This is a genomic window from Rhodoluna miladensis (SeqCode) (assembly GCF_965234705.1).
GTDB lineage: Bacteria > Actinomycetota > Actinomycetes > Actinomycetales > Microbacteriaceae > Rhodoluna > Rhodoluna miladensis.
This window is the reverse complement of sequence record NZ_OZ248465.1, coordinates 629,410-744,752: the sequence shown is the minus strand read 5'-3', so window position 1 is coordinate 744,752 and position 115,343 is coordinate 629,410. Positions and strand designations below refer to the sequence as shown.

Sequence of the window (115,343 nt, the reverse complement as noted above, 5' to 3'; positions counted from 1 at the left end):
GTGAACACCATTGCTGCTCCAGCTGCAGCCATGCTGGGCTGGATCACCGTTGAAAAGATTCGTCACGGCAAAGGAACTTCCATTGGTGCAGCCTCAGGCGTTATTGCTGGCTTAGTGGCCATCACACCCGCGGTTGCATCCGTCGAGCCGGTTTGGGCGATCGTACTTGGACTAATTTCTGGAGTGATCTGTGCCTTGGCAATCGATATGAAGTTCAGCTTCGGTTTTGATGACTCTCTGGATGTAGTTGGAATCCACTTAGTTGGAGGAGTGATCGGAACACTAGCTATCGGTGTCTTTGGTACTGGCGTAGGAGCGCTATTTGGCTTCGGCTTTGGTCAATTATGGGCGCAGCTAATCGGTGCTGGAGCGGTACTTATTTATAGCTTCGTGATGGCACTGGTAATTGGATTCGCCATCGAGAAAACTATGGGCTTCAGGGTTAGAGCAGAAGACGAGATTGCCGGAATCGATACCGTGGTCCACGGAGAAGAGGCATACGCCTTCGCTCGCGGCAAGGACTAAGTAAGTACAAACCAAAGCGGGGGCCTGATCTGGTCCCCGCTTTGGCGCTTAACGACTAGGCACGCCCCTGGGGATGTGGCAGGGAAGTGCGATTTGAGTTAGAGTAGCCAAGCAACTTAGGTTGTTAGCGGATGTGGCTCAGTGGTAGAGCATCACCTTGCCAAGGTGAGGGTCGCGAGTTCGAATCTCGTCATCCGCTCGCAGTGGTGAAACCCCACGCATCGGTGGAGTGGCCGAGAGGCTAGGCAGCGGCCTGCAAAGCCGTCTACACGGGTTCGAATCCCGTCTTCACCTCCGAGTAAAAAAGGAAATGGGCGATTGGCGCAGTGGTAGCGCGCTTCCCTGACACGGAAGAGGTCACTGGTTCGAACCCAGTATCGCCCACGCACACACAACTGGCCCAAGAATTGATTCGAGGAAGAGCTTGCCACAGCGAAGCGACTACGACCTCGTTCTAATTGGTGGCGGAATCATGAGCGCCACCCTAGCTGTAATCCTGAAGCACCTAAAGCCAGATCTAAAGCTAGTGGTACTGGAGCGGCTTCCAAAAATTGCAGAGGAATCCTCAAACGCCTGGAACAACGCCGGGACTGGCCATGCTGCTCTTTGTGAATTGAACTACATGCCGGATAGTTCCGATGGAAGCATTCCCTCAGCAACCAAGGCAATTGCAATCAACCAGCAATTCCAGGAATCAAGAGAATTCTGGGCAAATCTGGTTCAATCCGGCGTTATGAAATCGCCAGAGACTTTCATTCACTCGATTCCCCACATGACATTTGTTCAAGGGTCAAAAGATGTTGACTACCTCAAGCGCCGTTTTGAAGCACTAAAGAACCAACCACTTTTTGCAGGCATGGAGTTTTCGGACGATCCCGAGCAAATCGCAAAGTGGGTTCCTCTGATGCTTGAAGGTCGCCGCGAACAGGCCATGGCAGCTACTCGAATTGAACAAGGTACCGATGTTGATTATGGAGCGATCACCAGGCAACTATTTGACTGGCTTGTTCAGTCGGGAGTTGAGGTGTTGACCTCGCACGAAGTTTCTAAAGTCAAAAGAAGTAAGACCGGCTGGACGATTCGCGGAAAGCACGAAAGCCAGAAATTTACAGTAAACGCTCCAAAAGTTTTTGTTGGCGCCGGCGGTTGGGCGTTGAAGTTGCTTCAGAATTCTGGAATCAAGGAAATCTCTGGTTTCGGCACGTTCCCGGTAAGTGGTCACTTCCTAAAAACTGAGAATCCAGAACTGGTTGCCAAACATCAAGCCAAGGTCTACTCACAAGCAGCTGTTGGCGCACCTCCGATGTCGGTGCCTCATTTGGACACCCGCATCATTGATGGAAAATCTTCTCTTTTGTTTGGACCGTTTGCGGGATTGAACTTTAAGTTTCTCAAACACGGTTCGATTCTTGATCTACCAAAGTCTTTGCGCTTTGCAAATCTGCTCCCATATCTTTCTGTGGCTCTCACAAATCTCCCACTGGTGGTCTATTTGATCAAAGAGATTGCAAAATCCCGAAAGCAGAAAATAGCTAGCCTTCGCGAATTCGTGCCAAACGCAAAATCAGGGGATTGGGAGCTGTATGAAGCTGGACAGCGCGCCCAAGTTATCAAACCCAAAGGACTATCCGGCTCACTGCAGTTCGGAACGGAAGTGATCAGCTCATCCGATGGATCGATTGCTGGATTGCTTGGAGCATCGCCTGGTGCATCGGTAGCCGTGCGAGTGATGCTGGATGTTGTGCAGAAGATTTACCCTGCTGAGTTTCAGAAGTGGCAACCGGGAATTAAGGCCTTGGTGCCAAGTTACGGGCTTGAGCTAAACGATGACGCACATCTTGCGGCGGCTTCTCTGGTGCGAACCGCCAGAGCGTTAAAGCTCAAGGCTTAGCCGACTGCAACTCCAAGTGCCGTTCCGATGGCATAGGCAATTCCCATAGTTAGCAGTGACACAACAACGTTTCGAGTAACTGCGCGGAGGGGTTTTGCTCTTCCAATCTTGGCTCCAAAGTATCCAGTCAAGGCAAGAGCGACTACTACTGAAACAACTGTTGCGATCTCGCGGTATTCAACCCAAGGTCCAGAAATAGCGACAATCGGCAAGACTGATCCCAAAGCAAATGCAATAAACGATGCAATGGCGGCGGCTTTTGGAGAAACGTGCTCGTCCGATGAAATACCCAGCTCCGCTTCGGCATGAGCTCTGATCGGGTCGGTTGCTGTGAGTTCTTGGGCAATATCGATTGAGAGTTTTTCCGATATTCCCCGGTTCTGATAGTAGCTAGCCAATTCGCGGAGTTCACCGTCTGGATTGTTATCTAGTTCATTGCGCACTTTTTCCAGGGCCGCAATTTCACTATCGCGCTGAGCGCTCACAGAGGCATACTCACCTCCGGCCATAGAAATTGAACCGGCAACCAAAGCGGCAATACCCGCGATCAAGATAGGACCACTTTCAACTGTTGCTCCCGCAACACCCATAACTATTCCGGCGGTCGAAACGATTCCATCATTGGCACCCAACACTCCAGCTCGCAGCCAGTTAAGTCTGCGGGCAAGTGCCTTACGCTCTTCGGCGCGAGTGTCTATTGGGCTAGTCATGTGTTGTTGATCCTTGAGGTTTGGTTTCAGGCTACAGGCTACCAAAGCCTGAGTTAGTAGCTGGTTAGGATAGTAAAGCCTTGACCGATTGGAACAATTTTGCCAGAGACCATCGAGCTGACCCTTGAAGGTGCGCCAACAGCAGTTGCTAGCGGCTCGACTGGTTTTGAGGTGTTTCAGGACAAGAAGGTTGTCGCTCAGCGAGTAAACGGGGAACTAAAAGACTTAGCTCACGTGCTTTCTGCCGGTGACAAAGTTGAAGCGGTCCTGATTGATTCGGCCGATGGCTTGAGCATCCTCAGACATTCAACCGCTCACGTTCTTGCACAGGCAGTCCAGAAGATTAACCCAGATGCGCGTTTGGGAATTGGCCCGCCAATCACTGATGGTTTTTACTATGACTTTGATGTAGCTGAACCCTTTACACCGGAGTCCCTTAAGGCGCTAGAAAAAGAGATGGATCGAATCATTCGATCCGGCCAACGTTTTGTTCGAAGGGTCGTCTCTGACTCCGATGCGGCCAAGGAGCTTTCGAGTGAGGCGAACAAACTTGAATTGATCTCCCTGAAGTCATCTGAGAATTTGGCTGAGGGGGCGGCTGAAGTTGGTTCTGGAGAACTAACAATTTACGACAACGTTGACCCGCAATCAGGGGAAGTAATTTGGAAAGATCTTTGTCGAGGTCCGCACTTGCCAAATACCCGAATGATTGGAAATGGCTATGCGCTGACTCGTTTAGCGGCTGCTTATTGGCGAGGCAACGAAAACAACAAACAGCTCCAAAGAATTTACGGAACCGCCTGGCCTTCCAAGGATGAGCTCAAGGCACATCTCGAACGACTAGAAGAAGCAGCTAAGCGAGATCATCGTCGCCTCGGCGCAGAGCTTGATTTGTTCTCCTTCCCTGAAGAAATTGGATCAGGGCTTGCAGTGTTTCACCCCAAGGGTGGAATTATTCGCAAGGCGATGGAAGATTACTCTCGCGCTCAGCACGAGAAGGCCGGCTACGAATTTGTCTACAGCCCGCACATAACTAAATCGAACTTGTTTGAAACTTCTGGGCATCTTGCTTGGTACTCCGAGGGAATGTTCCCGCCTATGAAACTCGATGAGGAAGTGGACGCGGATGGGGTAGTCCGCAAAGCAGGCCAGGACTACTACCTAAAGCCGATGAACTGTCCGTTCCACATTCTGATCTACAAATCCCAGGCCAGGTCCTACCGTGATCTTCCATTGAGAATGTTTGAGTTCGGGTCGGTGTATCGCTATGAGAAATCTGGCGTAGTTCACGGCCTTACTCGAGTGCGCGGTATGACCCAGGACGATGCTCATTTGTTTGTCACCCAAGAGGACATGGAATCAGAGCTAACTTCAGTTTTGAACTTCGTGCTTGATTTATTGAGGGATTACGGGCTTACGGATTTCTATTTAGAGCTTTCAACCAGGGACCCTGAGAATGAAAAGTTTGTTGGTTCTGATGCCATCTGGGAGGCTGCTACCTCAACACTCGAGAAAGTGGCTACCGATTCCGGCCTCGAACTTGTTCCAGATCCTGGAGGCGCTGCCTTCTACGGCCCTAAGATTTCGGTACAAGCACGCGATGCAATTGGCAGAACTTGGCAGATGTCCACTATTCAGCTTGATTTCAATCTTCCTGATCGCTTTGACATTGAGTACACAGCAAGTGATGGAACAAAGAAGCGTCCAGTAATGATTCACCGCGCGCTGTTTGGTTCGATCGAGCGCTTTTTTGCAGTACTCACCGAGCACTATGCCGGCCATTTCCCACCGTGGCTTGCTCCAGTGCAGGTGGTTGGCATTCCGGTTGCTGATGAATTTGCACCTTATCTTTCGGACATCATCGCCCAACTAAAGGCCAAGGGCGTTAGAGCAACTGTTGATCTAAGCGATGACCGGATGCAAAAAAAGATTCGTAACCACACCAAAGACAAGGTTCCATTCCAGTTGATCGCTGGAGGCGACGACCGAGACGGGGGATCGGTAAGTTTCCGTTATCGTGATGGCACTCAAGTAAATGGAGTATTGATTGCTGACGCTATCGAGCAGATAGTTTCCGCAATCGCAACTAAGGAGCAGGTCTAGTTGGACAAGCCGGAGTTCCTACCAGGGGTACCTGATAATTTTCAGCGCCTATGGACTCCGCACCGTTTGGTTTACATTCAAAATGGCCAGCAGCCGCCAGCAGATGAGTGCCCTTTTTGCCTAGCCCCAGCCGGTAGCGATGAGGATGGCCTCATTGTGTATAGAGGTACAACCTGCTTTGTTTTGTTGAATTTGTTCCCTTACAACTCAGGACATCTTTTGGTTTGCACCTATCGCCACGTTCCCGATTACGACCAGACCACTCCAGAAGAAGCAGCTGAGATGGCGCTTCTGACAAAACGGGCTATGGAAGTGCTCCGGAGTGTTGCCCAAGCCCAGGGCTTTAACATCGGCATGAATCAGGGCGTTCAGGCAGGGGCTGGAATCGCGGAGCATCTGCATCAGCACATTGTTCCTCGCTGGGCCAACGACTCCAACTTTTTTCCAATCATCGCCAAGACCAAAGCCATGCCAAGGCTTTTGGGTGAGATCAGGGCTGAGATACAGGCAGCCTGGGACTAACCGGTTCGATAACCCCCAAATTGTCGGGTTAGAATTGGCATCATGAACCCCTCAAAGAATGAATCGACACCTCTTGTAAAGCGCGGCCTGGCCGAGATGCTCAAGGGCGGCGTCATCATGGACGTTGTCAATGTAGAGCAGGCCAAGATTGCCGAAGACTCTGGAGCAGTAGCAGTTATGGCACTCGAAAGAGTTCCTGCAGACATTCGCGCTCAAGGTGGCGTTGCAAGAATGAGTGACCCAGACATGATTGACGAAATCATGAAGGCTGTGTCGATTCCAGTTATGGCAAAGGCGCGCATTGGTCACTTTGTCGAGGCTCAGGTTCTTCAGAGCTTGAAGGTTGACTACATCGACGAGTCAGAAGTTCTATCGCCTGCAGATTACGTGAACCACATTGATAAGTGGAAATTTGATGTTCCATTTGTTTGCGGTGCAACCAATCTTGGCGAGGCGCTAAGGCGCATCACCGAAGGCGCAGCGATGATTCGCTCTAAGGGCGAAGCTGGAACCGGTGACGTTTCCGAGGCAACCAAGCACATCAGAACAATCCTTGGAGAAATTAACGCGCTCTCAGCAAAAAGTGAAGATGAGCTATACGTCGCTGCAAAGGAACTTCAGGCTCCTTACGATTTAGTTCGCGAAGTTGCCCGCACCAAGAAGCTTCCAGTTGTGCTATTTGTTGCCGGAGGTGTTGCCACACCAGCGGATGCTGCGATGATGATGCAGCTCGGAGCAGATGGCGTGTTCGTAGGCTCTGGAATCTTCAAGTCCGGAGATCCGGTCAAGCGTGCAGCTGCAATCGTAAAGGCAGTTGCCGCATACAACGATGCGAGCGTTGTGGCTGATTCATCCAGAGGATTGGGTGAAGCTATGGTCGGCATCAACGTCAAAGACCTTCCGGCACCACACCGGCTCTCGGAGCGCGGCTGGTAATTGCGCGTCGGCGTATTTGCTTTACAAGGTGATGTTCGCGAACACCTGCAGCTACTGACATCGCTTGGAGTTGAATCCATCGAGGTTCGAAATACGGAACAGCTCGCTAGTTGTGATGGATTAATCATTCCCGGTGGTGAATCAACCACCATTTCAAAGTTGATTGACATTTTTGGGCTGCGGGATGATCTTCTTGCATATATTGCCCAGGGCATTCCTGTTTATGGAACCTGTGCCGGGATGATCATGCTCGCAACTGAGGTGCTAGATGAAGCATCAGGTCAGCAAAGCCTAAAGGCAATGGACATTTCCGTAAGACGCAATGCCTTCGGCTCTCAGCTCGACTCATTCGAAGCATCGGTTGAGTTTGCAGGTAGCCCGGTCGAGGTTGCCTTCATCAGGGCCCCGATTGTTGAACGTGTCGGCGAGAATGTGCAAGTTCTTTCTAAACTTTCCACTGGGGCAATAGTTGCCGTAAGAGAAGGCAATTTGCTAGCTACCTCGTTTCATCCAGAACTTACGGGGGATAGCGCTGTCCATGAGTACTTCCTTGGGATGATTTCAAAAACCCATTAGGTTCTCACCTAGAATTCAAAGCGAAGCCAATCAAGGAGAGTCATGTCTGGTCATTCCAAGTGGGCCACTACCAAGCACAAAAAAGCAATTATCGACTCCCGTCGCGCCAAGCTTTTTGCCAAGCTGATTAAGAACATTGAGGTTGCCGCACGCATTGGCGGGCCAGATATTGATGGCAATCCAACGCTTTACGATGCCATTCAAAAAGGGCGAAAGAGCTCACTACCAAACGACAACATTGAAAGAGCGGTTAAGCGCGGCTCCGGTCAGGACGCGGATGCCATCGAGTATCAGACAATTTTCTACGAGGGTTATGGACCCAATGGAATCGCTTTACTAATTGAGTGTCTAACGGACAACAAGAATCGCGCTGCAGCTGATGTGCGTCTCGCAGTCACCAGAAATGGCGGCACGATGGCTGATCCAGGAAGCGTTTCCTATCTGTTTAGTCGCAAAGGCGTAATCACAATCGAAAACGCCGACGGTGTCACCGAAGATAGATTGCTTGAGGTAGGTCTTGATGCAGGTATAGAAGACGTTGAGGTTCGAGAATCTAGCTTTGTGGTGATTACCGATCCGTCTGCCATGGTTGCAGTTAGAACGGCATTGCAGTCGGCAGGTCTTGATTATGAAAGCGCAGATGTTGAGTTTGTTCCGGCCGCTAGCTTGCCGGTTGATGCTGATACTGCTCGCACGGTCTTCAAGCTAATAGAGGCATTGGAGGACTCAGATGAAGTTCAGAGTGTCTACGCCAATTTTGATATCAGTCCGGAAGTTCTAGCCGAGCTCGAGGCTTAGTTGTGACCAAGATTCTTGGCATCGATCCGGGTCTTACCCGATGCGGAGTTGGGATCATTGAACTTTCCAGAGGTCGAAAACTTTCCTTGGTTGATGTTCGCGTTCTAGTGTCTCCAAAAGACGAAGCGCTAGATGCTCGAATAGGTTCCATTGGAAAAGAACTTGAAGCTCTTTTCAAGAAACACCGCCCTGATGTAGTGGCAATCGAGCGGGTGTTTTCTCAGCAGAACCTCACCTCCGTAATGGGAACGGCTCAAATATCTGGTGTCGCAATCTTCCTGGCAAATAAGTATTCGATTCCAATTGCAATGCATACCCCAACAGAAGTTAAGGCGGCGGTGACTGGTTCTGGACGAGCTGGAAAGGCTCAGGTGGGTCAGATGGTCGCGCAACTTCTTGGTCTGAAACAGATCCCTAAACCAGCTGATGCCGCCGACGCATTGGCCATCGCCATCTGCCAAGGATTTCGGGGTGTTAACACATCCACCAGTTACACCAAAGCACAGCTGAAGTGGAATGAGGCTGCGAAATCAGCCAGTACAAAAAGCAAACGCTAAGTAGGCTAATGGCGTGATTGCCTCATTGACCGGAATGGTCCTTTCTAGCTCTAATGGGCAAGTTGTGATTGATGTTGCCGGAGTCGGCTATTTAGTTCACACCACATCTTCCACAGTTGCTTCGCTTTCAGATGGGGCAAAGACAAGTTTCCATACCAGCCTTGTGGTCCGCGAAGATGCCCTAACTTTGTTTGGATTTGTTTCCCGGTCTGAGCTTGAGGTGTTCGAATTGCTTAGGAGCGTCAACGGTGTTGGCCCAAAGTCTGCCCTTTCTATCCTGAACCAAATGAGCGTTGAACAAATTGCTCAAGCAGTCGCCGAAGAATCCGATGCTGCCTTCAAGGCCGTTTCTGGCGTTGGAGCGAAAACTGCGAAATTGATCACACTCACTCTCTCCGGAAAGATGTCGGCGCCTTCGAACAAGGGTGCCTCGTCCAATCAAAGCGAGAAGGCGGTCAACGCTCTAATGGGGCTTGGTTGGAGTGAGCGTCAAGCCAGAGATGCCGTACATGATGTCGGTGATCCTGGAATGACCGATAAGGATCTACTGAAAGCGGCATTGAAAACACTTTCAAAGGCAAGAAAAGCGTGAGTGAACTTCTAGACGGGGCAGCCACCGAGAGTGATCTTGCCTTCGAGAGTGCACTTAGGCCAACAAGTCTGTCGGAGTTCATTGGACAGTCAAAGGTGAAGCAGCAACTAGACCTTCTTCTAAAAGCAGCAGCGTTGCAGAAGCGATCACCAGATCACATCCTTCTTGCCGGGCCTCCTGGACTCGGGAAAACCACGCTCGCCATGATTGTTTCAAACGAAATTGGATCGGGTCTAAGAATGACTAGCGGTCCAACAATTCAACACGCAGGAGATTTAGCGGCAGTGCTGTCCTCCTTGAGTGCCGGGGAAGTTTTGTTCATCGATGAGATACACCGCATGGCTAGACCTGCTGAAGAACTTCTATACATGGCGATGGAGGATTTCCGAGTTGATGTAATGGTGGGTAAAGGACCCGGCGCAAGTTCAATTTCGCTGGAGCTGGAGCCTTTTACTCTGGTTGGAGCTACAACAAGATCTGGAATGCTTCCCAACCCCTTGCGCGATCGCTTTGGATACACCGCGAATCTAGAGTTCTATGTTTCAGAGGAGTTGCGTTTGGTTCTTGAGAGAGCTGCTAAAAAGTTGGAGCTGGATACTGAAGCTGAGGCTATTTCCTTGATTGCCTCTCGTTCTCGTGGAACCCCGAGAATTGCAAACCGGCTGCTTCGCAGAGTCAGAGATTACGCTTTGGTCGAAAAACGAGAAAAGATTAGTCAGGATCTCGCCGCCGCAGCTTTAGATCTTTACGAGGTTGATTCTTTAGGACTCGACCGATTAGACAAACAAGTTCTCTTGACTCTGATTCAGAAATTTGAAGGTAGGCCTGTTGGCCTTTCCACGTTGGCGATAGCGCTCGGGGAGGAGCCTGACACCATCGAGTCGGTGGTTGAGCCTTACCTGCTTCGTGAGGGCCTTATCGAACGGACCCCAAAGGGTAGGCAGGCTACAGCCCTTGCCCACCGGCACCTTGGCCTGCCGTTATAATCAATAGAACGCAAATTCGTTCAACGGCTTCCAGTAATCCCACTAGATAGGTACTTTTTCATGGACGACAGTCTTTTCCTGTTTCTGGCCTTGGCTTTTCTAGGCGCAATGCTGTTTTACTCAAGCAATAAGCGCAAGAAGGCAGCTAAGACTCTGCAGGCTCAGGTCGTAAAAGGCGCTTACGTGATGCTAACCAGCGGAATCTACGGAAAAATCACAGCAGTGCTAGAAAACCGTATTGAACTAGAAACTGCTCCTGGTCAGAAATTGCTCGTGGCAACTGGAGCTGTTAGAAGCATCGAGCAAGAGCTAGAGAAGTCAAAGCCAGCCTCCGCAGGTAAACCTGCTGCAAAGTCGGCTCCTAAGGCCAAATCACGTTCAGTAGCTAAAACCCCAGCTAAGTCTTCGGCGAAGAAGAAGTAAGGTCAGTCATCTTGTCAGCTTCAAACTCCGTTAAGTCTGCGCGCAAATCGCTTGCATGGCTGCTTGCGATTATTGTCGGCCTAGCTGGTCTTATCGCAGTTGGCTCACTATCGGATGAGAATGCCAGCTTCACTCCAAAGCTAGCTCTTGATCTTCAGGGTGGTACCCAGGTAATTCTTTCGCCTCTCGTTCTAGATGGCGAGGCCGTGACTCCCGAGCAGCTTGACCAGGCAGTTTCGATCATCCGTCAGCGTGTAGACGCCAGTGGTGTTAGCGAATCTCAGGTCATAACCCAAGGAGATCGAAACATCATTGTTTCCATCCCTGGAGTTCCGGACGAAAACACGCTTGCGCTGATCAAGGCTTCTGCGAAACTCGAGTTTCGAGCCGTTCTAGTCACAAGTACTGGTGCACCATCCTCGAGCGTTGATCAGCCAGAAACTGCTGTTGAGGGGGAGACCACAGAAGGTGATGCGCCAGCAGAGGATCCAGCTGCCGAAGCACCTGCTCCAAACGTTCCAACTGCCACCCCTACCGACGCAAGCGATCTGAATTGGGTTTCACTTGATCTTCAGAAGCAATTCGATGCTCTTGATTGCGCATCTTCCTTCCGCGAACCAGGTCAGGTTGATGACCCGAAAATTCCACTCATCACCTGTGATGTAACTGGAACCCAGAAGTTCATTCTTGGCCCAGTTGAGGTTGAGGGTGCCAACATTTCCGATGCCTCGAATGGAACCGTGCAAAGTTCCACTGGTGCCTCGACCAACACTTGGGCTGTAAACCTAGATTTTAATGACGCCGGTTCTCAGGCCTTCGCCGATGTGACGCAAAGACTGTTCCCTCTGACCAGCCCAAGAAATCAATTTGCTATCACCCTTGACGGCTACGTGATTACCGCTCCAGCCACTCAAGCCGTTATCACCGGCGGATCTGCTCAAATCACTGGAAACTTTGATAAAGATTCATCGAAGGTTCTAGCGGATCAGCTCAAGTATGGTTCCCTGCCAATTGGATTCGAAGTTGAAAGCCAGGAAAACATTTCAGCTTCTCTTGGCTCCGAGCAGCTGACTAACGGTCTTATCGCGGGTCTAATTGGACTTCTATTGGTGGTTGTCTACTCGGCCTTCCAGTACCGCGGATTGGCAATTGTGACTATAGGTTCCTTGATTGTGGCGGCAGTCCTGGTCTACTTGTTTATTGCAGTTCTTTCCTGGAGACAGGGATACAGACTTTCTTTGGCGGGAGTGGCCGGTTTGATTGTGGCCATTGGAATTACCGTTGACTCATTTATCGTCTACTTCGAGCGAGTCCGAGACGAGATTCGCGAGGGCCGAACCCTTGAAGTAGCCGTTGAGAACGCGTGGACGAGAGCACTTAGAACAATTCTTGCCTCTGACGGAGTGAGCTTTACCGCGGCACTAACTCTGTTCCTTTTGACAGTTGGAAACGTGAGAGGCTTTGCTTTCACACTGGGATTGACAACCATCGTCGATCTAATTGTCGTATTGATGTTTACCCATCCACTGCTTCGCCTGCTGGCTCGAACCAAGTTCTTCAGTTCTGGTCATCCGTGGTCGGGCTTTGACTCTAAAGCCCTAGAAGCATCTGGATATGTCGGACGAGGAAAATTCCGAGTCTCGGAGACTTTGGCTTCAGGGAAAATCGAGAAGGCTTCAAAGGAAGCTGAGAAACGCCAGAGCATTGCTGAGCGCAAGGCGCAGGCGGCAATTGCAGCAGCCAAGAAGACAGGTGACAACTAGTGTCAAGGATTAAAGATCTTGGAAACGATCTATACAGTGGTACCAAGTCGATAGACATCGTTGGTCGTCGCAAGGTGTTCTACCTAATTGGAATCGCAGTCGTTATTGCTTCGATTCTTATTCCGGTGCTCAAAGGTGGATTTAACTTCGGAATTGAGTTCCGCGGTGGTAGCGAATTCAGGATTGAGGGAGTGGCGAGCTCTTCGCAGCAGCTTGCTATTGACGCAGTTCAGTCCGTTGAACCAGGCAGTCAGCCGCTTGTGACCACGGTAGGTCTTGATTCAGTCAGAATTCAGACCGAACAGCTTGATGACACCGCTTCAGAAGAAGTGCGAATTGCTTTAGCGAGTGCATATGGGGTTGAGTCTGGAGCTGTCACATCCTCGTTTATCGGAGCTAACTGGGGAGCAGATGTAACAGAGAAGGCATTAATTGCTCTTGTCGTTTTCCTTATTGTGGTCAGCTTGTTGATGGCACTGTACTTCAGAACCTTAAAGATGTCCGTGGCGGCACTTGTGGCGCTATTTCACGACGTAGTGATAACCCTGGGAATTTACGCACTAGTTGGGTTTGAAATCACTCCCGCAGCGGTTATTGGTTTCTTGACCATCTTGGGTTACTCGCTTTATGACACCGTGGTGGTTTTCGACAAGGTGCGCGAGAACACCCTCGATGTTGAATTCTCGGAGACCACGACATTTGCCTCTCAAGTGAACCTTGCAATCAACCAGACTCTGGTTCGCTCAGTGAACACTTCTGTGGTCGCTGTATTGCCAGTGGCAGCCATTCTCTTTGTTGGAGCAACAGCCCTAGGCGCTGGAACACTAAGGGATATTTCACTTGCATTGTTTATCGGAATCATCGCCGGAACTTACTCCTCTGTCTTCCTCGCTGGTCCGCTTTATGTTGACCTTAGATCGCGCGAGGGTAGATTCAAGGACAAGACCGCTTCCGCAAAGCTATAACTGCTTGAACTTTCCTCCCATTAGGCTTGCTTCATAGCCAACAAATAGGGAGGAGCGTCGTGACCGATACCACCTCTAACTCCCTGCGTTCGAGACTTCCGAGGATCTTTGCCAAAGCTGGAGCATATAACTCAGAGCTTCAGGCCGTTATACGTTCTGTCAAGGCAAATCACCCCAAAGCGGATGTATCCGTCATTGAGAAATCTTTCGTAGCGGCCGAAAAAGCACATGCCACACAGCTTCGAAAATCTGGCGAGCCTTACATCACTCACCCCTTGGCTGTTGCTCAAATTCTTGCTGATCTTGGAATTGGCGCCACAACCATCGCGGCGGCTTTGCTTCACGACACAGTTGAGGACACCGATTACACTCTTGATTTTGTAAGGCGTGATTTTGGTGATGAAGTGGCGATGTTGGTCGATGGAGTCACCAAGCTTGACAAGCTCAAGTTCGGAGATAACACCCAGGCTGAGACAGTCCGCAAGATGGTTGTTGCGATGTCTAAGGACATACGAGTCCTAGTAATCAAGCTGGCCGACCGACTACATAACGCACGAACTTGGAAGTTTGTTCCAGAAGAAAGCGCTAAGCGCAAGGCTCAGGAAACCCTTGAGATTTATGCTCCATTGGCTCATCGACTTGGAATCAGCACGATCAAGCTGGAGCTTGAAGATTTGTCTTTTGAAATTCTCTACCCAAAGGTTTATGAAGAAATTGTCAACCTGGTCACTCAGCGCACACCAAAGCGTGAGGAGTACATTGATTCCGTTATTAGTTCGATTGAAGAGGACCTAAAGGACTCGAAGATCAAGGGCAAGGTTGCCGGTAGACCAAAGCAGTATTACAGCATCTACCAGAAGATGGTGGTTCGAGGCAGAGAATTCGACGACATCTACGACCTGGTAGGAGTAAGGGTTCTAGTTCCAACTGTTAGAGATTGCTACGCGATCTTGGGTTCTATTCATTCCCATTGGAATCCGGTACCTGGCAGATTCAAGGATTACATTGCAATGCCTAAGTTCAATTTGTATCAGTCTCTCCACACCACAGTGATAGGGCCTGCAGGTCGTGCGGTTGAGATTCAGATTCGAACAACTGAAATGCACAATCGTGCGGAATTTGGTGTCGCTGCCCATTGGAAGTACAAGGAGCAGGCCGGCACATCGCAGACCACCACAGAAGATGACATGGTCTGGCTTAAGCACCTTTCGGATTGGCAGGCGGAAACTCAAGACCCAGGGGAGTTCCTTGATGCCTTGAGATTTGAAATCGGCGCTAAAGAGGTTTACGTATTTACCCCCAAAGGCAAAGTTATTGGGCTTCCTTCTGGAGCGACCCCAGTTGATTTTGCCTATACGGTTCACACCGAAGTTGGCCATCGAACAATTGGTGCAAAGGTTAACGGAAGGCTTGTTCCACTCGAGAGCACCTTGAATTCCGGTGACGTGGTTGAGGTGTTTACTTCAAAATCTCTCGACGCTGCCCCTAGCAAGGACTGGTTGAACTTTGTTCGATCCCCAAGAGCTAGAGCGAAAATCAAGCACCATTTCTCGCAAGAGCGTCGCGAGGATGCCATCGAACAAGGCAAGGATTCACTAACCAAGGCGATGCGCAAGCAAAACCTTCCGCTGCAACAATTGATGTCTGCCGAATCACTGGCCAAAATCGTCGCTGACTTGCGCTTGTCTGATGTAAGCGCCTTGTTTGCAGCTATTGGCGAAGGACAGGTGTCTGCTCAGTCCATCATTGAGAAATTGACCCAACCGGTAGGCATTGAGGAAGATAACGATGTTGAATTTGAACTGCCCCAAGCACCGAAATCATTCAGACACATAGGTGGCAGCGATTCCGGAGTTCTAGTAAAGGGTGACGCGGACGTAATGGTCAAACTTGCTCGATGCTGCACACCAGTTCCTGGCGATCAGATTATGGGATTCGTGACAAGAGGCACTGGAGTCTCAGTCCATAGAACAGATTGCAAGAACGTGGGTCAATTGCAACTTGAGCCTGAACGAATTCTCGAAGTAAGTTGGGCACCTTCATCCAAGAGATTATTCCTGGTGCAGATTCAGGTCGAGGCACTAGATAGATCTGGATTACTTAGTGATGTGACCAGAGTGTTGAGCGAACACCATGTCAACATTCTCTCGGCGTCTGTATCGACTAGAAATGACCGGGTAGCGCTAAGCCGATTCGTATTTGAGATGGGGGATCCGGGTACTTTGGAGCACCTGCTAAATGCAGTAAAGAGAATTGAAGCGGTTTACGACGTGTATCGAGTGTCTCAGTAGTTAGCTGGCGTTTTGCTTCACTACTTCGAGCCAAGATTTTCTAGCTGAAAGCGCCTCAGTAAGTTCCTTGCTCTTCTTTGAATCATTTGCGGCGGTTGCGGCTGAAAGATCCGACTCAAGGTTGGCAATCGACTGCTCGAGCTGCGACAGCACACCGTTGGTGCGCTCAATCGCTGCTGGGTCAGATTTTCTCCACTGCTCCTGCTCAAGTTCCTTGAATTTCTTCTCGACAGCGCGCATCCGGTCGTCGGTTTCGCGAATCTTGTCTTTTGGAACTTTTCCAGCCTTCTCGTAGCGCTGTTGGATTGATAGAAGTTGCTTCTTGGCTTCGGCAAGGTCCTTAGATGGATCTAGCTTTTCAGCCTCAACAATCAGAGCGAGTTTTGTTTCGTAGTTAGCCGAGAAAGCCATGGTCTCTTTAGCAATGGTCTCTTTGCGGAGCGAGTAGATAGCGTCGCCAGCCGCTTTGAAACGATCCCAGAGAGCGTCGTCTTGCTTGCCCTGAGACCGACCAGTGAGCTTCCATTCATCAAGCAGTTTTCGGTACTCGCCAGCGGCATCCGAACCTTTTGCTACAAGCGCCTCAGCCTTAGCAGCCAAGTCTGACTTCTTCGCGCGCGCGGTCTTAGTCACGGCAGTTAGTTCGGCAAAGAAAGCCCTTTTGTTAGCTTCAAACTTTGTTCTTGCCTGGGAAAAGCTCTTCCAGATTAGGTCGGCTTCTTTTCTAGGAACTTTGGGCCCCGACTTTTGGGATGCCTGCCATGCTTCAAACAGCTCAGTCATCTCTTTCGAGGCAACTTTCCACTGGGTCTTTTTCGGGTCCTTATCGGCAAGCGCAGCTGCTTTCTGCGCAATGTCGGTCCTGGTCTTTAGCGTTGCTGCTATAGCCGCAACTGTGGCCTCAGATTTTTCTGCACGGACTTTTTCAATGTTCGGAGTGATAGCTGCAACTCGATTACGGAGTTCTTGAATGTTGCCCACGGCAGCAGGTTCTACGAGGTCCTTGACCAACTTTTGAGCAGCTGCAGCGATGCTGGCTGGATTAGCGCCAGTTTTTAGACGCTGTTCAAGAATGCGAACATTTGCTTCCAGCTCTGAGAACTTGCGTTCGAAGTATGTCAGTGCCTCTGCTTCGGTGACGCCCGGATACTGTCCTACCTTGCGTTCTGTTCCGCCATCGAGCACGAAAACGTTGTTGTCGCTATCGACTCTTCCATGATTGGCAGAAATAGGTGGCACAGTTCTCTCCTGGTGGCTTTTCGTTCGGTCTTTATCTTAGTTCGATAGTGCTTAGGCGAGTTTCGAGAGCTGGCGGGCCATCTGATGCTCCACCTTCAACTCCTGCACTAATAACTGGCTCTAGCCCATCAAGACCCGCGGTGATCTTGCCAAAAATCGTGTAGCCACCCGCGTCATCGGAAGGAATCCTCGAGTCTTGGTAGACGATGAAGAACTGCGAACCCATGCTGCTACCGTTGCCGCCAACTCGCGCCATGGCAAGAGATCCGGTGACGTAAGAGTCATCTGCCGGGGCATTCTCAATTGGTCCGAAGTTATAGCCCGGTCCGCCGCCACCGGTTCCATCTGGATCTCCACACTGAAGAACGAAAATACCGTCAGTGACTAGTCGGTGACACGAAACTCCCTCGTAAAATCCAGATTGGCTAAGTGAAATAAAGTTTGCTACCGCCTGCGGAGCATTTACTCCATCGAGCTCGAGCTCGAGAGTTGCGTCTCCAACATTCATCGAGCCGGTCCAAACGCGAGATTCTGCAATAGCTACGTCTGGGACAAGCTCGGAGTTTTCAACCGGTGGGGCTTCGGCGGTTTCAGTCACTACGCCAGGACCAAAACTAAAGTAAGCAAACTGTCCAACAAGAGCTAGTGCTACTGCGCCAACTCCAAACATGACCGCGAGCCTATTGTCAGATTTGCGTCTTGAGGCTTTTGCGGTTTCTAGTGTTTGCTTAGCCTGAAATGATTCCAGTCTCTCAGCGGCTGCGTTCGCAATTTTCTTCTGCGTACTCACGGTGGTTTCTCCCTAGCTTTATGGTCCATAGAGAGTTTACAAAGCTTTTGTTGGACCTTCTTATACTCTTGAGAAATGAACGATTCCCTCTTCAGCGCTAGTGGGCCCTTGGCTGCTCGAATGAGGCCACGAACGCTTGAAGAGGTTGTGGGGCAGAACAAAGCCCTTGCTCAGGGGTCTCCACTTTCGATGCTGGCCAGAAAACCTGAGGGTCAAACTCCTCCAAGCACTTCGGTGGTTATTTGGGGACCGCCGGGTACTGGGAAAACAACGATTGCTAAGGCGGTTGCAAACACTTCGGGGCGAAGATTCGTTGAGCTTTCGGCAGTTTCCACCGGGGTCAAAGAACTTCGCGAAGTAATAGAAAAAGCTCGACTCGACCAGGAGCTTTACTCGGTGGCAACCATTGTTTTTCTCGATGAGATTCACCGGTTCTCAAAAGCCCAGCAGGATGCGTTGTTACCGGCAGTAGAAGCAGGTTGGATAATTCTGATTGCTGCCACTACGGAAAATCCTTCGTTTTCCGTGAATGCGCCTCTTTTATCACGCTCACTGGTAGTCAAACTTGAACCGCTTGATGAATCGGATATTGAGAATCTGGTGAGGAAAGCTCTTCTGGACCCGGCAGGGCTCAGCGGCAAGGTGACGGTTTCAGCTGATGCAGTCGATCGCATTTGCCAGATCGCAGGAGGCGACGCAAGAAGAGCGCTGACGGTGCTTGACGCTTCAGCCTCAAGAGCTCTTGAATTTACAAGTGTCGAACCGGCAGAGATTTCACTTGAGGATGTTTTAGCTGCTCTGGAAACCGCCCTGGTGAGATACGACAGGGAGGGCGAGCAGCACTACGACACTATTAGCGCATTCATAAAATCCATTCGAGGCTCGGACCCTGACGCTGCGCTGCATTATCTGGCTCGGATGCTTGAAGGGGGAGAGGACCCAAGATTCATCGCTAGGCGCTTGATGATCTTGGCCTCAGAAGATATTGGCCTGGCAGACTCGGGTGCCCTTACTTTAGCGGTTGCTGCTTTTGACACAGTTGCAGCAATTGGAATGCCGGAAGCAAGGATTGCACTTAGCCAAGTGAGCATTTACTTAGCGCTTGCGCCAAAGTCCAATTCAGCCTATTTGGCGATCAATTCAGCAATAGAAGATGTTCGAGCTGGGTTCACCCCTGCCATTCCTTTGTATCTTCGAAGCTCTGCCTCGGCCAGAGTAGGTTCCGATAAGAGCTATGTGTATCCCCATGATGACGTAAACGCGGTTGTGCAGCAGCAGTACCTCGCCGAGACCAGGGAGTATTACAAACCAAAGCCTTTTGGCCAGGAACGCCCATTTGCTGAGCGACTGGAAGCTCTTCGAGCCATTATTCGGGGCAAAAAGGCTTGATGAGGCCAACTAGCCGGTGCTAAACTTTCAAGGTTGCCAATTTGAACCCTTAGCGCGGCTGCGAGGGGTTGTCCAAATAGCGAGTGTCATTTAGCAGACCTTTCTCGGCAACAAGAAGGCATTCCTCTATTGCTTTTACTTTTTGTTGGAATAACTTGAAAGGAAGCAGTGTCTAAGACATCGCGTACTCGCAGTAAGACCCGTCTGTCACGCGCACTCGGGATCGCACTAACCCCAAAAGCAGCCAAGTATTTAGAAAAGCGTCCCTATGCTCCAGGTGAGCACGGTCGCACCAAGCGCAAGGCAGACAGCGACTTCGCCGTTCGTCTTCGTGAGAAGCAGCGTCTAAGGGCGCAGTACGGAATTCGCGAAGCTCAGCTGAAAAAGACCTTCGAAGAAGCTAAGCGCGCACCTGGTCTAACCGGTGAGAACCTAGTAGAGCTTCTAGAGATGCGTCTTGACGCAATCATCTTGCGTGCTGGATTTGCTCGCACAATCGCGCAGTCCCGTCAGCTAGTTGTTCACCGCCACATTTTGGTTGATGGACAGCGAGTGGACCGCCCTTCGTTCCGCGTAAAGCCAGGTCAGCTGGTTCACGTGCACGCGAAGAGCGAGAAGACTGAGCCGTTCCAGGTAGCAGCAGCTGGTGGACACGTTGACGTGCTTCCTCCACTTCCTGGCTACTTGAGCGTTGAGCTCGAGAAGCTTCACGTCACTCTAGAGCGCCGTCCACTTCGAGCCGAAGTCCCAGTCACTTGTGAAGTTCAGCTTGTGGTTGAGTACTACGCGGCTCGATAGTTAAAGAATTAGACAAGGAGGGCACCATGTCAGGATCTGAAATCGCAAGCTTAATTGCTGCGGGTGGATTCGTCTTGCTGGTGCTCTTCCTTGCAGTTCCTATCCTGAAGCTTGGAAAGCTACTCGACAAGAGTGCAGATTCAGTTTCTTTGATGACTGAAGAGCTCACTCCGTTGGTTTCTGAACTGACTGTAACCCTTGAGGAGACTAACCGTCAGCTCAAGAAGATTGATTCGATCACGACAGATGTCTCATCAGTCACAACAAACCTGTCATCTCTTGTTAGTTCCTTCACTGCATCCATGGGCGGAACTCTTGCCAAGCTTGCTGGATACGGTGGAGTATTAAGCAACCTACTCGGAAAGAAGAAGAAGTAGAGATATGAAGAAACTAGTTTGGTTCATTGCTGGCATAGCTATTGGTGCTGTTGCTGCGCGACAGATTGAAGAGAACCCTGCTGCTCGTAAGGCCTACGAGGAAGCCAAGGCTTCTGTTTCTGAGTTTCGCGATGCAGTACTTGAGGGATTCCAGGAGCGTGAGGCAGAACTTTCGAAGCCGAAGCGCAAGCCGGCAGCTGCAAAGACCACCGCTGCCAGATCTAAGTCCGCTGCTTCAAAGAAGACCGGACCAAAATCCAAGCCTGCTGGTAAGTAAGGGTTTAAATTGAAGACCGCCGAGATTCGTCGGCGCTGGCTCGACTATTTCGCCAGCAAGGATCACGAGATTGTGCCCTCCGCGTCTCTAATCTCTGAAGATCCAACTCTGATGTTCACTGTGGCAGGAATGGTTCCATTCATTCCCTACATGACCGGTCTCGTGCCAGCTCCCTACAAGAGAGCAACCAGTGTTCAAAAATGTGTTCGCACACTGGACATTGAAGAAGTAGGTAAGACCACCCGTCACGGAACCTTCTTCCAGATGAATGGCAATTTCTCATTCGGTGATTACTTCAAGAAAGAAGCAATCGCCTACGCGTGGGAGTTTCTAACATCCAGCAAAGCAAAGGGTGGACTAGAGCTAGATCCTGAATTGCTTTGGGTAACCGTTTACCAGGACGATGACGAATCAATCAAGATTTGGCGCGATGTGGCAAATGTTCCGATCGAGCGTATTCAAAAGCGCGGCATGGCGGACAACTACTGGTCAACTGGTCAGCCGGGACCTGCAGGTCCTTGCTCAGAGATCTACTACGACCGCGGCCCGGCCTACGGTTCAGAAGGTGGCCCTGAAGCCGACGAGAACCGATACATCGAGATTTGGAACCTGGTGTTCATGCAGTTTGAGCGTGGACAGGGAACCGGTAAAGACAGCTTTGAAATTCTGGGTGAACTGCCTTCAAAGAACATTGACACGGGCATGGGACTTGAGCGTGTTGCATTTTTAATGCAAGGCGTTGACAACTTATATGAAATCGATGAAGTGCGACCAGTGCTTGATTTGGCGGCGAAACTCTCGGGCAAGACTTACGGCGCTGATTCAGATGATGATGTTCGCCTTCGTGTTGTAGCTGATCACGTTCGTTCTGCACTAATGCTTATTGGCGATGGTGTCACGCCTGCTAATGATGCTCGTGGCTACGTTGTAAGACGCCTTTTGAGAAGAGCTGTCCGAGCTATGCGATTGCTTGGCGTAGAGACTCCGGTTTTCAAAGAATTGTTTACCGCATCTAAAGACGCTATGAAAGCAAGCTATCCCGAGCTGGAGACAGATTTCGAGCGGATACTTCGAACTGCTGTAAACGAAGAAGAAGCTTTCCTACGAACCCTAAACTCCGGCCTCTTGGTTCTGGATGAGGAAATCGCCAAGGCCAAAGCCTCAAAGGCCTCAGCTCTCACAGGCGACAGCGTGTTTTTGTTGCATGACACATATGGTTTTCCAGTAGATCTAACCTTCGAGATCGCTCAAGAAGCTGGTTTAGAAATTGACAGAGACAAGTTCACGTCTTTGATGAATGTTCAGCGCCAACGCGCCAAGGACGATGCCAAGCAGAAACGATCCACCAACGCTGATCTTTCTGTCTATGGTGAGTTCCGCTCTCTTGGAGTCACAAAGTTCACCGGTTACGAGGAGCTTGTATCTGGAGCAAAGGTCATTGGTCTTATTCGTGATGGGCTTGTTGTCAAGGAGCTCAAAGAAGGCGACGTCGCTGAAGTATTGCTGGATGAGACAAGCTTCTATGCCGAGTCCGGTGGTCAGGACAGTGACTCTGGCTTTATTACTGGAGATGGTCTGTCTCTAGAAGTTCTTGATGTGCAAAAGCCTGTCAAAGGACTTGTTTCACATTCCGTCGTTGTTAAGCGCGGCTCGGTCGCAGTCGGCTCAAAGGTTTCAACCGAAGTTTCACCTGAGTGGAGACTCGGCGCAGCTCAAGCACACTCAGCCACCCACGTTGTACATGCCGCACTTCGTCAAGTACTTGGCCCACAAGCTTTGCAATCAGGTTCTTATAACAAGCCTGGCTACATGCGTTTGGATTTTTCTTGGAGTGAGGCTTTGTCTCAGGCGACAAGAACAGAAATCGAAGAAGTGACGAACCTAGCTATCCGTCAGGATCTTGCTGTTAGCGCCCAATTCATGAGCGTGAAAGAGGCAAAAGATTTCGGAGCAGTAGCTCTATTTGGTGAAACCTACGACGAGAGTGTTCGAGTAATCCAGATTGGCGGACCTTGGTCAAGAGAGCTATGTGGTGGAACTCACGTTTCTAGAAGCTCACAAGTTGGCTTAGTTTCCATCATCGGTGAAGCTTCCGTAGGGTCCGGCTCTCGAAGGCTAGAAGCATATGTGGGCTTCGAAGCGTTTCAAGCACTTGCTGCCGAGCGCGCACTGGTAGCAGCTTTGACCGAATCTCTCAAAGTGCCTCGCGAACAGCTGGCCGAGAAGATTCAAACCACAGTTGACGAGCTTCGCGCCGCCCAACGCAAATTGGCTTCACTTTCGATGGAACAACTAAAGAGCAAACTTCCGGAGCTTGCCCAATCTGCCAAGCAAATTGGTGGAGCAAAAGTAATACTTGAAAACATCGGAGCAGTTGATTCAGCTGACCAGGTTAGAGAACTTGCTTCAGCGCTGAGGGACAAGCTGGAATCTGACTCCGCGGTCGCTGCGATTGCTGGTATTTCGGGAGACAAGATCATTCTGATTGTTGCAACTACCAAGAAGGCTCGTGAAGCTGGAATCAGCAGCGGCAATCTTGTGAAAGTGGCCTCAGCGATTCTAGGTGGCGGTGGTGGTGGCAAAGATGACATCGCGCAAGGTGGCGGTCCAGAGGTAAGCAAGCTTGCTGACGCTTTTGCTGCAATTGAGAATTCCATCAAAAACTAAATGGACAGAGGTTCTCGCCTAGCCATTGATGTTGGGACAGTGCGAATCGGGTTAGCAGTTAGCGACCCGGACTCCATCCTTTCGACTCCGCTACCAGCGCTAATCCGATCGAAACTGCTGACAGAAACACTCCAGGAGATTCTCAGCTTGATTTCCGACAATGGAGTTATTGAGGTCTATGTTGGCGATCCGCTTTCTCTTTCTGGCGAAGAAACTGCATCCACACAAGATGCAAGGCAGTTCGCTTTGCAACTAGCGGAACTGACTTCCGTGCCTGTGCGCTTAGTGGATGAGAGACTTACTACTGTGACCGCATCCTCCAAGCTTCGACTCAACGGCTTGAATGCTAAAGCTGCCAAGGACTTGATAGACAGTGCAAGCGCAGTTGAGATTTTGGAGCAAGCTTTGAATGTTTCCAAAAAGTCCGGGAAACCTGCCGGTTTGAGAGTCCGGGGACTAAATGACTAGGGCTTATGTCCCAAGGCGGCGAAGGTTGTTCTTCACTCTTTCGGCACTAGTCCTAAGTGTTGGTTTGGTTGGAGCAACCGTTGTCGCATTGAACTACGACACGCTTAGAGCCCAGTACCTAAAGCTCACGACTCTAGATTTTGAAGGCCCCGGAGAAGGTGAAGTTGTTGTCCGCATCGAAGCTGGCGAGGATGGATTAATCATCACTCAGAAACTTCTTGATGCGGGAGTAATCAGAGACTTTGACAGCTTCTATAGACACCTCATTGAGAACAACGCAGTTTTCTATCCCGGTAGCTTCATGATGCGATTCGAGATGAGCAATGAAGCTGCGCTAAGCGTTCTTTATAATTCTTCTAATGCCATGACCTACAAAGTGACTATCCCAGAGGGTTATCGAGCGGTGCAGATCTTTGACGAACTAGCAAGTATCTCAGGTATTCCAGCCGATGAGTTTCGATCGGTTGCAAAAGACTTAGCTAGCTTTGGTATCCCGTCGGAAGCACTAACGATCGAAGGTTATCTATTTCCAGCTACCTATAGTTTCGACACTGAAGCCAGTGCAACCGACATCCTTCAAACAATGGTTTCGCGTATGAAGGAGGAGCTCGAACGCCTTGGAGTGGCCGAAAAGGATTGGCATTCGGTCGTGACATTAGCGTCGATAGTTCAGCGCGAGGCCAAACTTGAACCAGATTTCTTCAAAGTGTCTCGCGTGTTTGCCAATCGACTCGAGATCGACATGCGGCTAGAAACAGATCCGACAATCAGCTACAGCTACAGCGGTAAAGACATGTCGGAGGCTTCCAAGGCGGAACAGTTAGAGCATGGATACAACACATACCTAATAAAGGGACTACCTCCTGGACCAATTGCATCTCCCGGTGCTCTTGCTCTGGAAGCAACCCTGTCACCTGCTGATGGAGATTGGTTATTCTTCGTAACAATTAATCTCGAATCCGGCGAGACAAAGTTTTCAAGAACGCTTGCTGAGCATGAGGGTTATGTTGTGTTGCTGCGGCAATGGGAAAAAGAAAACCCAGGTTGGTATGACAACTAGTTTCTGTGTGGTTGGCTCACCAATTGAGCAATCTTTGTCACCCGTTTTGCACACGGCTGCCAATAAACACCTGGGGCTTGATTTTGCCTACGGGAAAAATGAAGTTCCTGCCGGGGGACTAAGAAACTTTCTCAGTTCATCCGATCTAGGCGGTGTATCCGTGACTATGCCACTCAAACATGAGGCATTCGATCTTGCCGTAAGCCACGATGAAGATTCTCTGACTACCGGTGTATCAAACACTCTTGTGAGATCTGCCAGTGGATGGCGCGGGTTTAACACCGACGTCTACGGTATTTGCGAGGCTTTATCCATTGTTTCCGAACCCAGAGTCACAGTAGTAATCGGATCTGGAGCAACAGCTCGATCCGGAATGGTGGCTCTTTCTAAACTCTTTCCAAAAACGCAAGTGCATCTAATCAGCCGTAATCAAGATGCCGGAGTTGCACTGGAAGTATTTGGACAGACATTGGGACTAAACGTTTCAATAAAGCCTGCAACAGTGCAGGCTCTCATGTCCGCCGATTTAGTCATGTCTTTGGTGCCAGCAGGTTCTTATGCAGAACTTTGGGAAGAGATTCAGCGCAGCGGCAATTCAAGATCAGGCACGCTTTTTGACGTGGCATACAACCCGTGGCCGTCGAAGGCAGGATTGGCCTGGAACCCTTCGACTGTTATTTCTGGAATTGAAATGCTTATCTGGCAGGCAATTGAGCAAGTTCAGCTCTTTGCTTCAGCTAATGGAAGTATTGGCGAAATTGACCGAAGTGCTCTTTATTCAGTGATGAAGGCAGCTGTTTCTTCAAAATAGGGCACTCTAATGGCGGTCTATGCCAGAATTGAGTTATGTTGCGCTGGTTAACCGCTGGAGAGTCCCATGGACCTGAACTTGTCGCGATTTTAGAAGGTTTGCCTGCCGGAGTTCCTGTCACAACCAGTGATGTCCAGAATGCGCTTGCTAGACGGCGTCTTGGATTCGGTCGCGGCGCAAGAATGAAATTTGAACTCGATGAGGTAAATCTCTCAGGCGGTGTTCGTCACGGAATTACCCAGGGCGGCCCTGTAGCCATTACCATCCAGAACACGGAGTGGCCGAAATGGGAGAAAATCATGTCCGCCGACCCAGTGAACGAATCGGAACTTGAAGGCGCCAGGGCCGAAGCACTCACTAGACCAAGACCTGGACATGCCGATTTCACCGGTATGCAAAAGTATGGGTTCTTAGATGCTCGTCCCGTACTCGAGAGAGCCAGTGCAAGGGAGACGGCGGCCCGTGTTGCTCTAGGTGAAGTAGCGGCTAGATTCTTGAAATCACTGGGTATCGAGTTAGTCACCCACACTGTTGCCATCGGTCCGATTTCAAACACTGAGCTTTCTTTGCCGAAACCAAGTGACGTTAACGCTTTGGACGAGGATCCTGTTCGTTGCTATTCCAGTTCGGTCTCTGCGGCCATGGTCGCCGAGATCGAGGATTGTCATAAAGCCGGCGACACTCTTGGGGGAGTAGTTGAGACTTTGGTCTACGGATTACCTCCTGGCATCGGGTCTTATGTTCACTGGGACCGAAGGTTGGACTCTCAACTTGCTGGCGCCTTGATGGGTATTCAGGCAATCAAGGGCGTTGAAGTTGGGGATGGTTTTGAAACCACCCGTCGACGTGGTTCTTTAGCGCACGACGAAATCGAAAAGGATGCTTCAGGAGTTGTCCATCGCACATCTGGACGTGCAGGTGGAATCGAAGGTGGAATGTCTACCGGAGAAATACTTCGCGTTCGAACCGGGATGAAACCAATCTCTACGGTGCCTAAAGCTCTTGCAACCATAGATGTTTCAACTGGCGAAGCCACCAAGGCTCATCACCAAAGATCAGATGTTTGTGCAGTGCCTGCTGCGGGAATTGTTGCCGAGGCCATGGTGTCCTTGGTTATTGCGAATGCAGTTCTTGAAAAGTTCGGGGGAGACTCAGTTGCTGAAACTAAGCGCAACATGCAGTCTTTCTTGGATAGCATCCCTGCTGTTCTTAAGTCATTTGAGAGCTGATGAATACCCCAGTGGTATTGGTAGGTCCCATGGGTGTTGGGAAAACCACAATAGGTAAAAAGCTCGCTAAGCAGCTTGGACTCTCGTTCGTCGATACTGACAAAGAAATAGTGAAGCAGCACGGCTCAATTGCCAAGATCTTTGAAAAATCCGGTGAACAGCACTTTAGAGCCCTTGAGCACGAATTTCTGCTGGCAGCTCTATCAACTGGTTCTGTTGTGGCTACCGGAGGTGGAGTGGTCACCCAAGAAAGTAACCGTTTAGCACTCAGGGATTCTTTCGTGATTTACCTTTCAACTAATGGGCGTCACATGGCATCGCGACTTTTGGCCGGGCGACGCCCTTTGCTCAAAAACGGAATTGCTGATTGGAAGCGCATCTATCAAGAACGCAAGCCGCTTTACGAACAAGTTGCTTCTGTAGAGATCGAGACCAGTTCAAAGTCCTTGAACACAGTGGTGTCAGAAATTGTTGAGTTGGTGAAAGCTCGTGCCTGAAATATCGAGAATTGTTGTCGGAGCCGAGAAACCTTACCCGGTTGTCATGGGTCGCTCACTTTTGGATCAAGTACCAGAGCACCTAAAGGGAGCAAAGAAGGTACTTGTTGTGCATCCGGTTGGACTTGCCGTAAGTGCGGAGGAACTAAGAGATTTCTTGATAGCTGCGGGCTTCGAAGTGTTGTTGGCGGGAGTCCCGGACAACGAAGAGGCTAAACGCATCGAGGTCGCAGCATTTTGTTGGGGCATCTTAGGAAAATCCGAATTCTCCAGAACCGACATGGTTATTGGTTTCGGTGGCGGAACCATTACCGATCTCGCAGGGTTTGTCGCAGCAACTTGGCTGCGGGGAGTAGGTATCGTCCAAATACCAACAACCCTGCTGGCAATGGTTGATGCGGCTGTTGGCGGAAAGACCGGCGTCAATACCACTGAGGGTAAGAACCTAGTTGGAGTTTTTCATTCCCCGACTGCCGTGATTGTTGATTTAGAAACATTGAACACGTTGCCAAAGAACGAATTGCTTGCAGGCTTCGCCGAAGTTGTTAAGTGCGGATTCATAAGCGATCCAGAAATTCTGAACCTTATTGAGTCGAACTTTGAACAGGCCGTTGACCCAGCCACTGGAGCGTTTGAGGAACTTGTGCGGCGCAGCATTCAGGTCAAGGCCGACGTAGTGGCGGTTGATTTCAAGGAATCTGGTTTACGGGAGATCTTGAACTACGGCCACACGTTAGGACATGCCATCGAACTAGCCGAGCGGTATAAGTGGAGACATGGGGCAGCAATTTCAATCGGAATGGTGTTCGTCGCAGAACTTGCTCACCTGAATGGGAGGCTTTCTATCGAAGCGGTCGCGCGCCATAGAGACCTTTTGGTAAAGCTGGGGCTTCCGGTTAGCTACCCAGCAGAGAAGTGGCCTCAGCTGCTTGCAAACATGCAAATTGACAAGAAATCTCGGGGTGGAAACCTGCGCTTTGTCGTGCTCGATGAGATTGCTAAGCCAACAATCATGCATGCCCCAACCGAGGAAATTCTCTTCGCTGCTTTTCAAGAGATAGCTCAGTAGGCTAGAGAAATGAAAAGCGTAGTTGTCCTAAACGGCCCAAACCTGCAAAGGCTGGGTTCCAGAGAGCCTGAAATCTACGGTGAGATGAATTTGGATTCTCTGACCAAGGAGCTTACCAAGCTAGCTGAGACGCTATCTATTTCCCTGGAGTTTTTGCAAAGCGATTCAGAATCCGAACTTATCGCGGCTGTTCATAAAGCTACCGATGCCAAGCATGACATTGTTATCAACCCAGCTGCTTTCACTCACTACTCGTACGCATTGGCTGATGCCTGCAAGGCTCATACCTCCACCGGCGCAAAACTGATTGAAGTGCACATCTCAAACCCACACGCCAGAGAAGAATTCCGACACAAGAGTGTCATTTCAGCTTCAGCAACCGGCGTTATTGCTGGTTTTGGGTTCGACTCTTACAAGCTTGCTCTTCGGCAGCTTGCAGGCTAAGACGCTAGAATCAAGTAATTCCAATAAACGAGACAAAAGAAATCAGAGTAAGCACGACTTATGGCAACCTCAAACGATCTAAAAAACGGACTGGTCCTCAACATTGATGGACAACTTTGGACTGTAATCGAGTTTCAGCACGTAAAGCCAGGTAAAGGCCCAGCTTTTGTCCGTTCAAAGCTAAAGAACGTCCTCACTGGCAAGGTTGTTGAGCGTACATTCAATGCGGGTGTGAAAGTTGAAACCGCCAGCGTAGACAAGCGCGAAATGAACTACCTCTATAACGATGGCTCCGGATTCGTCTTCATGGACAACCAAAACTACGAACAGATGACTTTGTCGCAAGAAGTAGTAGGCGATGCCAAGGATTACCTTTTAGAAAACCAGGGAGCCGTTGTAGCTGTATATGAAGGCAACCCAATCTACGTTGAACTGCCGGCATCTGTTGTCTTAGAGATCACTTACACCGAGCCTGGTCTTCAAGGGGATCGATCAAGCGGCGGAACCAAGCCAGCAACGGTTGAAACCGGTCTTCAAATTCAGGTTCCATTGTTTATTGAGCAAAACGTCAAGGTCCGAGTCGACACTAGAACCGGCGAGTATCTCGGCCGCGTCACCGACTAGCTTGTGAGTTCCAGAACTAAATCCCGAAAGATGGCACTAGATGCCATCTTCGCCGCTGACATGCGTAAGCAGAATCCGCTTGAGCTTCTTGATGTCACGGCTAGCACACAAGAGGACAGACAGAATCAAGGTGAGATTGTCGGTTACGCCCGCCAGATTGTGGAAGGCATCATCAGCTCCCACGCCGACATCGATGATCGAATTGCCTCTTTTTCACACAAGTGGTCAATTGATCGCATGCCAGCTGTGGATAGGGCCATTCTTAGGGTTGCTGTTTGGGAAATACTGTTCAACGATGAGGTCCCTGACCCCGTTGCCATTGCTGAAGCCGTTGAGCTTGCCAAGGAGTACTCCACTGAGGAGTCGGGTCTTTTTGTGAATGGATTACTTGCCGCAATTTCCGGAACCAAGACCGCAAAATAGCCGGATACTGCTAAGCTTTCCAAGAATCATCCTTTAACTACCGTCCTGTGAGGCGGAGAAGGAGGTGGGCGTTGACAAAACGCACCGTCTTGAGCGCCGATGACATCTCTCGGGCCATTACCCGCATATCTCATGAAATAGTCGAGGCAAATCAAGGTCTTGAGAATTTAGTCTTGCTCGGAATACCAACCCGCGGTGTGTTTATCGCAAACCGTCTCGTTGAGGTAATCAAGAAGCACTCCGGTGTTGAGATCGAACTTGGTTCTCTAGATATCACTCTCTACAGAGACGACCTTGCAAAACAGCCAACTCGTGGACCTGGGATCACTTCTGTTCCCGCAGGAGGAGTTTCTGGCAAGTCAATTGTCTTAGTTGACGACGTTCTTTTCAGTGGTCGCACTGTGCGAGCCGCACTCGACGCCTTGAATGATCACGGCAGACCCAAAGCAGTCATGCTGGCGGTGCTGGTGGATCGCGGACACAGACAACTTCCCATAAGGGCTGATTTCGTCGGTAAGAATCTTCCAACTTCTTCTAAGGAACACATTTCAGTCAAACTCTCAGAATCAGACGGTGTGGACGAAGTGGTGATCGAATCATGAGACACCTGCTTTCTGCCGCCGACCTAGACAAGGACCAGGCAATCAAATTGCTTGACCTCGCTGAAGATATGTCGGATGTCAACGAACGAGAAATAAAGAAATTACCAACCCTGCGGGGAAAGACCGTAGTGAATCTCTTTTTTGAGGATTCAACCAGGACTCGAATTTCTTTCGAGCTGGCAGCCAAGAGGCTCTCGGCAGATGTAATCAATTTTGCTGCGAAAGGTTCATCGGTTTCCAAAGGAGAATCCCTAAAAGACACTGCCCAGACTCTCGAGGCTATGGCTGCTGATGCGATAGTTCTTCGTCATTCCTCAAGCGGTTCCGCACATAGGCTTGCGCACACGGATTGGGTGGGCTCTGCAATTGTGAACGCTGGCGATGGATCCCACGAACACCCAACACAGGCTCTGCTCGATGCCATGACTATCCGTCAAGGAGCATTTGAAAATTCAAGGGGTGCAGATCTAGCAGGAATCAAAGTATTGATAGTTGGCGATCTTTCGCACTCCAGAGTAGCCAGGTCCAACCTAATACTGCTAGCAACTTTGGGTGCAGAGGTACACGTCTGTGGTCCTGCAACTCTTGCGCCAGCTTCACTTGTGGCAAGTGACCGAGTTCACTTCTTACTCGACGATGCAATCAAGTCGGTAAATCCGGATGTAGTAATGATGTTGCGAGTTCAGCAGGAAAGAATGAGCGCCTCATTTTTCCCAACTGAGCGTGAATACGCAAGAATCTGGGGATTGAACAAATCTCGGCTTTCTAAGCTCGGTGAGAAAACCCAGATCCTTCATCCTGGGCCCATGAATCGGGGTCTTGAGATTGATGCGGCGAGTGCCGATAGCAAGAACTCAATGGTGTTAAATCAAGTTCGAAATGGAGTAGCTGTGCGCATGGCTGTTCTCTTTACGCTACTTTCTGGAGAGGTGAACTGATGAGCGGGAACTATCTGCTGCAAAACGCAACAACCACAAATGGTGAAGTGCGTGATGTTGTCATCGAAGGTGGTCTTGTTGTGGGTAAAGTATCCACCGGGATTAAGCATGAAGAAATCGACTGCAAGGGATTGGTAGTTTTGCCAGGCTTTGTGGACCTACACACGCATCTAAGGGAGCCAGGCTTTGAACAGAGTGAGACTGTTGCTTCTGGTTCTCGTTCTGCAGCAGCTGGTGGATACACAGCAATTCACGCAATGGCGAACACTTTTCCGGTGGCAGACACCGCCGGAGTTGTCGAGCAGATAGCAAGACTCGGTGAAGATGCCGGGCTGGTTTTTGTTCAGCCAATCGGTGCCGTGACTGTGGGACTCAAAGGTGAGCAGTTAGCGGAGCTTGGAGCGATGGCCCAATCAAAAGCACGCGTGAGAATGTTTAGCGATGATGGAAACTGTGTTCACGATCCTGCACTTATGAGAAGGGCTCTGGAGTACGTCAAGGCCTTCGACGGAGTTGTTGCACAGCATGCTCAGGAACCGAGACTGACTGTAAACGCCCAGATGAATGAGGGACCCTTGGCTACAAAACTCGGCCTCGGTGGCTGGCCCAAGGTTGCAGAAGAAGCAATCATTGCTCGCGATTTGATGCTCACCGAACTCACTTCATCAAGGCTGCACGTTTGTCATGTTTCGACCGCGGGCTCAGTTGAATTGATTCGCCAGGCCAAAGCGCGTGGGATAAACGTAAGCGCCGAAGTCACACCCCATCACCTGTTGCTAACGGAGGATCTAGCTTCTGGCTATGACCCTCTTTACAAGGTCAATCCGCCTCTCAGAACAACTGCCGACGTTGAAGCACTCAGAGAAGGTCTCATTGACGGAACCATCGATGTCATTGCAACTGACCATGCACCCCATCCAAAGGAATCCAAGGATACCGATTGGGCTAGTGCTGCTTTTGGAATGGTTGGATTGGAAACGGCTTACTCGGTGGCTCAACAGGTTCTGATTGACTCAGGAAAGTCAAACTTCGAGCGACTTGGAGCGGTGATGTCTTCAAACGCCGCAACCATTAGCGGTTTGGATCAGCAAGGCAAATATCTTTCCCCGGGTAGTGCAGCTAACCTGACTCTTGTAGACCCGAAAGACTCTTGGGATCCTAAACCGCAAACACTCAGCATGAGCGAGAATAACCCGTTCGCGGGCCTCAAGATGCAGGGGAGAGTTCGGCACACGATTTATAACGGAGAATTTAGCTACAGGGATTTTTCGATTGTTCAGAGGGCAGGGATCTAATGGAGACATACCAAGTGGGCCTGATTGCTCTAGGACTCTTTAGCCTTTTCGCCATTACCGCGCTCATTACCTGGCGGCGTCGCACGGCTGTTCAAGCGCTTTTGCTGGAAGTGCCGGTAGGAATTGAAAGCTCCTTTGCTGCCACCAATTGTTTTTATGTAGCAACAACTTTCTCAGAGCGACCGCTTGAACGGGTGATTGCGCATAGGCTAGCCCATCGCGGGCATGCACGTCTAGCGGTGACCGGAGCCGGAGTGGAAGTTTCAAGAGTTGGTGAGTTTGGATTCCTAATTCCAACAGCAGACGTAATTGAAGTTTCGCTGGGTTCTGCCGTTATCGACCGGGCTGTAGAAAAAGAAGGCCTGGTTGTAATCAAATGGAGGCTCGGAGCAGTGGAACTGCAAACTCACTTTAGATTTGTAAGCTCTGAACTTCGTTCGGAAGCACTTGAAGCCCTTAAGCCCTTAGTGGGAGCGTGATGACTACCACTACAGCGAAGCTGGTTTTGGAAGACGGCATGATTTTCGAGGGGTTTGCCTATGGTGCCGAAGGGCAAACCCTAGGTGAAATTGTCTTCGCAACCGGAATGACTGGGTACCAGGAGACAATTACCGATCCAAGCTACGCCGGACAGATAGTTGTGCAGACCGCACCACACATTGGAATCACGGGAGTAAACACTCGAGACGAGGAATCTAACCGTATTTGGGTTAGCGGTTATGTAGTGAGGGAACCTTCGAGGGTAGTTTCCAACCACCGGTCCGAGAGATCTCTAGATGAAGAACTTGAAGATAACTTCGTCGTTGGTATTTCAGGTATCGACACCAGAGCACTGACTCGACACATTCGCTCACGTGGGGCAATGCGGGCTGGTATTTTCTCCGGCCCAAGGTCCGAGCAAACTGTGGAAAGACTTGTTGAGATTGTCTGTGAGGCGCCGGAGATGAAGGGGCAATCTCTAAGTTCGGTTGTCACTACACCTGATGCCTATGAAGTCCCACACATGGGACAGTTCGTGGGCCGAGTCTCGATTCTTGATCTTGGTATAAAGCGCTCGACAATCGAACACATGATTAAAAGAGGTCTGGTTGTCACAGTTTTGCCTGCACTTACAAGTCTAGAAACTCTGCTTGCCACAAAACCGGATGCGGTGTTTTTCTCAAATGGACCAGGAGACCCTAGCGCTTCGGCCGATCAAGTGAAACTTCTCAAAGAAGTACTTGAAAGGCGTATTCCATTTTTTGGAATCTGCTTTGGCAATCAATTGCTTGGAAGAGCCCTGGGTTTTGATACCTACAAGCTAGCTTTTGGGCATCGTGGTATAAATCAACCCATTCTTGATCGCACAACTGGTCGAGTTGAGGTAACCGCACACAATCACGGTTTTGCCGTTAGTGTTCCGGGGGGAGAAGCTGGCGAAATAGTTAGTTCCCCTGCCGGGTTTGGAAAGGTTCGAGTCTCGCATGTAAACCTAAACGATGACTGTGTTGAAGGCCTGGAGTGCATTGATGTGCCCGCATTTTCTGTGCAGTACCACCCGGAGGCCGCTGCCGGGCCTCACGATTCCTCCTATTTGTTTGATCGCTTAGTTGAAATGATCAAGTCTCGCGGGGACAACTAATGCCGCGCAGAGAAGACCTAAAGAGCGTCCTGGTTATTGGTTCAGGTCCGATTGTCATTGGTCAAGCTTGTGAGTTTGATTACTCAGGCACCCAAGCTTGTCGCGTACTTCGTGCCGAAGGAATTCGAGTTATCCTCGTGAACTCAAATCCAGCCACCATCATGACTGACCCTGATTTTGCAGATGCTACTTACGTTGAACCGATCACCGCTCAAGTTATCGAAGCAATCATTGCCAAGGAAAAGCCAGACGCAATCTTGCCAACTCTCGGAGGTCAGACCGCACTCAATGCTGCAATGGAATTGCATGAGCTTGGGATCCTTGAGAAGTACAACGTCGAACTAATCGGAGCAAACATTGCTGCAATCAGGGCCGGCGAGGATAGACAGTCGTTCAAGCAGTTAGTTCTTGATGCCGGGGCCGATGTCGCAAAATCCGTGATCGCTCACAACATGGACGATGTTCTGGCTGGCGCCAAGAAGCTCGGCTACCCGGTTGTGGTTCGTCCTAGTTTCACAATGGGAGGCCTTGGTTCCGGTTTTGCTTACGACGAGAAGCAGTTGATTCGGATAGCTGGCGCTGGGCTCCAAGCCTCACCTACAACGGAGGTACTTCTTGAGGAGTCAATTTTAGGTTGGAAGGAATATGAGCTTGAGCTCATGAGGGATCGAAACGACAACGCCGTTGTTGTTTGTTCGATTGAGAACTTTGACCCTGTAGGCGTCCACACCGGAGATTCGATTACCGTAGCGCCTGCTCTGACACTGACCGACCGCGAGTACCAGAACCTGAGGGATATTTCTATTCAGATTATTAGGGACGTAGGTGTTGACACCGGCGGTTGCAACATTCAGTTTGCCGTTGATCCGGTAACTGGACGAGTGATTGTTATCGAGATGAACCCTCGAGTAAGCAGATCATCAGCTTTGGCTTCTAAAGCAACAGGTTTCCCAATTGCAAAAATTGCCGCCAAGCTAGCTATTGGATACACCTTGGATGAGATTCCTAATGACATCACAAAGGTGACACCCGCAAGTTTCGAGCCAACCCTGGACTATGTAGTGGTTAAGGTTCCAAGATTTGCTTTCGAGAAATTCCCGGCAGCTGATTCCACCCTTACTACCACTATGAAATCCGTTGGAGAGGCGATGGCCATCGGAAGAACCTTCTCGCAGGCGCTTCAGAAATCACTTAGATCTTTAGAAAAACGGGGCTCGTCTTTTCACTGGAACACTAACGTCACTCCGGTCGGTGATCTGCTTGAAATCATTAAGAAGCCCACCGACGGCCGAATTGTCAATGTTCAACAGGCGCTTTTACGAGGAGCTACTCCAAAGCAGGTGTTTGAAGCAACCATGATCGATCCATGGTTTATTGACCAGATAGTCCTTATCAACGAAGTCGCCATCACTATTCGAGAAGCAGGGGATTTAACGCCCGAAGTACTAAAGCTTGCGAAAATGCATGGGTTTAGTGACCACCAGATTGGTGAGTTGCGACACCTAGCAGAAACTGATGTTCGTTCCCTCCGCCACAAACTTGGATTGCGGCCCGTCTTCAAGACCGTCGATACCTGTGCAGGGGAGTTTCCAGCACTCACGCCATATCACTACTCGACCTATGAAACCGAGACAGAGGTAGTTCCTTCAGACCGCAAGAAGGTGATCATCCTAGGCTCAGGCCCAAACCGAATTGGACAGGGTGTCGAATTTGATTACTCCTGCGTGCACGCCTCATTTGCACTCTCCGACGCCGGCTACGAAACCATCATGATCAACTGCAACCCTGAAACAGTGTCAACCGACTACGACACCTCCGACAGGCTTTATTTCGAACCGCTGACTTTGGAGGACGTGCTTGAAGTTATTCACGCCGAGTCTGCCTCAGGCGAGATTGTCGGTGTGATTGTTCAACTTGGCGGTCAGACGGCCCTTGGGCTAGCTCAAGGACTTTCCAAAGCTGGTGTGCCAATTCTTGGCACCACACCGGACGCAATCGACTTAGCAGAGGAGAGAGGTTCTTTCACGAAGATTCTGGATCAGGCGAATCTCTTAGCACCTGCAAACGGTACAGCTACCAACTTGATTGACGCAAAAGTAATTGCCGAGCGAATCGGCTTCCCAGTTCTCGTTCGCCCTTCGTTCGTCCTTGGCGGTAGGGGAATGGAGATTGTCTATGAATCCGAAGGAATGGACGACTACTTCCGCAGAATAGAAGACCAGGCGATAGTTGGCCCTGAACATCCTTTGCTGGTTGACCGATTCCTCGACGATGCCATAGAGATCGACATCGATGCCCTTTATGACGGACTAGAGCTTTATGTTGGCGGTGTAATGGAACACATCGAAGAAGCTGGAATTCATTCTGGTGACTCGAGTTGTACGTTGCCACCAATCACCCTTAGTGAATCTCAGATTGCTCGAGTAAGAGACGCTACTGAGAAGATTGCCAAGGGCCTTGGGGTAGTAGGCCTACTCAACGTGCAATTTGCAATCGCCGCGGATGTGCTTTACGTTCTCGAGGCAAATCCCCGGGCGTCAAGAACAGTTCCATTTGTATCGAAAGCTCTTGGAATCACTCTTGCTAAAGCGGCTGCTCTAGTCATGGTTGGGAATTCAATTGCACAGCTGAGAGTGGAGGGGCATTTGCCTGCGCTTGATGGAACTTACATCCCGGCCAATTCTCCAATTGCAGTCAAGGAGGCAGTGTTGCCGTTCAAGAGGTTCGCTACCCCCGACGGAAGATACGTTGATTCATTACTTGGTCCGGAGATGCGCTCCACCGGTGAGGTAATGGGGATTGATGTCAACTTCCCGAAAGCGTTTGCTAAATCTCAGGCGGCGGCAGGAAGTTCTCTTCCAACCAGCGGGCGCATTTTTATTTCAGTGGCAGACAGGGATAAACCTCAAATGTTGCTTCCGGTACGAAGACTGGAGCAATTGGGCTATGAAATCCTTGCAACTGCTGGAACCGCTCAAATTCTTCAGCGCCACGGCATCAAGGCTAAAGAGGTCCGTAAGCACAGCCAAGGTTCATCGGCAACGGAAGGTCCAACAATCGTTGAACTTATAACGGCCGGAGAAGTTGATGTGGTTGTGAACACACCCACCGGGTCTTCAGCACGTAAGGATGGTTACGAAATCCGTGCAGCTACAACTGCAGCCGACAAACCAATTTTTACAACCTTGGCCCAACTAAGCTGCGCGATTGGTTCTTTCGAAGTGGTCATCGCTGGCCCCTTTGAAGTCAAATCACTTCAAGAACACGCAGCCGACCGGAAAGCGGCACTCGGTGTCTAGCTTCGGTCAAAGATTGTTGAAAACCTTTGAGCAGAAGGGTCAACTGTGCATCGGGATCGATCCAAGTATTGATCAGCTGCGTTCATGGGGATTACCGACTTCGGCCGAAGGCGCCAAGTCCTTCAGTTTTTCGATGCTTGATGCGGCTCAAGACAATGTAGGAATAGTGAAATTCCAGGTTGGATTCTTTGAACAATTTGGACCAGAAGGTTTTAGTCACCTTTCGGATCTAATTGCCGATGCCAAAACCCGCGACCTTGTTGTGATAGCGGATGCTAAACGGGGAGACATTGGATCAACAATGTCTGGCTACGCAACAGCGTGGTTATCACGTGAAGCTGCGTTTGCTTGTGATGCACTGACTGTTTCGCCATACCTGGGTTCTGATTCTCTTGCCGAAACAGCAATTGTCGCTCTTGAGAATGATCGTGGATTGTTTCTGCTAGCAGCAACCTCAAATCCTGAAGCCCCGACACTTCAGTCAGCTATGCGCGACGGTAGAACTGTTGCAAGAAGTGTGTTGGATTTTGCGGATCAGTACAGTGGTGCGGGCCTTGGTTCAATTGGGGTAGTTGTTGGTGCAACAGTGAACGATGTGGATCTTGGGTTGGATTTTTCAGACAGCTTGAAAATTCCGGTTCTAGTTCCTGGCTTTGGAGCACAAGGAGCTTCTCTGATGGAGGCACGTTCTTTGCTTTCTGGCTACGCAGATACGGCGATCTGCAATGTCTCTCGTTTGGTTGCGGGTTCTTCGCTTGATGGTCTTTCTTCTAGAGTTTCGAAAGCCAAAGCTGATCTTGAGGTAGGGTTGCGGGCATGAAACCAGCTGGCAAGCTAATTGTTATGGCAGGTCCCTCCGCGGTTGGAAAGGGCACTCTCGCATCGCACATAGTCACAAACTTTGAAGGTTTTATGCTCTCTGTTTCTGCAACCACTAGGTCTCCACGCGAGGGAGAAGTTGATGGCATCTCCTATGTCTTTCTAACCGAGGAGGCATTCAAGATTCGCGCAGATTCTGGTCAAATGCTTGAGTGGGCAACTGTTCATGGCAGACACTACTATGGCACTCCACGGGAACCTGTAGAGCAGGGATTAGCTAACGGATTCAATGTGATCCTTGAGATTGACGTCCAGGGGGCTTTTCAGGTCAGAGAGAGTTTCCCGGAGGCTTTACTGGTTTTCGTAAAGCCTCCAAGCTTCGAAGAGCTGCGGGCAAGGCTTGACAAAAGGGGGACCGAGTCTGAACAGGACAAGCAAATTCGCCTTGAAACGGCTAGAACCGAGCTTGATCAGGCTTCCGAGTTTGATTATTCAGTCGTCAATGACGAGGTGGCCAGATGCGCCCAAGAAGTCGTAGACTTAGTGCAAACAACATAATCACAGGAAAGTTGCCATGTTTGAAAAGCTAGAAGGAATCGTTTCTCCCTCCATCGATAAGTTGATGGACCGAGTGGACTCGAAGTACGAGCTTGTGATGTTTGCTGCCAAGAGAGCACGTCAAATTAACGATTACTACTCTTCTTTGCACGAGGGAAGTCTTTTCAACAACGTAGGTCCGCTAGTTGACGTGACCATCGACGAGAAGCCTCTCACCATTGCCCTAAATGAGGTTGACCAGGGTCTTCTTACAAAGCGCAACCTAGACTAAGCGACACCAACAGGTGGCCAATGTAGTGGTCGGTGTGACCGGCGGAATAGCTGCATATAAGTCCGCTCCTTTGATACGTCTGTTCTCTGAAGCTGGCCATTCAGTCCAAGTTGTAGCCACTAACAACGCCTTCAAGTTCATCGGTAAAACTACCCTTGAGGCGCTATCGGGAAATCCAGTTTCGATTGTTGATCCAGATCTTTTCACCGACGTCGACCAGGTAAAGCATATTGCTTTGGCAAAATCTGCCGAACTTATAGTTATAGCTCCTGCGACGGCGTCATTTATTGCAAAGATGACTTCCGGAATTGCAGATGATCTTCTTACTACCACTGTGCTAGCAGCTACTTGCCCAGTGGTAGTGGCCCCGGCCATGCACACGGAGATGTGGGAGAACAAAGCAACCACAGCGAACATCGAAACGCTTACACTTCGAGGCATTACCATCGTGTGGCCTGCGGTTGGAAGACTCACGGGTGAAGATTCCGGAGCAGGAAGACTCGCAGAACCAGAAGAGATTTTTGAAACATCATTGGCTGCACTTGGTGGACCGCTGAGTGGAAAACGTGTACTTGTCACCGCTGGTGGAACTAGGGAACCAATTGATGCGGCAAGGTTTATCGGAAACTTCTCGTCTGGTAAGCAGGGAGTAGCTTTTGCTCGTGCGGCGAAACTGCTCGGTGCCGATGTTGAACTAATAGCAGCCAACATCGACGATTCCCTTACTTCTGGACTAAAAACAATCAATGTGGGTTCAGCCTTGGAGCTATCCCAAGCCCTGGAGGCAAAGTTTGGAAGCTATGACATCTTGGTTATGGCAGCAGCAGTTGCCGATTACAAACCAATTGAATCAACTGCCACAAAACTAAAGCGCTCCGAGCTGGGGGAGGAGCTTAATCTTTCGCTGGTTGCAAATCCTGACATTCTCGCTGAGACCGTCAAGAAATTAAGAATCTCAGCTACAAAGGCTGTAGTTGTTGGTTTCGCAGCAGAAGCAAGTGACGATCTGGAGTCATTTGCAAAAATCAAGCTCACCGCTAAAGGATGCGATTACTTGCTAGCAAACGACATTAGCGATGGCAAGGTCTTTGGCAAGGATCACACGGAGCTTGTGCTGGTTTCACAATTAGGGTCAAAAAGCTTCCAGGGTTCAAAGCAGTCAGTTGCTAAGGATGTTTTGTCCTTGATAGCAAGTAACATGGAATAATTATGAGCACACTGAGACAGTTCACCTCCGAGTCCGTCACGGAAGGTCACCCTGACAAGATTTGTGACCAAATTTCGGACGCAATTCTTGATGCAATGCTGGCCCAAGACAAGGACGCTCGCGTTGCTGTAGAAACAATGGTGACTACCGGTTTAGTGCATGTCGCAGGTGAAGTCTCAACATCCGGCTACGTGGAGATCCCCTCAATTGTTAGAGAAACTGTTCTAGCTATCGGATACAACTCTTCAAAGATTGGCTTCGATGGAAAAAGTTGCGGAGTATCTGTTTCGATAGGTCAACAGTCACCTGATATTGCCCAGGGGGTTGACTCTGGATTTGAGGTACGCTCACAAGGCTCTACAGATCGGTTTGAAGCTCAGGGGGCTGGGGATCAAGGCATCATGTTCGGATACGCCAGCAACGAGACTCCTACGTACATGCCAACAGCAATCGCTCTTTCGCACCGCCTAGCGGAAAAACTCGCCAGTGTTCGAAAATCCGGTGAAGTGGCATTTCTTCGTCCAGATGGGAAAACTCAAGTCACAGTAGGTTTCGATGGTTCAACGCCAAAGACTATTGAAGCCGTTGTTGTCTCAAGTCAGCACGATGATGGTGTTTCCCAAGACGATATTCACGAGGCCATTAGGACTCATGTGATTAATCCGATTCTTGAGCAATCTGGTCTTGATTTCTCAAAGGCAAAGTTCTTCATAAACCCAACGGGAAAGTTTGTGGTCGGTGGACCTCAGGGAGATGCCGGCCTAACGGGAAGAAAGATTATTGTTGACACCTACGGTGGAGCTGCAAGACACGGAGGGGGCGCTTTCAGTGGGAAAGATCCATCCAAAGTTGACCGCTCTGCCGCCTATGCGATGCGGTGGGTTGCCAAGAACGTGGTTGCATCTGGAGCTGCCGATAGAGCAGAAGTTCAAGTTGCCTATGCAATTGGCGTGGCGAACCCGGTGGGAATCTATCTTGAAACTTTTGGCACCGAAAAGGTTGAAACTTCACTGATTGAAAAAGCAATTAGAGACATTTTTGACCTCAGACCCCGTGCAATCGTTGAACAGTTAGACCTATTACGACCTATCTACTCAAAAACCGCCGCATATGGTCATTTCGGAAGGGAACTGCCGGAATTCGGCTGGGAGAAACTCGATCGCGTCGATGCGTTGCGATCCGCACTGAAGCTCTAAATGCCAAAGATAGCGAAGCTGGCTATCCAGTCAAATCTTCCACAGCTTGACCGGCTGTTCGACTACCTTGTGCCAGACAATCTCGCTCAGCAAGCGGAAATTGGTTCTCGAGTCAAAGTCATATTTGGAAGATCTAAAAAACCTCTTGATGCATTCATAGTTGAATTCCCAAAAGAGTCGGAGTTTTCAGGCCGGCTCAGTGAGGTTCTTGATGTTGTTGGTCCTTCGAAAACACTCACAGCAAACGTTTTTAAATTATGCCAGCAGTTAGCAGAGCGATCAGCTTCTACTCTTGGTGATGTTCTAAAACTCGCGATTCCACCTCATATGCCTAAGGCTTTCGCACAACATCTTCAGGCTGTTGCCAAAGGTGAGATGCCCAATTCGTTCCCTGCTGGTTCTCTTGGTGATGAGACGGAGGCACTTCTTGCCGCCGGGCAAAGATCTTTTGTTCTGGCAGAGCCCCGTCAAGTAGAGCTTGTCCTCGGTCAAGGTGATCCCGAAACTCCGGCTTGGGTTCGAACCTTCGTTTTGCTTGCGGGTGCGAATCTGCAGCTAGGCAAGTCAACTTTGATTCTCGTACCTGATTACCGGGAGCATGAAGTAATCATGCAGGGACTGGCTATCTCGGGACTATCGGATTACGTTGCCAACTATTCACAGGAACAAGTTAAATCAAAGCAGTACTTAGGCTTCCTAAGTGCACTTGCGGAAGAGCCTCGAATTGTAGTCGGGTCTCGGGCCGCGGCGTTTGCCCCGGCTCACAACCTTGGCAGCATTCTGGTTTTTGATGAAGCTGACCGAAGTTTTTCTGATCCCTCGTCGCCCTATCTTAACACACGCGATGTTGCACTGGTGCGTCAATCGATCGAACACTGCTCCCTGGTCTTTGCTTCACACTCAATCTCAAGTGACATGAAACGGCTAATTGACTCTGGATTTCTCACGGATAGAACTAGGCCATTTGCCACCCCGCGAATTTCCAATTCTGAACCAGGACTGAGAGTTGATTCACACGCCTATTCAGCAATCAAGGCTGGTTTAGAACTTGGCCCAGTTCTGGTGCAAGTTTCTTCATTAGGTGATAGCACTGCGATGTACTGCAAGTCTTGCGATGAACCGGCTAGGTGTGGTGAGTGCCAGGGGCCGCTATGGATCGATTCTTCAGGAGCTAAGAAGTGTCGGTGGTGCAATGCATTCCAAATCAACTACAGGTGTTCTTGCGGCGGTTCAGATCTCACCCTTGGAAGGGCTGGAGCTACTCGAACTGCCGCGGAGCTTGGCCGTGCTTTCCCTTCTGCGCGGGTAATTGAATCAACGGGTCAAGTTCGTACCACCAGCATTGCTCGAGGCCGCACTCTCGTGGTTGCAACAGCTGGTGCCGAACCTTATGTAGCAGGTGGTTACAGCGCCGTCGTGCTTCTCGATGCCAAGGTGGCTCTTTCGAAACAGAACCTCCGTGCTCAGGAAGAAGCAGTGCGCGCTTGGTCTAACGCGGTTGCAAAATCCGGGCCTAAAGCCCCGAGTGTTCTTGTTGGAGTGTCAGGAGAGTTATCTCAACTGTTTTCACTTTGGAACCACCAGAAGATTGCCGAGAAAGAGTACAAGTCCCGACAGGAACTCAGTCTTCCTCCAGCTCTTCGGCTGGGAAGTATAACTGCAGAGATTTCACTTCTTTCGGAGCTTTCCGACATTCTCGCTAAGGAACCTACCGTTGTAAGAATTGGGCCGGCTCCGTTGGAGGTTAGTTCTACTGGACAGCAATGGAGATTGATATTCAAATACCCATATTCGCTCGGTCTACAACTCGCGAAGTTGCTCAAGGTTGAAGTGGCGCTAATCAGCGCAGGAAAGCTTCGAACCTCAAGTTCAGGCAGAAGCGCCAGGGCTATTACCGTGAAGATGAACGACTCTGAAGTAGTCTGATTTTGGAGATCACTTGAGAATTATTTTTGCGGGTACGCCAGCCAATGCGGCCAAAACCTTAGAAGCACTTCTGGAAGCCAATCATGAAGTGGTTGGTGTGCTGACACGAATTGATGCACCTACTGGGAGAAGTGGAACGCTGACCGAATCTGATGTAGCGCTCGTTGCTAGCGAACACGGATTGCCTTTACACAAGTCAAATCTTCCTGACTCACGTACAAGCGAATGGCTTGCTGGTTTGGAACCAGATCTAGGAATCATTGTTGCCTACGGCTCTATTCTCAAACGGAATCTGCTAGAGATACCAGCTCATGGTTGGCTAAACGTTCACTACTCACTACTGCCAAAACACCCAGGGGCATCTCCGGTGCAGCAAGCGCTGCTGGAAGGAGAATCAACAACTGGCGTCACGGTTTTCCAACTCGATGAAGGGGTGGACAGTGGACCTATTGTTGCGCAGGCAACAGTTGAAATCGCGCCTGATGCGACTGCGGGTTCAGTTCTTGAGGGCTTAACTCTTGTGGGTTCAGATCTTTTGATAGACACATTGGCAAACCTTGAGAGCCATCTCGGGGCAAAAATCACACAGGACAGAGTTTCAAAGCATCCCGTGACTCGCAAAATTTCGCGCGCAATGGCGAAAATCGAGTTCGGTACTCCAGCTTCAAAGATTGTGAACTTGGTTCGGGCCATGAACCCTGAGCCAGTTGCTTGGTTCGAATTTGAATCGCAACCCATTCGTGTCTTGGAATCTGCCATCTCGGAGATCGCAGGTTTGCCAGTGGGTGTGGCTTCCTTAGTTGAGGGCGAACTTCTCGTTGGTTCGTTAGATATGGCAGTCGTTCTAAGAACAGTACAACCTGCTGGCAAGAAGCCGATGGCGGGAGCCGATTGGTTCAGAGGACTGCGTCGAGATTCGTTGACGCTAACGTGAGTAGAGAAGTTGCTTTTGATCTTCTCAACAGAGTTCAATCCGATGACGCCTATGCAAACCTGCTATTGCCAACGCTCATCTCCAGGGCGAAGCTCGACTCTCGCGACGCGGCGTTTGTCCAAGAGCTAGCATTTGGAACAATTCGGAACTGGTTGTTATACGAGAAGATCATCGAAGCAGCTTCTTCAAGAAAGATCGATGACATCGAGACAGATGCTCAAATTGTCATGGTGCTAGGAGTGCATCAGCTTCTAGAAATGAGGGTGCCTACGCATGCTGCAATTAATGAGAGCGTCAATCTAGCCAAAGCAAAAGCGAGTAAGGGCTCTGTAGGGTTCGTAAATGCAGTGCTTCGGAAGATCGCCCTAAAGGATATAGACGATTGGATCGACTCTGTGACGAAGGGTCTGTCTGAATTGGATTCTCTTTCAATTCAGCATTCTCACCCAATTTGGATTGTGCAGGCGTTCAAAGCCGCTCTTGCTTCCCGTGGTATGGAGGGACAGTTGGAGGATCTGTTGGCTAGCAATAATTTGGCGCCCAAGGTTTCACTTGCTGCTTTACCTGGCTTTTGCACCCCCGATGACTTTGACAAAGAGCAACAAGCTCAAAATAGATCACCAATTGGAGTGGAGATTTCCGGGAATCCCGCAAACATTGAACTGGTGAATAGGGGATTTGCTCGAGTCCAAGATCAAGGCTCTCAGTTGGTCACGCTTGCTCTAGTTGCAGCCCCAGTTGAAGTAGCTGACGATAACTGGCTTGACATGTGCGCTGGGCCAGGCGGCAAAGCAGCAATCCTTGCCGCCTTGTCTTTAGAGTCAGGTCAGAGATTTGTCTCTAATGAAGTTTCGGATCACAGGGCGAAGCTTGTGAGCAACGCACTTAAGCCCCTGGGTGATTTTGAAGTATTGACTTCAGACGGACGAAGTCTTGGACAAGGGGCACAAAAGTTCTCAAGAATTTTGCTTGATGCACCCTGCACAGGACTTGGGGCTCTAAGACGTAGGCCTGAATCGAGGTGGCGAAGAAGTACCGATGATTTAGTTGATCTATTGAAGCTGCAACGTGAATTGATTCAAAGCGCCTGGGACGCGCTTAAGCCTGGAGGGGTGTTGGGGTACGTGACTTGCTCTCCCCATCTTTCTGAAACCACCGGTCAAGTAGCTTGGGCCGAGGGAAGATTCAAGGGAGAACTTGAGTTAATCAATGCAAACGCAATCCTGAATTCAATAAGCCCCTCTCTTAATTTGGACGAGTCTCTTCGCACCACACAACTTTGGCCTCATGTTCATGGCACAGATGCCATGTTTCTTGCTTTATTGCGTAAGTCGATAAACTGAACTAATGAAGGCCCGAATAGCTCCTAGTATTCTGAGTGCTGATTTTGCGAATCTCGAAGCCGAACTTGCAACAATTAGCCATGCAGACCTGATTCACGTTGACGTCATGGACGGGCATTTCGTGCCGAACCTGACACTTGGAGTTCCCATAGTCAAGAGAATCTCAGAGGTCACTAGTGTTCCACTGGATGTTCACTTGATGATTGAGGCACCCGAGAAGTGGGTCAGTCAGTATGCGCAGTACGCAGGTTCGGTGACTTTCCACTATGAGGCAGCCACTGATCCTAGATTGGCGATCTCGGAGATTCGCAAGGCCGGAGCAAAAGCAGCCATGTCCATTAAGCCCGGCACGGCATTTTCTGAGGTATCTGAACTTACGAAGGAGCTTGACATGCTGTTGATAATGACTGTTGAGCCTGGCTTTGGGGGTCAGTCGCTAATTCAAAGCACAGTGCCTAAGGTCACGGAGGCTTTTGATTACGCCACCAGTAAGGGCCTTAAACTTTCAATTCAGGTCGACGGGGGAGTCACTACGCACAACATCGCAGAACTTGCTAGTGCTGGAGCGGATACATTTGTCGCTGGAACTGCAGTGTTTCAAGCGCCTAATCGAAACTTTGAGATTGACCGGCTCAGGTCCCTTGCCATTACGCTTTAAGGCATGGCCACTTTTTACCAACTTTTTGAAACCCTTAGCGACCGTTCTGCTTCGATGCCTGAAGGTTCCCGCACAGCTGAGCTTTTAGCTATGGGCACCCACGCTATTGGTAAGAAGATTGTCGAGGAAGCTTCAGAGGTTTGGATGGCTGCTGAGCACGAGAGTAAGCAAGCTACAACTGCCGAGATTGCTCAGTTGATTTACCACTTACAGGTGCTCATGATCGATAGGGGCATTTCTATGGAAGAGCTTGAAGGGGAACTTTAGATGCTACGGGTAGCAGTACCGAATAAGGGAGTGCTTTCAGAGGCCGCAATCAGCATGCTTAAAGAGGCTGGCTATGTTGTTCGCAGAGACCCAAAAGATCTGCATGTTATTGATAAAACTGCAGGTATTGAGTTTTTCTACCTAAGACCAAGAGATATAGCCACTTACGTCGGTTCTGGTTCGTTAGATGCTGGATTTACCGGAATGGATCTACTGGTTGACTCTGAATCGAGTGCGAAGTCAATTGCATCTCTAGGTTTTGGAGCGTCAACACTTCGATTTGCAGGTCCCATAGGAAGATTTCTAGACGTCGCCGAGCTAGAAGGGCGTTCGGTAGCTACCGCATATCCAAATCTTGTCAAGAACTACCTTCAGACAAAAGGCGTCAATGCGAAAGTCATAACTCTTGACGGAGCTGTTGAGGTCGCGGTTCGTCTTGGTGTCGCGGAAGCTGTAGCCGATGTTGTCTCTACCGGAAGCACATTGAGACAAGCAGGACTAGAGGTTTTCGGCCCGGTTATCTTGGAAAGCGAAGCCCAGTTGATTGTCGCGCTTGGCAAGGACTCCCATTGCGAAGGCTTACTTCAAAGACTTGAAGGCGTTCGAGTAGCGAGGGAGTACGTGATTTTTGATTACGACTGCCCAATTGATTTAGTCGAATCGGCTTCAAAGGTGACCCCTGGTATCGAGTCTCCAACTATTTCTCCACTAAGAGATCAAAACTGGGTGGCAATACGCTCTCTAGTCAAGGCAGCCGAAACCAACGAAAAGATGGACGAGCTTTACAAACTCGGAGCTAGGGCTATTTTGGTTAGCGCTATCCATGCCGCGAGAATCTAATGCCTTTAAGAACGAGGATAATTCCCTGTCTTGACGTTGCCGGAGGTCGCGTAGTAAAAGGGGTCAACTTCGAGAATCTTGTTGATGCGGGAGATCCAGTCGATCTTGCATACAGATACTACCTAGAAGGTGCTGACGAGATAACGTTTCTGGATGTCAATGCGTCGAAAGAGGGCAGGGGAGCAGTTCTTGACCTGGTTCGAAGAACTGCAGAAAAAGTCTTCATCCCTCTAACAGTGGGCGGAGGTATCCGCTCAGTCGATGACGTATCAGCAGCTTTAGAGGCAGGTGCCGATAAAGTCTCCATCGCCTCAGCCGCAGTTTCAAGGCCAAATCTTATCTCTGAGGTATCGAATCAGTTTGGATCACAAGTACTTGTGGTTTCGCTTGATCTGAAGCGAAAAGATTCCATGGCAAGCGGTTACACTGTCACAAGTCACGGAGGTAGCGTTGACGAAAATATTGATGCAGTCAGTTGGATTAATCAAGTTCAGGATCTAGGCGCTGGGGAGTTGTTGGTCAACAGTATCGATGCCGATGGAACTGGCGAAGGTTTTGACCTACTTCTCCTAGAGAAGGTTTTATCCATCGCACGTGTTCCTGTAGTTGCATCAGGCGGAGCAGGGTCCATGGAAGATTTTCTGGAAGCGGCTGAAAGCGGAGTCGATGCAATACTGGCCGCCTCAGTTTTTCATCGCGAGATTGTCTCGATTGCCCAAGTCAAGACATACCTGGCTAGTGCTGGAGTCTTGGTTAGGGCATTGGTATGAAGATCGCGGATTTGAAGTTTGACAGTGCCGGATTGATTCCGGCGATAGTACAGAGTGCTTCAGATAACAAAGTACTGATGGTTGCCTACATGTCACTCGAAAGTCTCGAGCTTTCCCTAGCTTTAGGGCAGACACATTTTTTCTCGCGTTCTCGAGGACAGCTGTGGCACAAGGGGGCAACTTCAGGAAACACTCAGAGAATAGTTTCTATACTCTCGGACTGCGACGGCGATTCGCTTCTCGTGCTTGTTGAAGCGGATGGTGCCGCTTGCCACACGGGTGAGCGCAGTTGTTTTGACAATTACGAACCACTGGAGCAAAAGTGATCTCGAAGAGTGAGTTCTTAGAGCTTGCCAAGTCCTATCAGATAATCCCGATTGTGGACTCGGTGTTTTCTGGCACAGAAACACCATTGACAATCTTTGAAAAGCTGGCATCTTCGAAGCCCGGTAGTTTCTTGTTGGAATCTGCCGAAGCAGGAGTTTGGTCAAGGTATAGCTTCATCGGGGTAGAAAACTATGGATTCCTGGTTTCTTCAGATAGCGCAGTGAAATGGAAAGCCCTTGAAGGCAACTCGCCTGTGCCTTTTGATGGGAAAAGCCTCGACGGCTTGTCGGAGCTTGAAGCATTGGAGCTTATGCAAGACAGCTGGAAAGCGGCTACTGTTGCCGGACTTCCACCGCTAGTTTCTGGCTTAGTCGGACTTTTAGGTTGGGACACAGTCCATCAGATTGAGCGACTTGGGTCTCGTAAATCCAAGGAGCTTAAAGTCCCTGATATGGCTATGGCCGTCATCAGAGACTTGGTTGTTGTTGATCACCAGGAATCTTCTCTCAAGCTGGTTTCAAACGTCTACTTGGGGCAAGGTCGAAACCCTGAATCCGAATATGAGCTTGCTATTGAACGAATTAGGGAGATGAAGAACCAGTTGTTGAAACCAACTGTGCCATTCATCGCAGATGTGAACTTACAGATTGAACCTGACTTTTCTCGCCGGACAAGTGATCTTGAGTTCTTCGAACTTGTAAACAAAGCCAAACAGCATGTAGTTGCTGGGGATGTTTTCCAAGTTGTGATTTCTCAGCGCTTTGATACCAAGGTTTCCGCATCACCGTTGGACGTGTACCGAATGCTTAGAGCAATAAATCCAAGTCCATACATGTACCTACTCAATTTCTTTGATGAGGATGGACCTTTTTCCGTGGTTGGTTCGTCACCTGAGGCATTGGTTCGAGTAAAGGCAGGTTCAGCAGTGCTTCATCCGATCGCCGGATCAAGGCCCCGTGGGACAGACGTCGAAGCCGACACTGCCCTTGCGGAGGAACTGCTTGGTGACGCGAAGGAAAAAGCCGAACACCTTATGCTTGTTGACCTCGCAAGAAACGATTTACTCAAGGTTTGCGATTCGAGTTCAGTAAATGTCACAGAGTTTATGACTGTTGAGCGCTATAGCCACATCATGCATCTTGTTTCAACAGTGGAAGGCGTTCTTCGTGAAGGGGTGTCTGCCGTTGACGTGGTGCGAGCAACATTCCCCGCCGGGACATTATCTGGCGCCCCCAAGCCACGTGCTTTGGAAATCATCGAACAGCTCGAGCCAACCAATAGAGGATTATTCGGGGGAGTAGTTGGTTACTTTGATTTCGCCGGCAATGCCGATCTTGCAATTGCCATTAGAACTGCAGTGATTCGAAATGGGGTTGCTCACGTCCAAGCAGGCGCTGGAATTGTTTTGGACAGTGTTCCAGAGCTTGAGAATCAAGAAACCCTAAACAAGGCCTCCGCGCCGTTGAGGGCAATTCAAGCGGCCAACACCATGAAGAGGCATCGGCTATGAATTCAAAGCGTGTCACAATCGCATGGCTTGTAAGCATTCTGTTGTTATTTGTTTTTGCTGGACTCAGTTGGCTTGATCTTGGACTTACTCCAGAAGCGGGTGCGCAGAAATTCGAAATTTCTGGATACCAAGTGTTTCCAATAATCTCGGCACTGTTGCTACTCCAGGGAGCCGCATTGCTCTCTTCTGTCTTGACACCGGTAGCTGTAGGCAGGGCAATTTCGGGATTGATGGTACCGATTATGGTCGCGCATGCAATCTTTGTTGTTGTTGGTTTGCAGTCGAATCTGCAGAATGCAGTCGCGGTTCAGATCAGTGAAATCACAGGGGTTGCTGGAATTGCAAGCCAGGCTGAGTTCGTCGAATTTGCTGGGGACACTTTTCTATGGGTTGGGTACCTACTTTCTATAGCCGTGAACCTGGCCGTTTTGCTAACAAAGGCCGTTTCAAAAGCTCAGATGTCTAAAACAAGACATAACAGGGAAGAAATCATCGATGAGCTAGATCTGTGGGAGACACAGAAGTAGCAACTGATTTGGTAAAGTACTTAGCAAGAGGAGATTTTATGTCTGAGAACCACATTGAGCCAGGCCACGGGGATTCCGTAGCAGCATGGACCACAGTGATCATCGTTATTGTCGCCTTTGCTTTTGGCACTCTATTTTTCTGGTTGAACAACCCCGCTTTGGTTTGGGGCTCAGCAGCCCTTGCAGTTGCAGGGGTGGGAATAGGTCTCTTCCTCAAGAAAGCTGGCTACGGGGTCGGCGGATCAAAGTCTAAGCACTAAGTGCTTCAGTCACTTTACGCGGGCGCGATTGCCGACGCAAATACCCGTCAAGAACTAGTATCTCTTTCCGAGATTGAACAGTTAGCTTCGAAATCCAAACCAGCGCTGGATGCAATCGCTCATTTGGGTTCGGGGAAGTTTGTTAAGGTAATCGCAGAGATTAAGCGCGCGAGTCCATCCAAGGGACACCTGGCAACTATTGCTGATCCCGGCGCACTAGCTAGCGTTTACGAATCTGCAGGAGCCTCGGCAATTAGTGTTTTGACGGAACAGCGATCGTTTCTAGGCAGCCTGCAGGATTTTGATGAGGTTCGTGCTGCGGTATCGCTGCCGCTATTGCGCAAGGATTTCATAGCCAACGAGTATCAAGTGTTTGAAGCGCGGGCTCACGGAGCGGACATTATTCTTCTTATTGCTGCAGGGATCGATCCTGCGGACCTAATTAGACTCAAGGCACTTATTGAATCTCTTGGGATGACCGCGTTTATTGAAACCCACAATCGAGACGAAGTGGAATTTGCCGCATCAATTGGTGCCAAGTTAGTGGGAGTCAATGCTCGAGACCTCACAACGTTCGAGACCGATCGAAACCTGTTTGAGCAGCTAGTTCACGTTCTGCCTGGAGATTGCATCAAAGTTGCCGAGTCGGCTGTTCGTGGAGTGGCGGATGTCGAGGCATACGCTGCCGCCGGCGCGGACTGTGTTCTGGTTGGAGAGGCGCTGGTCACTGGGGATGCCGAGGATCTGGTCGGGGCATTTTCTAGAATTGCCAAGGCTTAGACTTTTAGGATGGCGCAGAAACTCTCAGAGCAAGTTGGCCCCTACTTCGGGGACTTCGGTGGCAGATTTGTGCCTGAATCACTCATCGGTGCACTGGATGAGCTTGACGAAACCTATCAACATGCCAAATCTGACCCGTCGTTTATTGCGGAGCTTGCAAACTTACACAAGACCTACACGGGCAGGCCTTCGATAATCACGGAAGCTCCGAAGTTCGCGGCTTCCGTCGGGGACATCAGAGTATTTCTAAAGCGAGAAGATCTCAATCACACCGGCTCGCACAAGATCAACAACGTCCTTGGGCAAGCACTGCTGGCAAAGCGCATGGGTAAAACCAGAATCATTGCCGAGACCGGTGCCGGTCAGCACGGAGTAGCAAGCGCAACTGCCGCTGCATTGCTCGGGTTGGACTGCGTTGTTTACATGGGGGAAGTCGACACTATTCGCCAGGCCTTGAATGTGGCGCGTATGAGATTACTCGGAGCTGAAGTTATTCCAGTGGTGACTGGTTCAAGAACTCTAAAAGATGCCATCAATGAAGCTCTGCGCGATTGGGTTGCCAATGTTGAGAACACGCATTACTTGCTTGGCACCGTTGCCGGCCCACACCCTTTTCCAACTATGGTTAGAGACTTTCACTCTGTAATTGGTATCGAAGCTCGCCAACAGATGCTCGATCAGTTTGGTTCCTTGCCAGATGTTGTGGCCGCTTGCGTTGGTGGTGGCTCAAATGCAATTGGAATTTTTCACGCTTTCCTTGATGATCAGAACGTAAGGCTTGTTGGAATGGAGGCCGCAGGAGACGGTGTTGAAACACTTCGTCACGCGGCAACGCTCAGCATGGGTCGTCCTGGAGTCTTACATGGCGCTAAGAGTTATCTACTTCAGGATGAAGATGGTCAAACATTGGAATCGCACTCAATTTCTGCAGGGCTCGATTACCCAGGAGTTGGCCCTGAACATTCATGGCTCAAAGACATCGGGAGAGCGGAATACATCCCGATCACCGACACTGAGGCTATGGCAGCGCTGAAGTTACTCAGTCAGACCGAGGGAATTATTCCAGCGATTGAGACTGCCCATGCATTAGCTGGGGTTGAGGAACTGATGCCTTCACTAAAGCCAGGTGCAAAGATTTTGATTAACCTAAGCGGTCGTGGCGATAAGGACATGGAAACCGCAGCGAAATACTTCGGGTTGATTTGATGAGTACCACCGAGCAGACCCTTAGAGACAATCGCCAAAACGGTGGCTCACTGATTGGATATTTCCCATTGGGCTACCCAAGTTTGGAAGAATCAGTCGAAGCCGCAGTTGCTATGTGTGAAGCAGGTTGTGACGTGCTCGAACTTGGCATCCCGTATAGCGACCCTGTAATGGATGGTCTAGTAATCCAAGAGGCCACAGAAACAGCATTGGCTAATGGCTTTAAGCTCAAGGACACCTTTGCGGCTGTTAAAGCCGTTACATCGAGAGTGGACACCCCAGTATTGGTGATGACTTACTGGAATCCGGTTATGCAGTATGGGGAAGCGCGCTTTGCCAAGGACCTAGCTGCTTCGGGAGCAGCGGGAGCTATCACTCCGGATCTGATTCCCGATGAGGCAGGCAGTTGGATTAGCGCAACTGATGCTTTTGGATTGGATCGAGTATTTCTGGCCACGCCGACTTCTACAGGCAAAAGAACCCAACGAGCTTGTGATAGCTCGAAAGGCTTCGTGTATGCCGTGTCTACCATGGGTATTACTGGAGCAAGAGATGACCTTGATCAGAACGCCAAGAAGGTTGTATCGGAAGTTAGAACCCAATCACCTGAGTCAATGACAGCGGTGGGTATTGGTGTTTCAACCGCATCTCAGGTCCGAGAAATCAATGGCTACGCCGATGGTGCCATCGTTGGATCAGCTTTCGTGCGCGCTTACCAACAAGGAGGTATCGAAGCACTTCGTGCCAAGGTATCCGAACTAGCAAAGGGAAAAACTCAATGAAGAGCTTCATCCTCTTATCGATTCCTTCACCAGACGTAAGCTACATTGAGCTGGGTCCATTGAGGATTCATTTCTATGCGATGTTCATCCTTGCAGGAATCATTCTTGCCCTGATTTTGACCGAGTCAAGGTTGCGTTCAAGGGGAGCAGAGTCTGGAATTGCACTGGATATTTCCCTTTGGGCTATTCCGCTTGGAATCCTCGGTGGTCGATTTTTCCATGTGGTGACTCACCCGAATGATTACTTTTTTCCCGGCGCCGATTTGTTTGCGGTCTTCAGGATATGGGAAGGCGGGCTTGCTATATATGGAGCGTTGATTTTTGGTGCCATAGGAGCTGCTATCGGAGCTCGCGCTGCCGGGATCAAGTTCACCTCATATTTGGACGCCGTTGCACCGGGAGTTTTACTTGCTCAAGCAGTTGGACGTTGGGGGAACTATTTCAATAATGAGCTTTTTGGTACCCCCACTGATCTGCCTTGGGGTCTTGAAATTTCTAGCAGCAATCCCGCTTATCCTGCAGGTCTTCCAGAGGGAGTTTTATTCCACCCGACATTTCTTTATGAGTCGATATGGTCTTTAGCTGGTGTTGCTCTATTGCTAGCGGCCGATCAAAAGTTCAATTTGCGTTGGGGAAAAATGATGGGTCTGTACCTGGTGTACTACTCGATCGGAAGAGTCTGGATTGAGGCTATTCGTATTGACCCGAGTGAAATTTTGCTAGGTCTGCGAGTAAACATCTGGTCGGCCATCGCTGGCATCGCCCTAGGTTTGGCCATCATTGTGATCCAAGCCAAACGCCACCCCGGACTTGAAGACACCGTCTATAAGCCAGGCAAAGCACCAGCGGTTCCTGCCCCAGAGGTTGAGGACAAGCCAGTAGCTGAGGTGCAAACTGTCGAATCTGATACTCCATACGATGAGGGCAATAAGCTAGTATCGGATAAGTAGCCCCACAGGGCCCCCAAATGGCATCAAAAGTGCCTTTCTTCCAGTTTTCTTGATAACTGTCGTACGGGCCAGCGTTGTCCCTTCAATATTCTCGATTGGAGTGATGCATGGCTGCCGTTTCCCCGTTTGAACGCTTTGGCACTTTTCCGCGCTCTGGTCTTTACAAGCAAGAATCCGAGAAGGACGCTTGCGGTTTGGCTATGGTTGCCACACTTAGGGGAACCGCTGGTTATGACATCATCGAAACCGCACTCAATGCTCTCCGCAATCTAGAGCACCGCGGAGCTATTGGCTCTGATGCTGGAACTGGTGATGGGGCAGGAATCTTGCTGCAGGTGCCTGACGCTTTCTTTAGAGACGAACTAAAACTTGCGCTTCCCGCTCCAGGCGAATTTGGAGTCGGTCTTGTATTCGAATCAACGGATGCAGGCGAGCGTAGTTTAGAGCGAGCGAAGTTCGCAGAAATTGCCTCTCAGGAACAACTAACTGTTCTGCAGTGGCGAGATGTGCCAACAAACCCAGATGTTTTGGGCGATCTGGCAAAAGCCGCCATGCCATTCATTGGTCAAGTCTTTGTTGGGAGCACCTCCGGTGCGAGGCAGCTAGATCTTGAACGTGCGCTCTTTAGGCTACGCAAGCGAAGCGAACGTGAGATCGGGTTGTACCACCCATCACTTTCCGCCAAGACCATCGTCTACAAGGGCATGGTCACTACTTTGCAACTTGAGCCATTCTTCCCAGATCTAAGCAATCGCTCGATGGTTTCAACTCTTGCACTGGTGCACTCAAGGTTCTCAACAAACACTTTCCCTTCCTGGCCGCTAGCGCACCCCTATCGAATGATTGCCCATAACGGTGAGATAAACACAGTTCGAGGCAATCGAAACTGGATGCGAGCTCGTGAGGCGCAACTTCAGTCAGAACTTCTAGGCGACATCGAATCTCTAAAGCCAATCATCACCCCTGGAGCTAGTGACAGCGCTTCCTTCGATGAGGTAGTTGAGCTGCTATACCTTGCAGGCAGATCTTTGCCACACGCGATGATGATGATGATTCCAGAGGCTTGGGAAAAGCACACTGCGATTGAACCTGCTCGAAAGAGTTTCTACGAATATCACTCCATGCTGATGGAGGCCTGGGACGGTCCCGCTGCAGTTATCTTTACCGATGGTTCACTCGTCGGGGCCACTCTAGACCGCAACGGTTTGCGTCCTGGGCGTTACATCATTACCGAGGATGGGTTAGTAGTCCTAGCGTCAGAAATTGGAGTCGCAGATATAGAGCCTTCAAAGATTGTTCGCAAGGGAAGGTTGCAGCCTGGAAAGATGTTCCTAGTTGACACCGCTGCAGGTCGAATCATTGAAGACGATGAAATCAAGGCGGAAATTTCTGCACAAGAACCGTGGGAAACCTGGCTCAGTGAGAACCGAATCAATCTCAGAGATCTGCCAGATCGTGAGCACATTGCACATACGACCTCCTCTGTAAACAGGCGTCAGCGTACCTTCGGATACACCGAAGAAGAACTAAAGATTCTGCTTCGACCAATGGCACTGGCTGGAGCTGAGCCACTTGGGGCGATGGGCTCAGATACTCCAATTGCAGCTATCAGCGATAGACCGAGATTGCTGTTTGACTATTTCGTCCAACAGTTCGCGCAGGTGACTAATCCGCCACTGGATGCAATCCGCGAGGAAGTAGTGACTTCTTTGAGCACTGGAATTGGTCCTGAGCGAAATCTACTCGCGGTTGGACCCACACATGCTCGTCAAGTAATCCTTGATTTCCCGGCGTTGAGTAACGACGAACTTGCCAAAATCAAGCACATAGATGAAATCCCGGGTAGCGGAGAAGCGTTCGTTGTTCAAGGTCTCTATAGAGTTGCCGATGGAGCGGAAGCTCTCGAAGAGCGACTAGCGAAGATTTGTGAAGAAGTAGATACAGCCATCAACGAAGGCATTACCTACTTGATCTTGTCGGATCGAAATTCAAACAGGGATTTAGCACCGATTCCTTCGCTGTTGCTTACCTCTTCGGTTCATCACCATTTGATACGAACTGGTCGCCGAACCATGGTTGGGCTTGTTGTTGAGGCTGGTGATGTTCGCGAAGTTCACCACGTTGCTGCATTGGTTGGTTACGGAGCAGCAGCAGTGAATCCATACCTAGCTCTCGAATCCGTTGAGCTTATGGTCAAGGACGGGACTTTGGAAGGCATCAGCTTCGAGCAAGCCGCCGGCAATCTTATAAAGTCCCTTGGCAAGGGCGTTTTGAAGATCATGTCGAAAATGGGAATCTCCACAGTTTCTTCCTACAGCGGAGCTCAGTGCTTTGAAGCCATCGGTTTGAACCCTGAAGTAATTGATAAGTACTTCACTGGCACGATTTCTCAACTTGGTGGTATCGGCATCGAGGTGCTGCATCAGGAAATTGCTTCAAGACACTCCAGCGCTTACCCAGTCGAGCGAGCAGTGAACATTCATCGGAACCTCGAAGTTGGAGGGGAGTACCAGTGGCGTCGTGAGGGTCCACCGCATCTTTTCAATCCCGAAACCGTATTTAAGCTGCAGCATTCAACACGTTCAAAGCGCTACGACATCTTCAAGCAGTACACCAAGTCAGTAGATGATCAGGCAGAGCGTCTTATGACACTTCGTGGCCTCTTCGAATTCAAAACTGACGTCAGACCAGCTGTGCCGATCGAGGAAGTCGAACCGGTAAGCGAGATCGTCAAACGGTTCTCTACTGGAGCCATGAGCTACGGTTCAATTTCTCAAGAAGCTCACGAGACTCTAGCTATTGCGATGAATCGTTTAGGAGCTAAATCAAATACCGGAGAAGGTGGAGAGGATCTAGAGAGACTTCTTGACCCAGAACGCCGAAGTGCCATTAAACAGGTTGCCTCTGGGCGTTTTGGTGTGACAAGCATGTACCTCTCGAATGCCGACGACATTCAGATAAAGATGGCACAGGGAGCAAAGCCTGGTGAAGGTGGCCAGCTCGCAGCAAACAAGATCTACCCGTGGATTGCTAAGACTCGGCATTCCACTCCCGGTGTTGGACTAATTTCTCCGCCACCTCATCACGACATCTATTCAATTGAGGATCTAAAGCAACTGATTTTTGATCTAAAGCGCGCTAACTCTTCCGCTCGTGTTCACGTAAAACTGGTAAGCCAGGTCGGAATCGGCACCGTTGCTGCAGGTGTGGCCAAAGCTAAAGCGGATGTGATCTTAGTTTCTGGTCACGATGGTGGAACTGGAGCTTCTCCACTGAACTCTCTAAAGCACGCCGGTACCCCTTGGGAGCTCGGCCTTGCAGAAACGCAGCAAACGTTGATGCTGAACGGTTTGCGCGATCGCGTATCTGTTCAGGTTGATGGCCAGATGAAAACAGGTAAGGACGTTATTGTTGCAGCTCTACTTGGTGCCGAAGAGTTCGGTTTCGCCACAGCGCCTTTGGTTGTATCGGGTTGTATCTTGATGAGGGTTTGCCACCTCGACACTTGCCCCGTTGGCGTTGCAACACAAAATCCTTTGCTTAGGGAAAGATTCAGTGGAAAGCCAGAGTTTGTTGTCAATTTCTTTGAGTTCCTAGCTGAAGAGGTCAGAGAGATTCTGGCCACCCTTGGATTCCGTTCTCTCGACGAGGCTATTGGTCAAACAGATCTTCTTGATGTCAACCGTGCGGTGTCTCACTGGAAGGCTGATGGTCTAGATCTAACACCGATTCTGCAGGGTTCAGGAATGGGAGTAAACGCTCCTAAGCGTCGCTTCACCTCTCAGAATCATGAACTTGAGAAGCATTTTGATCACAAATTGATCTCAGTGTCTGAAAAAGCTCTTGAAGATGCACAGCCAGTGCTCATCGAGCTACCTATTCGAAACACTGAGCAGGCTGTTGGAACCATGCTTGGACACGAGATTACCAAGCGATTTGGCGCAGAAGGTCTCGCTGATTCAACCATTCAGGTCACACTTACTGGATCCGCTGGACAATCCTTTGGCGCATTTGTGCCTAGGGGTTTGAAGTTGATTCTGGTCGGTGACTCAAACGATTACGTTGGCAAGGGCCTTAGTGGCGGAACCATCGTAGTTAGACCTGATGAAACTTCCGGGTTCACAGCCGAAGAAAACATCATCGCCGGCAACGTCATTGGCTACGGAGCTACCAGCGGAAACATGTACCTGTCAGGAATAGTAGGGGAGCGATTCCTAGTTCGAAATTCCGGTGCTACGGCTGTAGTTGAGGGGGTTGGAGATCACGCGCTGGAATACATGACTGGTGGGCGTGCAGTAATTCTTGGACGTACCGGTAGAAACTTCGGTGCCGGTATGAGTGGTGGCTATGCCTTTGTCCACAAACTGCGCACAGAGCTAGTGAACCCCGAAGCTTTGAAAGCAGATGACTTGCGGGTGCTACCGCTGGATGATGTCCTTGCTAAGGAGCTGAAACAGTTGATAACTACGCACGAGCTCGAAACGAGATCCTTGCTCGCGAAGCGCTTACTTGAGAACTTTGAAGACGAAAAGCAAAATTTCTCTGTTGTGATGCCAACTGATTTCGCAAGTGTTAGTCAAATTCGTTCGTCTGCGGCTGAAAAGGGACTTGACCCTGACGGTGACATAGTTTGGAAGCAGATACTGGAGGCCACAAGTGGCTGACCCAAGAGGATTTCTAAAGACAACTGAGCGCAAGACTGCCGAGCGCAGACCAGTTCCAGTTCGAATCATGGACTGGAAGGAAGTTTACGAGCGCAGAAACTCTGAAGTTGTTCAAAACCAGGCTGGAAGATGCATGGACTGTGGAGTTCCGTTTTGTCACCACGGTTGCCCACTTGGAAACCTGATTCCGGAATGGAATGACGCGGTTTGGCGCAAGGACGGCAAAAACGCAATCGAGCGCCTTCACGCAACCAACAATTTCCCAGAATTCACCGGAAGATTATGTCCGGCCCCTTGTGAATCAAGCTGTGTGCTGGCAATCAACCAACCAGCGGTCACAATCAAAGAAATTGAAGTATCAATCATCGATGACGCCTTCGATAATGGCTGGGTTCAAGTTCACGCACCTGAACGCCTGACTGGAAAAACCGTCGCCGTTGTTGGCTCAGGGCCAGCAGGTCTTGCCGCTGCTCAGCAACTTGCCCGAGCGGGTCATACCGTTGCTGTTTTCGAGAAAGACGACCGGGTCGGTGGCCTACTTCGCTACGGAATCCCTGACTTCAAGATGGAAAAACAGCACATCGATCGACGCATGGCTCAGCTTGAAGCTGAGGGTGTGCGTTTTCGCGTGGGAGTTGAAATCGGCAAAGACATCTCCTGGGTGGATGTTCGTCGAAGATATGACGCGGTACTAATCGCAACCGGTGCATCATTGCCTCGAGATCTTCAAGTTCCAGGACGCGATCTAGAGGGCGTTCACTTCGCCATGGAGTACTTGACTCAAGCCAATCGCGCTGTAGCTGGCCTAACCGTTGCAGATCAAGTTAGCGCCGAAGGCAAACGTGTCGTGATTCTCGGCGGTGGTGATACTGGAGCCGACTGTTTAGGAACTGCAACCAGGCAAGGTGCAATTAGCGTCACTACGTTGGCTATTGGACAGAGGCCTCCAGAGAGTAGATCAGACTCTCAACCTTGGCCAACTTTTCCTAATCTGTATGAGATCAGTAGCGCTCATGAGGAATTTGGAGAGCGGAAGTACCTGTCATCAACTGTTGAATTCATAGGTAAAGAAGGAAAAGTTTCTGGAATTAGAATCGCTGACACATCTTTTGTTGAAGGCAAGCGAGTACCTACCCCTGGAACAGAGCGAGTGATTGAAGCAGATTTGGTGCTGTTAGCTCTTGGTTTTAGCGGTCCTGAAGTAGAACCAGCCGTTTCAGAGATTGAAATTGCATTGGATTCGCAGAGCAATTTTGCAAGAATGGACAACTTTGGAACTGAACTTGAAGGAGTCTTCGTTGCGGGGGATGCTGGTCGCGGACAATCCCTTATCGTGTGGGCCATTGCTGAAGGTCGCGCTGCTGCCGCTAGCATTGATATGTTCCTTGAAGGAACCACTGAATTGCCTTCACCGGTGAAGGCCTCTGACCAGCCGATATCGGTTTACAGCTAACAAAGAGAATCAACTAGAGAATATAGGACAAATGAGACGCGCAAAGATTGTTGCAACGCTAGGCCCAGCAAGTTCGAGTTACGACCAGATCAAGGCGATTATCGATGCCGGCGTAGACGTAGCAAGAATGAATCTGAGTCACGGCAGCCATGAGGTTCATGAAGGAATCTATAAGAACGTGCGCAAGGCAGCTTTGGATTCGGGTAAGTCAATTGGAATTTTCGTAGATCTCCAGGGTCCAAAGATTCGTCTAGCAAAGTTCAAGGACGGTCCTGTCCACCTAGCAAAAGGCGCTACTTTCAAGATCACGATTGACGATGTCGAAGGCGACGTCAACATTTGTGGAACGACTTTTAAGGGTTTGCCTGAAGATGTAAAAGTTGGCGATTTCCTGCTCATTGACGATGGGAAAGTCCGCCTGCGCGCTACCGAAGTTTCCAAAACCACAGTGACCACAGAGGTTGAAATTGCTGGTGATGTTTCAAACAACAAGGGCATCAACTTGCCGGGTGTAGCTGTGAATGTTCCTGCTTTGTCAGAAAAAGATGAAGAAGATCTTCGCTGGGCACTCAAAGTTGGTGTTGACATGATTGCGCTTTCATTTGTTAGGAACGCCTCTGACATTGTTCGCGTTCACGAGATTATGAAGGAAGAGGGTCGAATCCTTCCGGTGATTGCCAAGATCGAGAAACCGCAGGCTGTAGAGAACCTAGAAGAAATCATCGATGCCTTTGATGGCATCATGGTGGCCCGTGGTGACCTTGGGGTAGAACTACCGCTTGAACAGGTCCCGTTGGTTCAAAAAAGAGCGGTTGAACTTGCTCGGCGCTGGGCTAAGCCAGTAATTGTTGCGACCCAGATGCTTGAGTCAATGATTCACGCCAGTATTCCAACCCGCGCTGAAACAAGTGATGTGGCGAACGCAGTTCTTGACGGAGCTGACGCTCTAATGCTTTCTGGTGAAACTAGCGTGGGCGAGTTTCCAGTTGAGACCGTCGCAACAATGGCAAAGATTATTCAGTCGACTGAGGAAAATGGTCTTGATCGAATACCTGATTTGGGTACTAAGCCACATACTCACGCCGGTGCTGTTTCGCTCGCCGCCATGGAGATCGCAGAGCTACTTGGGTCCAAGTATGTTTGCGTATTCACTGAAAGTGGCGATTCCCTAAAGAGAATCTCTAGATTACGTTCTTTTGTCCCTGTTCTGACTTTCACGCCTAATGCGGAAATTGCCAACCGATTGTCACTTGTTTGGGGCGCTCAAGTATTTCTCGTACCGAAGGTTGATCACACAGATGGGATGTTCAATCAGGTTGACACCACGGTTCTGGCAGAGGGGCTTTGCAAAACTGGTGATGAGGTAGTAGTAGTCGCAGGTACTCCACCGGGGGTCTCAGGCTCAACCAACACTCTTCGAGTACATAAGGTTGGCTCAGGCGCTACAAACTGATGATTTCGTGGTGCCGAAAGTGGGATTTGAACCCACACGTCCTTTCGAACAAAGCATTTTGAGTGCTCCGCGTCTGCCATTCCGCCATTCCGGCCGGTGCCACGCCTTGAAGTCTAATGGATTTGCTTCAGCCACATTCCTTGCAAGTGGCATATAGTTATCGACATGACAGAGCAAACTACCCAAAGGCGTGTGGTCGTTGCTGAAGACGAGTCCCTTATTCGCATGGACATTGTCGAGACTCTCAGGGACAAGGGTTTTGATGTTGTTGGAGAAGCCGGTGATGGCAATAAAGCTGTCGAACTAGCGTTTGCTCTAAAACCAGACGTAATGGTCATGGACATAAAGATGCCGGATCTTGACGGGCTTTCAGCAGCAGAAAAGATTGCAGAACTCAAGATTCCAGTTGTCCTTCTGACCGCATTTAGTCAGCAAGAGCTTGTCACTCGGGCTGCCGAAGTTGGAGCAATGGCCTTTCTGGTGAAGCCGTTTTCACCCCAGGATTTGCTACCGGCGATTGAAATAGCTTTATCAAGATACGCACAATTGATCGCCCTTGAAGCAGAAATTCAAGATCTAGGGGAGCGCCTTGAGACTAGGAAGCTGGTGGAACGAGCAAAAGCAGTGCTCAGTGAAAAGATGAAGCTCACTGAACCTGAGGCTTTCCGTTGGATTCAAAAGGCCTCAATGGACAGAAGGCTGAGCATGGCTGATGTATCTAGAACCGTGCTTGAACAGCTAAATAAGTAGCTAGTTTTTACGAATCAAGTTAGTGATTCGAATTGTTGAGCAACGCTCACCTTTATCGTTTGTGACAACTATTTCATGAACAGTGAGTGTCTTACCCAGCGAGATAGCAGTTGCGACTCCGGTGACTAAACCTTCGGTTGCTGATTTTGAGTGTGAAGCGGATATTTCTATTCCTACCGCGTAGGCGTCCTGTCCTGCCCAAACGTTTGCCGCAAATGATCCAAGCGTTTCGCCAAGCACTAGATAGGCTCCACCATGCAGAAGGCCTCTGGGCTGGGTGTTGCCAGATACCGGCATGGTCGCTACAGCTCGTTCTGCACTGAGTTCAAGAATTTCAATTCCCATTTTCTGGGCGAGGTCGCCGATTCCTCTTTTAGCGGCCACAAGTTTCGCGTCTTCGCTAAGAATTGGTTCTGACATTTGTTTCCAGCCTTTCAAAGGAACTAAACAACAGGCAAAGTAGGCTAGCTCTCATGAGTAAGCCTACCCTTCTGCTAATTGATGGTCATTCTTTGGCCTTCCGGGCTTTCTATGCTCTTAACCCATCAAATTTTCGGACTCCAGATGGGCAGTATACAAATGCGGTGCATGGCTTTATCTCGATGCTTCTGAATCTTCTTGAAGGAGAGAAGCCAAGTCACCTAGCCGTTGCCTTTGACATTTCTGGTCCATCATTTAGGGCAATTGAGTACCCCGAGTACAAAGGCAATCGAGGGGAGACGCCGGAAGAGTTCTACGGTCAAACTGAGCTTCTTGAAGAAGCGATGAAAGCCATGAACATCACAACCCTCACAAAGAAGGATTACGAAGCCGATGACATTCTTGCTTCACTTGCCGATCAAGCCGCTGCAGCTGGGTATCGGGTACTAGTTGTCTCAGGTGACAGGGATACTTTTCAATTAATCGGTGAGAACACGACAATTCTTTATCCAATCAAAGGCGTAATGAACCTAGCCCGCATGAACGATGAGGCAGTCGTTGAACGATACGGAATTCACGCCAAGCAGTATCCAGATCTAGCAGCGCTGGTTGGTGAGACCAGCGATAACCTGCCGGGTATTCCAGGTGTTGGACCTAAGACCGCTGCAAAGTGGCTGCAGGTTTATGGAGATCTCAAGACCGTGCTTGCCAAAGCAGATGAGATTCCTGGAAAAGTAGGCGAATCGCTCCGTGAAAATAGTGAACTCGCTGTTCGGAATCGACGGCTAAACCATTTAGTTCGAGATCTCGACCTTGGGCTTGATTTTGAATCGCTACGTTTGACTTCGGTTGACGAGAACAAGGTTCGAGCGGCATTCACAAAAATGCACTTTAAGACTCTGACCGAAAGAGTTCTAAGGCTTAGGGGCCAGAACGGAACGCAAACAAGCGGATTAGGGACTGCTCCAGAATCGGCTCTACCTGTTGAAGAACCTGAGGATCCAAAAATCTTCGACACTATCGAGGTACCTGAGACTCGCAGCGCCACTTCTAAAGAAGTGCTCGATTGGATAAAGAAGCAGCAAGCAGTCGGATTCGAACTTGAGAGCCAAGGCGAGAATCTACTAATGGGGTTCGCAAGCCTAACGGAAAGACTCACTCTTTCGGGCAGTGCTGATCCGGCGTTGATTGATTGGATTGCTAGTTCATCGCCTAAGGCTCTATTTGATCTCAAGGGAACCCGAAGAATTTTGCTTGCATCTGGGTTTGAAATCGGCGGCGTGGTCGATGATGTGCTTCTGCTTGCCTACCTGTTGAATCCAGTCCGTCGAAATTTCTACGTGGACGACATAGCTCTAGAGCAACTCGGTCTTGCTATCGAGCGCTCAGACCCAAATCAACTTATCCCTGAAGCAGCTGCTGACCCAAGTCTCGATGCTTGGTTGGCGATTTGTCTTGCTCCTCCAATGCGTGCCAAAGTTGAGAAGCAAGGTCAGCTCAAGATCTATGAGGGGATTGAGCTTCCAAGCTCGATGACTCTCTCAGACATGGAATCGCGTGGCATCACAATTGACGTTAAGAAATTGTCCGCTCTTTTCGAAGCTTTGTCGTCAGAGGTCGCTGTTATAGCAAAGGATGCTTACAAAATAATCGGCAAAGAGATCAATCTCGCATCTCCAAAGCAGCTACAGACAGTTTTGTTCGATGAGCTTGGGATGACTGGGACCAAGTCCCTCAAGACGGGTTTTTCGACAAATGCAGCTGCACTCACCGAGTTATTTGAACTGAACGGGCACCCGTTTCTCGAAAAACTCCTTGCCCACCGCGATTCAACGAAATTGAAACAGATGGTGGAGACCTTACTTAAGGCAGTTGAAGAAGATTCAAAAATTCATACCACTTATGTTCAGACCGGTACTTCCACTGGCCGGTTGAGCTCGGAAAATCCAAACCTGCAAAACATCCCGATCAGAAACCCACGGGGTGCCCAGATCAGAGACTCCTTCATCATTTCAGAGGGCTTTGAGACTTTACTAACTGCTGACTATTCCCAGATTGAAATGCGAATAATGGCTCACCTGTCAGAGGACCCAGGTCTTATTGAGGCCTTTATCAAAGGTGAGGATTTACATAGGTTTGTCGGCTCCAGAATATTTGGCGTTGAGCCGAAGAATGTCACTGCAGACATGAGATCACAGGTGAAAGCTATGAGCTATGGGCTGGTTTATGGGTTGAGCGAGTACGGCCTTGCCAAGCAGCTAGGGCTTTCAAATGCTGACGCCAAACAGCTTATGAAGGATTACTTCGAGCGCTTTGGGGGAGTGCGCCGATACTTAGCCAAGGTGGTTGAAGATGCTAAAGCCGTCGGCTACACCAGGACTTTTCACGGCCGCATAAGGCCCTTTGATGATCTCAATAGCAAGATCTTCCAGGTTCGAGAAAATGCCCGAAGGGCAGCTCTGAATGCACCTATTCAAGGAACCGCAGCTGACATCATGAAACTGGCCATGAATGCCATTGCTCAGGAAATGAGTACAAAGGGCCTCAAGTCACGAATGCTTCTCCAGGTGCACGATGAGCTGGTATTTGAAGTGGCAAAGGGCGAACTTGCCATATTGAAGGCGCTTGTAGAAGACAAAATGGCTAATGTTGTGAAGCTTTCTGTGCCCCTGGATGTCCAGATAGGCACCGGCCGTAGCTGGGATGAGGCCGGTCACTAGCCCTTGGTTTGCTCGGTTTATCTGCACTAAGCTGATAGGGCGCCTTGGCGCATGACCCTTGTCCGCTGTTGCGGTGGAAATCAATTCTCTTGATAAAAGGATTTGACTCTATTGCGACCTGAGTAAACAAATAATGGAGCACCAATCTCTATGACCATTGACACAACAGTAAAAGCACCAAAACAGGTAGCCGTAAACGACATTGGCACCGCAGAAGAATTTCTTGCAGCAGTTGAAAAGACTCTAAAGTTCTTCAACGACGGAGACCTCATTGAAGGAACCGTTGTAAAAATTGATCGCGACGAGGTTCTACTCGACGTTGGATACAAAACCGAGGGTGTTATTCCCTCCCGTGAGCTTTCTATTCGCCACGATGCCGATCCAGGAGACATAGTTTCCGTTGGTGACAAAATTGAGGCCCTTGTTCTTCAGAAGGAAGACAAAGAAGGCCGATTGATTCTTTCCAAAAAGCGTGCACTTTACGAGCGCGCTTGGGGTGATGTTGAGAAGGTAAAGGAAGCCGATGGCACTGTCACCGGTACCGTAATCGAAGTTGTAAAGGGTGGACTTATTGTCGACATCGGACTTCGCGGATTCCTTCCAGCTTCTTTGATTGAGCTTCGTCGAGTTCGTGACCTTGGTCCATACCTTGGTCAAGAGGTAGAGGCAAAGATTCTTGAACTGGACAAAAACCGCAACAACGTTGTTTTGTCTCGTCGCGCGCTGCTCGAGCAGAGCCAGTCGGCTTCTCGTTCGACTTTCCTTGCAGATCTTGCTAAGGGCCAGATTCGCACTGGCGTTGTTTCGTCCATCGTGAATTTTGGAGCCTTTATCGATCTTGGAGGCGTGGACGGACTTGTTCACGTGTCCGAGCTTTCATGGAAGCACATCGAGCACGCCTCTGAAGTTGTTGAAATCGGACAGGAAGTAACTGTTGAGGTTCTAGAGGTTGATCAGGATCGTGAGCGCGTTTCACTTTCCCTGAAGGCAACCCAAGAAGACCCATGGCAGGTCTTCGCCCGTACTCACTCAATCGGTCAGTACGCTCCGGGCAAGGTCACAAAGCTTGTACCGTTTGGAGCCTTCGTACGTGTAGCAGACGGCATTGAAGGTCTAGTACACATTTCCGAGCTTTCAACTAAGCACATCGAGCTAGCCGAGCAAGTTGTTACCGTGAACCAGGATGTATTCGTGAAGGTCATCGACATCGATCTAGATCGCCGTCGTATCTCACTTTCTTTGAAGCAGGCACTTGAAGAAGTGAACCCAGAGGGTACCGACTTCAACCCAGCGCTTTATGGAATGTATGCAGAGTACGACGCCAAGGGTGCCTACAAGTACCCTGATGGTTTTGACGCTGCAACCGGAGAATGGCAGCCAGGACACGAAGAAGCTCGTGCTAAGTGGGAGAAGGAATACTCCGAAGCAAACGCTCGCTGGGAAGAGCACAAGAAGCAGGTTGCAGTAGCGAACAAGCTAGCCGAGTCCTTGCCCGACGTACCTGCTCCTAGCTCTGCTCCAGCAACTGACTCACAGACCAGTGAGGCCACTGAGGCACCAAGCGCTGGAACTTTGTCAGAAGACGCATCGTTGAGTGCTCTACGCGACAAGCTAAGCGACAACGAGTAAACAGTTTGGTAAATGGAATCCGGGGACTTGCTTTGGCTAGTCCCCGGTTTCTTTGTTTGTAGGCTTGTGGAATGTTCTTAGTAGGGCTCACGGGAGGCATTGCCTCAGGCAAATCCACTGTTGCCGCAATGCTCAGCAAGTTCGATAACGAGATTATCGACGCTGATGAAATCGCAAGAGAAGTAGTATTGCCAGGCTCCAATGGTTTGAGCATGGTAGTTGCTGAATTTGGCCCCCAAATACTTGAGGAAGATGGGTCACTATCTCGAGCCGAGCTCGCGAAGTTGGTTTTCGAAGATCCTGAAAAACGCTTAGCACTCGAGGGTATCTTGCACCCATTGATTAGGGCTAGAACGTTGGAGCGGATTTCTCAGACTAAAAGCGACATCGTGATTTACATTGTGCCTCTGTTAGTTGAGGCAAAGGTCGACTACCCATTTGATCTTGTGGTGACTATCGAAGCCGGCAGTGACATTCAATTCAAGCGTCTTGTCGAAAACCGAGGTATGAGCACCGAAGACGCCACTGCAAGAATCGCGGCGCAAGCAACTGAACCTGAAAGGGTTGCAAGAGCTGATGTGCGAATTGACGGAGCGTTGGACCTTAATGATTTAGACACCAAGGTTTCGAAACTTTGGAATCAGATTCAGGCCCTTGCTGAAGCTAAGGCACATTATGGAAAGAACTAGGGCGTTTACGCCATTCAAGGTTGTAAGTGACTACAAGCCCTCAGGTGATCAACCCGATGCAATCGCTCAACTGACCAAACGTATCAACGCTGGTGAAAAGGATGTCGTACTTATGGGTGCGACTGGAACTGGTAAATCAGCAACCACAGCTTGGCTGATAGAGGCTCTACAGAGGCCCACTCTGGTTATGGCACATAACAAGACTCTAGCTGCCCAATTGGTCACGGAGTTTAGGGAAATGTTTCCGAACAACGCTGTTGAATACTTCGTTAGCTACTACGACTACTACCAGCCCGAAGCGTACGTGCCGCAGACTGACACATTTATTGAGAAGGACTCCAGCATTAATGAGGAGGTCGAACGCCTTAGATACTCGGCGACCATGAGCCTGCTTTCGCGCAGAGACGTGATTGTTGTATCAACAGTTTCCTGCATATACGGCCTAGGGGCCCCAAAGGAGTACCTAGACCAGTCGATCCCGCTACAAGTCGGTCAATCTATTGATCGTGATGACTTGATTCGCAAATTCGTCTCAATGCAGTACCAGCGAAATGATGTCGACTTCTCTAGAGGAAACTTTCGAGTCAAGGGAGACACCATTGAAATCATTCCGGTGTACGACGAATACGCGATCAGAGTGGAGCTTTTTGGCGATGAGATTGAAGCCATTTACTCACTACATCCACTTACAGGGGACGTTATCAAGCAGCTTGATGCTGTTTCCATCTTCCCAGCCAGCCACTACGTGGCCTCGCCAGCTCAGATGGGTAGAGCCATTGAAGCAATTGAAAATGAGCTTGCTGGACGACTGCGGGAGTTTGAGTCTCAAGGCAAACTTCTTGAGGCACAGCGCATCAAAATGCGAACAAACTTTGATTTAGAAATGATCCGCGAACTGGGATTCTGTTCTGGAATCGAAAATTACTCAAGGCACATTGATGGCAGGGCAGAGGGGGAGCCGCCTTCTTGCCTGCTGGATTACTTCCCGGAGGATTTCCTAACTGTAATTGATGAGTCTCATGCAACAGTCCCTCAGATCGGAGCGATGTATGAAGGTGATGCATCTCGGAAACGGACACTTGTAGAGCATGGATTCAGGTTGCCTTCCGCAATGGACAACAGGCCACTCAAATGGTCTGAGTTCCAAAATAGAGTCGGTCAGACTGTTTACCTCTCGGCAACGCCTGGTAAGTATGAGCTAGCTGCTGCTGACGGCGTCGTAGAACAGATAATTCGTCCAACCGGTCTAGTAGACCCGGCAATAATTCTGAAACCAACCAAAGGGCAAATCGACGATCTACTTGAAGAAATTCGGATCCGTTCGGCAAAGCAGGAGCGAGTGTTGGTCACCACACTTACCAAGAAGATGGCAGAAGAACTGACGGATTACTTATCTGAAGCTGGCGTCAAGGTAAGGTACCTGCATTCAGATGTCGACACACTAAAGCGAGTTGAACTCCTCAGGCAGCTTAGACAGGGTGTTTACGACGTACTAGTTGGAATCAACTTGCTCCGTGAGGGTCTGGATTTGCCAGAAGTATCACTGGTAGCAATCCTTGATGCAGACAAGGAAGGATTCCTACGTTCGGCAACTTCCCTTGTTCAGACCATAGGACGTGCCGCTCGAAACATCGGGGGTGAGGTTCACATGTACGGCGATAACCTCACCGACTCAATGAAGAAAGCAATCGACGAGACAACTCGACGACGAGCAAAGCAAGTTGCCTACAACAAGCAAATGGGTGTCGACCCGCAACCGCTCCAGAAAAGAATCGTTGACATTACCGATCAGCTAGAAAGAGAAGAGATCGACACTGCCGAATTGATTGCCGAGTTTGGCCAAGGCAAAGGGAGAAAGAAGCAGGCAGTGCCCCTCAGGTCAAAACGCGGAATGGCTGCAATGGCCGAAGACGAGATCATGTCGGTGGTAATCGATCTTGATGCCCAAATGAGACATGCCGCTAAGGAGCTTCAGTTTGAGCTGGCGGCAAGACTCCGAGATGAGATCGGGGAACTCAAGCATGAACTACGCCAGATGAAGAAGGCTGGACACATCTAAGTTGAGCGTTGCAGCAGGGTTAGGCTGGTAGACGTGAATCCCCAGACCGAGCAATCGCAGGACCTCCTTGTCGTTAAGGGCGCAAGAGTTCACAACCTCCAGAACATCACCGTTGAGATGCCGCGAAATTCTCTGGTGGTATTTACTGGCTTATCAGGCTCTGGCAAGTCATCGCTTGCTTTCGATACCATCTTCGCCGAGGGTCAACGTAGGTACGTTGAATCTCTTTCTGCTTACGCGAGGCAGTTCTTGGGGCAGGTCGACCGCCCAGATGTTGATTTCATCGAGGGACTTTCTCCTGCAGTTTCAATTGACCAGAAATCAACCAATAGAAACCCTCGGTCAACGGTTGGAACAATCACCGAAATTCATGACTACCTGAGACTGTTGTGGGCCCGAATCGGAGTTCCTTTCTGTGCCGAATGCGGTGAACAGATTGTCAAACAGACACCCCAGCAGATTGTCGACCAAATTCTAGAAAACGAGGATGGCACAAAGTTCCAAGTGCTTGCCGAATTGGTTGATCAGAAGAAGGGTGAGTTCGTTGACTTGTTCAAGGAACTTATTGCTCAAGGATATGCCCGTGCGATGGTGGACGGGGAAACGATCTCATTAGCGGAAGCAAAGCCACTAAAGAAGTCCTATAAGCACGATATTGCGGTAGTTGTCGATCGTCTTGCAATCAAGGCTGGGATTACCGGACGACTAACGGATTCTATTGAAACAGCTCTCAAGCTAGCCGGTGGCAAAGTGACTATAGACTTTGTTGACCGGAAGGGTAAAGACTCAAAGCGAAGCTTCTCTGAACAGATGTCGTGCCCAAACGATCACGCTTTAGCAATTACTGAGATTGAACCGCGAACCTTCTCATTCAATGCGCCTTTCGGTGCTTGCCAAGAGTGTTCCGGGTTGGGTACAAAGATGGCAGTTGATGCCGACTTGGTAATAGGTGATGTTGAGGCATCGATTCTTGACGGTGTGATTCTTCCATGGTCCACTCAAGGTAAGGGACTATTTCACTACTTCTCACGAATGCTGCAAGGACTTGCCAAGGACCTAACTTTCTCACTCAAGACGCCGTGGCAGGACCTTCCAGAGGAAGTCCAGTACGCAATCTTGCACGGAAATGATTTTGATGTGCAGGTGAAGTGGAAGAACAGGTATGGACGCGAACTGCGTTATACCACCGGATTCGAAGGCGTCCTCAATTACATAGAGCGCAAGTATCTTGAATCCGAGAACGATTACTCACGCGGAAGATGGGCGGGGTTCCTTCGAGAGATTCCCTGCCCGGCCTGCGAGGGAGCAAGGCTTCGTCCAGAAGTTCTGGCGGTTAAAGTTGCGGGCACCTCAATCTCAGCAGTTGCGGCCATGAGCCTAGGGGATTGCGTCGAGTTCTTCGCAAAGCTCAAACTCGGCAAGCGGGATGAAAAGATTGCCGCTCAGGTGTTGAGGGAGATTAGAGCACGGCTTGATTTTCTGATGTCGGTAGGGCTTGACTATTTGTCTCTTGAAAGATCGGCTGGTTCACTTTCAGGTGGAGAAGCGCAGCGCATCAGATTAGCCACCCAAATTGGTTCCGGGCTAACAGGCGTGTTGTATGTCTTGGATGAGCCTTCCATTGGTCTTCACCAACGCGATAACCGCCGCCTAATTGACACCTTGATCAAGCTTCGTGAGCTTGGAAACACTCTTGTTGTCGTAGAGCACGATGAGGACACCATCAGAACCTCGGATTGGGTAGTTGACATTGGACCGGGAGCCGGCATCAACGGTGGTCGGGTCGTCCACTCCGGACCATACAAGGAACTTCTATCAAACAAAGAGTCCATAACAGGCGATTACCTTTCTGGAAGAAGAAGTATTGCTCTTCCTAAAAACAGGCGTCCGATCGATCCAAAGCGCCAGGTGACAGTTGTTGGCGCAAAAGCCAACAACTTGAAGAATCTAACGGTTAGTTTCCCGCTAGGAGCTTTCATCGCCGTCACAGGGGTAAGCGGGTCAGGTAAGTCCACGCTGGTAAACGACATTCTCTATAACGTGATGGCTAACGCTTTGAATGGAGCAAAGCTAGTAGCCGGTAAGCACACCCGCATCACTGGTCTAGCCCAACTCGATAAGGTCGTCCATGTTGATCAAAACCCGATAGGCCGAACCCCTAGGTCTAACCCAGCAACTTATACAGGCGTTTTCGATCACATCCGAAAGCTGTTTGCGGAAACCTCCGAATCAAAAGCCCGTGGTTACCAGCAAGGCAGGTTCTCCTTCAACGTCAAGGGAGGTCGCTGTGAAGCATGCAGCGGCGATGGAACTTTGAAGATAGAAATGAACTTCCTGCCGGATGTATACGTTTCTTGTGAGACCTGCCACGGGGCCAGGTACAACAGAGAGACGCTCCAGGTCAAGTACAAGGGTAAATCCATCTCTGAAGTGCTCGAGATGCCTATTGAAGAAGCCGCCACTTTCTTTGAGGCGATTTCATCAATCTCTAGATACCTAACCACTCTGGTGGATGTTGGACTTGGTTACGTGCGGCTTGGCCAGTCAGCCACGACGCTTTCAGGTGGCGAAGCCCAGCGAGTAAAACTAGCAACAGAACTTCAGAGACGATCAACCGGAAGAACTGTATATGTTTTAGATGAGCCAACAACAGGTCTTCACTTCGAGGATGTCAGGAAGCTTCTGCTGGTTCTGAATTCCTTGGTTGATAAAGGCAACACCGTGATCGTGATCGAACATAATCTCGATGTGATCAAGTCGGCGGACTGGATTCTTGATCTTGGACCTGAAGGTGGGTTCAGAGGTGGGGAACTTGTTGCCGAAGGAACGCCGGAGCAGGTCGCAAAGAACAAGGCGAGCTTTACCGGCACCTTCCTCAAGGAGATACTGAAGTAGATGGCCAACGATCTGTCTTTTAGGCCAAAGACATCGGAGATACCAACCAGACCCGGCGTTTATCGCTTCTTCGACGAGAAACGTCGAGTGCTCTATGTAGGCAAAGCCAAGAACCTTCGAGCAAGGTTGCAAAGCTATTTCGCACCGGTTGATTCCCTCCATGAGCGCACCAGAAGAATGGTTCTATCGGCGAGCGATGTCGATTGGACAATTGTTAAGACCGAATTTGAGGCTCTGCAGCTCGAATACACCTGGATAAAGGAATTCAATCCTCCATTCAATGTTCGTTTCAAAGACGACAAGTCTTACCCTTATCTGGCAGTTTCTCTATCGGACAAGATGCCGAGAGTATTCATAACTCGCAATCGAGATCTAAAGGGTGTCAAATACTTTGGGCCTTACACGCAAGCCTGGGCCATTAGACAGACCCTTGACACTCTCCTTAGGGTTTACCCGATACGGTCATGTTCATCAGGCGTTTTCAACGCAGCAAAAAGCGCGAATCGCCCTTGTTTGCTAGCTGACATCGGAAAGTGTTCAGCGCCTTGCGTTGGCCGTGTGGACCAAACGGAACACCAGGAGATTGCTAAAGAGCTCGTGTCCTTCATGAACGGCATGGATCCTAAACAAGTGGAAATTCTGCAGGAGCGGATGGAAAAGGCCTCCGAGGCACAAAACTATGAGCTGGCCGCAAGACTAAGAGACAACATCGGAGCTCTTGAAACCGTGTTGGAAAAAAGCACCGTTGTCTTCAGCGACCTAACCGATGCTGATCTTTTTGGAATAGCCCACGACGAGCTTGCTGCAGCAGTTTCTCTATTCTCAGTTCGCGGAGGTCGAATCAGGGGAGTCAGATCTTGGGTCGTTGACAAGGAAATCGAGCAGCCAATCGAGGAATTGGTTCGTCAGGTCATACTTTTCGCCTACACTTCGACAGAAGGAGTTGAGGCTCCAACTGTTCCCAAGGAGATTCTGGTTCCAGCACTTCCAGAGGATGCTACTGAACTCGAAAGATTCCTCGAGCAATCAAGAGGCTCTTCGGTGTCGCTAAGGGTGCCCAAAAGAGGAGATAAGGCGGCTTTGGCAGGAACTGCCCTTGAAAACGCACAGTATTCGCTTTCGCTATACAAAACCCGTCGCACAGCAGATTTCACTTCCCGTTCCGAATCCCTTAGCGCTTTAGCGAAGGCACTGTCTCTCAAAGAGGCGCCTTTACGAATTGAGTGTTTCGACGTCTCCCATCTATCTGGAACCAACATTGTGGCTTCGATGGTGGTGTTTGAGGACGGGCTACCCAAAAAATCGCAGTACCGGCAATTCAATATTGACTCGGCAACTGATGACACCGATGCTATCTACCAGGTGCTTTCAAGAAGATTGAAGTACCTAAGGGATCCGGAAAGTCTTGATGATGGCCGCTTCAGCTACCTGCCTTCTCTAATAGTTGTCGACGGAGGCATCCCACAAGTCGGTGCCGCTATGAGGGCTATCTCTGAATCTGCAGTTCCTGATCTAGCACTTTGTGGACTCGCGAAGCGCCTCGAGGAAGTCTGGGTACCTGGATCGGAGTTTCCAGTTATCTTGCCGCGAGGTTCTGAGGAACTGTTCTTGCTTCAGCGCATCCGAGATGAGTCTCATCGCTTTGCCCTAACGGCTTCAAGAAAGAAGCGATCAAGCACAATTTCAAGTGTTCTAATGGAAATCCCAGGCCTCGGGGAGAAGCGCGTGACTGCACTCCTAAGAAGATTTGGGTCAGCCAAACGCCTAAAACTTGCCTCCCTCGAGGAAATTTCTGACGTGGCTGGCATTGGTTCTGCGCTGGCCGAGGAGATTCTGAGACAGCTAAAGCAGGCTCCGTAACGCGCTCGGGCGTGTCGCGAATTGGCTAGACTCGTCTCAAACGAGAGGATGCGATGCCCAATAACACTGGCCACCAGCTACTTATAGTCACCGGCATGTCCGGTGCTGGCCGCTCGACCGTGGGCAATTCTCTCGAAGATCTTGGCTGGTACGTGGTGGATAATCTTCCACCCCAGATGCTTGGACCAATAGCGGATCTTTTCACTATCACGAAAACACCTGTTCCAAGACTTGCCGTCATTATTGATGTGCGAGGTGGGGAATTCTTTAGTGAGCTAGAGGAGAACCTGGCGCTTTTAGGTGGCAAGGCTGTTAATGTGCGAGTGCTCTATCTAGAGGCGAATGATTCTACTCTTGTGAAGAGATTCGAACAAGTTAGAAGGCCGCACCCACTTCAAGGTGATGGAACAATTCTTGATGGAATCGCAGAGGAAAGAAAGCGACTGCTGGCTCTTCGCGAATCAGCTGATGTTGTCATGGACACGTCAGATCTGAATGTGCATCAGCTTTCTACCAAAACCGCCGAACACTTCTCAGTTGACTCCTCAGTAAAACTGCAACTTACAGTCATGAGCTTTGGATATAAGTACGGTATTCCAGCCGATGCTGACAACGTTGCTGACGCAAGATTTATACCGAATCCTTTCTGGAATGAGGAGCTTCGCCCATTTACCGGGCTAGATACGCAGGTCAGCGAATACGTCCTAGCTCAAACCGGGGCCAAAGAATTCATAGATAGTTATGCCAAGGCGCTTCAGCCTGTTCTAGATGGGTATCTTCGCGAGAACAAGCACTACGCCACTATTGCTATTGGATGTACCGGCGGAAAACATCGCTCTGTGGCCGTTTCAACCAAACTTGCTGAACTGTTATCAAAGAACAACGAATACACCGTCACGGTAAGACACCGTGACCTTGGTAAGGAGTAGCAACTTGGCACTGACATCGGATATCAAAGACGAGCTAGCACGAATTGAGGTGGCAAAAAATGGCGTGCGAGCTGCAGAGCTTGCAACTATTCTTCGCCTTGCCGGGGGGTTGCACCTTGTCTCTGGAAAAGTCGTCATCGAAGTTGAACTGGACTCTGCACAAGTTGCAAGAAGGGTTCGCAAGGATCTTGCTGACTTGTTCGGTTGCGACAGCGAACTAGCGGTTATCTCAGCTGGCGGAATAAGAAAAACCAATAGGTATCAGGTTCGAGTTCTTGGCCAAGGTGAAGTTCTCGCTAGACAAACCGGGCTTGTGGATACTCGAGGTCGCCCAGCTAGGGGATTACCTGCGTCGCTGGTAACTGGTTCACTGGGTGAAGCTCAAGCGGTCTGGCGCGGGGCATTCTTGGCACATGGATCTCTCACTGACCCAGGTCGTTCGGCAGCTCTCGAAGTCACAGCTCCCGGCAATGAAGTTGCGATGGCTTTGGTTGGTGTTGCTAGAAGACTCGGTGTCGTTGCTAAACCTCGAGAGGTAAGAGGGGTGTTTCGGGTAGTTATAAGAGACGGCGATGCCATAAGCGCGATGCTTACTCAAATGGGCGCCCATGGACAGCTTCTTAAGTGGGAAGAACTAAGACTCAGGCGCGAAGTGCGGGCAACCGCCAATAGGCTTGCCAACTTTGATGATGCCAACCTGAGACGCTCAGCTCAGGCTGCAGTTGCTGCTGGTGCAAGAGTTGCGCGGGCTTTGGAGATTCTTGGTGACGATGTTCCTAAGCACCTCAAGTACGCAGGCGAGCTACGCGTCAAGCACAAGCAGGCAAGTCTTGACGAGCTTGGAAGACTGGCAAATCCACCTATGACCAAGGACGCTGTTGCCGGAAGAATCAGAAGACTACTGTCCATGGCGGATAAGAAGGCTGAAGATTTAGGGATCGAAGGAACCGATGCCTTCTTGCCAGAAGACCTAGATAACGACTAACCGATTTACGACGCATAATAGAGCTATACCTAAAGCTAAGGACAACGCCCATGACTAAGTACACTCTTCCTGATCTTGCCTACGATTTCGCAGCTCTTGAGCCCCACATTTCAGGTCGAATCATGCAGCTACATCACGGTAAGCATCACGCGGCTTACGTAGCCGGAGCAAACGCGACACTTGACCTAATGGCCGAAGCAAGAGATAAGAACGATTTAACTTGGATCAACAAACTTCAGAAGGACTTGGCTTTCAACCTAGGTGGACACGTCAATCACTCAATTTTCTGGAAGAACCTTTCCGCCTCCGGAGGCGATAAGCCAAGCGGTGAACTAGCAGCTGCTATCGATGAGTATTTTGGCAGCTTCGATAGCTTCCGCGCTCACTTCAGCGCCAATGCAATGGGGATCCAGGGATCGGGATGGTCAATTCTGGCTTGGGACGTTATGGGCCAGCGTTTGATTATCGAACAGCTCTACGATCAGCAGGGAAACCTGGTTGCAGCTTCTGTTCCCCTTTTGATGCTAGATATGTGGGAGCACGCTTTTTACCTGGACTACCAGAACGTTAAGGCGGACTACGTGGCTGCCTTCTGGAACATTGTTTCTTGGCAGGACGTTCAGGCTCGCTTCGAGGCTGCAAGAGGCCAAACTAAAGGCTTACTGCTAGTCTGATTCAAGCAATTCCACCCGAGGGTGCGTGGATCTGTATCAAAAAGAGCTCGCGCGTTAGCGCCCAAGGAAAGGCACACTCATGGGAACCAAAGTTGGAATTAACGGTTTCGGTCGAATCGGAAGAAACTACCTCCGCGCGGAGATGGCTAAAGGAACTGACCTTGAGATCGTTGCGGTAAATGACCTTTCCGACCCTAAAGCTCTGGCTCACTTACTTAAGTATGACTCAGTCACTGGCCGGCTAGACGCCGAAGTTCGCGTTGATGGCCAGTACATAATTGTCGGCGACTACAAGATCAAGGTTCTTGCTGAAAGAGATCCATCTGCACTTGGTTGGGGCGATCTTGGGGTCGACATCGTTATCGAGTCAACCGGACGCTTCACCGATGCCAAAGATGCCATCAAGCACATAGAAGCTGGGGCCAAGAAGGTCCTAATTTCTGCTCCAGCAAGCGGCGAGGATGCCACTTTCGTAATTGGTGTGAACGAGCATCTTTACGACCCTGCAAATCACCACATCATCTCAAACGCATCTTGCACAACTAACTGCCTTGCCCCCTTGGCAAAAGTCTTCAACGACGAATTCGGAATTGAGAACGGTCTTATGACCACAATCCACGCCTACACAGCCGATCAGAACCTTCAGGATGGTCCACATTCAGATCTGAGACGCGCTCGAGCCGCCGCGATTAACATCGTGCCTTCTTCAACAGGAGCCGCAAAAGCCATTGGCCTAGTTCTTCCAGAACTAAAAGGAAAACTTGATGGTTATGCACTTCGAGTACCAGTTCCAACCGGTTCAATCACTGATTTGACTATTTTGTCAAAGAAAAAGGTCACCATCGAAGAGATCAAGGCTGCATACAAGAAAGCTGCCGATGGTCCACTAAAGGGCATCCTGAAGTACACCGAGGATGAGATTGTTTCATCTGATATCGTGACAGACCCGCATTCATCAATTTTTGACGCAGGTCTTGTGAAGGTAATCGACCAAACCGTAAAGATCAGTTCCTGGTATGACAACGAGTGGGGATATTCAAACCGCCTTGTCGATCTAACCGTGTTGGTTGCGAACAAACTCTAGAAGCTTGAAAACTCTTTCCGATCTCGGTGATTTGACCTGCAAGCGCGTTCTATTTCGCTGTGATTTCAATGTCCCAATGGACAATGGTGCTATTTCTGATGATGGCCGTATTCGTGCCGCCCTTCCGACCATAAAGAAATTGCTGGAACTCGGGGCAAGTGTTTTGATTTGTTCTCACCTTGGTAGACCAGAAAGACAGACAAAGAGCGAATTCTCTCTCGCGCCAGTGGCTGTCAAGCTTGGAGAGCTTTTAGGGCAAGAAGTTGTTTTCGCTACAGACACCATTGGAAGCCAAGCAAAAAATGTAGCCGACGCTCTTTCTGCCGGTGACGTTGCAGTGCTAGAAAACCTTAGATTCCAAGAAGCAGAGACCAGCAAAGACCCAGAGACACGAATGGTTTTTGCCAAAGAGCTAGCAGCTTTTGCGGACGCATTCGTAAGCGATGGCTTCGGTGTTGTCCACCGCAAGCACGCCAGCGTATACGAGCTAGCCACACTTCTTCCCTCTGCTGCAGGATTCCTTGTGGAGGCCGAAGTCAAGGTTCTAGAGCAACTAACCAGCTCCAACCAGAGGCCTTACACAGTTGTACTTGGCGGATCAAAAGTTTCGGACAAACTCGCAGTAATTGGGTCGTTGCTTCCCAAAATTGACAGTTTGGTTGTCGGCGGGGGAATGCTCTTTACATTCCTGGCTGCCAAGGGCTATGAGGTTGCTTCAAGCCTTTTAGAGAAGGACCAAATTCCAACCGTTAAGCAGTACATTCAGCAGGCCGAAGAACTCGGTGTGCGAATCCTCCTGCCGACCGACATACGTATGGCTAGTAGCTTTTCTCCTGAAGCGCAGATAGAGATCGCAGCGATTGACGCTCTCAATAAGACTTCTTTTGGGGAAACTGGAATCGGTTTGGACATTGGCCCTGATTCCGAGAAGGCGTTTGCCTCAATAATCGAAGACTCAAAGGTTTGTTTTTGGAATGGCCCAATGGGCGTGTTTGAAATGGAAGCGTTTGCATCGGGAACTCGTGCAATCGCCAAGGCATTATCAAGGGTTGAGGGCCTAAGTGTTGTAGGTGGAGGGGACTCGGCTTCGGCAGTTCGCGCTTTAGGCTTTGCAGAGAGCGATTTTAGCCACATCTCTACCGGTGGCGGAGCTAGTCTTGAATACTTGGAAGGCAAATCTTTACCAGGCTTGGAGGTTCTAAAGTGAATGACCGTAAACCGCTGATTGCGGGTAACTGGAAGATGAACCTCGATCATCAACAAGGAATCGCTCTCGTCCAAAAACTCGCATGGACCCTAAAGGATGTAAACCACGATTATGAGAAGGTCGAAGTGGCTGTCTTTCCTCCCTTTACTGACCTTAGAAGCATTCAAACCCTGATCGACGCAGACAAACTTCAGCTTGTTCTTGGTGCTCAAGATCTTTCAAAGTTTGATTCAGGTGCCTACACAGGCGAGGTTTCTGGCCAGTTCTTAAGGAAACTTGACGTCAAGTACGTCCTGGTTGGCCATTCAGAACGTCGAACACTGCACAACGAAGATGGCGACGTTATCCAGGCAAAGGTTGGGGCGGCCTTTAGAAACAATCTCATCCCGGTGATCTGCGTTGGAGAGACACTCGAAGAACTTGAGGAACAAGGGGCTGCTGCGGTTCCAATCCAGCAGCTTGAAAAAGCCCTTGAAGGACATAAGGAGATAGGCGAATTCGTAGTCGCATACGAGCCAGTCTGGGCAATTGGCACTGGAAAAGTCGCCACGGCGGAACAGGCAGCGGAGGTAGCTAAGAAGCTTCGCGCCTCCATTTCAGAGCTAGTTTCCGAAGACGTAGCTCAAGCAACCAGAATCCTGTACGGCGGATCAGTAAAGAGCGCGAACGTGGCTGGATTCTTAGCTTCGGAAGAGGTTGATGGCGTCTTAGTTGGGGGCGCAAGCCTGGATGTAAGCGAATTTACGGGTATCTGTCGTTTCCAGAAGCATGTCAGCTTATAATCGTCTAGTACCAATACAGAACAGGTAAATCATGGCCGCCATTCAAATCGCCCTCCAGGTGCTGCTTGCTATCACTAGCTTGCTGTTGATCCTGATGATTCTGCTGCACAAAGGCCGTGGCGGTGGACTTTCTGACATGTTTGGTGGTGGAGTGACCTCAAACGTGTCATCTTCTGGTGTTGCAGAACGCAACTTGAACCGCATCACAATCATCTTGGGATTAGTCTGGGTGTCCGCAGTTATCGGACTGGGCCTATTCACAAGATTTGGATTCTAGGGGTTAGCTTTTGGCAAACGGTGGTTCAGCAATCAGGGGTTCCCGTGTTGGCGCTGGCCCAATGGGCGAGCAGTACCGCGGATTCAAATCTGAGCGAGTCCAGCGCAGCTACTACTGCATAAACGGCCACGTTCAAGAGCCGATGTTCGCAGCTCACATCGATCCGAGTGAAATTCCCGACATGATCGACTGCCCGAACTGTGGCATGCCAGCAGGTCAGGACAAAAAGAACCCACCAGAGATTGCAAAGCACGAGCCATACAAAACTCATCTTGCCTATGTAAAAGAACGCCGTACTTCCGATGAGGCTAAATCGCTTCTTGACGAAGCACTAGCTTCAATTCGGGAAAGACGAGTCAAATTGGCCCAGGAAGCTACCAAGCAGGCAAAGCTAGCAGCCGCTAAAGCTGCGGCAGCGAAAGTGGCAGCAGCAAAAGCCGCCGCCGCAAAAGCTGTAAAACCAAAGCCTGTCAAGAAGGTTGAAAAGCCTGTCGCGAAAAAGCCACTTGCCAAAGCAGCAAAACCAGTAGCCAAGAAGGCTGTTGCGAAACCTGCAACAAAGTCAAAAACGAAAGCAGTGGCAAAGCCAGCAAGTAAATTGAAATCTTCTGCGAAGCCAGTAAAAAAGGCATCTAAGCCAACAACCAAGCTTGCGGGCAAGAAATCTTCTAAGAAGTAGTTTCTTAGGCAGCAGCCGCTCTATTTCAAAGAGTCAATCAAAGCGTCAATCCCTGACTCAGCATCTAGAAGTCTTAGGACCAAAACTTTAGAACCTCCAGTTGAGAGCACCCTGGCATCTCCGCTGGCCTGGGAATCAATTAGCTTTCGATAACCGAATTCCCTTCCAGGAATATCTTGATCTTCCCTGTCCCCTGAGACAATCTGGATAAACACTCCTTGTTTCGGCCCACCCTTGTGGTACTGACCGGTTGAATGAAGAAACCTAGGCCCCCAACCAAATGTTGTTGGTCTGTTGGATCTCGCTGCAACTAGTTCACGCAGCTTTGATACCGATCCGAATCTCTCGCGGTTGAGATAGCAGTGAATTGAGAAATATGATTCAGCTTCAGCAGAATCAATCAATTGAGTCAGGCATGCGGCTAGCTTGTTTGACGAGAGCTTATAGCCGAAAGAAGCAATTTCGACACCAGCGTCTGAAACAGGAAACTCGAAGCTTTCAGCGGGTGAATCAAGAACTGCTCTTGCAGCAATCTTGGCGGATTCAACATCCGGCTGATCAAATGGGTTTACTCCCAATAGGCGAGAGGCAACTGCAGTTGCAACTTCCCACAGCAAGAGCAGCTCACCAAGCTCTCCTGAAACCGCAAGATCAAATCTTGACCTCGAGGCATCAGCGGATAAACCAATAAGTAGCGTGTCATCTGCTTTAGTCGTGACCTCGTGCGAGTCCGACTCCAGAACAATTGGCAAAACACCTCGGCCAATCTTGCCCGTTGATTCAGCAATCAGTTGCTCTACCCAGTCACCAAAGCCAGAGATTTCAGTGCCATCTGGAACGAAACCTAGTTTGTCTTTGAATGTCTTGACACTTGAAGTACGTGCAATAGCGGCACCAAGAACCAGACCTGGATTGGTATCTAAGTCTTCGCACAAAAACTTAGATGCAGCGATTGCGCTTTTCAGTAAAGCATCAACATCAACGCCAGCTAGAGCCGTTGGCACAACCCCAAAAGCGGTTAACGCCGAATAGCGTCCACCGACCATCGGATCAGCAAGGAATACCCGATAGCCGTCTTTCGTCGCCTGAACATGCATAGGGGACTTTGGGTCGGTGACTATGAAGATACGCTCAGTCTTAGCGATTCCTGCTGCCTCGAATGCGGCTTCGAAGCTTCGCTTTTGGGAATCGGTTTCAACAGTAGATCCGGACTTCGAGGACACCACGACGACAGTTTTCATTAGATCGCCAGCAAGAGCGTCTTGAATTTGGCTTGGGTCGGTGGAATCCAATACAACCAGATCAACCCCAGCAGTTTTAGTTATCACCTCAGGAGCCAGCGATGAGCCTCCCATTCCGCACAGCACGATGCGCGTCAGCCCTCTTGTTCTCAGATCAGCTGATAAAAGCTTAAGCTCAGGAATCAACGACAGGCTGTTCTGAGCCGCGTCTACCCATCCCAATCGGATTGATGATTCGGCCTCGGCGTCTTTACCCCAAAGCGTGTGGTCCTTGGCAAACAGCCGGGAAGCAACCCGGTCCTTGACTAGTTCAGGGACAAATTGATTGACAGCTTCAGAGACTTTACCTTTGTGTGAAACCTTCAGGGTCATTTAGATGAATCCAAGGCGCTGGAAACCGTTGCAACCAGTTCATTCCAAGACACTATGAACTTGTCAACGCCTTCTTGCTCTAGCAGGTTGACCACTTCTTCGTAAGAGATACCTAAAGCTTGAATGCTTGAAAGATCCGAACGAGCGCCTTCATAGTTTCCGGTAATGGTGTCTCCAGAGATCACTCCGTGATCGAACACCGCTTCCATAGTCTTTTCAGGAATTGTGTTCACTAAATCTGGAGCAACTAGTTCGGTTATGTAGAGAGTGTCTGGAAGGTTGGGGTCCTTGACTCCGGTTGAAGCCATAAGGGGACGCTGTCGATTAGCTCCTGATGCTTCAAGCGCTGCCCATGTTGGCACATCAAACTGCTTTTCAAACACTTCGTAAGCCAGTCGAGCATTAGCAAGTGCGGCCTTTGACTTTAGCTTTAGAGCTTCTGGTGAACCAATTGCATCGAGTCTCTTATCAATTTCAGTGTCCACACGAGAAACAAAGAATGATGCTACTGAGTGAATCTTAGAAAGATCGTGACCGTTTGCTTTAGCTTGGATGATTCCGTTTTGGAAAGCTTCTATGACTTGCTTGTAGCGTTCCAAAGAGAAGATGAGCGTGACGTTGACGGAGATTCCCTCAGCGATTACCTGAGTGATCGCTGATAAGCCAGGAATGGTCGCGGGGATCTTTATCATCACGTTCTCGCGGTCAACAGCAGCGAAGAGCGCTTTAGCCTGTTGAACTGTCTTTGCGGTGTCCATTGCAAAGCCTGGTTCCACCTCTATGGAAACTCTTCCATCGACACCGTTGGTGCTCGCATAGACGTCTGCAAATACATCACAGGCAGCACGCACATCATCAGTTGTTGCCTCAAAAATTGCTTCGTCCGCCGTGGCACCGCGGCTAGCCAACTTAGCTAGCTGAGTTGCATAGGCTGCGCCTTTTGAGAATGCGCCAGCAAATATTGTTGGGTTTGTAGTGACACCTGAAACTGCCCGCGATTCAATAAGAGCTTTTAGAGATCCAGACTCGATTCTTTCACGCGATAAATCATCTAGCCAGATACTTACTCCAGCTGCACTTAGTTGGTGAAGTGGTGAGTTCACTTTTCTCCCTTTACAACGTCCATGGCAGCTATAACAACCGCTTCGGCGGTCATGCCGAATTTAGTGAAAAGTGTCTTGTAGTCGGCTGAAGCTCCAAAATGCTCTATCGAGACACTTCGACCATCTGCAACGTACTTTCCCCAGCCGAGAGCAAGTCCCGCTTCAACGGACACCCTTGCCTTCACTGACTTTGGCAATACCGACTCTCGGTAGGCGTCAGTTTGTTCTTCGAACCATTCAAGACATGGCGCTGAAACAACGCGAGTGGCAATGCCTTGTTTCTCAAGCTCTAAGCGAGCAGCGATTGCCAACTGAACTTCGGAGCCAGTGGCAATCAAGATTACCTTCGGCGCATTATTTGAAGCTTCGGCAAGAATGTAGGCGCCCTTCTCAGTATTGCTGGCGGCAGCGTAAGTCACTCCAGTTTCATCAGCTGCCTCCCGATTAAAAACTGGAATGTTCTGCCTGGTCAAAGCGATACCAGCAGGGCCCAGGCGTCGCTCAAGGATCTTCTTCCAGGCAAAACTGACCTCATTAGCATCAGCTGGTCTTACGATATCGAGCCCTGGAATTGCTCTTAGAGTTGCTAGCTGTTCGATTGGCTGGTGAGTTGGGCCATCTTCACCTAGGGCAACTGAGTCATGCGTCCACACGAAGATCGAAGGGACCTTCATCAAGGCAGCCAGACGAACTGCAGGCCTCATGTAGTCGCTGAAGATTAGAAAGGTTCCGCCGAATGAACGAGTCTTTCCATGCAGCGCGATTCCGTTGAGGATTGCGCCCATTGCGTGCTCTCTGATTCCGAAGTGCATAACTCGCCCATAGTTGTCACCTTTCCACTCATGAGTTGAGTGGACTGCGGGCACAAACGACTTTGAACCGGCGATCGTAGTGTTGTTTGATTCCGCTAGATCTGCAGAACCACCCCACAATTCAGGCATGACACCAGCAATTGCGTTTAGAACTTTACCTGAAGCTGCTCGAGTAGAGACATCGGCCCCGTGGTCAAATACTGGCAAGGCATCAATTAGCTCAGCTGGTGTTTTTCCGGTCTGAAGTCTGTCAAATAGCGCCTTGGCAGCTGGATTGGAGGTAGCCCACGCATCGAAAGATGATTTCCATTTTGATATCGCCGGCTGCGATCGTGCAGCTAGAGACCTGGTGTATTCAATGACTTCAGGTGACACCTCAAAATTCTTCGAAGGATCAAAACCAAGAGCCTTCTTTAGTCCGACAAGTTCCTCTTGGCCCAAAGCAGATCCATGTATCTTGCCGGTGTTTTGTTTTCCTGGAGATGGCCAGCCAATGATGGTTCTGATGGTTATCAAAGAGGGTTTATCCAGCACTGCTTTGGCGGCTTGAATAGCTTGGTAAAGCTCATTTACATCTTCAATGTATTGGCCAGTTTTCTTCCAATCGACTGTCTGGACATGCCAGCCATAAGCTTTGTAGCGATCTTCAAGATTCTCTGTGAAGGCAATGTTGACATCGTCTTCGATTGATATCTGATTTGAGTCGTATAGAACAATTAGGTTTCCAAGCTTTTGATGTCCAGCCAACGACGAAGCCTCAGAAGTGACGCCTTCTTGCATATCGCCATCCCCAGCCACGCAGTAGATGTAGTGATCAAATACCGAGCTGCCGGCTTTGGCATATGGGTCAAATAGTCCTCTTTCAAACCTGGCGGAGTAGGCAAAGCCAACCGCCGAAGCTAGACCCTGTCCCAGTGGACCTGTTGTGATCTCAACACCCTTGGTGTGACCGTATTCAGGGTGACCGGGCGTCAATGAATCCCAGGTACGAAGCGCTTTGATGTCGTCAAGCTCAAGACCAAAGCCACCCAGATACAGTTGATTGTAAAGAGTCAAGGAAGAGTGACCGACGCTGAGAATGAATCGGTCCCTTCCAACCCATTCCGGATTGGCTGGATCATGGCGCATAACTTTTTGAAAAAGTAGGTGGGCAACTGGTGCAAGGCTGATAGCGGTTCCAGGATGCCCATTTCCAACCTTCTCAACTGCGTCTGCTGCTAGAACGCGAGCTGTGTCGACGGCCTTTTTGTCTAGGTCGGTCCAAGTAAATTCGCTCAAGGGCTCTAACATCCTTCGTTTCAATCCGCAGATATGCTCAGGTCACATTTTGCTGCCTGGTTAAGTGCTGAGAGTTGAGAATATCCTCTCAACAGCAACACTTTTACCTAACTTTACACTCAATGACCTTCCGAACCTTGGGAGCCAGAGAGGGCGAAATTCAGCTTAGACTTGGACTAAATCATGACTACTACGGCACCTGAACTCACACGAGAGCGCCCAGGCTTTAGACGCAAGGCGAAGGCGTATTTTGAGCTAACCAAGCCCAGAGTGATCGAACTTTTACTGGTCTCGACGGTTCCAACAATGATTTTGGCTCAGCGGGGCATCCCTGACATTTGGCTGATTTTTGCAACTGTTATCGGTGGTGCTTTCAGCGCTGGTAGTGCAAATTCTTTCAACTGCTTCATCGATGCTGACATCGACCAAATTATGGGCCGCACCAAAGGTAGACCGCTAGTCACCGGGGAGTTATCCAAGCGAGAGGCCTACTGGTTTGCCTGGGGTCTAGGCGTGTTATCGGTAGTGTGGCTTGCACTGCTTGTGAATGTTTTGGCGGCGTTGTTGTCACTTGCCGCAATCTTGTTCTACGTTTTTGTCTACACACTTTTGCTCAAGCGCCGCACACCACAGAACATAGTTTGGGGTGGAGCAGCAGGTTCCATGCCGGTGCTGATTGGCTGGGCCGCTGTCACAAATGAGCTCGCACCGGCGGCATGGGTGCTGTTTTTGATTATTTTCCTATGGACTCCGCCACATTACTGGCCGCTGTCACTTCGCTACAAGAAGGATTACACTGACGCCGGAGTGCCAATGCTGCCAGTTGTTCGAAACAACCACACGGTCGGTGTTCAGATAATCCTTTATGCCTGGGCTCTGGTTGCATCAACGCTGCTACTTATTCCGGTCGCTTCGATGGGGCTTATCTATACGATTACAGCCTTGATCGCTGGTGCATGGTTTGTGGTGGAGTCATACCGGCTCTACAGGCAAGCAATTGTGGGGGAGATTGCTAATCCAATGCGCCTTTTCCATGGATCAATCAGTTATCTCACGCTGCTGTTTATCGCGATAGCGATTGATCCATTACTTTATTTTGATTTCCTCTAAACGAGCTAGGGATTCGTCGCGCTCAGTGCTGTGATCGAGCATCGGCTCTGGGTAACCGTTTGCCAAGCCATCTACTAAAAGCCAAGGCTCATGAACCTCGGGACCTTGCAGGTGCGCAAGTTCGGGAATGAACTTGCGTACGTACTTTCCCTCGGGATCAAACTTGTAGCCCTGCAGGATGGGGTTGAATACCCGGTAGTAGGGAGAGGCATCGGTGCCACATCCAGCTGTCCACTGCCAGCCGTGTGAATTTGATGCTGGGTCATAGTCGGTCAGGTTCTGCTCAAACCACTTGGCTCCGAGTTGCCACTCAAGATGCAAATCCTTTACAAGGAATGAAGCAACAATCATTCGCACGCGGTTATGCATCCAACCCGTTTCTAGAAGCTGTCGCATTCCGGCATCGACCATCGGGAAGCCAGTAGTGCCAGATTGCCAGCGTTCCAATTTCGCCTTTGCCTTGGCACCAGTGTCGTAGCGCATAGCTTTGAATCGCGGCTCGTAGTAATCATCGAGAGTGTGAGGATTCCTGAACAGAACATCCGCATAGAACTCTCTCCAGGCAATCTCTTTTCTAAAGACGATATGCCCTTCGAGTTCGGATAGTGGGGCAAGCAATGTTCTTGGGTGAATTTCACCATGAGTTAGAGCGTGGGAAAGATGCGACGTCCCTGAAAGATCGGGCCGATTTCTGTTTTCGGAGTAATCCAAGATTGCTCGCTTCTGAAACTTCTTGAATGTCTCCAAGGCAAACTGCTCACCTGCTTTGACGGCGAAAGGTGCCGGTTTGGTTGGTTTAGGAATAGCAGCCTTTGAAGATCGCGATTTCCAACTGAACCCTTTAGTGAGTTTTAGTGGAGCTTGCCAACCAATTTGAAACCAAGCCTTGTAGAAAGGCGTGTAGACCCGGTAGGCAGTGCCGTCGGTGGGTTTTTCAACGGTTCCAGGTTTCACCGCGTAATAAGAATCCTCCAACACGAGTTCAATTCCGGTGCCCTTAAGTTTTGATTTCAGAGCTTTCTGTTCAGCCATTCCCTCAGGATCAAAACTTTCGGTGGCGTGAATGTGCGAAGCCTTGCTTTTCTGTGCAAATTCAACGAGCGCACTCATCTCGACGCCTTGGATTACTTCCAGGCTGGACCCCATGGACTCATCAAGTGACTTAAGGGATTCAGTGAGCGAGTGTTGTCTTAGCCCGCTTAATTGCGCATATTCTGTTGCGTTGTACCAAAAGACCGGAATCACGGTCTTATCACCGTCGGCAATTGCTGCTTTGGCGCAGGAATTCAGGGCGAGGTTGTCCTGAAGTCTACGATCACGTCTAAACCAAAAGACCCTGGCCATTTAAAGCTGCACCGATCTTTGATACTTGGAACGAAGCGCAAGCAGCTGAAAAGTCAGCAGCGCGATGATAACCGCAGCCCCAAACATGTGTGCCCCAGCCATTAGTGCCGGCACGCCAAGATTCGATTGAACAACCCCAAGAATTCCCTGAAGGGCAAGACTGACAAAAAGAATCCCTAGTGATTTGACTGCTGGATTTCGAGGCTGGTCTGTTTCCAACTTGAGCCAAACCAGAATAAGCGCGATTGCGACTAGACCGGTCGTGATGTATGCAGGCCATGAGTGGTAGTGCTGCCAAATCTCCAGATCAAACCCATTCCTAGGTGTTGTTGCATCTCCTGCGTGAGGACCTGCACCAGTGACGATAACTCCGATCACAACTGTGACCCAGCCCACAACAAAGATTGGCCAAGCTAGGCGAGCGGCTGTGTAGCTCAGGGGGAGATGAACAGGTGAATAGACTCGCCAAACCAATACGGCAGCAATGGATATCAATACTCCCGATAGCAAGAAGTGAGCACCGACCACCCAGGAATTTAGTCCAGTAAGCACGGTGAGTCCACCAAGTAGAGCTTGAGCAATGATTCCTAGACCAAGTAGGAGTGCGGGCCAGGTCAAGCCTCTGCGGAAACTTTTAAGTGTTCGTCTAACGACGATGAACGTGAACAGGGCGATAATGATTAGAACAAAGGTCAAAAGACGATTGCCGAACTCGATTATTCCGTGCCAACCCATCTCAGGAACCGTGACAAACGAGTCTTCCGTGCACCTTGGCCAGGTAGGGCAACCAAGACCAGAGCCGGTTAGGCGAACTAAACTGCCGGTGACAACAATCAGTATCTGGCTTACTAAGGAAGCCCAGGCATAGAACTTCAGACGCTTTGGGGAGAAAACGGCTTGAATCAGCTTCATGTTGGCCCAAGCCCCTTTCCGTTTTGAGCTAAAGAACCGCCAATTTTGGTAAAGTTAGCCTCAACACAAGTTTCGCATGGTTTTTATGCGGGAATTCCTCGAAGCCGAGGCGGGTTGTACCCAGATATCACATCTACCAAAGGGGTCCTAATTGACTGAGAACATCATCGAGCGTCCCGAACTGGACAGCCTTGGTACCTACGAGTACGGCTGGTCGGATGGGAACGATGCTGGTGCAACAGCCAAGCGCGGTATCAGTGAAGAAGTTGTTCGTGATATATCGAGACTCAAATCAGAACCACAGTGGATGCTCGATCGCAGACTAAAGGGCTACGAGTACTTCCTCAAAAAGCCAATGCCAGCCTGGGGTTCAGACCTTTCAGGAATTGATTTTGACAACATCAAGTACTTCGTTCGTTCCACTGAGCGCCAAGCTCAGACCTGGGAAGACCTTCCAGAAGAAATCAAGAACACCTACGAAAAGCTCGGTATTCCGGAAGCTGAACGTCAGCGCTTAGTTGCTGGTGTTGCCGCGCAATACGAATCTGAAGTTGTCTACCACCAGATCAATGAGGAACTTGAGAAAAAGGGCGTCATCTTCCTTGATACGGACACCGCTCTTAAAGAGCACCCGGAAATCTTTAAGGAATACTTCGGAACTGTCATCCCTGCCGGTGACAACAAGTTTGCAGCGCTGAACACTTCAGTTTGGTCTGGTGGTTCATTCGTATACGTTCCGAAGGGTGTTCAGGTAGAGATCCCGCTACAGGCATATTTCAGAATCAACACTGAGAACATGGGTCAGTTCGAAAGAACTTTGATTATTGCGGACGAAGATTCTTACGTGCACTACATCGAAGGATGCACCGCACCGGTTTACAAGTCTGATTCGCTGCACTCAGCGGTAGTTGAGATCATTGTGAAAAAGGGTGCACGCGTGCGCTACACAACAATTCAAAACTGGTCTAACAACGTCTACAACCTAGTCACCAAGCGTGCAATCGCTCACGAAGGCGCAACCATGGAGTGGATCGATGGCAACATCGGCTCCAAGGTAACAATGAAATACCCTTCGGTGATATTGGCTGGAGAAAGAGCCAGAGGCGAGACTCTCTCTGTTGCATTCGCTGGAGAAGGTCAACACCAAGACGCCGGGGCCAAGATGATCCACCTTGCTCCCTACACTTCTTCATCAATTGTTTCCAAGTCAATTGCTCGCGGTGGCGGAAGAACTTCTTACCGCGGAGAAATCAGAGTGAATCCAGGAGCCCACCACAGCGCTAACACAGTCCGCTGTGACGCACTTCTGGTAGACACGATCTCTCGCTCGGACACCTATCCGGCAGTTGACGTCCGCGAAGACGATGTGTCGATGGGTCATGAAGCCACCGTTTCACGAGTAAGTGAAGAGCAACTGTTTTACTTGCAGTCCCGCGGTATGCCGGAGGACGAAGCGATGGCGATGATTGTCCGTGGATTCATAGAACCAATCGCTAAAGAATTGCCGATGGAATATGCGCTCGAGCTAAACAAGCTAATCGAGATGCAGATGGAAGGGGCCGTCGGCTAGTGAGCGAAGCAACCAAGACAGCTCAGCATGGGTTGTCGGAGCACAGTCATGGCTTTGGTGTCCCGATTCAAACTCGGTCCGAACGACTAAAATCAACCAAGCTTGACGACTTCGAGCAAATTTCCACACGCGAAGAGCAGTGGCGATACATTACCGCTGACCGCCTTGGGGGATTAGATCAAGACTCACTGGATGAATTCTCAGGCGACATCGAAGCCAAGCTAGCCGATGGAGTTGAAAGCTCTTGGATTGATTCCGATCACAAACTTTTCGGTTCTGCCGGAATTCCGGAAGATCGAGTTGCAGCCGCTGGTTGGGAAGCCGCCAAAGCTGCTTACCTAGTTTCTATACCTTCATCTGCCACCAACTCAGCGCAAAGCACTTTTACCATTACTTCGATCTCTGCAGACCCTGCTGCTCTTCACATCATCGTTGAAGCCAAGAAAGGCTCTGATGCTGTTGTTGTTATCGACCATCGCGGAGATGCGACCCTGTCGGAGAACATCGAGTTCGTCATTGAAGATGAGGCAAAGCTCACTGTTGTTTCAATCCAGGATTGGAATGCAGATTCAATTCATAACGGAGCCCAGTATGCATTACTTGGTCGCAACTCAACTTTCAAGCACGTGATGGTCACCCTAGGTGGAAAAGTTGTTCGCATGACTCCATCGGCTTACTTTGGAGCTCCTGGCGGAGATGCTGCTTTGTATGGAATGTACTTCGCGGATGCCGGTCAGTACTTAGAGCACAGAATTTTTGTCGATCACTCAACGCCAAACTGCAAGTCCCGAGTGACTTATAAGGGAGCGCTTCAGGGATCTAAGGCTCACACCGTTTGGGTGGGAGATGTACTTATTCGAGCTGCAGCTGAGGGGACCGACACTTACGAACTTAACCGGAACCTGCTTCTAACCGACGGAGCGCGAGCTGACTCGGTTCCAAACCTCGAGATCGAAACCGGTCAGATTCAAGGAGCCGGACACGCAAGTGCTTCGGGACGCTTTGATGATGAGCAGCTGTTCTACCTGCAGGCTAGAGGCCTTTCAGAACTTGAAGCAAGACGCCTAGTGGTGCGAGGCTTTCTAATGGAGGTAGTCCAGCAAATTGGAGTTCCTGAACTCGAGGAGCGCTTAGCAGCTTCTATCGAAGACGAACTTGAAAGGAGCGCAAGCTAATGGCACTAATGATCTGCAAGGTTGAAGACATCAAACCAGGCAAGGCGCTGCGTATCAAAATCGGCGACGATGCAATAGCTCTTATTCATACCAAAAAAGGTGAGTTCAAAGCTTTAGCCGATAAGTGCTCTCATGGAGAGATTTCACTTAGCGAAGGATTCGTCGACGACGAAACCATCGAGTGCTGGGCACACGGAGCAAAATTCTCGCTTGAGACTGGCGCACCATTGAATCTTCCTGCCTACGAGCCAGTGGCGGTTTATGAAGTACTGGTTGAAAATGGCGAAGTATTTATCGAGTACGACAAGGACACGGAGTAATCACATGGCGACACTAGAAATCAAGAACCTACACGTCTCGGTTGAAACTGAGCAGGGCACCAAGGAAATCCTCCGCGGAGTTGACCTTGTTATCAAAAGTGGTGAGACTCACGCAGTTATGGGTCCGAATGGATCTGGCAAGTCAACTTTGGCTTACTCGATAGCTGGTCATCCGAAGTATGAAGTGACCCAAGGTGAGATCTTGCTAGATGGACAGAACGTGCTTGAAATGTCGGTTGACGAACGAGCTCGTGCTGGATTGTTCCTTGCAATGCAGTACCCGGTCGAGATTCCAGGCGTTAGCGTTTCAAACTTTCTCCGCACGGCCAAAACTGCTGTGGACGGAAAGGCTCCAGCACTTCGCGGTTGGGTCGCTGATGTTAGAAACGCAATGGAAAACCTCAAGATGGATCCAGCATTCACAGAGCGAAACGTAAACGAGGGGTTCTCGGGTGGTGAGAAGAAGCGCCACGAGATCTTGCAGATGGAACTTCTGAAACCAAAGATGGCAGTTCTAGATGAAACCGATTCGGGTCTAGACGTTGACGCTCTGCGCGTAGTTGCAGAGGGTGTAAATCGTATCAAGGCAGAAAACAGCATGGGTGTATTGCTAATCACCCACTACACCCGCATTCTGAACTACATCAAGCCGGATTTTGTCCACGTATTCGTTGCCGGAAAAATCGCCGAGCAAGGCGGTCCAGAACTTGCAGACCGACTAGAAGCAGATGGTTACGACAGGTACGTGAACGCCTAACATGCCAAGAGAACTAGAGCCGGTGCTCTACGACAAGGTAGAGGAAGCACTCAAGGAAGTTATTGACCCAGAAATTGGTGTCAACATCGTAGATTTGGGACTTATCTATGGACTTGAGCTTGCAGATGAAGACGAGTCGCTACTAATCAACATGACCCTGACATCAGCAGGCTGTCCTTTGACTGACGTTTTGGAAGAGCAAACCGCAGAGGCTCTCGATGGGGTTGTTGACGCATTCCGAATTAACTGGGTCTGGATGCCGCCATGGGGTCCAGAGAAAATTACAGATGACGGTCGCGAGCAGATGCGCGCAATCGGTTTCTCTATTTAGATCCGAGATACTTCCAGGCCATCGGTAGAGCCGCTGCAGCCAAAGCCATCTTGATCGCATCTCCAACCAAGAACGGAAAAAGGCCGGCAGCAATTACCGCTCCCGCATCACTAGCAATCCCTAGGTTAGAAAGTGCAAACGCAAGCCATGGCAGTCCGAACATGTAAATCACTGCATTGCCAATTACGAAGCTTGCAAGTACTCCGGAGACTTTCTTGTGCCAGTTGAGTTGGCTAAGCCAACCAACAACTGCTGCAGCGGCAATAAAGCCAACCAGGTATCCAAAGGTTGTACCGAAGGTGATTCCGGATACCGCGCCAGTGAATACCGGCAGACCTGCAGCTCCTAAAGAAATGTAAGTGATCATCGATAAAGCACCCCGAGATGCCCCCAGCACTGCGCCAACCAGCAGCACAGCGAAAGTTTGGCCTGTTATCGGTACCGGCCACATTGGGATTGCGATTTGAGCTGCGATGGCCGTTAGGACCGCGCCTGCGAAGATCAGGGCAACATCGGTGACCATGCTTCTTGGAACCACTCTGTCAATCAGTGTTGGTCTAGCTGATAGCTGTAGGGACATGTGATAAACCTCTTCATCGTGAGAGCGGTCAGTTGTTAGTCACGATTGTAGACTAAAGGCTTTGCTAGTACATCCACCCAAAGGACCAGCTCTTGCTTATTGTGAAGGACCTGGAGATAACCATAGGTGCGCGAACACTTATGAGTGGAGTGAATTTTCGCGTCGCTTCCGGGGACAAGATCGGTCTGGTTGGAAGAAACGGTGCTGGTAAGACCACACTTACTAAGATTCTGGCCGGAGATGGCCCTACAAGTGCTGGAAATGTGGAACGAACTGGCGAGATTGGCTATCTACCTCAAGATCCAAGAACTGGTGATCCTGAGGAACTAGCAAGAGATCGAATCCTAAACGCCAGGGGTTTAGGTGATCTTCTTCGCCAGTTGGGAGCGAGTGCCGAGGCCATGTCCACCGCGACTGGGTCACAAGCGGAAGCTGCCATGGCAAAGTACTCAAAACTCGAGGAGAGATTTCAGGCGGCAGGTGGCTACTCCGCGGAAGCGCAGGGTGCAGCCATTGCTAGCAATCTAGGCATTGAGGAAAGAATCCTTAGTCAACCTCTTAGGACTTTGTCAGGAGGTCAGCGCCGCCGCGTGGAGCTTGCTCGAATACTGTTTTCGAATGCTGAAACCATGCTTTTGGACGAACCAACCAACCACTTAGATGCCGACTCTGTTGTTTGGCTGAGAGATTTTCTTCGAAGCTACCAGGGTGGATTGATTGTTATCAGTCACGATATCGATGTTGTTGAAAGTACTGTGAATCGGGTTTTTTATCTAGATGCCAATCGCCAGGTTATCGATATTTACAACATGGGTTGGAAGGCATACCTCAAGCAGCGTGAATCAGATGAAGAGCGACGTAAGCGCGAAAGAGCAAACGCGGAGAAGAAAGCCGCAACCCTGAGCTTACAAGCTGCGAAGTTTGGAGCTAAAGCTACCAAGGCCGTTGCCGCCCAACAGATGGCCAGAAGAGCTCAGAAGCTTCTTGACGATCTCGAAGATGTGGGACAAGCAGATCGCGTTGCGAAGATCCGTTTTCCAGATCCTGCTCCGTGCGGCAAGACACCGCTAATGGCCTCTGGTCTAAGCAAAAGCTATGGCTCATTGGAAATCTTTACTGCTGTTGATTTAGCTATTGACCGCGGGTCGAAGGTAGTGATTATTGGTCTGAACGGTGCAGGGAAAACTACTCTGCTGCGAATGTTGGCAGGCATCGATAAACCCGACACCGGACAAATCGAACCTGGTCATGGTTTGAAAATTGGCTACTACGCCCAGGAACACGAAACCCTTGATGTGAATCGTACGGTTCTTGAGAACATGCAGCGCTCGGCGCCGCACTTGGGAGATGTTGACGCCAGAAAAGTGCTGGGTTCATTCTTGTTTAGTGGTGATGATGTAAACAAGAAAGCTTCCGTTCTAAGTGGTGGTGAGAAAACCCGGCTTGCCTTGGCATCCCTTGTGGTTTCTTCAGCAAACGTGCTGTTACTGGATGAGCCAACAAACAACTTGGACCCTGCTTCACGCAAGGAGATCCTTAATGCTCTTGCGAGCTTTACCGGTGCAGTTGTTCTGGTTTCCCACGACGAAGGTGCGGTTCTTGCCTTGAACCCAGAAAGAGTGCTGATTCTGCCTGATGGAACAGAAGATCACTGGTCAGATCAATACGCCGATCTAATTTCTCTGAGTTAGCTTTTTGCGTCCAACAGTTCATCTTCGATGTCGCCATCCGTACGCTTTCGGTTTCGCTGGGAGCGCGGGACATAAGTGGGATTTTTTTCAATCCGGCGATACTCTTGCTCTTGCCGAATAGCCCAGAACAAAGCAATGAATCCCATTAGAGCAAATAGAATCCATTGGACTGCGTAACTTAGATGATTCCCCTCATCAAGTGTTGGTTTACTCAGCGGCTGTGGTGAGCTAGCCTCACCTGGTAGCTCAGATATTAGTCTCAGATAAAACTGCTGCTCCAAAGTGGTGCCTAGTGTGGTTTCCAAAGACTCAAGATGAATGCTGGTTGCAAAACCGTCAGGGGAGTCGCGATTTGGAGTCAGCTCACTTAGCCGAACACGTGCAACTAAAGCCTTTGGCTGATCTGAAGGAGTCATTGTCGTCGCCGGTGCCAATTCTGAATTAGCTGGAATCCAACCGCGCTCGATGATTACGACTTCACCGCTAGCAAGTTGAAACGGAACCAACTGTAGGAAACCTGGTTGACCTGCGATAGGCCGATTGCGAACAAGTAGTTCTTGGTTTACAAGGTAGTTTCCAGAGAGTTCAACTGGAGTCCATTCAAATAAGGTCACCTCGTCGAGCGTAAGACCCGAGATTGAACCAAAAGTTATCGCTGTCTTCTCGTAGTTATCAACCATGCGTTGAATTTTCGAAACTGCTTGGTCGCGCCGGTCAAACTGCCAGTTAGCTAGACCAACGCAGGCTGCGGCAAAAAGGGTTGCGAATAGAAACCATGACAACCAGCGCAGCCATGACTTCGACATCAAATTCACGTGTATTGCCTAACTTCAAGAAGAAATGAGCGATCTTCTAGATAGTTTCGCAGGTATTCCAGGTGCTGTTCGCATGAGAGCCAGGATTTAGTTCTGCCATCGTGGTGAATTCTTGGGTTTGCCCAAACTAAATTTCGCGTTGCCGGAAGTAAGCACCCAGCGCGGGAGCACTTTGCTGGTGAATTTTCAGTCAAAGACTAGTTCTTCTTGAACTGCGCACCGAGATCTACAGAGATTGACTTGGCCACAACTGTCACTGGATTCATAGTGCTGGATTTTGGAGCTTGGGCATTGGCGATTACTACGGCGAAGTAAGGCAAGAAAATGGCCCCAGCAAAACAAAGCCACATAAGCCAGCCCTCGACAAAGATCGCCGAAACGATGCAGACCACTCGTATGGTCATGGCAATTAGGTACTTCACCATGCGGAAATTTCGCTCAGAATCAGGCGACTGGCCAACGGTTGTGATGCTCTGAGGCTTTTCCAAGGCAACCTTCTTGTATCAAATCAGGACATTTCAAGGCTAAGACTAGACTTCATTTAGTTCAAACCAGATGGCTGGACTGCTATTCCCAAAAGACTAAGGATATCTTGATGACTGGCTCAAGAGTGGTGCTGATCACTGGGGGAAACCGCGGAATCGGTTATGCCATAGCCGAGGAATTCATTGCGGCTGGGCACAAGGTTGCTGTCACCGTCCGATCAGGTTCAGGTCCAGAAGGCTGCCTTTCTGTAAAAGCTGACGTACTGGACGCAGCCTCCTTAGATGCAGCCATCGCAGAGGTTGAAAAAAGTCTTGGTCCAATCGAAATACTGGTGGCTAACGCCGGTATCACAAAGGACACACTGCTGATGCGCATGAGCGACGAGGATTTCGAGCAAGTTATAGACACGAACTTGAATGGTGTTTTCAGGGTTGTAAAGCGCTCAACAAAATCCATGATCAAGCAACGATATGGCAGAGTTTTGCTAATTGGTTCAGTAGTGGGCCTATTGGGTTCTCCAGGCCAGATCAACTACTCAGCATCAAAGTCAGCTCTGGTTGGAATGGCAAGATCGCTTACCCGAGAACTAGGCGGACGCGGAATCACTGCCAACGTGGTGGCGCCTGGATTTATTGACACTGATATGACCGCTGAGCTTTCTGATGAGCAGCAAAAGGATTACTTGTCCAGAATTCCAGCTGGACGCTTCGCAACCCCAGCGGAGGTAGCGAAGGTCTGCCTGTGGCTTGCAAGCGACGACGCATCGTACATTTCAGGAGCGGTAGTTCCTGTTGATGGTGGCCTTGGAATGGGACACTAACTACTCACCTAACCCGCACGACATTTGGACCACTACAACAAGGAGAAATGAATGGGAATTCTAGAAGGCAAGAAGATTTTGATCACTGGTGTTCTCACCGAGGCTTCGATTGCCTTTTCTGTAGCGAAGCTCGCTCAAGAGCAAGGCGCACAGGTGATTCTTTCCTCCTTTGGACGAATGCTCCCAATCACGACCAAAATATCCGAACGCCTTCCAAAGCCAGCACCGGTCATCGAGCTTGATGCAACCAGCGAAGAAGACCTAGCAGCACTTTCAGGCAGAATCAAAGAACACTTCGATTCAATTGATGGAATCGTGCATGCAATCGCATTTGCCCCACAGACTGCACTTGGAGGAAACTTTCTCGAAACTCCATGGTCGGATGTTTCAACCGCAGTTGAAGTTTCTGCCTATTCACTAAAGTCCATAACCATGGCAGCAAAGCCAGTGCTGAACAATCCATCTTCGGTAGTTGGGCTTACTTTCGACGCAACAGTTTCCTGGCCGGTTTACGACTGGATGGGAGTAGCCAAGGCTGCTTTTGAATCGACTTCAAGATATCTTGCTCGCTATCTTGGCAAAGATGGCATCCGGGTGAATCTAATTTCCGCTGGTCCATTGCGTACCACTGCAGCTAAGGGAATTCCTGGATTTGCAAAAATGGAGGAATTGTGGACCGACCGTGCGCCTCTTGGTTGGGATCTAACTAACACCGAGACTGCCGCTCGCGGAATTATCGCTTTGCTATCCGACTGGTTCCCTGCTACAACGGGTGAAATGATTCACGTCGACGGGGGACTTCACTCAACTGGCGCGTGAGCCCAGTTTCCCAATAAGTGACGCCAGAGAGTTTTCGTCAATCACCAGATCGGCGTACTGCTTAAGTATCGGCTTTGGCCTAAAGGCAACTGCGTAACCGGCACACTTCAACATCGGTATGTCATTGGCGCCGTCTCCGATTGCAATTGTCTTTTCAATCGCAATACCACTTTCAATAGCCCAGCTTCTAAGAGCCGTCGCTTTTGCCTCAGCGTCAATGATAGGTCCGACGAGGCAACCAGTTAGTTTTCCATCCAAAACTTCGAGGCTGTTTGCCATCCAGTAATCCAAACCAATTTCATAAGCGAGCGGTTCTAGAACCTGACCAAATCCTCCGCTTACTGCGCCGATCTTCCCGCCCAGACCGTGGACTGCAGAAATCAGCTCTTGAACTCCTGGAGTTAGTTCGATCTGCGGCTTCAACCAGTGAAAGATCTCATCGGATAGCCCTTCAAGAAGACCGACTCTTCTTTCAAGAGACTGCTTGAAATCCAACTCTCCAGACATGGCTTGTTCGGTGATTGTTTTTACTTCTGGCATCACGCCGGCATAATCAGCCAATAGTTCTATGACTTCTTGTTGGATAAGTGTTGAGTCAACATCCATAACCACCAAAATGCTCAAGACGTGACCATCACTAGGATTCGAAGAGCTTTCATAACCACGATGTTAGAGCAAATCCATCAATCACCGTGGCTTGACGGCAGCTACGCAAGCCCTTGAACAGAAGCAGTATTTCTCAGGTGCTTAAGATCAGAGCGAGAATTCCTCCGCGAAACTAGAGTGCCCTACCAAAGCAAGCTGGCCCGAATCCTCTAGGCTCGAAACATGAGCCTCGTTCTTGATTTCAACAATGTCACTGTCCTCAGGGACCAAAGGCCCATACTCAATAACGTTGACTGGCAGGTTCAGTCCAATCAGCGTTGGGTCATTGTTGGACCAAATGGCGCTGGTAAGACGACTCTGCTTAGAGTCGCGGCCTCTCAGATTCACCCCTCAACAGGAACAGCCAGGCTGCTCGGTTCAACTCTTGGTGAAGTCAACGTGTTCGAGCTTCGCACCCGAATCGGATTTGCCTCCAATGCAATGAGCGTCCACATCCCAAATTCAGAAACTGTCTTGGATGCCGTGATGACGGCAAGCTATGGAATAACCGGGCGTTGGAATGAAAAATACGACGATGTCGATGAGCGTCGGGCAAGACGCGTTTTAGCTGAATGGCAACTTGACGAACTCGCTGATCGCCCTTTCGGTACTTTGAGTGACGGTGAGCGAAAGAGGGCTCAAATCGCCAGATCTGTTATGCCCGATCCCGAGATTTTGCTTCTTGACGAACCAGTTGCCAGTTTGGATATGGCCGCCCGAGAGCACACCATTTCGGTCCTTGGAAACTATGCCTCCGCTCCAAGTGCTCCAGCGATCATCATGGTCACCCACCATATTGAAGAAATCCCTAAGGGCTTCACCCATGCCCTGATACTGTCCAGGGGACAGGTTTACGCCGCTGGCGAGATAGACAGCACCCTCACCACTGAGAAGATCTCAGGCGCCTTCGGCTTTGGGCTGGAAGTTTCCAAAGATGGCGACAGATTCAGGGTCAGAGCCAAGAACTAAGCCCTAGTTTTCTGGGTTTCCGCTCTGGTATAGTAGGGAAGTTGCCGAAACAGGCACCAAAAGCCAATTTCTAGAAAGTAATCGAACATGAAGTCAGAAATTCACCCAACTTACCAGGCAGTTGTTTTCCGCGACCTTGCTTCAGGTGAGAGCTTTCTAACTCGTTCTACTCTTTCAAGCACCAAGACTGTTAAGTGGGAAGACGGACAGGAATACCCAGTATTCGATGTCGAAATCTCTTCCGCATCTCACCCTTTCTACACAGGCAAGCAGAGAATCATGGATGCTGCCGGACGTGTAGAGCGCTTTAACGCTCGCTACAAAAACTTCGGCGCTTAGAGCTTCAGCGGCCAGCCTCGCTGGATCGTGAAATCTGGCGCAGTGCCTCTTCTGAACTTCTCGTAAGAGGCATCCTGGTTAGCACTCCACTCAATTTGGGAATTGTGCAACGAATTTAAATCAGCGGGTAATTTCTCCCCATATTTTTTAGCTATTGCTTGAGCGACCCGCCCTGCTGCAACAGCGTCGGCGGTTGCATTGTGAGCATCCTCAAGTGCGACGCCATAAATCTTTGATGCAACCTCCAGAGTTCGCTTACCGGATCGGTAGGTATCAACGAATTTATCCATCACCATTGGATCAATAACTGGCCTGGGGTCAGTGATTGGTTCTAGAGAGTGCCGCAGGGCCTCGTAATGCAAGATAGTGAAATCGTAGGGAGCATTGAAGGCAACTACAGGCAGTCCTCTGGTAAAAAAACCACGCAGGGTTTCTAGTAGCTCTTCGACTACTTCTTTTGCGGGCCTGCCATTGGCTCTTGCAATCTCTGTAGTCACACCATGAACGTTCGAGGCAGCAACTGGAATCTCAATTCCAGGGTCGGCGAGCCATTCCTTGTTTGCACCAGTAATGTTGCCGTCCTGGTCGATTTCGACCGCGCAGGCAGTCACGATTCGCGCTTCGCGAAGATCGAGCCCCGTGGTTTCTAGATCAAACACAGCCATGGTCTTTGACCACTCTGGGCGGTCAACAAAGTCAAACATCATCTGGTCAGTCACACTCAAAGACTAGGCCAGTCAAGTGTTATTCGAGCCTGAGGCTGGGTCGGTGTTGAAAACATCCAATCTAGACTTGCACTGTGCTTCCTCAAGACCTTTATCAATCAGCCGAATCAAGAGCAGTTCGTCATACAGCTGAGATTGATGGCAACCTCTGCGTCTACTACGAGTATCCGTCGACCGGATTTTCAGATAAGACTCTAGTGATGATCCATGGCTATAGAGGCAATCATCGTGGGCTTCAAGCTATCGCTGGTGGACTTACGAAATTCCGAGTGATTGTTCCTGATCTACCCGGATTCGGTGAATCCAAACCACTGAGGGTAACCCATTCGATTCAGGCTTACTCAGATTGGCTACATCAGTTTCTAGGCGCACTGCAGCTGCAGAATCAAACGCATCTGATGGGCCACAGCTTTGGTTCACTGGTTGTTGGCTTTTATGCCACGCAGCATTCACCACGCTCAGTTTCACTTGTCAACCCAGTGTCATCGCCAGCACTCAAAGGACCGCGAGCTGCACTTACAAACCTCACCAGGCTCTACTATTCACTAGCATCAGCGCTGCCTAAGACCATCGGGCAGTGGTTTCTTCGAAGCAAGATCGCCGTGATGGTTATGAGTGTGGTCATGGCAAAGACAAAACAAAGAAGTTTGCGTCGGTGGATTCACAATCAACACCTGTCGAACTTCAGCGACTTCGCCTCGGTTGGGGTTGCAACAGAAGGCTATGAAGCATCAATTTCTACGGATCTTTCAAAACTCGCAACCTTGATTTCCGCGCCTGTTCTTGTGGTGGCTGCAAACCTAGATGATATAACGGACATCGACTCTCAGCGACGAGTGAGCAAACTGTATCTAAATTCGACTTATCGAGAGATTCAAGGAGTTGGCCATCTCGTCCATTACGAAGCGCCGGATCAAGCCGCTACCTTTATTACTGAATTCTTGGATTCTCAGCCATGGAATTGATCTTCGATTGTCGATTTATTCGAAACGATCATCACGATGGAATCTCTCGGTTCTCGACTGAACTTTTTGCAGCCTTGGCCAAGCAAACAGCCATCAGCGCCCTCATTACCGATAAACGAGTACTGAAATGGCTCCCTGCTGATACCAAGTACGTTATGGGCAATAATCCGACTAGTCCTTTGGCTGAATTGGGTCTTGCTCGAAAACTAAACAGACATGGCGCCACACACGTTTTTTCTCCAATGCAGACCATGGGGTCTCTCGGAAGAAAGTACAAACTCGTTCTAACCCTGCACGATTTGATCTACTACTCCCACCCAAAAGCCCCAACTTTTCTGCCTTTGCCGGTGCGGATTGCCTGGAGGTTGTATCACTTGGGATTCACTCCTGTTCGGTTGCTTCTCAACCGAGCAGATGCCGTGGTGACTGTTTCAGAAACCAGTAAGAATCTGATCGAGAAGAACAGACTGACGAGCAAAGCAGTGCATGTCATCTACAACGCGCCCGAGTCACTTTCACAAGCAAGTGGCATTGATAGACCTACTTTGCAGGGTTCCAGAAACACGCTCGTTTACATGGGTAGTTTCATGGAGTACAAAAATGTCGAAGTCTTGGTTCAAGCTATGAAGTTTTTGCCGGAGTATGAACTGGTTCTTCTGAGCAAGATTGCGAGCCAGCGCGAGGCAACGCTTCGGTCTTTGGCCGGCGGTGCCGCAAGTAGAGTCACATTCAAAAACGGGGTCACCGATTTGGAATATGCAGCTGCATTATCTGGAGCATTCGCTCTGGTGTCAGCTTCCAAGGATGAAGGATTCGGAATTCCACTAGTTGAAGCCATGAAGCATGGTTTGCCTCTTGTTTTATCCGACATTCCAATTTTTCGAGAAATTGCCCAAGATGCCGCACTTTTCTTTGATGCAACCAGCCCAGAGAGCTTTGCTAGGCAAGTGCAAGAGTTAGAAAAAACTGGAAAGTGGATGGATGCAAGTTTTAGGTCAAAGGCGCGAGAAAGTAGCTTTGATTGGAATCAATCCGCTACGCGACTGCTCGAGATTCTTGAAAAGCTCTAGGGAACCAAAGGCTCAAGTGAGTAGTTGACAACTTGCCAAGAGTTGTCGATGTGCTTTACAACATTGAGCGATGCATTGCCGAGTCTTTCTCCGTCCCTGGGCAGCTCATTGTTGCTAGCAATTGCAATCAAAGCGCGAATCAATGCACCGTGGGAGATGGCTAGTACTCGTTTCCCAGCCAGCTCTTGAGAGATAGTTTCTAGTAGCAGCATTGATCGCTCCGCTAATTGAGTTCGGCTTTCCCCGCCGGGAATCACATCTAGGTTTGAGTATTTTGATCTCCACTGCTCATGGGAAAGTCCTTCAGCTTCTCCGAAGGAACGTTCTATCAACAACTCCTGTTCGATAATTTCGGTATAACCATGCTGGCTGGCAATAATCTCAGCGGTTTGTCTAGCCCTAGAAAGGGGAGAGGTAAGAACCACGTCCCAGTCTTCGGCCCTTATCGCCTGAGCTGCAAGTTTTACCTGCTCAATCCCAGTTTGATTCATTGGGATGTCGGTGACACCCTGCAACAGAAAGTTAATGTTCCAATCTGTTTGACCGTGACGAAGCAACCCCAGATGAGTGTTAGTCAATCAACAGCTCCTCAAGAGCAACAGATGTTGGTGCTTCAATTTTGGCAATAGCAATGTCATCGGCTCTGGTTGGACCAACGTTAACAATCACGATGGGTTTACCAGCCTTGCTCGCCGCGCGAGCAAATCTCATTCCACTATTTACAGTCAGAGAGCTGCCCGCAACCAGAAGGGCATCGGAGCGCTCTAGTTGCTCCATGGTTGAGACAACCCGTTCGGTAGGAACACTTTCGCCGAAGAAAACAACATCTGGCTTCAATATTCCAAAGCAGGAGGGGCATTTAGGAATTCTGAAACTCGCTGATGCCTCAACTTCGGCATCTCCGTCCGGCGTGAACTCAACGGAGACATCTTTTTGGATGCCTGGGTTTAGCTGTTCGATTAGGACATCCATCTTCGAGCGATCAAGTAGGCCGCGGCAAGACATGCAAACTACCTTGTCTAATCGACCGTGCAGTTCAGTGATCTTCTTGGATCCGGCTTGTTGATGCAGGGAATCAACATTCTGGGTGATGATGTGGGAAATGCGTCCCAGGCTCTCAGCCTGGGCGAGTGCGAAGTGGCTCCCATTAGGTTTCGCGTTTGCAATAACCGACCACCCGACATAGCTTCTTGCCCAATACCTAGCTCGAGCCTGTTCACTGCCCATGAACGCATCGAAAGTCATAGGGTGGCGTTCAGTTTTTCCTTCGCCGCGATAATCCGGAATTCCTGATTCGGTTGACACTCCAGCACCTGTTAGAACCAGAATTGATTTACCAGCGAGCTGCTCTCTGGCGTAATCAAGCCCGAAGCGAGCAGCCTCAGATAGGGTCGATGGGTTGGAGTCAATGTTAGGCATTTCCTCAAGTCTAAGTTAGGTCAGCTGAAGTGATTAAGTACCTCGGTTCTAAGCGGGCTCTGATGCCCGTACTTGAAACCTTGTTTGCTGCCAGTCAAGCCCGAACTGCATTAGATCTGTTTACTGGAACAACCAGAGTGGCCGCAGCTATGAAACAGCTGGGTATGCACGTAACCGCAGTTGATACCGCTAGCTACTCCGAGGTCTTTTCAAAAACCTTCATCGAACTTGACGCCGCTAACGCGGATCTTCGAGGGTTGGCTTATGCAGTAGCCTCGCTGAACCAGCTACCTGGAACTTCCGGGTACTTCACGGAAGTCTTTTGCCAGAAGGCTCGCTTTTTTCAAGTCAAAAACGGGCAAAGAATTGATGCCGTTCGATCCGTCGTTGAGTCCGATTACAAAAACAGTTGGATGTACTTTCCGCTGCTTGCTAGCTTGCTAATTGCAGCGGACAAGGTAGATTCAACGACCGGTGTCCAAATGGCATATCTCAAAACCTGGTCTAGACGAAGTTCTCTTGAGCTCGAACTTCAAGTTCCAGAACTTCTCTCCGGTGGTGGCAGATCAATTCGAGGTGATGCGATTGAGCAAATTCCAAACTTGGGTTCATTTGACCTTGCTTACTTGGATCCGCCCTATAACCAACATCGATACTTCGGCAACTATCACATTTGGGAAACTTTGGTTCGCTGGGATCAGCCGGACTACTACGGGATTGCAAATAAACGAATCGACACCCGATCTAGCGAGAATAAGAGTGCGTTTAATTCCAAGCTAACTTTGCCCAACGCACTTGCAACTGTTATCGCTGGGCTTGATGTCAAGACCCTGGTACTTAGCTACAACAACGAATCCTGGTTGTCGCGCAGAGAACTTACGGATATGTGCTCAAGGTTCGAAGCCGTCGAAATTCTAGATTTTGACTCAAAAAGATACGTTGGCTCGCAAATCGGTGGCTACAACAAATCCGGTCGTCTGGTTGGAAAGCCGGGGGCTCATAGAAACCTTGAACACATAGTAATTGCAGGCCAAGAGCAAAAAGTCTCAGCAATGGTCAAGGCCTTAACCCAATAGCGTGCCTAAATGACTTACTCTTGGAGCGAGAAGATGGCAGCAATCAAATAGGAGACTTCGATGACCAACGAAGACAAGCTCGATGCTGACGGCCTTATGGACCTCATTGAAGAAGCCCTGGGCTCTGAAAATCTCTCTGGAATTGCCTCATTAGCAAGAAAGCTCAAAGCTGGTGAACTTGTCACTCTTATTGAGCGACTAAATGAGACTGAACGCGCAATTGTTTATCGGGTTTTACCAAAGACTCTCGCCCTTGAGGTTTTCGAGTCTCTCGCACCTGCGCTGCAAGGTGAGCTCCTAGAGGAATTGAACTCCGAAGAAGTCTCTGCGATTTTTGCCAAGCTGGATCCAGATGACCGAGTCGGGTTGCTTGACGAACTGCCAGCCGGTGTTGCAAATCGACTACTTACTGGCCTGTCAGCAAAAGAGCGAGGACTAACCAGTGAAGTTCTTGGATATGCACAGGGTTCAATTGGGCGTCGGATGAGTCCTGAGTATATCTCGGTGAAAAGCAGCGACAGTGTCTCTCAAGCCCTTGCAAAGGTCAAAAGCAAGTTGCAATCGGCAGAAACGATTTACACACTGCCAGTTGTTGACTCTTCGCGCGAACTAATTGGTGTGGTAAGTCTTCGAGACCTAATGAGAACCCCTTCGCGGACCAAAGTTTCGAAAGTTATGGCTGAACCCTTGATGGTAAATGCCGGGGATGATGAAGAGTTCGCCGCTAGAACATGCTCGGACCTGAAAGTTTTGGCTCTACCGGTTGTGGACAACGAGAAACGACTGGTTGGAATTTTGACTGTTGATGACGCTCTTCGCATTCTCGAAGAGGAAGAATCCGAAGACGCTGCCCGCTCGGGAGGTGCGGAGCCACTTCGTCGGCCTTATCTTTCAACACCAGTGTTTGCTATCGTTCGATCCCGCGTGATTTGGCTTTTGGTTCTAGCGCTTGGAGCAACATTTACAGTTTCCGTGCTCGGAGCCTTTGAGGCCGAGATTGAACAACTTGTTGTGCTGACCTTGTTTGTTCCACTTCTTATCGGCCTTGGCGGAAACACTGGAAACCAGGCAGCAACAACCGTGACGCGAGCTCTAGCTTTGCAGGATGTGAGAACTAAAGACATATGGCTTGTTCTCTTCCGTGAACTTCGAGTAGGTGCCTTGCTCGGCTTACTGCTTGGCTCGATAGGTTTTGGACTAGCTTCCGCGTTCTTCGGTCTTGAAATTGGCGCGGTAATTGGATTGACTCTGTTTTCAATTTGCACCGTTGCGGCAACTGTCGGGGGAGTAATGCCGCTTGTTGGCTTGGCGTTGAGGGCTGACCCAGCGGTTTTTTCGAATCCGTTCATCACAACATTTGTGGATGCCACCGGATTAGTGATCTATTTCCTGATTGCAAAGGCAGTTCTGGGAATCTAACCCTTTTGGTTCATTGATTTGTGTCCGAGAGGGGACTTGAACCCCTACCCCCTTGCGAGGACTAACACCTCAAGCTAGCGCGTCTACCATTCCGCCACCCGGACGTGACTTGTATTACGGCCCCAATGTTAGCACGGCCCATCCTTGGAAAATCTTCTGGATACTTGGAACCGAAGGCGAATGCGGGTAGTTTTGGTTTATGGCTACTGATCCGAGAAACGCTTTGACTCAACTCATCGCTTCTTTTGAGAAGCACTTTGAGGCAGCCAGTTCCAAGCGAGGCGAAGAGGATTCAAGCGTCGAGCAGGCCTACTACCAACTTGAGGATGCATTCCTAAATTACGAAGAAGCACTTAGCACTGAGCTCGGTGAGTTCTTACCGTTCACGCTGGCTGAAGACGATCAGTGAGTTTTTTTGAAGCCCTAATTCTTGGTTTAGTGCAGGGACTTACAGAGTTTCTGCCTATTTCATCATCTGCTCACGTCCAGATTGCACAGCAATTGATGAACCTCTCAGAACTATCAAAACCACAACTAACGGCGTTTATCGCAACCATTCAACTCGGTACTGAAATTGCTGTTGTTGCTTACTTCATAAAAGACATTGGCCGAATCGGATCGTCCTGGCTTCGCTGGTCAACAAAGCCCAGTTCAACAATGACCAGCGATACAAAACTTGGCTGGTTGATAATTATCGGAACTCTTCCGGTTCTGATTCTCGGTCTTGCTCTACGTGATTTTATTGAAAATGACGTTAGAAACCTTTGGGTCATCGCTTACACGCTTATCGGGTTTGGTGTCTTGCTGGGACTCGCAGACTTTTTTGGTAAAAAGACAAAGAGCATTACAGAGCTCAACTTTTCTCACGGTGTTGCCTTTGGAATGGGGCAGGCGTTGGCTCTAGTTCCAGGAGTGTCTCGTTCGGGAGGCACAATCACAGTTGGTTTGATGTTGGGCTATACAAGACAAGCGGCGGCTCGCTACAGCTTTTTGCTGGCGATTCCGGCAGTTCTGGGATCGGGTCTTTTTCAGTTCTTTGCAAGCATTGGTGACCTAAGCCAAGACTTACTTGTTGCAACAATGGTGGCCACAATTGTCTCGGGGGTAGTTGGGCTTAGTGTTATCCACTACCTGCTGAAATATCTGCAGAAGGGTTCATTCCTGCCGTTTGTGATTTGGCGCGTAGGCGTCGGTGTTTGGCTGCTGGTGATGCTCACAAGTGGAGCACTTACGGCCTAGTTCTCCGGTGGTTTTTCTTCGGACTGCAAGAACTTTTCTAGTTCGCGAGCTATAGCTTCACCCGAAGCTGCCTCTGATTCGAACTCATCACGGGTCTTCTCGAGTTGCTGGATATAGCCAGCCATCTCTTCGTCATTCTCTGCAATCTCGTCTATGCCACGCTCCCACTCAAAGGCTTGGTCCGCCAGGTCTCCCTGAGAAAAGCTCACACCCAACATCTTCTCCAGCTCCGCCATTAGCGCAAGCGTTGCCTTTGGAGAAGGTGAGTTATGAACGTAGTGAGGCACCGCGGCCCAAAGAGCCATCGTGGGAATGCCGGCTGCTTCGAGTGCTATTCCAAGTGTTGACAAAATACCTACCGGGCCTTCGTAGCTTGAGCGCTCGATATTCATCGCAGAACGAACTTTTTCGTTCTGACTTGTCGCATTTACGGTTATGGGTCTGGTGTGAGGTGTGTCGGCGAGCATTCCACCTAGGAAGATAACCCCCTCTATTTCACGATCTTCAATCATTTCTAGAATTTCAGCCGTGAACGACTTCCATCTTCTTGCTGGCTCAGTCCCAATCAGAACACTGAACCTTGAGAGAATCGGGTCCTTATCGCTTGAAATCATGAAGGCAGTGCCTGGCCAGGTCAGTTCCCGATCTCCAGATTCGTCAAAGGAAACCGATGGACGAGTGAATTGGAAGTCGTAGTAATCCTCAGGATCTACTTCCGCTGCTACCTGGCACTGAAGTGTTTCGCTGATTAGCTTGGCTGCCGAGCTGGCAGATTCGGCTGCGTCGTTCCAGCCCTCGAATGCACAAATAAGCACCCGGCCACCGAAAATACTGTTTTCGCTAGTCACTTTTTGAAATCTTGCCCTTTGATTACTGGTTTGTTTGAGATGGCTTAACTGTAAGGCTAAATGCCAAAGCTAGACTTCAAGCATCATGATTTTCAAGCAACTCCCAGCAGCCGTTCTATGGGACATGGATGGCACACTAATCGACTCAGAGCCCTACTGGATGAAGAGCGAAGGCTCCTTTGCTAAGGCCAACAACAGCAACTGGACCGAACAAGACGGCTTGAGCTTGGTTGGTATGTCGCTGTATGACTCATCCAAGATCATCAAGGAAAGAGTCGGCTCCGATCTAGAACCTGAGCAGATTATTCAAAAACTAACCGACGACGTATCCGCCCAGCTCAAGCAGGAGATATATTGGCGCCCAGGAGCAAGAGAGCTTCTTTTGCTGCTTCGTAAAAAGAAGGTCAAGACAGCGCTTGTAACCATGTCCATGCGCCGCATGGCAAAGCAAGTAGCTGATTCGATTGGTTTCGACGCCTTTGACGTGATCGTTGCCGGAGACGATGTTCGTCACGGAAAACCCCATCCAGAGCCGTACCTTAAGGCTGCTGAGCTGCTTGGCGAAAAGCCAGAGGACTGTGTTGCTTTTGAGGATTCATTGACAGGACTTCGCTCAGCCGAGGCAGCCAACACCAAGGCGGTTGGAGTCAAGAACATCGTAGAGATACCAGTGGAACCAGGTCGCATCATCTGGCCCAGTCTTGAAGGTGTGACTATGGCTGATCTTCGAGGGCTATTCAAGTGACGAAACGAACTCACACCTTTAAAGCCGGTGACAAAGTCCAGCTGACCGGACCCAAGGGAAGACTAAACACCATCACGCTTGTCAAAGGAGGGGCTTTCGGAACTCATCGCGGTGATCTGAAACACGATGACATTATCGGAAAAGCCGATGGCTCTGTAGTCGCAACTCAAAACGGCGTTGAGTATCTGGCCCTGAAGCCGCTCATGAATGACTTCGTGTTATCAATGCCGCGCGGAGCGGCAATCATTTATCCAAAAGACGCTGCACAAATTCTTGTTGAAGGTGACATTTTTCCTGGGGCGGTAGTTGTTGAGGCGGGTGTTGGATCAGGTGCTTTAAGCATGTATCTGCTTCGGGCAATTGGGGATTCTGGTGAATTGCACTCATTTGAACGACGTTCTGAATTTGCCGAAATTGCCGCAGGCAATGTCAAATCTCAGCTGGGTACTAACCCAAAGAACTGGAAGATTCATCTGGGAGACCTGCAGGAGCAACTTCCTAAAAAGCTCAAGCCGCAAAGCGTGGATCGGGTAGTACTCGACATGCTGGCGCCTTGGGAATGCATTGATGAATGTGCCACCGCTTTGGCTCCAGGGGGTTTGATTATTGTCTACGTTGCAACAGCAACACAGCTTTCGAGGGTGGCAGAGGATCTGCGTTCTTCGAGATTGTTTACCGAACCGTTGGCATTTGAAACTTTGGTAAGACCCTGGCACCTTCAGGGATTAGCGGTTAGGCCAGAACACCGGATGATTTCCCACACGGGCTTTTTGCTGACTGCACGCCGCCTCGCACCGGGAGCGATTTTGCCCCAATTCAAATCCAAGGTGAAATCCACCGAGTACAAGGATGAAGATGTCTTAGCTTGGAATCCTGAAGGATTAGGGGAGCGCAAGGTTTCCGAGAAGAAGCTTCGCAAAACTGTCCGTAAGGCCACCTCCTAGTAGCCAGCTTTTTAGGTCCCTTCGGCCAGTAAACTTTGAATAACTCATTCAGAAAGTTGCCTCCTTTGAACAAATCGATTCTTTTCCTTTCGAGCATTGTCCTGACTGCCTCACTTACCAGTTGCGCCGCGGCTGAGAACTATGCCTGTGCCGGGTTTGAAACTGGCGCGCAAGTGGAATCAGTTTCAGTCACCGGATCGATTGAGGAGCAACCAGTTGTGAGCTTCCCGTCACCGCTGAGCGCCGAATCAATTCAGTCCCGCGTGGTAATTGCTGGAGAGGGTCCGGTATTTACTGGGCGCAACCTTGTCGAGTTTGAATTTGCAGGATACAACGGCGGCAACGGGCAACTAATCCAGCAGACCACCTTTGATGGCACTCAGACCCAGACTGGAGCTTTTGGCCCAGGCGAAGTTCCAAACTTCTGCGAAGCACTAGCTGGAGCAAAAGAAGGTTCTCGCATCGTTGCGATTATTCCTCCAGACCAAGCTCACAGCGGAGAGGGTGTCCCTGCTCTGGGTGTGGGTGCGGCTGACTCATTTATCTTCGTGATTGATCTAAAGCGTGTCTTTCTTGAAAAAGCAACCGGCGATAGCGTTGCTCCAGAAGCTGGACTTCCAACTGTCGTGACTACTCCAGATGGAGTACCTGGGGTCACGATTCCTAAAACTCCCGCTCCAACTGAGCTTCGAGTCGCACAGCTGATTCGCGGTTCAGGTGATCTGGTTGAAGAGGGTCAGCTCGTGACGCTTCACTACAGCGGTTTTCTATGGGATGGTTCAGAAAAGTTTGACTCGAGTTGGGATTCCGGACAAGCCGTACAGTTCCAGATGCAAGACGGAGCTTTGATTGAAGGGTTCTTGTCTGCGGTGATTGGGCAACCAGTTGGCTCTCAAGTTATTGCTGTGATTCCGCCAGCCCTTGGCTACGGTGATGCTGGAGCTGGGTCAATTCCTCCAGGAGCAACACTTGTTTTCGTTATCGACATTCTGGGAACAAACAACTAGCTAACATGCCTGAGAAGATTGATCTATCGGAACGTTTATTCAATCTGACCTGCGCTCTGTTAGTTGCAGGAAACGGTCTGTCCAAATCGGAGATTTTCGCCACCGTTCAGGGCTATAAAGAAACTTATGAACCCGGTGGAGATCTAAGCGCAATCAACCGCATGTTTGAACGGGACAAAACTCTTCTAACCAGCGCCGGAATCTCGTGGAGGTCATTTATCCCGCAGGAAGCTATGGGGGACAATCAGGAGTTTCGCTACCTAATTGCTAATGAGGATTTCGTATGGCCAAAGGGCCTAACCCTCACTGCAAAGCAGGTAGCGCTTTTGAATCTGGCTGCGCAGGTTTGGGCTAAAGCATCACTTTCAGCCGATGCAAATAGAGCGATTCATCGCATCCGAGCAATGGGAGAAAAGGCGGACGGAAGCTCGCTAATCGGCATTGCGCCAAGAATCCGAACTCACGAACCTTGTTTCCTACCGCTATCGACAGCAATTGAATCTTGCTCAAGAGTTTCTTTTGACTATCTCAAGCCTGGCGAAAGTGAATTTTCGGTTCGCAATATTGAACCTTGGTCGCTGCAGAACATTGGGGGTCAATGGCTACTAATTGGTTTCGACCTTGATCGGGATGAGCCAAGAAACTTTCTACTAAAGCGCATAGTTTCTGAAATTGATATCCAGGACGTGACCTTTGAAGCTCCCGAAACTGGTGAGGTTGCAAAGACGCTTGCTGACCTAGAGCTTCACAAACTTTCTCAGACAGCGAAGCTAAGAACCTCGGCCGCCAGCGCCGCATGGTTTCACTTCGATTTGGCTGCGGGCCAGACAGAGTTTGAAGTCAACTTTATGGACCTTTACCTATTCGCTGAAGAAATCATGGAGTTCGCTGATGAGATAGAGGTAGTTGAACCGAAACAACTTGCAGATCTAATCAGGGCAAATTTGCAAAAAGTTAGTGACGTTCATGCCTAGAAGTTCAAGTCTGAGTGGCGCAGATCGCTATAACTTCATGTTGGCTCTTACGGGCTATCTAATTAACAACAGGCAACAGAAACTAGCTGACCTCGCTAATCATTTTCAGGTCACAGAGAAAGAAATCCGCTCAGCTGTGGTAACCATTTCTCTTTCTGGAGTGGGAATGTATCGACCAGATGAACTTTTCTTTCTTGACTACGACCTTTTGGAAGAGGGCATTGTTGATCTGAGTTTTGCGCCAACGCTCGAGGCCGTACCAAGACTTTCTACTAGGCAAGCAGCCGCTATTGCCAGTGGTCTTTCATACCTGATGAATCTGGTTGACACTAAAGATCAAGTGCAAATCAAAGAATTGCTGGACATTCTTGGGCGAGGTGCATTAAGTACTAAGGAGCTGCCATTTGTGGTTCAACCCAATCATGGAGACAGTGACTTGGCTCTTGTCAGACAAGCAGTAGCCGAATCGAGAGCATTGAAGTGCTCTTACATAAATTCAGCTGGTGAAATCACAATCCGAGAGATCGAACCGCAACTGTTGGAATCTCGAGAAACAAATTGGTTCCTAAAGGGATTTTGTCGCAGCAATCAGGAGTCCCGAGTATTCCGACTTGATCGAATGCGAGAGATAGTACTTCTTGCGCCATTTGAAGAACGCGAACTTCCCGTCGCTGACAGCGATCTGATTTACTCGGTCCGCAAATCAGACACCGAAGTTCTGTTCGAAGTTGACCCTGAGGCCTTTGCGCTAATTTCGGATTACAAGCCCGAGTTTGAGATATCCGGAAACAAGAGTGTCCAGGTGAAGATCCCTATCGGACAACTCGAGACCTTAGGAAGAATAGTTGCGAGGTACAGCGGTAAAGTTCGAGTGCTAGCTCCAGCTGAAGCTCGATTAGCAGTTAGGGAATTCGCCCAACGGGCTCTTGGGCAGCGAATACTAGAAGCTGTGGCGGAGTAGGTTTAAACCCATGGAGTGGATATTCACAGGGGCACTCGCCCTAGTCTTTTTGGTGTTTTCAGCGGTGTTTTTATTCACTAAATTGATTCGACTTGGCAAGCCGGCAAAGACTCTGGCCTTGCAGCTTGAGAAACTAGCCGAGGCAAACGCTAAAGTGCCAGAGATAACCAAAGCTATCTCGGCCTTAGGGGAAGACCCAGCGGTGCATATAGCCAAGCGTCAACAGTTCCTTCGCGAGGCAAGGGCCCGCAAGCGTGCGCGAGAGCGTAGGCTTAGGGATAGAGATTTTTAGCAAGAGATAGGGAAGCTAATGCGTTTACAGGGCTGGGAATGGATCATTATTCTGGCAATAGTTTTGCTGATCTGGGGTGGGCCAAAGCTTCCAGGTCTAGCTAAGTCGCTTGCGCAGTCGATGCGAATCTTCCGTAAGGAAATCAAGACTACTGACGAAGCTAAGCCGGCCGACAAGCCTGCTGAGGGTGAAACCCCCAACGACAAGTAAGTGGCCAGGAACAAAAACCCCGACGCCAAAATGAGCCTTTCGGGGCATCTCAAAGAGCTACGTAA

General features: G+C 49.8%; 113 protein-coding genes, 5 tRNA genes and 1 pseudogene (2 of these 119 only partly in view). 100 read left to right on the top strand and 19 right to left on the bottom strand.

Annotation, left to right across the window (positions count from 1 at the left end; all coding sequences use genetic code 11):
• From AC8GDC_RS03715 to mqo, 5 genes are all read left to right on the top strand, one after another.
• On the top strand, positions 1–525 hold the 3' end of the coding sequence (locus tag AC8GDC_RS03715; protein ID WP_506557329.1) for an ammonium transporter. The gene continues 732 nt to the left of window position 1, outside the view; 525 of the gene's 1,257 nt are visible here — the last part of the coding sequence; its start codon lies beyond the left edge, outside the window; its stop codon occupies positions 523–525.
• 127 nt (positions 526–652) lie between these two features.
• Positions 653–724: transfer RNA gene (locus AC8GDC_RS03710), tRNA-Gly, on the top strand.
• A gap of 24 nt (positions 725–748) precedes the next feature.
• Positions 749–819 (top strand) — tRNA-Cys (locus tag AC8GDC_RS03705).
• A gap of 18 nt (positions 820–837) precedes the next feature.
• A tRNA-Val gene (locus tag AC8GDC_RS03700) sits at positions 838–909 on the top strand.
• Positions 910–949: 40 nt separating this feature from the next.
• Positions 950–2,416 carry a malate dehydrogenase (quinone) gene (gene mqo, locus AC8GDC_RS03695; RefSeq protein ID WP_506557328.1) on the top strand — a complete coding sequence of 489 codons (1,467 nt, stop codon included), beginning with the start codon at positions 950–952 and terminating at the stop codon, positions 2,414–2,416.
• On the opposite strand, the gene AC8GDC_RS03690 is transcribed toward mqo, so the two are convergent.
• Positions 2,413–3,126: a VIT1/CCC1 transporter family protein gene (locus tag AC8GDC_RS03690; RefSeq protein WP_506557327.1), complete on the bottom strand. Its 714-nt coding sequence runs from the start codon at positions 3,124–3,126 to the stop codon at positions 2,413–2,415. The two genes, mqo and AC8GDC_RS03690, sit on opposite strands and share 4 nt — an antisense overlap.
• Before the next feature lie 111 nt (positions 3,127–3,237).
• On the opposite strand from AC8GDC_RS03690, the gene thrS reads away from it, so the two are divergent.
• From thrS to AC8GDC_RS03630, 12 genes are read left to right on the top strand one after another with little or no spacing between them, the layout of a single operon-like run.
• A complete protein-coding gene (gene thrS, locus AC8GDC_RS03685; protein WP_506558465.1) occupies positions 3,238–5,229 on the top strand; it encodes a threonine--tRNA ligase in 1,992 nt (663 codons plus the stop codon).
• Complete coding sequence (locus AC8GDC_RS03680; RefSeq protein WP_506557326.1) at positions 5,230–5,751, top strand: HIT family protein; 522 nt, start codon at positions 5,230–5,232, stop codon at positions 5,749–5,751.
• A 42-nt stretch (positions 5,752–5,793) separates the two neighbouring features.
• Positions 5,794–6,687 carry a pyridoxal 5'-phosphate synthase lyase subunit PdxS gene (pdxS, locus tag AC8GDC_RS03675; RefSeq protein ID WP_506557325.1) on the top strand — a complete coding sequence of 298 codons (894 nt, stop codon included), beginning with the start codon at positions 5,794–5,796 and terminating at the stop codon, positions 6,685–6,687.
• Positions 6,688–7,263 carry a pyridoxal 5'-phosphate synthase glutaminase subunit PdxT gene (gene pdxT / locus AC8GDC_RS03670; protein ID WP_506557324.1) on the top strand — a complete coding sequence of 192 codons (576 nt, stop codon included), beginning with the start codon at positions 6,688–6,690 and terminating at the stop codon, positions 7,261–7,263.
• Positions 7,264–7,305: 42 nt separating this feature from the next.
• The gene (locus tag AC8GDC_RS03665) at positions 7,306–8,061 is read left to right on the top strand and encodes a YebC/PmpR family DNA-binding transcriptional regulator (protein ID WP_506557323.1); all 756 of its coding nucleotides are present in this window, start codon (positions 7,306–7,308) and stop codon (positions 8,059–8,061) included.
• A 2-nt stretch (positions 8,062–8,063) separates the two neighbouring features.
• A complete protein-coding gene (gene ruvC, locus AC8GDC_RS03660; protein ID WP_506557322.1) occupies positions 8,064–8,618 on the top strand; it encodes a crossover junction endodeoxyribonuclease RuvC in 555 nt (184 codons plus the stop codon).
• 13 nt (positions 8,619–8,631) lie between these two features.
• Positions 8,632–9,210, top strand: a complete 579-nt coding sequence (gene ruvA, locus AC8GDC_RS03655) for a Holliday junction branch migration protein RuvA (protein ID WP_506557321.1) — start codon at positions 8,632–8,634, stop codon at positions 9,208–9,210.
• Complete coding sequence (gene ruvB, locus AC8GDC_RS03650) at positions 9,207–10,196, top strand: Holliday junction branch migration DNA helicase RuvB (RefSeq protein WP_506557320.1); 990 nt, start codon at positions 9,207–9,209, stop codon at positions 10,194–10,196. Before ruvA ends, ruvB begins: the two co-directional genes overlap by 4 nt.
• Positions 10,197–10,256: 60 nt before the next feature.
• Positions 10,257–10,619, top strand: a complete 363-nt coding sequence (locus tag AC8GDC_RS03645; protein ID WP_506557319.1) for a preprotein translocase subunit YajC — start codon at positions 10,257–10,259, stop codon at positions 10,617–10,619.
• An 11-nt stretch (positions 10,620–10,630) separates the two neighbouring features.
• Positions 10,631–12,382 (top strand): protein translocase subunit SecD, encoded by a 1,752-nt coding sequence (secD, locus tag AC8GDC_RS03640; protein ID WP_506557318.1) that lies wholly within the window; start codon positions 10,631–10,633, stop codon positions 12,380–12,382.
• Positions 12,382–13,347, top strand: a complete 966-nt coding sequence (gene secF / locus AC8GDC_RS03635; protein WP_506557317.1) for a protein translocase subunit SecF — start codon at positions 12,382–12,384, stop codon at positions 13,345–13,347. Before secD ends, secF begins: the two co-directional genes overlap by 1 nt.
• 59 nt (positions 13,348–13,406) lie before the next feature.
• Positions 13,407–15,638 carry a RelA/SpoT family protein gene (locus AC8GDC_RS03630; RefSeq protein WP_506557316.1) on the top strand — a complete coding sequence of 744 codons (2,232 nt, stop codon included), beginning with the start codon at positions 13,407–13,409 and terminating at the stop codon, positions 15,636–15,638.
• On the opposite strand, the gene AC8GDC_RS03625 is transcribed toward AC8GDC_RS03630, so the two are convergent.
• A complete protein-coding gene (locus AC8GDC_RS03625) occupies positions 15,639–16,877 on the bottom strand; it encodes a DUF349 domain-containing protein (RefSeq protein ID WP_506557315.1) in 1,239 nt (412 codons plus the stop codon).
• A 31-nt stretch (positions 16,878–16,908) separates the two neighbouring features.
• Positions 16,909–17,667, bottom strand: a complete 759-nt coding sequence (locus AC8GDC_RS03620) for a peptidylprolyl isomerase (RefSeq protein WP_506557314.1) — start codon at positions 17,665–17,667, stop codon at positions 16,909–16,911.
• 120 nt (positions 17,668–17,787) lie between these two features.
• Between AC8GDC_RS03620 and AC8GDC_RS03615 the strand changes: the two genes are divergently transcribed.
• The 43 genes from AC8GDC_RS03615 to pyk all read left to right on the top strand — a co-directional run bounded on the left by AC8GDC_RS03615 (position 17,788) and on the right by pyk (position 62,256).
• Entirely contained in the window at positions 17,788–19,056 is a 1,269-nt protein-coding gene (locus AC8GDC_RS03615) for a replication-associated recombination protein A (RefSeq protein WP_506557313.1), read from the top strand.
• Between the two features lie 168 nt (positions 19,057–19,224).
• A complete protein-coding gene (rpsD, locus tag AC8GDC_RS03610) occupies positions 19,225–19,854 on the top strand; it encodes a 30S ribosomal protein S4 (RefSeq protein ID WP_506557312.1) in 630 nt (209 codons plus the stop codon).
• 26 nt (positions 19,855–19,880) lie between these two features.
• A complete protein-coding gene (locus AC8GDC_RS03605) occupies positions 19,881–20,231 on the top strand; it encodes a DUF948 domain-containing protein (protein ID WP_506557311.1) in 351 nt (116 codons plus the stop codon).
• A 4-nt stretch (positions 20,232–20,235) separates the two neighbouring features.
• Positions 20,236–20,508, top strand: coding sequence for a hypothetical protein (locus AC8GDC_RS03600; RefSeq protein ID WP_506557310.1), 273 nt, complete (start codon positions 20,236–20,238; stop codon positions 20,506–20,508).
• 9 nt (positions 20,509–20,517) lie between these two features.
• Complete coding sequence (gene alaS / locus AC8GDC_RS03595; RefSeq protein WP_506557309.1) at positions 20,518–23,175, top strand: alanine--tRNA ligase; 2,658 nt, start codon at positions 20,518–20,520, stop codon at positions 23,173–23,175.
• Positions 23,176–23,643, top strand: a complete 468-nt coding sequence (gene ruvX, locus AC8GDC_RS03590) for a Holliday junction resolvase RuvX (protein ID WP_506557308.1) — start codon at positions 23,176–23,178, stop codon at positions 23,641–23,643. It abuts the gene before it with no gap.
• A 25-nt stretch (positions 23,644–23,668) separates the two neighbouring features.
• A complete protein-coding gene (mltG, locus tag AC8GDC_RS03585) occupies positions 23,669–24,703 on the top strand; it encodes an endolytic transglycosylase MltG (protein WP_506557307.1) in 1,035 nt (344 codons plus the stop codon).
• Entirely contained in the window at positions 24,693–25,514 is an 822-nt protein-coding gene (locus AC8GDC_RS03580) for a shikimate dehydrogenase family protein (RefSeq protein ID WP_506557306.1), read from the top strand. Before mltG ends, AC8GDC_RS03580 begins: the two co-directional genes overlap by 11 nt.
• A gap of 35 nt (positions 25,515–25,549) precedes the next feature.
• The gene (gene aroC / locus AC8GDC_RS03575) at positions 25,550–26,743 is read left to right on the top strand and encodes a chorismate synthase (protein WP_506557305.1); all 1,194 of its coding nucleotides are present in this window, start codon (positions 25,550–25,552) and stop codon (positions 26,741–26,743) included.
• 29 nt (positions 26,744–26,772) lie between these two features.
• Entirely contained in the window at positions 26,773–27,240 is a 468-nt protein-coding gene (locus AC8GDC_RS03570; protein WP_506557304.1) for a shikimate kinase, read from the top strand.
• A 46-nt stretch (positions 27,241–27,286) separates the two neighbouring features.
• Positions 27,287–28,309, top strand: coding sequence for a 3-dehydroquinate synthase (gene aroB, locus AC8GDC_RS03565; protein ID WP_506558464.1), 1,023 nt, complete (start codon positions 27,287–27,289; stop codon positions 28,307–28,309).
• A gap of 9 nt (positions 28,310–28,318) precedes the next feature.
• Positions 28,319–28,753, top strand: coding sequence for a type II 3-dehydroquinate dehydratase (gene aroQ / locus AC8GDC_RS03560; protein WP_506557303.1), 435 nt, complete (start codon positions 28,319–28,321; stop codon positions 28,751–28,753).
• A 60-nt stretch (positions 28,754–28,813) separates the two neighbouring features.
• The gene (gene efp, locus AC8GDC_RS03555) at positions 28,814–29,377 is read left to right on the top strand and encodes an elongation factor P (protein WP_506557302.1); all 564 of its coding nucleotides are present in this window, start codon (positions 28,814–28,816) and stop codon (positions 29,375–29,377) included.
• A 30-nt stretch (positions 29,378–29,407) separates the two neighbouring features.
• Entirely contained in the window at positions 29,408–29,800 is a 393-nt protein-coding gene (gene nusB / locus AC8GDC_RS03550; RefSeq protein ID WP_506557301.1) for a transcription antitermination factor NusB, read from the top strand.
• Positions 29,801–29,871: 71 nt separating this feature from the next.
• On the top strand, positions 29,872–30,402 hold the full coding sequence (gene pyrR / locus AC8GDC_RS03545) for a bifunctional pyr operon transcriptional regulator/uracil phosphoribosyltransferase PyrR (protein WP_506557300.1): 531 nt from the start codon (positions 29,872–29,874) through the stop codon (positions 30,400–30,402).
• Positions 30,399–31,340, top strand: coding sequence for an aspartate carbamoyltransferase catalytic subunit (locus tag AC8GDC_RS03540; RefSeq protein WP_506557299.1), 942 nt, complete (start codon positions 30,399–30,401; stop codon positions 31,338–31,340). The genes pyrR and AC8GDC_RS03540 overlap by 4 nt, the downstream gene beginning before the upstream one ends.
• Positions 31,340–32,635 carry a dihydroorotase gene (locus AC8GDC_RS03535; protein WP_506557298.1) on the top strand — a complete coding sequence of 432 codons (1,296 nt, stop codon included), beginning with the start codon at positions 31,340–31,342 and terminating at the stop codon, positions 32,633–32,635. Before AC8GDC_RS03540 ends, AC8GDC_RS03535 begins: the two co-directional genes overlap by 1 nt.
• Positions 32,635–33,114 carry a PH-like domain-containing protein gene (locus AC8GDC_RS03530; RefSeq protein ID WP_506557297.1) on the top strand — a complete coding sequence of 160 codons (480 nt, stop codon included), beginning with the start codon at positions 32,635–32,637 and terminating at the stop codon, positions 33,112–33,114. The genes AC8GDC_RS03535 and AC8GDC_RS03530 overlap by 1 nt, the downstream gene beginning before the upstream one ends.
• Positions 33,114–34,256, top strand: coding sequence for a glutamine-hydrolyzing carbamoyl-phosphate synthase small subunit (gene carA / locus AC8GDC_RS03525; protein WP_506557296.1), 1,143 nt, complete (start codon positions 33,114–33,116; stop codon positions 34,254–34,256). Before AC8GDC_RS03530 ends, carA begins: the two co-directional genes overlap by 1 nt.
• Entirely contained in the window at positions 34,256–37,555 is a 3,300-nt protein-coding gene (gene carB / locus AC8GDC_RS03520) for a carbamoyl-phosphate synthase large subunit (RefSeq protein WP_506557295.1), read from the top strand. Before carA ends, carB begins: the two co-directional genes overlap by 1 nt.
• Positions 37,548–38,375 (top strand): orotidine-5'-phosphate decarboxylase, encoded by an 828-nt coding sequence (gene pyrF, locus AC8GDC_RS03515; RefSeq protein WP_506557294.1) that lies wholly within the window; start codon positions 37,548–37,550, stop codon positions 38,373–38,375. The genes carB and pyrF overlap by 8 nt, the downstream gene beginning before the upstream one ends.
• A complete protein-coding gene (gene gmk, locus AC8GDC_RS03510; RefSeq protein ID WP_506557293.1) occupies positions 38,372–38,932 on the top strand; it encodes a guanylate kinase in 561 nt (186 codons plus the stop codon). The genes pyrF and gmk overlap by 4 nt, the downstream gene beginning before the upstream one ends.
• Before the next feature lie 16 nt (positions 38,933–38,948).
• Positions 38,949–39,203 (top strand): DNA-directed RNA polymerase subunit omega, encoded by a 255-nt coding sequence (gene rpoZ / locus AC8GDC_RS03505; RefSeq protein WP_506557292.1) that lies wholly within the window; start codon positions 38,949–38,951, stop codon positions 39,201–39,203.
• Between the two features lie 13 nt (positions 39,204–39,216).
• The gene (gene coaBC / locus AC8GDC_RS03500; protein ID WP_506557291.1) at positions 39,217–40,410 is read left to right on the top strand and encodes a bifunctional phosphopantothenoylcysteine decarboxylase/phosphopantothenate--cysteine ligase CoaBC; all 1,194 of its coding nucleotides are present in this window, start codon (positions 39,217–39,219) and stop codon (positions 40,408–40,410) included.
• A 2-nt stretch (positions 40,411–40,412) separates the two neighbouring features.
• Positions 40,413–41,606: a methionine adenosyltransferase gene (gene metK / locus AC8GDC_RS03495; RefSeq protein ID WP_506557290.1), complete on the top strand. Its 1,194-nt coding sequence runs from the start codon at positions 40,413–40,415 to the stop codon at positions 41,604–41,606.
• On the top strand, positions 41,607–43,532 hold the full coding sequence (locus AC8GDC_RS03490; RefSeq protein WP_506557289.1) for a primosomal protein N' family DNA-binding protein: 1,926 nt from the start codon (positions 41,607–41,609) through the stop codon (positions 43,530–43,532).
• A gap of 13 nt (positions 43,533–43,545) precedes the next feature.
• Positions 43,546–44,466: a methionyl-tRNA formyltransferase gene (gene fmt / locus AC8GDC_RS03485; protein ID WP_506557288.1), complete on the top strand. Its 921-nt coding sequence runs from the start codon at positions 43,546–43,548 to the stop codon at positions 44,464–44,466.
• On the top strand, positions 44,463–45,809 hold the full coding sequence (locus AC8GDC_RS03480) for an RsmB/NOP family class I SAM-dependent RNA methyltransferase (RefSeq protein WP_506557287.1): 1,347 nt from the start codon (positions 44,463–44,465) through the stop codon (positions 45,807–45,809). The genes fmt and AC8GDC_RS03480 overlap by 4 nt, the downstream gene beginning before the upstream one ends.
• 4 nt (positions 45,810–45,813) lie before the next feature.
• Positions 45,814–46,467, top strand: a complete 654-nt coding sequence (gene rpe, locus AC8GDC_RS03475; protein WP_506557286.1) for a ribulose-phosphate 3-epimerase — start codon at positions 45,814–45,816, stop codon at positions 46,465–46,467.
• Between the two features lie 3 nt (positions 46,468–46,470).
• Positions 46,471–46,734: a phosphoribosyl-ATP diphosphatase gene (locus tag AC8GDC_RS03470; protein WP_506557285.1), complete on the top strand. Its 264-nt coding sequence runs from the start codon at positions 46,471–46,473 to the stop codon at positions 46,732–46,734.
• Positions 46,735–47,574: an ATP phosphoribosyltransferase gene (hisG, locus tag AC8GDC_RS03465; protein WP_506557284.1), complete on the top strand. Its 840-nt coding sequence runs from the start codon at positions 46,735–46,737 to the stop codon at positions 47,572–47,574.
• Complete coding sequence (gene hisF, locus AC8GDC_RS03460; RefSeq protein WP_506557283.1) at positions 47,574–48,344, top strand: imidazole glycerol phosphate synthase subunit HisF; 771 nt, start codon at positions 47,574–47,576, stop codon at positions 48,342–48,344. The genes hisG and hisF overlap by 1 nt, the downstream gene beginning before the upstream one ends.
• Entirely contained in the window at positions 48,341–48,670 is a 330-nt protein-coding gene (gene hisI, locus AC8GDC_RS03455; protein WP_506557282.1) for a phosphoribosyl-AMP cyclohydrolase, read from the top strand. The genes hisF and hisI overlap by 4 nt, the downstream gene beginning before the upstream one ends.
• The gene (gene trpE, locus AC8GDC_RS03450) at positions 48,667–50,181 is read left to right on the top strand and encodes an anthranilate synthase component I (RefSeq protein ID WP_506557281.1); all 1,515 of its coding nucleotides are present in this window, start codon (positions 48,667–48,669) and stop codon (positions 50,179–50,181) included. Before hisI ends, trpE begins: the two co-directional genes overlap by 4 nt.
• Positions 50,178–50,708: a hypothetical protein gene (locus AC8GDC_RS03445; RefSeq protein ID WP_506557280.1), complete on the top strand. Its 531-nt coding sequence runs from the start codon at positions 50,178–50,180 to the stop codon at positions 50,706–50,708. The genes trpE and AC8GDC_RS03445 overlap by 4 nt, the downstream gene beginning before the upstream one ends.
• A gap of 38 nt (positions 50,709–50,746) precedes the next feature.
• Entirely contained in the window at positions 50,747–50,968 is a 222-nt protein-coding gene (locus tag AC8GDC_RS03440; RefSeq protein ID WP_506557279.1) for a DUF6704 family protein, read from the top strand.
• On the top strand, positions 50,969–51,748 hold the full coding sequence (gene trpC / locus AC8GDC_RS03435) for an indole-3-glycerol phosphate synthase TrpC (RefSeq protein WP_506557278.1): 780 nt from the start codon (positions 50,969–50,971) through the stop codon (positions 51,746–51,748).
• Positions 51,749–51,757: 9 nt separating this feature from the next.
• Positions 51,758–52,954, top strand: a complete 1,197-nt coding sequence (trpB, locus tag AC8GDC_RS03430; RefSeq protein WP_506557277.1) for a tryptophan synthase subunit beta — start codon at positions 51,758–51,760, stop codon at positions 52,952–52,954.
• Positions 52,954–53,736, top strand: a complete 783-nt coding sequence (gene trpA, locus AC8GDC_RS03425) for a tryptophan synthase subunit alpha (protein ID WP_506557276.1) — start codon at positions 52,954–52,956, stop codon at positions 53,734–53,736. The genes trpB and trpA overlap by 1 nt, the downstream gene beginning before the upstream one ends.
• Entirely contained in the window at positions 53,733–54,686 is a 954-nt protein-coding gene (gene lgt, locus AC8GDC_RS03420; protein WP_506557275.1) for a prolipoprotein diacylglyceryl transferase, read from the top strand. The genes trpA and lgt overlap by 4 nt, the downstream gene beginning before the upstream one ends.
• Positions 54,687–54,793: 107 nt before the next feature.
• A complete protein-coding gene (gene gltB / locus AC8GDC_RS03415) occupies positions 54,794–59,350 on the top strand; it encodes a glutamate synthase large subunit (protein WP_506557274.1) in 4,557 nt (1,518 codons plus the stop codon).
• Entirely contained in the window at positions 59,343–60,803 is a 1,461-nt protein-coding gene (locus tag AC8GDC_RS03410; protein ID WP_506557273.1) for a glutamate synthase subunit beta, read from the top strand. Before gltB ends, AC8GDC_RS03410 begins: the two co-directional genes overlap by 8 nt.
• A 31-nt stretch (positions 60,804–60,834) precedes the next feature.
• Complete coding sequence (gene pyk / locus AC8GDC_RS03405; protein WP_506557272.1) at positions 60,835–62,256, top strand: pyruvate kinase; 1,422 nt, start codon at positions 60,835–60,837, stop codon at positions 62,254–62,256.
• Between the two features lie 8 nt (positions 62,257–62,264).
• Here the strand turns inward: pyk and AC8GDC_RS03400 are convergent.
• A tRNA-Leu gene (locus tag AC8GDC_RS03400) sits at positions 62,265–62,350 on the bottom strand.
• A gap of 71 nt (positions 62,351–62,421) precedes the next feature.
• Between AC8GDC_RS03400 and AC8GDC_RS03395 the strand changes: the two genes are divergently transcribed.
• Positions 62,422–63,006 (top strand): ANTAR domain-containing response regulator, encoded by a 585-nt coding sequence (locus tag AC8GDC_RS03395; protein ID WP_506557271.1) that lies wholly within the window; start codon positions 62,422–62,424, stop codon positions 63,004–63,006.
• Here AC8GDC_RS03395 and AC8GDC_RS03390 read toward each other — a convergent pair whose 3' ends face one another.
• Positions 63,007–63,426 (bottom strand): PaaI family thioesterase, encoded by a 420-nt coding sequence (locus AC8GDC_RS03390; protein ID WP_506557270.1) that lies wholly within the window; start codon positions 63,424–63,426, stop codon positions 63,007–63,009.
• Positions 63,427–63,479: 53 nt separating this feature from the next.
• Here AC8GDC_RS03390 and polA point away from each other — a divergent pair, with 53 nt between their 5' ends.
• The 14 genes and pseudogenes from polA to AC8GDC_RS03320 form a co-directional block, all read left to right on the top strand.
• On the top strand, positions 63,480–66,146 hold the full coding sequence (polA, locus tag AC8GDC_RS03385) for a DNA polymerase I (RefSeq protein WP_506557269.1): 2,667 nt from the start codon (positions 63,480–63,482) through the stop codon (positions 66,144–66,146).
• A 150-nt stretch (positions 66,147–66,296) separates the two neighbouring features.
• On the top strand, positions 66,297–67,775 hold the full coding sequence (rpsA, locus tag AC8GDC_RS03380; RefSeq protein ID WP_506557268.1) for a 30S ribosomal protein S1: 1,479 nt from the start codon (positions 66,297–66,299) through the stop codon (positions 67,773–67,775).
• 71 nt (positions 67,776–67,846) lie between these two features.
• Positions 67,847–68,464, top strand: a complete 618-nt coding sequence (gene coaE, locus AC8GDC_RS03375) for a dephospho-CoA kinase (protein WP_506557267.1) — start codon at positions 67,847–67,849, stop codon at positions 68,462–68,464.
• Positions 68,451–70,523 carry an excinuclease ABC subunit UvrB gene (uvrB, locus tag AC8GDC_RS03370; protein ID WP_506557266.1) on the top strand — a complete coding sequence of 691 codons (2,073 nt, stop codon included), beginning with the start codon at positions 68,451–68,453 and terminating at the stop codon, positions 70,521–70,523. The genes coaE and uvrB overlap by 14 nt, the downstream gene beginning before the upstream one ends.
• A 33-nt stretch (positions 70,524–70,556) precedes the next feature.
• Complete coding sequence (gene uvrA / locus AC8GDC_RS03365; protein ID WP_506557265.1) at positions 70,557–73,418, top strand: excinuclease ABC subunit UvrA; 2,862 nt, start codon at positions 70,557–70,559, stop codon at positions 73,416–73,418.
• On the top strand, positions 73,419–75,278 hold the full coding sequence (uvrC, locus tag AC8GDC_RS03360) for an excinuclease ABC subunit UvrC (protein WP_506557264.1): 1,860 nt from the start codon (positions 73,419–73,421) through the stop codon (positions 75,276–75,278). It begins immediately after the preceding gene.
• A 53-nt stretch (positions 75,279–75,331) separates the two neighbouring features.
• Entirely contained in the window at positions 75,332–76,207 is an 876-nt protein-coding gene (rapZ, locus tag AC8GDC_RS03355) for an RNase adapter RapZ (protein WP_506557263.1), read from the top strand.
• 4 nt (positions 76,208–76,211) lie between these two features.
• Entirely contained in the window at positions 76,212–77,192 is a 981-nt protein-coding gene (whiA, locus tag AC8GDC_RS03350; RefSeq protein ID WP_506557262.1) for a DNA-binding protein WhiA, read from the top strand.
• 50 nt (positions 77,193–77,242) lie between these two features.
• A complete protein-coding gene (locus tag AC8GDC_RS03345) occupies positions 77,243–77,866 on the top strand; it encodes a superoxide dismutase (RefSeq protein ID WP_506557261.1) in 624 nt (207 codons plus the stop codon).
• Positions 77,867–77,945: 79 nt separating this feature from the next.
• Positions 77,946–78,950 carry a type I glyceraldehyde-3-phosphate dehydrogenase gene (gap, locus tag AC8GDC_RS03340; RefSeq protein ID WP_506557260.1) on the top strand — a complete coding sequence of 335 codons (1,005 nt, stop codon included), beginning with the start codon at positions 77,946–77,948 and terminating at the stop codon, positions 78,948–78,950.
• A gap of 4 nt (positions 78,951–78,954) precedes the next feature.
• Positions 78,955–80,157, top strand: a complete 1,203-nt coding sequence (locus AC8GDC_RS03335) for a phosphoglycerate kinase (protein WP_506557259.1) — start codon at positions 78,955–78,957, stop codon at positions 80,155–80,157.
• Positions 80,158–80,192: 35 nt separating this feature from the next.
• The gene (gene tpiA, locus AC8GDC_RS03330) at positions 80,193–80,939 is read left to right on the top strand and encodes a triose-phosphate isomerase (RefSeq protein ID WP_506558463.1); all 747 of its coding nucleotides are present in this window, start codon (positions 80,193–80,195) and stop codon (positions 80,937–80,939) included.
• A 31-nt stretch (positions 80,940–80,970) separates the two neighbouring features.
• Positions 80,971–81,216 carry a preprotein translocase subunit SecG gene (gene secG, locus AC8GDC_RS03325; protein WP_506557258.1) on the top strand — a complete coding sequence of 82 codons (246 nt, stop codon included), beginning with the start codon at positions 80,971–80,973 and terminating at the stop codon, positions 81,214–81,216.
• A 10-nt stretch (positions 81,217–81,226) separates the two neighbouring features.
• Positions 81,227–81,571, top strand: a pseudogene (locus AC8GDC_RS03320) (RNA polymerase-binding protein RbpA); the annotation flags it as partial.
• Between the two features lie 344 nt (positions 81,572–81,915).
• On the opposite strand, the gene AC8GDC_RS03315 reads toward AC8GDC_RS03320, so the two are convergent.
• Genes AC8GDC_RS03315 through tkt form a run of 3 tightly spaced genes read right to left on the bottom strand, consistent with a single transcriptional unit; the run spans position 81,916 to position 86,701 of the window.
• On the bottom strand, positions 81,916–83,508 hold the full coding sequence (locus AC8GDC_RS03315; protein ID WP_506557257.1) for a phosphoglucose isomerase-related protein: 1,593 nt from the start codon (positions 83,506–83,508) through the stop codon (positions 81,916–81,918).
• Positions 83,505–84,611 carry a transaldolase gene (gene tal, locus AC8GDC_RS03310; protein WP_506557256.1) on the bottom strand — a complete coding sequence of 369 codons (1,107 nt, stop codon included), beginning with the start codon at positions 84,609–84,611 and terminating at the stop codon, positions 83,505–83,507. The genes AC8GDC_RS03315 and tal overlap by 4 nt, the downstream gene beginning before the upstream one ends.
• Positions 84,608–86,701 carry a transketolase gene (gene tkt / locus AC8GDC_RS03305; protein WP_506557255.1) on the bottom strand — a complete coding sequence of 698 codons (2,094 nt, stop codon included), beginning with the start codon at positions 86,699–86,701 and terminating at the stop codon, positions 84,608–84,610. The genes tal and tkt overlap by 4 nt, the downstream gene beginning before the upstream one ends.
• A 180-nt stretch (positions 86,702–86,881) precedes the next feature.
• On the opposite strand from tkt, the gene AC8GDC_RS03300 reads away from it, so the two are divergent.
• Positions 86,882–87,811, top strand: a complete 930-nt coding sequence (locus AC8GDC_RS03300) for a heme o synthase (RefSeq protein WP_506558462.1) — start codon at positions 86,882–86,884, stop codon at positions 87,809–87,811.
• On the opposite strand, the gene AC8GDC_RS03295 is transcribed toward AC8GDC_RS03300, so the two are convergent.
• The gene (locus AC8GDC_RS03295; RefSeq protein ID WP_506557254.1) at positions 87,788–89,155 is read right to left on the bottom strand and encodes a cryptochrome/photolyase family protein; all 1,368 of its coding nucleotides are present in this window, start codon (positions 89,153–89,155) and stop codon (positions 87,788–87,790) included. The genes AC8GDC_RS03300 and AC8GDC_RS03295 overlap by 24 nt on opposite strands.
• The gene (locus AC8GDC_RS03290; RefSeq protein ID WP_506557253.1) at positions 89,156–90,067 is read right to left on the bottom strand and encodes a COX15/CtaA family protein; all 912 of its coding nucleotides are present in this window, start codon (positions 90,065–90,067) and stop codon (positions 89,156–89,158) included.
• 151 nt (positions 90,068–90,218) lie between these two features.
• On the opposite strand from AC8GDC_RS03290, the gene sufB reads away from it, so the two are divergent.
• The 5 genes from sufB to AC8GDC_RS03265 are packed head-to-tail and all read left to right on the top strand — an operon-like array spanning position 90,219 to position 94,220.
• Positions 90,219–91,637 carry a Fe-S cluster assembly protein SufB gene (gene sufB / locus AC8GDC_RS03285; protein WP_506557252.1) on the top strand — a complete coding sequence of 473 codons (1,419 nt, stop codon included), beginning with the start codon at positions 90,219–90,221 and terminating at the stop codon, positions 91,635–91,637.
• A complete protein-coding gene (gene sufD / locus AC8GDC_RS03280; RefSeq protein ID WP_506557251.1) occupies positions 91,637–92,812 on the top strand; it encodes a Fe-S cluster assembly protein SufD in 1,176 nt (391 codons plus the stop codon). The genes sufB and sufD overlap by 1 nt, the downstream gene beginning before the upstream one ends.
• A complete protein-coding gene (locus AC8GDC_RS03275) occupies positions 92,812–93,132 on the top strand; it encodes a non-heme iron oxygenase ferredoxin subunit (RefSeq protein WP_506557250.1) in 321 nt (106 codons plus the stop codon). Before sufD ends, AC8GDC_RS03275 begins: the two co-directional genes overlap by 1 nt.
• Positions 93,133–93,136: 4 nt before the next feature.
• Positions 93,137–93,889: a Fe-S cluster assembly ATPase SufC gene (gene sufC / locus AC8GDC_RS03270; RefSeq protein WP_506557249.1), complete on the top strand. Its 753-nt coding sequence runs from the start codon at positions 93,137–93,139 to the stop codon at positions 93,887–93,889.
• 1 nt (position 93,890) lies between these two features.
• Positions 93,891–94,220 carry a metal-sulfur cluster assembly factor gene (locus AC8GDC_RS03265; protein WP_506557248.1) on the top strand — a complete coding sequence of 110 codons (330 nt, stop codon included), beginning with the start codon at positions 93,891–93,893 and terminating at the stop codon, positions 94,218–94,220.
• Here AC8GDC_RS03265 and AC8GDC_RS03260 read toward each other — a convergent pair.
• On the bottom strand, positions 94,213–94,800 hold the full coding sequence (locus AC8GDC_RS03260; RefSeq protein ID WP_506557247.1) for a biotin transporter BioY: 588 nt from the start codon (positions 94,798–94,800) through the stop codon (positions 94,213–94,215). The two genes, AC8GDC_RS03265 and AC8GDC_RS03260, sit on opposite strands and share 8 nt — an antisense overlap.
• Before the next feature lie 92 nt (positions 94,801–94,892).
• Here AC8GDC_RS03260 and abc-f point away from each other — a divergent pair, with 92 nt between their 5' ends.
• Positions 94,893–96,491: a ribosomal protection-like ABC-F family protein gene (gene abc-f, locus AC8GDC_RS03255; protein ID WP_506557246.1), complete on the top strand. Its 1,599-nt coding sequence runs from the start codon at positions 94,893–94,895 to the stop codon at positions 96,489–96,491.
• On the opposite strand, the gene AC8GDC_RS03250 is transcribed toward abc-f, so the two are convergent.
• Entirely contained in the window at positions 96,488–97,297 is an 810-nt protein-coding gene (locus AC8GDC_RS03250) for an SURF1 family cytochrome oxidase biogenesis protein (RefSeq protein ID WP_506557245.1), read from the bottom strand. The two genes, abc-f and AC8GDC_RS03250, sit on opposite strands and share 4 nt — an antisense overlap.
• Before the next feature lie 206 nt (positions 97,298–97,503).
• The gene (locus AC8GDC_RS03245) at positions 97,504–97,794 is read right to left on the bottom strand and encodes a DUF3099 domain-containing protein (RefSeq protein ID WP_506557244.1); all 291 of its coding nucleotides are present in this window, start codon (positions 97,792–97,794) and stop codon (positions 97,504–97,506) included.
• A gap of 107 nt (positions 97,795–97,901) precedes the next feature.
• Between AC8GDC_RS03245 and AC8GDC_RS03240 the strand changes: the two genes are divergently transcribed.
• Positions 97,902–98,612: a beta-ketoacyl-ACP reductase gene (locus AC8GDC_RS03240; protein ID WP_506557243.1), complete on the top strand. Its 711-nt coding sequence runs from the start codon at positions 97,902–97,904 to the stop codon at positions 98,610–98,612.
• Positions 98,613–98,663: 51 nt separating this feature from the next.
• Positions 98,664–99,431, top strand: a complete 768-nt coding sequence (fabI, locus tag AC8GDC_RS03235) for an enoyl-ACP reductase FabI (RefSeq protein ID WP_506557242.1) — start codon at positions 98,664–98,666, stop codon at positions 99,429–99,431.
• Here fabI and serB read toward each other — a convergent pair.
• Positions 99,417–100,055 (bottom strand): phosphoserine phosphatase SerB, encoded by a 639-nt coding sequence (gene serB / locus AC8GDC_RS03230; protein WP_506557241.1) that lies wholly within the window; start codon positions 100,053–100,055, stop codon positions 99,417–99,419. The genes fabI and serB overlap by 15 nt on opposite strands.
• A 204-nt stretch (positions 100,056–100,259) precedes the next feature.
• On the opposite strand from serB, the gene AC8GDC_RS03225 reads away from it, so the two are divergent.
• Entirely contained in the window at positions 100,260–101,045 is a 786-nt protein-coding gene (locus AC8GDC_RS03225; RefSeq protein ID WP_506558444.1) for an ABC transporter ATP-binding protein, read from the top strand.
• Between the two features lie 87 nt (positions 101,046–101,132).
• Entirely contained in the window at positions 101,133–101,384 is a 252-nt protein-coding gene (locus AC8GDC_RS03220) for a type B 50S ribosomal protein L31 (RefSeq protein WP_506558443.1), read from the top strand.
• Here AC8GDC_RS03220 and AC8GDC_RS03215 read toward each other — a convergent pair.
• Positions 101,381–102,103 carry an exonuclease domain-containing protein gene (locus AC8GDC_RS03215; protein ID WP_506558442.1) on the bottom strand — a complete coding sequence of 241 codons (723 nt, stop codon included), beginning with the start codon at positions 102,101–102,103 and terminating at the stop codon, positions 101,381–101,383. The two genes, AC8GDC_RS03220 and AC8GDC_RS03215, sit on opposite strands and share 4 nt — an antisense overlap.
• Positions 102,104–102,183: 80 nt before the next feature.
• Between AC8GDC_RS03215 and AC8GDC_RS03210 the strand changes: the two genes are divergently transcribed.
• Complete coding sequence (locus AC8GDC_RS03210) at positions 102,184–103,074, top strand: alpha/beta fold hydrolase (RefSeq protein WP_506558441.1); 891 nt, start codon at positions 102,184–102,186, stop codon at positions 103,072–103,074.
• Positions 103,065–104,144: a glycosyltransferase family 4 protein gene (locus AC8GDC_RS03205; protein ID WP_506558440.1), complete on the top strand. Its 1,080-nt coding sequence runs from the start codon at positions 103,065–103,067 to the stop codon at positions 104,142–104,144. The genes AC8GDC_RS03210 and AC8GDC_RS03205 overlap by 10 nt, the downstream gene beginning before the upstream one ends.
• Here AC8GDC_RS03205 and AC8GDC_RS03200 read toward each other — a convergent pair.
• Entirely contained in the window at positions 104,141–104,722 is a 582-nt protein-coding gene (locus tag AC8GDC_RS03200; protein WP_506558439.1) for a histidine phosphatase family protein, read from the bottom strand. The two genes, AC8GDC_RS03205 and AC8GDC_RS03200, sit on opposite strands and share 4 nt — an antisense overlap.
• Positions 104,715–105,563 carry an NAD-dependent protein deacetylase gene (locus tag AC8GDC_RS03195; RefSeq protein ID WP_506558438.1) on the bottom strand — a complete coding sequence of 283 codons (849 nt, stop codon included), beginning with the start codon at positions 105,561–105,563 and terminating at the stop codon, positions 104,715–104,717. Before AC8GDC_RS03195 ends, AC8GDC_RS03200 begins: the two co-directional genes overlap by 8 nt.
• 29 nt (positions 105,564–105,592) lie before the next feature.
• On the opposite strand from AC8GDC_RS03195, the gene AC8GDC_RS03190 reads away from it, so the two are divergent.
• Positions 105,593–106,639 (top strand): DNA adenine methylase, encoded by a 1,047-nt coding sequence (locus tag AC8GDC_RS03190; RefSeq protein ID WP_506558437.1) that lies wholly within the window; start codon positions 105,593–105,595, stop codon positions 106,637–106,639.
• A gap of 60 nt (positions 106,640–106,699) precedes the next feature.
• Positions 106,700–108,058 (top strand): magnesium transporter, encoded by a 1,359-nt coding sequence (gene mgtE / locus AC8GDC_RS03185; protein WP_506558436.1) that lies wholly within the window; start codon positions 106,700–106,702, stop codon positions 108,056–108,058.
• Between the two features lie 21 nt (positions 108,059–108,079).
• On the opposite strand, the gene AC8GDC_RS03180 is transcribed toward mgtE, so the two are convergent.
• Positions 108,080–108,162 (bottom strand) — tRNA-Leu (locus tag AC8GDC_RS03180).
• A gap of 95 nt (positions 108,163–108,257) precedes the next feature.
• Between AC8GDC_RS03180 and AC8GDC_RS03175 the strand changes: the two genes are divergently transcribed.
• Positions 108,258–108,467 carry a hypothetical protein gene (locus tag AC8GDC_RS03175; RefSeq protein WP_506558435.1) on the top strand — a complete coding sequence of 70 codons (210 nt, stop codon included), beginning with the start codon at positions 108,258–108,260 and terminating at the stop codon, positions 108,465–108,467.
• Positions 108,464–109,297: an undecaprenyl-diphosphatase UppP gene (gene uppP, locus AC8GDC_RS03170; RefSeq protein ID WP_506558434.1), complete on the top strand. Its 834-nt coding sequence runs from the start codon at positions 108,464–108,466 to the stop codon at positions 109,295–109,297. The genes AC8GDC_RS03175 and uppP overlap by 4 nt, the downstream gene beginning before the upstream one ends.
• On the opposite strand, the gene AC8GDC_RS03165 is transcribed toward uppP, so the two are convergent.
• The gene (locus tag AC8GDC_RS03165) at positions 109,294–110,145 is read right to left on the bottom strand and encodes a proteasome assembly chaperone family protein (RefSeq protein WP_506558433.1); all 852 of its coding nucleotides are present in this window, start codon (positions 110,143–110,145) and stop codon (positions 109,294–109,296) included. The genes uppP and AC8GDC_RS03165 overlap by 4 nt on opposite strands.
• 85 nt (positions 110,146–110,230) lie before the next feature.
• Here AC8GDC_RS03165 and AC8GDC_RS03160 point away from each other — a divergent pair, with 85 nt between their 5' ends.
• The 8 genes from AC8GDC_RS03160 to tatC all read left to right on the top strand — a co-directional run.
• Complete coding sequence (locus AC8GDC_RS03160; RefSeq protein WP_506558432.1) at positions 110,231–110,890, top strand: HAD family hydrolase; 660 nt, start codon at positions 110,231–110,233, stop codon at positions 110,888–110,890.
• On the top strand, positions 110,887–111,834 hold the full coding sequence (locus AC8GDC_RS03155; protein WP_506558431.1) for a tRNA (adenine-N1)-methyltransferase: 948 nt from the start codon (positions 110,887–110,889) through the stop codon (positions 111,832–111,834). The genes AC8GDC_RS03160 and AC8GDC_RS03155 overlap by 4 nt, the downstream gene beginning before the upstream one ends.
• A gap of 65 nt (positions 111,835–111,899) precedes the next feature.
• Positions 111,900–112,841, top strand: a complete 942-nt coding sequence (locus tag AC8GDC_RS03150) for an FKBP-type peptidyl-prolyl cis-trans isomerase (RefSeq protein WP_506558430.1) — start codon at positions 111,900–111,902, stop codon at positions 112,839–112,841.
• A gap of 5 nt (positions 112,842–112,846) precedes the next feature.
• On the top strand, positions 112,847–113,815 hold the full coding sequence (locus AC8GDC_RS03145) for a helix-turn-helix transcriptional regulator (protein WP_506558429.1): 969 nt from the start codon (positions 112,847–112,849) through the stop codon (positions 113,813–113,815).
• Entirely contained in the window at positions 113,808–114,776 is a 969-nt protein-coding gene (locus AC8GDC_RS03140) for a helix-turn-helix transcriptional regulator (RefSeq protein ID WP_506558428.1), read from the top strand. The genes AC8GDC_RS03145 and AC8GDC_RS03140 overlap by 8 nt, the downstream gene beginning before the upstream one ends.
• A 10-nt stretch (positions 114,777–114,786) precedes the next feature.
• Positions 114,787–115,068, top strand: a complete 282-nt coding sequence (locus AC8GDC_RS03135) for a hypothetical protein (RefSeq protein WP_506558427.1) — start codon at positions 114,787–114,789, stop codon at positions 115,066–115,068.
• A gap of 18 nt (positions 115,069–115,086) precedes the next feature.
• Positions 115,087–115,278: a twin-arginine translocase TatA/TatE family subunit gene (locus AC8GDC_RS03130; protein ID WP_506558426.1), complete on the top strand. Its 192-nt coding sequence runs from the start codon at positions 115,087–115,089 to the stop codon at positions 115,276–115,278.
• Positions 115,279–115,343, top strand: partial view of a twin-arginine translocase subunit TatC gene (tatC, locus tag AC8GDC_RS03125; protein ID WP_506558425.1) — the 5' end (the start) only. The gene runs 727 nt beyond the window's last position; the window shows 65 of its 792 coding nt (coding positions 1–65); it begins with the start codon at positions 115,279–115,281; the stop codon falls past the right edge of the window.

Coding starts and splice junctions, on each gene's coding strand:
- AC8GDC_RS03690 (WP_506557327.1), bottom strand. CDS start 3,126: ATGACTAGCCCAATAGACACTCGCGCCGAAGAGCGTAAGGCACTTGCC.
- pdxS (WP_506557325.1), top strand. CDS start 5,794: ATGAACCCCTCAAAGAATGAATCGACACCTCTTGTAAAGCGCGGCCTG.
- AC8GDC_RS03665 (WP_506557323.1), top strand. CDS start 7,306: ATGTCTGGTCATTCCAAGTGGGCCACTACCAAGCACAAAAAAGCAATT.
- AC8GDC_RS03645 (WP_506557319.1), top strand. CDS start 10,257: ATGGACGACAGTCTTTTCCTGTTTCTGGCCTTGGCTTTTCTAGGCGCA.
- AC8GDC_RS03615 (WP_506557313.1), top strand. CDS start 17,788: ATGAGGCCACGAACGCTTGAAGAGGTTGTGGGGCAGAACAAAGCCCTT.
- AC8GDC_RS03605 (WP_506557311.1), top strand. CDS start 19,881: ATGTCAGGATCTGAAATCGCAAGCTTAATTGCTGCGGGTGGATTCGTC.
- AC8GDC_RS03600 (WP_506557310.1), top strand. CDS start 20,236: ATGAAGAAACTAGTTTGGTTCATTGCTGGCATAGCTATTGGTGCTGTT.
- ruvX (WP_506557308.1), top strand. CDS start 23,176: ATGGACAGAGGTTCTCGCCTAGCCATTGATGTTGGGACAGTGCGAATC.
- AC8GDC_RS03580 (WP_506557306.1), top strand. CDS start 24,693: ATGACAACTAGTTTCTGTGTGGTTGGCTCACCAATTGAGCAATCTTTG.
- aroC (WP_506557305.1), top strand. CDS start 25,550: ATGTTGCGCTGGTTAACCGCTGGAGAGTCCCATGGACCTGAACTTGTC.
- AC8GDC_RS03570 (WP_506557304.1), top strand. CDS start 26,773: ATGGGTGTTGGGAAAACCACAATAGGTAAAAAGCTCGCTAAGCAGCTT.
- aroB (WP_506558464.1), top strand. CDS start 27,287: ATGGGTCGCTCACTTTTGGATCAAGTACCAGAGCACCTAAAGGGAGCA.
- aroQ (WP_506557303.1), top strand. CDS start 28,319: ATGAAAAGCGTAGTTGTCCTAAACGGCCCAAACCTGCAAAGGCTGGGT.
- efp (WP_506557302.1), top strand. CDS start 28,814: ATGGCAACCTCAAACGATCTAAAAAACGGACTGGTCCTCAACATTGAT.
- nusB (WP_506557301.1), top strand. CDS start 29,408: ATGGCACTAGATGCCATCTTCGCCGCTGACATGCGTAAGCAGAATCCG.
- AC8GDC_RS03540 (WP_506557299.1), top strand. CDS start 30,399: ATGAGACACCTGCTTTCTGCCGCCGACCTAGACAAGGACCAGGCAATC.
- AC8GDC_RS03535 (WP_506557298.1), top strand. CDS start 31,340: ATGAGCGGGAACTATCTGCTGCAAAACGCAACAACCACAAATGGTGAA.
- AC8GDC_RS03530 (WP_506557297.1), top strand. CDS start 32,635: ATGGAGACATACCAAGTGGGCCTGATTGCTCTAGGACTCTTTAGCCTT.
- carA (WP_506557296.1), top strand. CDS start 33,114: ATGACTACCACTACAGCGAAGCTGGTTTTGGAAGACGGCATGATTTTC.
- carB (WP_506557295.1), top strand. CDS start 34,256: ATGCCGCGCAGAGAAGACCTAAAGAGCGTCCTGGTTATTGGTTCAGGT.
- gmk (WP_506557293.1), top strand. CDS start 38,372: ATGAAACCAGCTGGCAAGCTAATTGTTATGGCAGGTCCCTCCGCGGTT.
- rpoZ (WP_506557292.1), top strand. CDS start 38,949: ATGTTTGAAAAGCTAGAAGGAATCGTTTCTCCCTCCATCGATAAGTTG.
- metK (WP_506557290.1), top strand. CDS start 40,413: ATGAGCACACTGAGACAGTTCACCTCCGAGTCCGTCACGGAAGGTCAC.
- AC8GDC_RS03490 (WP_506557289.1), top strand. CDS start 41,607: ATGCCAAAGATAGCGAAGCTGGCTATCCAGTCAAATCTTCCACAGCTT.
- rpe (WP_506557286.1), top strand. CDS start 45,814: ATGAAGGCCCGAATAGCTCCTAGTATTCTGAGTGCTGATTTTGCGAAT.
- AC8GDC_RS03470 (WP_506557285.1), top strand. CDS start 46,471: ATGGCCACTTTTTACCAACTTTTTGAAACCCTTAGCGACCGTTCTGCT.
- hisG (WP_506557284.1), top strand. CDS start 46,735: ATGCTACGGGTAGCAGTACCGAATAAGGGAGTGCTTTCAGAGGCCGCA.
- hisF (WP_506557283.1), top strand. CDS start 47,574: ATGCCTTTAAGAACGAGGATAATTCCCTGTCTTGACGTTGCCGGAGGT.
- hisI (WP_506557282.1), top strand. CDS start 48,341: ATGAAGATCGCGGATTTGAAGTTTGACAGTGCCGGATTGATTCCGGCG.
- AC8GDC_RS03445 (WP_506557280.1), top strand. CDS start 50,178: ATGAATTCAAAGCGTGTCACAATCGCATGGCTTGTAAGCATTCTGTTG.
- AC8GDC_RS03440 (WP_506557279.1), top strand. CDS start 50,747: ATGTCTGAGAACCACATTGAGCCAGGCCACGGGGATTCCGTAGCAGCA.
- trpB (WP_506557277.1), top strand. CDS start 51,758: ATGGCGCAGAAACTCTCAGAGCAAGTTGGCCCCTACTTCGGGGACTTC.
- trpA (WP_506557276.1), top strand. CDS start 52,954: ATGAGTACCACCGAGCAGACCCTTAGAGACAATCGCCAAAACGGTGGC.
- lgt (WP_506557275.1), top strand. CDS start 53,733: ATGAAGAGCTTCATCCTCTTATCGATTCCTTCACCAGACGTAAGCTAC.
- gltB (WP_506557274.1), top strand. CDS start 54,794: ATGGCTGCCGTTTCCCCGTTTGAACGCTTTGGCACTTTTCCGCGCTCT.
- pyk (WP_506557272.1), top strand. CDS start 60,835: ATGAGACGCGCAAAGATTGTTGCAACGCTAGGCCCAGCAAGTTCGAGT.
- AC8GDC_RS03395 (WP_506557271.1), top strand. CDS start 62,422: ATGACAGAGCAAACTACCCAAAGGCGTGTGGTCGTTGCTGAAGACGAG.
- AC8GDC_RS03390 (WP_506557270.1), bottom strand. CDS start 63,426: ATGTCAGAACCAATTCTTAGCGAAGACGCGAAACTTGTGGCCGCTAAA.
- polA (WP_506557269.1), top strand. CDS start 63,480: ATGAGTAAGCCTACCCTTCTGCTAATTGATGGTCATTCTTTGGCCTTC.
- rpsA (WP_506557268.1), top strand. CDS start 66,297: ATGACCATTGACACAACAGTAAAAGCACCAAAACAGGTAGCCGTAAAC.
- coaE (WP_506557267.1), top strand. CDS start 67,847: ATGTTCTTAGTAGGGCTCACGGGAGGCATTGCCTCAGGCAAATCCACT.
- uvrB (WP_506557266.1), top strand. CDS start 68,451: ATGGAAAGAACTAGGGCGTTTACGCCATTCAAGGTTGTAAGTGACTAC.
- uvrC (WP_506557264.1), top strand. CDS start 73,419: ATGGCCAACGATCTGTCTTTTAGGCCAAAGACATCGGAGATACCAACC.
- rapZ (WP_506557263.1), top strand. CDS start 75,332: ATGCCCAATAACACTGGCCACCAGCTACTTATAGTCACCGGCATGTCC.
- AC8GDC_RS03345 (WP_506557261.1), top strand. CDS start 77,243: ATGACTAAGTACACTCTTCCTGATCTTGCCTACGATTTCGCAGCTCTT.
- gap (WP_506557260.1), top strand. CDS start 77,946: ATGGGAACCAAAGTTGGAATTAACGGTTTCGGTCGAATCGGAAGAAAC.
- tpiA (WP_506558463.1), top strand. CDS start 80,193: ATGAACCTCGATCATCAACAAGGAATCGCTCTCGTCCAAAAACTCGCA.
- secG (WP_506557258.1), top strand. CDS start 80,971: ATGGCCGCCATTCAAATCGCCCTCCAGGTGCTGCTTGCTATCACTAGC.
- AC8GDC_RS03315 (WP_506557257.1), bottom strand. CDS start 83,508: ATGACCCTGAAGGTTTCACACAAAGGTAAAGTCTCTGAAGCTGTCAAT.
- AC8GDC_RS03295 (WP_506557254.1), bottom strand. CDS start 89,155: ATGGCCAGGGTCTTTTGGTTTAGACGTGATCGTAGACTTCAGGACAAC.
- AC8GDC_RS03290 (WP_506557253.1), bottom strand. CDS start 90,067: ATGAAGCTGATTCAAGCCGTTTTCTCCCCAAAGCGTCTGAAGTTCTAT.
- AC8GDC_RS03275 (WP_506557250.1), top strand. CDS start 92,812: ATGGCACTAATGATCTGCAAGGTTGAAGACATCAAACCAGGCAAGGCG.
- sufC (WP_506557249.1), top strand. CDS start 93,137: ATGGCGACACTAGAAATCAAGAACCTACACGTCTCGGTTGAAACTGAG.
- AC8GDC_RS03265 (WP_506557248.1), top strand. CDS start 93,891: ATGCCAAGAGAACTAGAGCCGGTGCTCTACGACAAGGTAGAGGAAGCA.
- AC8GDC_RS03260 (WP_506557247.1), bottom strand. CDS start 94,800: ATGTCCCTACAGCTATCAGCTAGACCAACACTGATTGACAGAGTGGTT.
- AC8GDC_RS03250 (WP_506557245.1), bottom strand. CDS start 97,297: ATGTCGAAGTCATGGCTGCGCTGGTTGTCATGGTTTCTATTCGCAACC.
- AC8GDC_RS03240 (WP_506557243.1), top strand. CDS start 97,902: ATGACTGGCTCAAGAGTGGTGCTGATCACTGGGGGAAACCGCGGAATC.
- fabI (WP_506557242.1), top strand. CDS start 98,664: ATGGGAATTCTAGAAGGCAAGAAGATTTTGATCACTGGTGTTCTCACC.
- AC8GDC_RS03225 (WP_506558444.1), top strand. CDS start 100,260: ATGAGCCTCGTTCTTGATTTCAACAATGTCACTGTCCTCAGGGACCAA.
- AC8GDC_RS03220 (WP_506558443.1), top strand. CDS start 101,133: ATGAAGTCAGAAATTCACCCAACTTACCAGGCAGTTGTTTTCCGCGAC.
- AC8GDC_RS03205 (WP_506558440.1), top strand. CDS start 103,065: ATGGAATTGATCTTCGATTGTCGATTTATTCGAAACGATCATCACGAT.
- AC8GDC_RS03195 (WP_506558438.1), bottom strand. CDS start 105,563: ATGCCTAACATTGACTCCAACCCATCGACCCTATCTGAGGCTGCTCGC.
- mgtE (WP_506558436.1), top strand. CDS start 106,700: ATGACCAACGAAGACAAGCTCGATGCTGACGGCCTTATGGACCTCATT.
- AC8GDC_RS03175 (WP_506558435.1), top strand. CDS start 108,258: ATGGCTACTGATCCGAGAAACGCTTTGACTCAACTCATCGCTTCTTTT.
- AC8GDC_RS03160 (WP_506558432.1), top strand. CDS start 110,231: ATGATTTTCAAGCAACTCCCAGCAGCCGTTCTATGGGACATGGATGGC.
- AC8GDC_RS03145 (WP_506558429.1), top strand. CDS start 112,847: ATGCCTGAGAAGATTGATCTATCGGAACGTTTATTCAATCTGACCTGC.
- AC8GDC_RS03140 (WP_506558428.1), top strand. CDS start 113,808: ATGCCTAGAAGTTCAAGTCTGAGTGGCGCAGATCGCTATAACTTCATG.
- AC8GDC_RS03135 (WP_506558427.1), top strand. CDS start 114,787: ATGGAGTGGATATTCACAGGGGCACTCGCCCTAGTCTTTTTGGTGTTT.
- AC8GDC_RS03130 (WP_506558426.1), top strand. CDS start 115,087: ATGCGTTTACAGGGCTGGGAATGGATCATTATTCTGGCAATAGTTTTG.